At 69.4% G+C, this 114,352-nt stretch carries 98 protein-coding genes, 3 tRNA genes and 1 pseudogene (1 of these 102 only partly in view); 72 read left to right on the top strand and 30 right to left on the bottom strand.

The window, feature by feature from the left end:
- Positions 1-24: 24 nt before the first annotated feature.
- Positions 25-429 carry a DoxX family protein gene (locus tag FHW12_RS11410; protein WP_182531156.1) on the bottom strand — a complete coding sequence of 135 codons (405 nt, stop codon included), beginning with the start codon at positions 427-429 and terminating at the stop codon, positions 25-27.
- A gap of 148 nt (positions 430-577) precedes the next feature.
- Here FHW12_RS11410 and FHW12_RS11405 point away from each other — a divergent pair, with 148 nt between their 5' ends.
- On the top strand, positions 578-1,519 hold the full coding sequence (locus FHW12_RS11405) for a LysR family transcriptional regulator (protein WP_182531155.1): 942 nt from the start codon (positions 578-580) through the stop codon (positions 1,517-1,519).
- A gap of 10 nt (positions 1,520-1,529) precedes the next feature.
- Here FHW12_RS11405 and FHW12_RS11400 read toward each other — a convergent pair whose 3' ends face one another.
- On the bottom strand, positions 1,530-2,564 hold the full coding sequence (locus FHW12_RS11400; protein ID WP_182531154.1) for an aldo/keto reductase: 1,035 nt from the start codon (positions 2,562-2,564) through the stop codon (positions 1,530-1,532).
- Positions 2,565-2,589: 25 nt separating this feature from the next.
- On the bottom strand, positions 2,590-3,822 hold the full coding sequence (locus FHW12_RS11395) for an MFS transporter (RefSeq protein WP_182531153.1): 1,233 nt from the start codon (positions 3,820-3,822) through the stop codon (positions 2,590-2,592).
- Positions 3,823-3,921: 99 nt separating this feature from the next.
- Between FHW12_RS11395 and FHW12_RS11390 the strand changes: the two genes are divergently transcribed.
- The 6 genes from FHW12_RS11390 to FHW12_RS11365 all read left to right on the top strand — a co-directional run bounded on the left by FHW12_RS11390 (position 3,922) and on the right by FHW12_RS11365 (position 12,763).
- A complete protein-coding gene (locus FHW12_RS11390; protein WP_182531152.1) occupies positions 3,922-4,842 on the top strand; it encodes a LysR family transcriptional regulator in 921 nt (306 codons plus the stop codon).
- Positions 4,843-4,898: 56 nt separating this feature from the next.
- Positions 4,899-5,591: a hypothetical protein gene (locus FHW12_RS11385; protein ID WP_182531151.1), complete on the top strand. Its 693-nt coding sequence runs from the start codon at positions 4,899-4,901 to the stop codon at positions 5,589-5,591.
- A gap of 95 nt (positions 5,592-5,686) precedes the next feature.
- Positions 5,687-7,225 carry a right-handed parallel beta-helix repeat-containing protein gene (locus FHW12_RS11380; RefSeq protein ID WP_182531150.1) on the top strand — a complete coding sequence of 513 codons (1,539 nt, stop codon included), beginning with the start codon at positions 5,687-5,689 and terminating at the stop codon, positions 7,223-7,225.
- A 224-nt stretch (positions 7,226-7,449) separates the two neighbouring features.
- Positions 7,450-10,074, top strand: a complete 2,625-nt coding sequence (acnD, locus tag FHW12_RS11375) for a Fe/S-dependent 2-methylisocitrate dehydratase AcnD (protein ID WP_182531149.1) — start codon at positions 7,450-7,452, stop codon at positions 10,072-10,074.
- A gap of 61 nt (positions 10,075-10,135) precedes the next feature.
- Positions 10,136-11,350 carry a 2-methylaconitate cis-trans isomerase PrpF gene (gene prpF, locus FHW12_RS11370; protein WP_182531148.1) on the top strand — a complete coding sequence of 405 codons (1,215 nt, stop codon included), beginning with the start codon at positions 10,136-10,138 and terminating at the stop codon, positions 11,348-11,350.
- A gap of 258 nt (positions 11,351-11,608) precedes the next feature.
- Positions 11,609-12,763, top strand: a complete 1,155-nt coding sequence (locus FHW12_RS11365; RefSeq protein WP_182531147.1) for an OmpA family protein — start codon at positions 11,609-11,611, stop codon at positions 12,761-12,763.
- 322 nt (positions 12,764-13,085) lie between these two features.
- On the opposite strand, the gene FHW12_RS11360 is transcribed toward FHW12_RS11365, so the two are convergent.
- Positions 13,086-13,886: an inositol monophosphatase family protein gene (locus FHW12_RS11360; protein ID WP_182531146.1), complete on the bottom strand. Its 801-nt coding sequence runs from the start codon at positions 13,884-13,886 to the stop codon at positions 13,086-13,088.
- A gap of 153 nt (positions 13,887-14,039) precedes the next feature.
- Here FHW12_RS11360 and FHW12_RS11355 point away from each other — a divergent pair, with 153 nt between their 5' ends.
- A complete protein-coding gene (locus FHW12_RS11355; protein ID WP_182531145.1) occupies positions 14,040-14,804 on the top strand; it encodes an RNA methyltransferase in 765 nt (254 codons plus the stop codon).
- 25 nt (positions 14,805-14,829) lie between these two features.
- Here FHW12_RS11355 and FHW12_RS11350 read toward each other — a convergent pair whose 3' ends face one another.
- A complete protein-coding gene (locus FHW12_RS11350) occupies positions 14,830-16,143 on the bottom strand; it encodes a hemolysin family protein (RefSeq protein ID WP_182531144.1) in 1,314 nt (437 codons plus the stop codon).
- 236 nt (positions 16,144-16,379) lie between these two features.
- Between FHW12_RS11350 and FHW12_RS11345 the strand changes: the two genes are divergently transcribed.
- Complete coding sequence (locus FHW12_RS11345) at positions 16,380-17,009, top strand: DUF47 domain-containing protein (protein WP_182531143.1); 630 nt, start codon at positions 16,380-16,382, stop codon at positions 17,007-17,009.
- A 28-nt stretch (positions 17,010-17,037) separates the two neighbouring features.
- Entirely contained in the window at positions 17,038-18,171 is a 1,134-nt protein-coding gene (locus tag FHW12_RS11340) for an inorganic phosphate transporter (protein WP_182531142.1), read from the top strand.
- A gap of 95 nt (positions 18,172-18,266) precedes the next feature.
- On the opposite strand, the gene FHW12_RS11335 is transcribed toward FHW12_RS11340, so the two are convergent.
- Positions 18,267-18,671 carry a hypothetical protein gene (locus FHW12_RS11335; RefSeq protein ID WP_182531141.1) on the bottom strand — a complete coding sequence of 135 codons (405 nt, stop codon included), beginning with the start codon at positions 18,669-18,671 and terminating at the stop codon, positions 18,267-18,269.
- 46 nt (positions 18,672-18,717) lie between these two features.
- On the opposite strand from FHW12_RS11335, the gene FHW12_RS11330 reads away from it, so the two are divergent.
- The 13 genes from FHW12_RS11330 (at position 18,718) to FHW12_RS11270 (ending at position 33,229) form a co-directional block, all read left to right on the top strand.
- Complete coding sequence (locus FHW12_RS11330; protein ID WP_182531140.1) at positions 18,718-19,113, top strand: MGMT family protein; 396 nt, start codon at positions 18,718-18,720, stop codon at positions 19,111-19,113.
- Positions 19,114-19,208: 95 nt separating this feature from the next.
- Positions 19,209-21,098, top strand: a complete 1,890-nt coding sequence (locus FHW12_RS11325) for a DUF1800 domain-containing protein (protein ID WP_182531139.1) — start codon at positions 19,209-19,211, stop codon at positions 21,096-21,098.
- Between the two features lie 46 nt (positions 21,099-21,144).
- A complete protein-coding gene (locus FHW12_RS11320; protein WP_182531138.1) occupies positions 21,145-22,674 on the top strand; it encodes a DUF1501 domain-containing protein in 1,530 nt (509 codons plus the stop codon).
- Between the two features lie 7 nt (positions 22,675-22,681).
- Entirely contained in the window at positions 22,682-23,062 is a 381-nt protein-coding gene (locus FHW12_RS11315; RefSeq protein WP_182531137.1) for a cupredoxin domain-containing protein, read from the top strand.
- A 139-nt stretch (positions 23,063-23,201) separates the two neighbouring features.
- A complete protein-coding gene (locus FHW12_RS11310) occupies positions 23,202-24,269 on the top strand; it encodes a M35 family metallo-endopeptidase (protein WP_259393015.1) in 1,068 nt (355 codons plus the stop codon).
- A gap of 229 nt (positions 24,270-24,498) precedes the next feature.
- Positions 24,499-25,128 (top strand): rhomboid family intramembrane serine protease, encoded by a 630-nt coding sequence (locus tag FHW12_RS11305; protein WP_182531136.1) that lies wholly within the window; start codon positions 24,499-24,501, stop codon positions 25,126-25,128.
- A gap of 8 nt (positions 25,129-25,136) precedes the next feature.
- Complete coding sequence (folC, locus tag FHW12_RS11300; RefSeq protein ID WP_182531135.1) at positions 25,137-26,441, top strand: bifunctional tetrahydrofolate synthase/dihydrofolate synthase; 1,305 nt, start codon at positions 25,137-25,139, stop codon at positions 26,439-26,441.
- Positions 26,442-26,516: 75 nt separating this feature from the next.
- Positions 26,517-27,446 carry an SPOR domain-containing protein gene (locus FHW12_RS11295; RefSeq protein WP_259393014.1) on the top strand — a complete coding sequence of 310 codons (930 nt, stop codon included), beginning with the start codon at positions 26,517-26,519 and terminating at the stop codon, positions 27,444-27,446.
- A 103-nt stretch (positions 27,447-27,549) separates the two neighbouring features.
- Complete coding sequence (locus FHW12_RS11290) at positions 27,550-28,164, top strand: CvpA family protein (RefSeq protein ID WP_182531134.1); 615 nt, start codon at positions 27,550-27,552, stop codon at positions 28,162-28,164.
- A 15-nt stretch (positions 28,165-28,179) separates the two neighbouring features.
- A complete protein-coding gene (gene purF / locus FHW12_RS11285) occupies positions 28,180-29,658 on the top strand; it encodes an amidophosphoribosyltransferase (RefSeq protein WP_182531133.1) in 1,479 nt (492 codons plus the stop codon).
- Positions 29,659-29,799: 141 nt separating this feature from the next.
- The gene (locus FHW12_RS11280; protein WP_182531132.1) at positions 29,800-30,618 is read left to right on the top strand and encodes a ferritin-like domain-containing protein; all 819 of its coding nucleotides are present in this window, start codon (positions 29,800-29,802) and stop codon (positions 30,616-30,618) included.
- Positions 30,615-31,817 carry a hypothetical protein gene (locus tag FHW12_RS11275; protein WP_182531131.1) on the top strand — a complete coding sequence of 401 codons (1,203 nt, stop codon included), beginning with the start codon at positions 30,615-30,617 and terminating at the stop codon, positions 31,815-31,817. The genes FHW12_RS11280 and FHW12_RS11275 overlap by 4 nt, the downstream gene beginning before the upstream one ends.
- Complete coding sequence (locus tag FHW12_RS11270; RefSeq protein ID WP_182531130.1) at positions 31,814-33,229, top strand: hypothetical protein; 1,416 nt, start codon at positions 31,814-31,816, stop codon at positions 33,227-33,229. Before FHW12_RS11275 ends, FHW12_RS11270 begins: the two co-directional genes overlap by 4 nt.
- On the opposite strand, the gene FHW12_RS11265 is transcribed toward FHW12_RS11270, so the two are convergent.
- From FHW12_RS11265 to FHW12_RS11255, 3 genes are read right to left on the bottom strand one after another with little or no spacing between them, the layout of a single operon-like run.
- Positions 33,187-34,341 (bottom strand): glycosyltransferase, encoded by a 1,155-nt coding sequence (locus tag FHW12_RS11265; RefSeq protein ID WP_182531129.1) that lies wholly within the window; start codon positions 34,339-34,341, stop codon positions 33,187-33,189. The two genes, FHW12_RS11270 and FHW12_RS11265, sit on opposite strands and share 43 nt — an antisense overlap.
- Positions 34,342-34,355: 14 nt before the next feature.
- A complete protein-coding gene (locus FHW12_RS11260; protein WP_259393013.1) occupies positions 34,356-34,739 on the bottom strand; it encodes a DUF2304 domain-containing protein in 384 nt (127 codons plus the stop codon).
- Positions 34,733-35,533, bottom strand: coding sequence for a glycosyltransferase family 2 protein (locus tag FHW12_RS11255; protein ID WP_259393012.1), 801 nt, complete (start codon positions 35,531-35,533; stop codon positions 34,733-34,735). The genes FHW12_RS11260 and FHW12_RS11255 overlap by 7 nt, the downstream gene beginning before the upstream one ends.
- A 353-nt stretch (positions 35,534-35,886) precedes the next feature.
- Here FHW12_RS11255 and FHW12_RS11250 point away from each other — a divergent pair, with 353 nt between their 5' ends.
- The 5 genes from FHW12_RS11250 to FHW12_RS11230 all read left to right on the top strand — a co-directional run bounded on the left by FHW12_RS11250 (position 35,887) and on the right by FHW12_RS11230 (position 39,774).
- Entirely contained in the window at positions 35,887-36,645 is a 759-nt protein-coding gene (locus FHW12_RS11250; RefSeq protein WP_182531128.1) for a hypothetical protein, read from the top strand.
- A gap of 52 nt (positions 36,646-36,697) precedes the next feature.
- Positions 36,698-37,201 (top strand): hypothetical protein, encoded by a 504-nt coding sequence (locus FHW12_RS11245; RefSeq protein ID WP_182531127.1) that lies wholly within the window; start codon positions 36,698-36,700, stop codon positions 37,199-37,201.
- A 78-nt stretch (positions 37,202-37,279) separates the two neighbouring features.
- Positions 37,280-38,671: a hypothetical protein gene (locus FHW12_RS11240; RefSeq protein WP_182531126.1), complete on the top strand. Its 1,392-nt coding sequence runs from the start codon at positions 37,280-37,282 to the stop codon at positions 38,669-38,671.
- A 62-nt stretch (positions 38,672-38,733) separates the two neighbouring features.
- On the top strand, positions 38,734-39,237 hold the full coding sequence (locus FHW12_RS11235; RefSeq protein WP_182531125.1) for a hypothetical protein: 504 nt from the start codon (positions 38,734-38,736) through the stop codon (positions 39,235-39,237).
- 39 nt (positions 39,238-39,276) lie between these two features.
- Positions 39,277-39,774, top strand: a complete 498-nt coding sequence (locus tag FHW12_RS11230; RefSeq protein WP_182531124.1) for a hypothetical protein — start codon at positions 39,277-39,279, stop codon at positions 39,772-39,774.
- A gap of 19 nt (positions 39,775-39,793) precedes the next feature.
- On the opposite strand, the gene FHW12_RS11225 is transcribed toward FHW12_RS11230, so the two are convergent.
- The 8 genes from FHW12_RS11225 to FHW12_RS11190 all read right to left on the bottom strand — a co-directional run bounded on the left by FHW12_RS11225 (position 39,794) and on the right by FHW12_RS11190 (position 50,135).
- Positions 39,794-40,516 carry a UDP-2,3-diacylglucosamine diphosphatase gene (locus FHW12_RS11225; protein WP_182531123.1) on the bottom strand — a complete coding sequence of 241 codons (723 nt, stop codon included), beginning with the start codon at positions 40,514-40,516 and terminating at the stop codon, positions 39,794-39,796.
- A gap of 115 nt (positions 40,517-40,631) precedes the next feature.
- Entirely contained in the window at positions 40,632-41,318 is a 687-nt protein-coding gene (locus FHW12_RS11220) for a peptidylprolyl isomerase (protein ID WP_182531122.1), read from the bottom strand.
- An 88-nt stretch (positions 41,319-41,406) separates the two neighbouring features.
- Entirely contained in the window at positions 41,407-42,939 is a 1,533-nt protein-coding gene (ppx, locus tag FHW12_RS11215) for an exopolyphosphatase (protein ID WP_310735215.1), read from the bottom strand.
- A gap of 76 nt (positions 42,940-43,015) precedes the next feature.
- Positions 43,016-45,094 (bottom strand): polyphosphate kinase 1, encoded by a 2,079-nt coding sequence (gene ppk1, locus FHW12_RS11210; protein WP_182531120.1) that lies wholly within the window; start codon positions 45,092-45,094, stop codon positions 43,016-43,018.
- A 59-nt stretch (positions 45,095-45,153) separates the two neighbouring features.
- Positions 45,154-46,077, bottom strand: coding sequence for a PstS family phosphate ABC transporter substrate-binding protein (locus tag FHW12_RS11205; RefSeq protein WP_182531119.1), 924 nt, complete (start codon positions 46,075-46,077; stop codon positions 45,154-45,156).
- Positions 46,074-47,390 carry a phosphate regulon sensor histidine kinase PhoR gene (phoR, locus tag FHW12_RS11200; RefSeq protein ID WP_182531118.1) on the bottom strand — a complete coding sequence of 439 codons (1,317 nt, stop codon included), beginning with the start codon at positions 47,388-47,390 and terminating at the stop codon, positions 46,074-46,076. Before phoR ends, FHW12_RS11205 begins: the two co-directional genes overlap by 4 nt.
- 61 nt (positions 47,391-47,451) lie before the next feature.
- On the bottom strand, positions 47,452-48,141 hold the full coding sequence (gene phoB, locus FHW12_RS11195; RefSeq protein WP_182531117.1) for a phosphate regulon transcriptional regulator PhoB: 690 nt from the start codon (positions 48,139-48,141) through the stop codon (positions 47,452-47,454).
- A gap of 239 nt (positions 48,142-48,380) precedes the next feature.
- The gene (locus FHW12_RS11190) at positions 48,381-50,135 is read right to left on the bottom strand and encodes a beta-barrel assembly-enhancing protease (RefSeq protein WP_259393011.1); all 1,755 of its coding nucleotides are present in this window, start codon (positions 50,133-50,135) and stop codon (positions 48,381-48,383) included.
- A 190-nt stretch (positions 50,136-50,325) separates the two neighbouring features.
- Here FHW12_RS11190 and grxC point away from each other — a divergent pair, with 190 nt between their 5' ends.
- Both grxC and FHW12_RS11180 read left to right on the top strand, forming a co-directional pair.
- Complete coding sequence (grxC, locus tag FHW12_RS11185; protein ID WP_182531115.1) at positions 50,326-50,589, top strand: glutaredoxin 3; 264 nt, start codon at positions 50,326-50,328, stop codon at positions 50,587-50,589.
- On the top strand, positions 50,586-50,960 hold the full coding sequence (locus FHW12_RS11180) for a carboxymuconolactone decarboxylase family protein (protein ID WP_182531114.1): 375 nt from the start codon (positions 50,586-50,588) through the stop codon (positions 50,958-50,960). The genes grxC and FHW12_RS11180 overlap by 4 nt, the downstream gene beginning before the upstream one ends.
- Here the strand turns inward: FHW12_RS11180 and FHW12_RS11175 are convergent.
- Positions 50,949-52,016 carry a hypothetical protein gene (locus FHW12_RS11175; RefSeq protein ID WP_182531113.1) on the bottom strand — a complete coding sequence of 356 codons (1,068 nt, stop codon included), beginning with the start codon at positions 52,014-52,016 and terminating at the stop codon, positions 50,949-50,951. The genes FHW12_RS11180 and FHW12_RS11175 overlap by 12 nt on opposite strands.
- A gap of 244 nt (positions 52,017-52,260) precedes the next feature.
- Here FHW12_RS11175 and FHW12_RS11170 point away from each other — a divergent pair, with 244 nt between their 5' ends.
- Entirely contained in the window at positions 52,261-53,271 is a 1,011-nt protein-coding gene (locus FHW12_RS11170) for an isocitrate dehydrogenase (RefSeq protein ID WP_182531112.1), read from the top strand.
- A gap of 21 nt (positions 53,272-53,292) precedes the next feature.
- Here FHW12_RS11170 and thiD read toward each other — a convergent pair whose 3' ends face one another.
- Positions 53,293-54,093 carry a bifunctional hydroxymethylpyrimidine kinase/phosphomethylpyrimidine kinase gene (thiD, locus tag FHW12_RS11165; protein WP_182531111.1) on the bottom strand — a complete coding sequence of 267 codons (801 nt, stop codon included), beginning with the start codon at positions 54,091-54,093 and terminating at the stop codon, positions 53,293-53,295.
- A gap of 267 nt (positions 54,094-54,360) precedes the next feature.
- Between thiD and FHW12_RS11160 the strand changes: the two genes are divergently transcribed.
- Complete coding sequence (locus FHW12_RS11160) at positions 54,361-55,470, top strand: hypothetical protein (protein WP_182531110.1); 1,110 nt, start codon at positions 54,361-54,363, stop codon at positions 55,468-55,470.
- A gap of 306 nt (positions 55,471-55,776) precedes the next feature.
- Here FHW12_RS11160 and FHW12_RS11155 read toward each other — a convergent pair whose 3' ends face one another.
- The 3 genes from FHW12_RS11155 to FHW12_RS11145 form a co-directional block, all read right to left on the bottom strand.
- Entirely contained in the window at positions 55,777-57,177 is a 1,401-nt protein-coding gene (locus FHW12_RS11155) for a PhoH family protein (RefSeq protein WP_182531109.1), read from the bottom strand.
- 205 nt (positions 57,178-57,382) lie between these two features.
- Entirely contained in the window at positions 57,383-57,844 is a 462-nt protein-coding gene (locus FHW12_RS11150) for a peroxiredoxin (protein ID WP_182531108.1), read from the bottom strand.
- A gap of 2 nt (positions 57,845-57,846) precedes the next feature.
- Positions 57,847-58,437 (bottom strand): glycine cleavage system protein R, encoded by a 591-nt coding sequence (locus FHW12_RS11145; protein ID WP_182531107.1) that lies wholly within the window; start codon positions 58,435-58,437, stop codon positions 57,847-57,849.
- A gap of 192 nt (positions 58,438-58,629) precedes the next feature.
- Here FHW12_RS11145 and dapA point away from each other — a divergent pair, with 192 nt between their 5' ends.
- Together dapA and FHW12_RS11135 are read left to right on the top strand one after the other, a co-directional pair.
- The gene (dapA, locus tag FHW12_RS11140; protein ID WP_182531106.1) at positions 58,630-59,532 is read left to right on the top strand and encodes a 4-hydroxy-tetrahydrodipicolinate synthase; all 903 of its coding nucleotides are present in this window, start codon (positions 58,630-58,632) and stop codon (positions 59,530-59,532) included.
- Between the two features lie 54 nt (positions 59,533-59,586).
- Positions 59,587-60,210 (top strand): hypothetical protein, encoded by a 624-nt coding sequence (locus tag FHW12_RS11135; protein WP_182531105.1) that lies wholly within the window; start codon positions 59,587-59,589, stop codon positions 60,208-60,210.
- Positions 60,211-60,276: 66 nt separating this feature from the next.
- Here FHW12_RS11135 and fdxA read toward each other — a convergent pair whose 3' ends face one another.
- Positions 60,277-60,600: a ferredoxin FdxA gene (fdxA, locus tag FHW12_RS11130; RefSeq protein ID WP_182531104.1), complete on the bottom strand. Its 324-nt coding sequence runs from the start codon at positions 60,598-60,600 to the stop codon at positions 60,277-60,279.
- 440 nt (positions 60,601-61,040) lie between these two features.
- Positions 61,041-61,116: transfer RNA gene (locus tag FHW12_RS11125), tRNA-Glu, on the bottom strand.
- A 74-nt stretch (positions 61,117-61,190) separates the two neighbouring features.
- On the opposite strand from FHW12_RS11125, the gene pcnB reads away from it, so the two are divergent.
- The 5 genes from pcnB (at position 61,191) to panD (ending at position 65,499) form a co-directional block, all read left to right on the top strand.
- Positions 61,191-62,564, top strand: coding sequence for a polynucleotide adenylyltransferase PcnB (gene pcnB / locus FHW12_RS11120; protein WP_182531103.1), 1,374 nt, complete (start codon positions 61,191-61,193; stop codon positions 62,562-62,564).
- A complete protein-coding gene (gene folK / locus FHW12_RS11115; protein ID WP_182531102.1) occupies positions 62,557-63,057 on the top strand; it encodes a 2-amino-4-hydroxy-6-hydroxymethyldihydropteridine diphosphokinase in 501 nt (166 codons plus the stop codon). The genes pcnB and folK overlap by 8 nt, the downstream gene beginning before the upstream one ends.
- A 104-nt stretch (positions 63,058-63,161) precedes the next feature.
- Complete coding sequence (panB, locus tag FHW12_RS11110) at positions 63,162-63,977, top strand: 3-methyl-2-oxobutanoate hydroxymethyltransferase (RefSeq protein ID WP_182531101.1); 816 nt, start codon at positions 63,162-63,164, stop codon at positions 63,975-63,977.
- On the top strand, positions 63,977-64,831 hold the full coding sequence (gene panC, locus FHW12_RS11105) for a pantoate--beta-alanine ligase (RefSeq protein ID WP_182531100.1): 855 nt from the start codon (positions 63,977-63,979) through the stop codon (positions 64,829-64,831). Before panB ends, panC begins: the two co-directional genes overlap by 1 nt.
- 287 nt (positions 64,832-65,118) lie before the next feature.
- Positions 65,119-65,499 carry an aspartate 1-decarboxylase gene (gene panD, locus FHW12_RS11100; protein WP_131994692.1) on the top strand — a complete coding sequence of 127 codons (381 nt, stop codon included), beginning with the start codon at positions 65,119-65,121 and terminating at the stop codon, positions 65,497-65,499.
- A 124-nt stretch (positions 65,500-65,623) separates the two neighbouring features.
- Here panD and queG read toward each other — a convergent pair whose 3' ends face one another.
- Entirely contained in the window at positions 65,624-66,682 is a 1,059-nt protein-coding gene (gene queG / locus FHW12_RS11095; RefSeq protein WP_259393010.1) for a tRNA epoxyqueuosine(34) reductase QueG, read from the bottom strand.
- A 99-nt stretch (positions 66,683-66,781) separates the two neighbouring features.
- On the opposite strand from queG, the gene FHW12_RS11090 reads away from it, so the two are divergent.
- From FHW12_RS11090 to FHW12_RS11055, 9 genes are all read left to right on the top strand, one after another.
- Positions 66,782-68,266, top strand: a complete 1,485-nt coding sequence (locus FHW12_RS11090; RefSeq protein ID WP_182531098.1) for an NAD(P)H-hydrate dehydratase — start codon at positions 66,782-66,784, stop codon at positions 68,264-68,266.
- On the top strand, positions 68,263-68,733 hold the full coding sequence (tsaE, locus tag FHW12_RS11085; RefSeq protein WP_182531097.1) for a tRNA (adenosine(37)-N6)-threonylcarbamoyltransferase complex ATPase subunit type 1 TsaE: 471 nt from the start codon (positions 68,263-68,265) through the stop codon (positions 68,731-68,733). Before FHW12_RS11090 ends, tsaE begins: the two co-directional genes overlap by 4 nt.
- A gap of 183 nt (positions 68,734-68,916) precedes the next feature.
- Positions 68,917-70,254 (top strand): N-acetylmuramoyl-L-alanine amidase, encoded by a 1,338-nt coding sequence (locus FHW12_RS11080; RefSeq protein ID WP_182531096.1) that lies wholly within the window; start codon positions 68,917-68,919, stop codon positions 70,252-70,254.
- 56 nt (positions 70,255-70,310) lie between these two features.
- Positions 70,311-72,092 (top strand): DNA mismatch repair endonuclease MutL, encoded by a 1,782-nt coding sequence (gene mutL, locus FHW12_RS11075; RefSeq protein WP_182531095.1) that lies wholly within the window; start codon positions 70,311-70,313, stop codon positions 72,090-72,092.
- Between the two features lie 204 nt (positions 72,093-72,296).
- Complete coding sequence (locus FHW12_RS11070; protein WP_182531370.1) at positions 72,297-73,202, top strand: DUF1684 domain-containing protein; 906 nt, start codon at positions 72,297-72,299, stop codon at positions 73,200-73,202.
- A gap of 221 nt (positions 73,203-73,423) precedes the next feature.
- Positions 73,424-74,074: an FKBP-type peptidyl-prolyl cis-trans isomerase N-terminal domain-containing protein gene (locus FHW12_RS11065; protein WP_182531094.1), complete on the top strand. Its 651-nt coding sequence runs from the start codon at positions 73,424-73,426 to the stop codon at positions 74,072-74,074.
- Positions 74,075-74,154: 80 nt separating this feature from the next.
- Positions 74,155-74,340: a DUF1289 domain-containing protein gene (locus tag FHW12_RS21605; RefSeq protein ID WP_310735214.1), complete on the top strand. Its 186-nt coding sequence runs from the start codon at positions 74,155-74,157 to the stop codon at positions 74,338-74,340.
- Positions 74,337-74,948, top strand: coding sequence for a CoA pyrophosphatase (locus FHW12_RS11060; RefSeq protein WP_310735213.1), 612 nt, complete (start codon positions 74,337-74,339; stop codon positions 74,946-74,948). Before FHW12_RS21605 ends, FHW12_RS11060 begins: the two co-directional genes overlap by 4 nt.
- A complete protein-coding gene (locus FHW12_RS11055) occupies positions 74,945-75,796 on the top strand; it encodes a sulfurtransferase (protein WP_182531093.1) in 852 nt (283 codons plus the stop codon). Before FHW12_RS11060 ends, FHW12_RS11055 begins: the two co-directional genes overlap by 4 nt.
- Positions 75,797-75,949: 153 nt before the next feature.
- On the opposite strand, the gene FHW12_RS11050 is transcribed toward FHW12_RS11055, so the two are convergent.
- Together FHW12_RS11050 and FHW12_RS11045 are read right to left on the bottom strand one after the other, a co-directional pair.
- Positions 75,950-76,705 (bottom strand): enoyl-CoA hydratase/isomerase family protein, encoded by a 756-nt coding sequence (locus FHW12_RS11050; RefSeq protein WP_182531092.1) that lies wholly within the window; start codon positions 76,703-76,705, stop codon positions 75,950-75,952.
- 38 nt (positions 76,706-76,743) lie between these two features.
- A complete protein-coding gene (locus FHW12_RS11045) occupies positions 76,744-78,174 on the bottom strand; it encodes a DUF4139 domain-containing protein (RefSeq protein ID WP_182531091.1) in 1,431 nt (476 codons plus the stop codon).
- A 62-nt stretch (positions 78,175-78,236) separates the two neighbouring features.
- Between FHW12_RS11045 and FHW12_RS11040 the strand changes: the two genes are divergently transcribed.
- Positions 78,237-78,680: a copper chaperone PCu(A)C gene (locus FHW12_RS11040; protein WP_182531090.1), complete on the top strand. Its 444-nt coding sequence runs from the start codon at positions 78,237-78,239 to the stop codon at positions 78,678-78,680.
- On the opposite strand, the gene FHW12_RS11035 is transcribed toward FHW12_RS11040, so the two are convergent.
- A complete protein-coding gene (locus FHW12_RS11035; protein ID WP_182531089.1) occupies positions 78,641-79,105 on the bottom strand; it encodes an acyl-CoA thioesterase in 465 nt (154 codons plus the stop codon). The two genes, FHW12_RS11040 and FHW12_RS11035, sit on opposite strands and share 40 nt — an antisense overlap.
- Positions 79,086-81,972, bottom strand: a pseudogene (gene uvrA / locus FHW12_RS11030) (excinuclease ABC subunit UvrA); the annotation flags it as partial. The pseudogene uvrA and the gene FHW12_RS11035, both read right to left, overlap by 20 nt.
- Before the next feature lie 272 nt (positions 81,973-82,244).
- Here uvrA and FHW12_RS11025 point away from each other — a divergent pair.
- From FHW12_RS11025 to cgtA, 4 genes are all read left to right on the top strand, one after another.
- Positions 82,245-83,675 carry a trypsin-like peptidase domain-containing protein gene (locus FHW12_RS11025; protein WP_182531087.1) on the top strand — a complete coding sequence of 477 codons (1,431 nt, stop codon included), beginning with the start codon at positions 82,245-82,247 and terminating at the stop codon, positions 83,673-83,675.
- A gap of 131 nt (positions 83,676-83,806) precedes the next feature.
- Positions 83,807-84,130: a 50S ribosomal protein L21 gene (gene rplU, locus FHW12_RS11020; protein WP_182531086.1), complete on the top strand. Its 324-nt coding sequence runs from the start codon at positions 83,807-83,809 to the stop codon at positions 84,128-84,130.
- Between the two features lie 11 nt (positions 84,131-84,141).
- Positions 84,142-84,399, top strand: coding sequence for a 50S ribosomal protein L27 (gene rpmA / locus FHW12_RS11015; RefSeq protein ID WP_182531085.1), 258 nt, complete (start codon positions 84,142-84,144; stop codon positions 84,397-84,399).
- 197 nt (positions 84,400-84,596) lie between these two features.
- The gene (gene cgtA, locus FHW12_RS11010) at positions 84,597-85,640 is read left to right on the top strand and encodes an Obg family GTPase CgtA (protein WP_182531084.1); all 1,044 of its coding nucleotides are present in this window, start codon (positions 84,597-84,599) and stop codon (positions 85,638-85,640) included.
- 89 nt (positions 85,641-85,729) lie between these two features.
- Here cgtA and rpsT read toward each other — a convergent pair whose 3' ends face one another.
- Positions 85,730-85,993 carry a 30S ribosomal protein S20 gene (gene rpsT, locus FHW12_RS11005; RefSeq protein ID WP_182531083.1) on the bottom strand — a complete coding sequence of 88 codons (264 nt, stop codon included), beginning with the start codon at positions 85,991-85,993 and terminating at the stop codon, positions 85,730-85,732.
- Positions 85,994-86,160: 167 nt separating this feature from the next.
- Between rpsT and murJ the strand changes: the two genes are divergently transcribed.
- The 19 genes from murJ to gyrA all read left to right on the top strand — a co-directional run.
- Positions 86,161-87,768, top strand: a complete 1,608-nt coding sequence (murJ, locus tag FHW12_RS11000) for a murein biosynthesis integral membrane protein MurJ (RefSeq protein ID WP_182531082.1) — start codon at positions 86,161-86,163, stop codon at positions 87,766-87,768.
- A gap of 49 nt (positions 87,769-87,817) precedes the next feature.
- Positions 87,818-88,777 (top strand): bifunctional riboflavin kinase/FAD synthetase, encoded by a 960-nt coding sequence (locus FHW12_RS10995; protein ID WP_182531081.1) that lies wholly within the window; start codon positions 87,818-87,820, stop codon positions 88,775-88,777.
- A complete protein-coding gene (gene ileS, locus FHW12_RS10990) occupies positions 88,774-91,686 on the top strand; it encodes an isoleucine--tRNA ligase (RefSeq protein ID WP_182531080.1) in 2,913 nt (970 codons plus the stop codon). Before FHW12_RS10995 ends, ileS begins: the two co-directional genes overlap by 4 nt.
- A complete protein-coding gene (lspA, locus tag FHW12_RS10985; RefSeq protein ID WP_182531079.1) occupies positions 91,686-92,186 on the top strand; it encodes a signal peptidase II in 501 nt (166 codons plus the stop codon). Before ileS ends, lspA begins: the two co-directional genes overlap by 1 nt.
- Before the next feature lie 7 nt (positions 92,187-92,193).
- Positions 92,194-93,141 carry a 4-hydroxy-3-methylbut-2-enyl diphosphate reductase gene (gene ispH / locus FHW12_RS10980; RefSeq protein WP_182531078.1) on the top strand — a complete coding sequence of 316 codons (948 nt, stop codon included), beginning with the start codon at positions 92,194-92,196 and terminating at the stop codon, positions 93,139-93,141.
- Between the two features lie 127 nt (positions 93,142-93,268).
- Complete coding sequence (locus tag FHW12_RS10975) at positions 93,269-93,907, top strand: GspH/FimT family pseudopilin (RefSeq protein ID WP_310735223.1); 639 nt, start codon at positions 93,269-93,271, stop codon at positions 93,905-93,907.
- 14 nt (positions 93,908-93,921) lie between these two features.
- A complete protein-coding gene (gene pilV, locus FHW12_RS10970) occupies positions 93,922-94,446 on the top strand; it encodes a type IV pilus modification protein PilV (RefSeq protein WP_220484419.1) in 525 nt (174 codons plus the stop codon).
- A 23-nt stretch (positions 94,447-94,469) separates the two neighbouring features.
- Positions 94,470-95,804, top strand: a complete 1,335-nt coding sequence (locus FHW12_RS10965) for a PilW family protein (protein WP_182531075.1) — start codon at positions 94,470-94,472, stop codon at positions 95,802-95,804.
- A gap of 10 nt (positions 95,805-95,814) precedes the next feature.
- Positions 95,815-96,498: a pilus assembly PilX family protein gene (locus FHW12_RS10960; RefSeq protein WP_182531074.1), complete on the top strand. Its 684-nt coding sequence runs from the start codon at positions 95,815-95,817 to the stop codon at positions 96,496-96,498.
- Between the two features lie 23 nt (positions 96,499-96,521).
- Complete coding sequence (locus FHW12_RS10955; protein ID WP_182531073.1) at positions 96,522-100,667, top strand: pilus assembly protein; 4,146 nt, start codon at positions 96,522-96,524, stop codon at positions 100,665-100,667.
- A 58-nt stretch (positions 100,668-100,725) separates the two neighbouring features.
- Positions 100,726-101,136, top strand: coding sequence for a type IV pilin protein (locus FHW12_RS10950; RefSeq protein WP_182531072.1), 411 nt, complete (start codon positions 100,726-100,728; stop codon positions 101,134-101,136).
- Between the two features lie 88 nt (positions 101,137-101,224).
- Positions 101,225-101,300, top strand: a tRNA-Thr gene (locus FHW12_RS10945).
- A 77-nt stretch (positions 101,301-101,377) separates the two neighbouring features.
- Positions 101,378-101,452 (top strand) — tRNA-Val (locus tag FHW12_RS10940).
- A 137-nt stretch (positions 101,453-101,589) separates the two neighbouring features.
- A complete protein-coding gene (recC, locus tag FHW12_RS10935; protein ID WP_182531071.1) occupies positions 101,590-105,030 on the top strand; it encodes an exodeoxyribonuclease V subunit gamma in 3,441 nt (1,146 codons plus the stop codon).
- A complete protein-coding gene (locus FHW12_RS10930; protein ID WP_182531070.1) occupies positions 105,027-108,647 on the top strand; it encodes a UvrD-helicase domain-containing protein in 3,621 nt (1,206 codons plus the stop codon). The genes recC and FHW12_RS10930 overlap by 4 nt, the downstream gene beginning before the upstream one ends.
- Positions 108,644-110,386 carry an exodeoxyribonuclease V subunit alpha gene (recD, locus tag FHW12_RS10925; RefSeq protein WP_182531069.1) on the top strand — a complete coding sequence of 581 codons (1,743 nt, stop codon included), beginning with the start codon at positions 108,644-108,646 and terminating at the stop codon, positions 110,384-110,386. The genes FHW12_RS10930 and recD overlap by 4 nt, the downstream gene beginning before the upstream one ends.
- A 99-nt stretch (positions 110,387-110,485) precedes the next feature.
- Complete coding sequence (mtnA, locus tag FHW12_RS10920) at positions 110,486-111,514, top strand: S-methyl-5-thioribose-1-phosphate isomerase (protein ID WP_182531068.1); 1,029 nt, start codon at positions 110,486-110,488, stop codon at positions 111,512-111,514.
- 22 nt (positions 111,515-111,536) lie between these two features.
- Positions 111,537-111,977, top strand: coding sequence for a GtrA family protein (locus tag FHW12_RS10915; RefSeq protein WP_182531067.1), 441 nt, complete (start codon positions 111,537-111,539; stop codon positions 111,975-111,977).
- Between the two features lie 187 nt (positions 111,978-112,164).
- Positions 112,165-114,352, top strand: partial view of a DNA gyrase subunit A gene (gene gyrA / locus FHW12_RS10910; protein ID WP_182531066.1) — the 5' portion only. It continues 476 nt past the right edge of the window; 2,188 of the gene's 2,664 nt are visible here — the first part of the coding sequence; it begins with the start codon at positions 112,165-112,167; the stop codon falls past the right edge of the window.

Here is a 114,352-nt window from a genome sequence, read left to right as displayed (position 1 = left end):
CATTGGGGCGGACGAATCGGCGGATCAGGGCACCGCCCGCGCGTGCGGGAGGCGCTGCGCCGTGCAGGCACCGGCGCCGAGCAGCGCCTGCGCGAACGCGACGACCGCGATGAACAGCGGGTATTCCCAGCCGCCGCCCGCGTTCGTGAACTCCCAGCCGTTCGCCGCGTGCGGCAGGATCGCGCCGAGCGCGACGAGACCGAGCACGATCGCGACCGGGCGCACGGCGACGCCCGCGAGCAGCGCGAGCCCGCCGAACAGCTCGACCGCGACGACCGGGTAGACGAGCAGTCCGGGCAGGCCGTGTTGTTCGAACCAGGCGACCGTGCCGGGCAGGGTGAAGACGACGAGCTTGAGCAGCGCGTGGGCGAGGAACAGCACGCCGAGTGCGAGGCGCAGCAGCGCTGCGCCGAAGGCAGGTGAATGCATCGCGATCCCTTCATCGAATGCCGGCGCGGCCGGCGGTGCGCACAAGCTAGGGATTGCTCTATCGCACGTAAATCAGCGAAAAAGGCAATTCTTATTTGCAACTATGCAAACACCGGTGCGATGCTGGCGGCCGCATCGGAGTGCCGCCATGTTCGACTGGAACGACCTGCGCCACCTGCTCGCGATCGCCCGCGGTGGCAACCTCGCCGCGGCTGCGCGCAGCCTGTCGGTGAATCATTCGACCGTGTTCCGCCGCCTCGCGGCGTTCGAGGACGCGCTCGGCGTGCGCCTGTTCGAGCGCCTGCCCGAAGGCTACGTGCTCACCGCGCAGGGCGAGACGATCCGCGCGCATGCCGAGCAGGTCGAACGATCGATCCATGCCCTCGAGCGCGCGGTCGCCGGCAGCGACTTCCGCCTCTCCGGCGACGTGCGCATCACGACCGCGCCGAACCTCGCGAGCGCGTACGTCGCGCGCTACCTGCCCGCGTTCCGCGAGCTGCATCCGGACATCCGCGTCGAGATCGCCGCCGCCGACGGCGATTTCGATCTCGCGCGCCGCGAGGCCGACCTCGCGTTGCGCGCGACCGCGCAGCCGCCCGACTACCTCGTCGGACGCAAGGTGGTCGACCTGCCGTGGCTCGCCTGCGCGAGTCGCGCCTATCTCGCCGCGCAGGGGCGCCCGCGCGCGATGGACGACCTCGCCGCGCACGCGCTGATCGGCGCCGACGCACGCTTCGTGCGCCTGCCCGTGTTCGCGTGGCTGCATGCGCACCATCCGTACGAGCACTTCGTCGCGCGCGCAGGCGATCTCAACACGATGGCTGCGCTCGCCGCTGCGGGCGTCGGCATCGCGTTGCTGCCCGCCGACCAGGCCGACGAATCGCTCGTGCAGCTGTTCGCGGTGGAACCACCGTTCGCCTCGCCGCTGTGGCTGCTCACCCATCCGGACCTGCGCCACGTCGCACGCATCAAGGCGCTCGCCGATTTCCTGTACGAACGCCTGCGCGCCGACCCGCGCCTGCGCGCGCACGCGATCGTCACGGCAGGCAAGTCGGCGCCGCGCGTTCGCCGCGCGCGGCGAACGCGCTGAGCACAGCGCTTCACACCGGCGGCGGGTTGCGCTCGGCGAAACCGGCCTGGTGCCAGTACGGGTAGTACGGATACGCGGTCGTCTTGCGGCTCGCTTCGTCGAGCCGGGCGACCTGTTCGGGCGTGAGGTTCCAGCCGACCGCGCCGAGGTTCTGCTTCAACTGCTCCTCGTCGCGCGCGCCGATGATCACGCTCGACACGGTCGGTCGCTGCAGCAGCCAGTTGATCGCGATCTGCGGGATCGTCCTGCCGGTGTCCGCGGCGATCTCGTCGAGCGCATCGACGACGCGATAGAGCTGCTCGTCGTCGACCGGTGGCCCGAACTCGGCGCTGCCGTGCAGGCGGCTGTTTTCCGGCAGCGGCCGGCCGCGGCGGATCTTGCCGGTGAGGCGGCCCCAGCCGAGCGGGCTCCACACCATCGCGCCGACGCCCTGGTCGATGCCGAGCGGCATGAGCTCCCACTCGTAGTCGCGACCGATCAGCGAATAGTAGGTCTGGTTGGCGACGTAGCGCGACCAGCCGTGGCGGTCGGCGGTCGCGAGCGATTTCATGAGATGCCAGCCGGAGAAGTTGGAAACGCCGAGGTAGCGGATCTTGCCCGCCCGCACGAGATCGTCGAGCGTCGACACGGTTTCCTCGATCGGCGTCTTCGCGTCGAAGCCGTGCAGCTGGAACAGGTCGATGTAGTCGCTGCCGAGTCGCTGCAGCGCGGCGTCGATCGCGCGCACGAGGTGGAAGCGCGAGGAGCCGACGTCGTTCGGCCCGTCGCCGCTGCGGAACGTCGCCTTGGTCGAGATCAGCACCTTGTCGCGGCGCCCCTTGATCGCGGCGCCGAGGATCGATTCCGACGCGCCGCTCGAATAGACGTCGGCGCTGTCGAACATCGTGAGTCCGGCGTCGAGGCAGACGTCGACGAGGCGCTTCGCGCCGGCGACGTCGGTGTTGCCCCACGCGCCGAACAGCTTGCCTTCGCCGCCGAACGTGCCGGTGCCGAAACTGAGCACCGGGACCTTGAAGCCGGAGCGGCCGAGATGACGGTATTCCATGCGAACCTCCGAAGTGGACGAGGGATCAATGCGCGCTGCACGGCGCGGCTTGCGCGTGCGGCGTCGCGGATGCGGGCGCGCGTCGTTCGCGCAGGTGCGCCAGCGCGGCGACGCCGAGGCCGGCGAGCGTGACGACCGCGGCGCTCGGGCCGAGCGCCGCGAGTCCGGCGCCGTGGTCGATGACGAGGCCGCCGAGCCACGCGCCGAACGCGTTGCCGAGGTTGAACGCGCCGATGTTGAGGCTCGAGGCGAGCGATTCGCCGCCGCGCGCCGCGTGCAGCACCGAGGCCTGCAGGGGCGCGACGATCGCGAACGCGGCGGTGCCGAGCAGGCCGACCGCGATCGCCGCGGCGACTGGCGAGTGGATCGCCAGGCCGAATCCGACCAGGACGACGGCGAGCGCAGCCAACGTGCCGAACAGCGCCTTGCGCAGCGAGCGGTCGGCGAAACGTCCGCCGAGCACGTTGCCGACGATCATGCCGACACCGAACAGCAGCAGGATCGGCGAGACGGCTTGCGCGGAGAAGCCGGCGACGTCGATCAGCGCCGGCTGCACGTAGGTGTAGACGGTGAACACGCCGGCGAAACCGAGCGTGGTCGTGAGTAGCGCGAGCAGCACCGGCGCGCTGCGCACGGCCGCGAATTCGCGGCGCACGTCGAGCGCCTGCGCCGAGGCGTCGCGCGGCACGAGCACGAACACGACCACGCTCGCGACGACGCCGATCGCCGTCACCGCCCAGAATGTCGAGCGCCAGCCGAGCTCGAGGCCGAGCCATGCGCCCGCGGGGACGCCGAGCAGGGTCGCGACGGTCAGCCCCATGAACATCACCGAGATCGCCGACGCACGCCGCTCGGGCGCGACGAGGCCGGTCGCGACGACGGCGCCGACGCCGAAGAACGTACCGTGCGCGAGCGAGGTGACGATGCGCGCACCCATCAGCAGCGCGTAGCTCGGCGCGAGCGCGCAGGCGAGGTTGCCGAGCGTGAACACGAGCATGAGCGCGAGCAGCACGTGCTTGCGCGGCATGCGCGCGGTCGCGACGGTCAGCAGCGGCGCGCCGACGAACACGCCGAGCGCGTAGCCGGAGATCAGCAGGCCGGCGCTCGCGATCGTCACGTGCAGGTCGGTCGCGACCTGCTGCAGCAGGCCCATGATCACGAATTCGGTCGTGCCGATGCCGAACGCGCCCGCGGTGAGCGCGTACAGCGCGAGCGGAAGGCGGGGACGGGCGGCCGGCGTGGCGGGCAGGGCGGACATCGGGAGGCTCGGTTCGGATGCGACGTGGTGCAGCGTAGGCCCGCCTCGCTCGATGAAAAACCTTTGATATCGACAAGCACTTTCTTCAAAGTATTGAGAATGGATCGCCTCGACGACATCGCCCTGTTCCTGCGTGTGCTCGATCTCGGCTCGATCAGTGCCGCGGCACGCAGCCTCGACCTGTCGGTCGCGCTCGCGAGCCAGCGGCTCAAGCGGCTCGAGCAGCAGCTCGGCGTGCGCCTGCTGCACCGGACCACGCGGCGCCTGCATCCGACCGCGGAAGGCAGCGCGCTCGCCGAGCGCGGGCGCGCGCTCGTCGACGACCTCGAGGCGCTCACCGGCGAGCTGCGCCGCGGCGGTGCGGAGGCATCGGGCACCTTGCGCATGACCGCGTCGGCGTCGTTCGGGCGCCAGTACCTGTCGCCGCTGTTGCCGACGTTCCTCGCGCGCTATCCGAAGGTGCGCATCAACCTCGACCTCAGCGACCTCATGAAGGACCTCGTGAGTTCGGGCTACGACCTCGCCGTGCGCATCGGCGCGCTCGAGGATTCCAACCTCGTCGCGCGCAAGATCGCGACGAACCGCCGCGTGCTGTGCGCGTCGCCGGACTACCTCGCGCGCCACGGCACGCCGCAGGCGCCGGACGACCTCGAGCGGCACGAATGCCTCGTGCTCGTCGGCAGCCAGGGCCGCCAGGACGTGTGGCGCATGAACGACCACAACGGCCGTGAGGTCGCGGTGCGCGTCGGCGGCCGCTTCGAGTGCAACTTCGGCGAGGCACTGCGCGACGCCGCGGTCGGCGGGCTCGGCATCGCCCTGCATTCGACCTGGCACGTCTGCGACGACCTGCGCAGCGGCCGCCTGCGGCAAGTGCTGCCCGCGTACACCGTCGCCGAGTCGGGCATCCACGCGGTGATGCCGCAGCGGCGGCTCGTGCCGTTGCGCGTGCGTGCGTTCGTCGACTTCCTCTGCGAGCAGTTCGCCGAGCCGCCGTGGGAGCGCGACGGCGCGCATCGCTGAAGGCGCAACGGCCGGTGCCGCGCGCTATGCTCGCGCACCGTCCGCAGGATTGCGCCATGCGTCGCTTCGTCGTGCTGATCCTGCTGCTGCCCGCGCTGGCGTGCGCCGCGCCCGATCGTCCCGGCCTGATCCACGCCTGGGAAGCGGCGATGCGCCGCGACGGCACGCTCGAGGCGCAGGCGGACGGTGACTATCGCTATCGCAGCGAATCGCTCGGCTACGACGGTCGCGTGCGCTTGCTGGCCGCGATCGTGCGCACCGAAGCGGGCCGGCGCGGCGGCGACGACCGTGTCGCCGCGCGTGGCACGGTCGACTTCGACCTGCCCGACCTGCCGGCCGCGCAAGCGTCGCCGCAGGCGTCCGCCGGCGTCGCGGGCTGGAAGGCCGAGCGGCAGAACTTCGTCTACGTGGACGATCGCCAGGCATGGCTGTCGATCGCGGAATGGGCGGCCACCTACTATCGCGACGACGACCGCACGTCCGCCGAAGGGTGGTCGCGCTGGGGCCTCGTGCTCGCGCTGCTCGCGGTGCTCGTGGTCGCGGTCGCCTTCGTCTATGCGGTGCAGCGCCGCGCGTTTCGGCTGCTGCGCGATTCGGCCGAGGTCAACCGCCTCGGGCGCGAGAACATCGTGCGCGCAGCGGAACTCCGTGACGCGCAGCTGGCAGCGACGCAGGAATCGCTCGAGCTCGCGCGTCGCAACGCGGCCACGCTGGCCGCGATCCTCGACGAGCTCAGGCGCCGTCCTTGATCCTGCCGGTGCGATCGTGCCGATGTGATCGCGTGCGCCATCGTGGCGACCGCGTGCTGGCATAGTGCGCGGGTTCCCCGGTCGAGGCAGGACGCATGCGTGGAATGCTCGGGCTCGCCCTGTGGTGCGCGATGCCGATCGCGGCAGCGCAATGCCCGCGCGCGGGCGACACCGTGTTCGATTCCGGCTTCGAGCGACCGCCCGCGCACGCGTACCACGTCGCGCCGGGCGGCGACGACGGCCACGACGGCAGCGCCACGTCGCCGTGGGCGTCGATCCAGCACGCGGTCGACACGGTCGCCGCCGGCGATGCGATCTGCGTGCACGCGGGAACCTACAACGAACTCGTGACGATCGCCCACTCGGGCTCCGACGCGGACGGCCCGATCGTGCTGCAGGCGGCGCCCGGCGACGCAGCGATCATCGACGGCAGCGGATTGCCGATCCCGGGTGGCCAGTACGGCCTCGTCTCGCTCGTCGACGCGAGCCACGTGGTCGTGCGTGGGCTCGAGCTGCGCAACTATGCGACCGCGTCGACCGCGAACGTGCCGATCGGGCTGTACGTGACCGGCGCGGGCAGCGACATCCGCGTGCTCGACAACCACGTCCACGACATCCGCACGACGGCGGGCGGGTGCACCGCTAACGCATTCGGCCTCAAGGTCGACGGCACGCGCGCGCCTGCGTCGATCAACCGGCTGGTGATCGCCGGCAACGAGATCGATCATCTCGTGCTCGGCTGCAGCGAATCGTTTTCGCTCGACGGCAACGTCGAGCAATGGACGATCAGCGGCAACCACGTGCACGACACCAACAACATCGGCATCGGCGCGATCGGTTTCGAGGGCGTCGCGCCGGATCCAGCCTACGACCAGGCGCGCGACGGCGTCATCGTCGGCAACACGGTCCACCACGTCAGCTCGTACGGCAATCCCGCCTACGGCAACGAATACGCCGCGGACGGCATCTACGTCGACGGCGGCACGCGCATCACGATCGAACGCAACCTCGTGCATCACGTCGACCTCGGCATCGAGCTCGCGAGTGAACACGCGGGGCGCACGACGAGCTACGTCGTCGCGCGGTCGAACCTCGTTCATTCGGGCAATTCGAGCGGCATCTCGCTCGGCGGCTATGCGGCCGGCGTCGGCGGCACCGAACATTGCAGCGTGGTCGGCAACACGCTGCTGCGCAACGACGTGCAGGGTACGGGTTCGGGCGAGCTGCAGATCCAGTACCACGCTAGCGACAACCTCGTCGTCGACAACGTGCTGTACGCGGGCGCCGGCGGCGTGCTCGTCTACGCCTATACCGGCGACACCACGGCGCCGGCCATGCTCGATCACAACCTGTACTGGTCCGACGCCGGTGCCGCGGGATCGAGCTGGACCTGGCGCGGCACCGAGTACGACAGCCTAGCGGCCTGGCGCGCGGGCTCGTCGCAGGATGCGCACTCGCCGTTCGCCGATCCGCTGTTCCTCGATCTCCTCGCGCCGGACCTGCGCGTCGCGGCGGGGTCGCCCGCGATCGACGCGGGCAGCGATCCCGGCGGCGGACTGGCCGGATCGCTCGACTACGCCGGCGCCGCCCGCGTCGCCGGCAATGCGATCGACATCGGCGCCTACGAGCGTTGAGGCGAGGGTCCGTCGCCCGCATGTATCCCATTGCCGGCGTGCCGCGCACGTGCGCGGCATCGGCTCCGCGGCGCGGCCATCTGGCACAATAGCGTGCTCCGGAAGGCTCGAAGGCGAGGCCGGATCGCGCTGTCGGGTCACGCCGTCGGCGCACCGTCGGCCCGTAGCGAAAGTCCACGTGCGTCACGTGCCTCCCGCCGACCGCCACCCACAGATCCGTCGCCATGAACACCCAATTCCGCAAGCCGCTGCCGGGCACCACGCTCGACTATTTCGATGCGCGCGCCGCCGTCGAAGCGATCGAGCCCGGCGCGTGGGCCACGCTGCCGTACACCGCGCGCGTGCACGCCGAGAACCTCGTGCGCCGCGCCGATCCGGACAAGCTCGACGCCTATCTCGGGCAGCTCGTCGGCCGCAGGCGCGACCTCGACTTCCCGTGGTTCCCCGCGCGCGTCGTCTGCCACGACATCCTCGGCCAGACCGCGCTGGTCGACCTCGCCGGCCTGCGCGACGCGATCGCGGAGCAGGGCGGCGATCCGGCGAAGGTCAATCCGGTCGTGCCGGTGCAGCTCATCGTCGACCATTCGCTCAGCGTCGAATGCGGCGGCTACGACCCGGGCGCGTTCGCGAAGAACCGCGCGATCGAGGATCGCCGCAACGAAGACCGCTTCCATTTCATCGACTGGACCAAGCAGGCGTTCCGCAACGTCGACGTGATCCCGCCCGGCAACGGCATCATGCACCAGATCAACCTGGAGAAGATGTCGCCGGTGATCGGCATCCAACGTGCCGATGACGGCCGGGGCGTCGCCTATCCGGACACGTGCGTCGGCACCGACAGCCACACGCCGCACGTCGACGCGCTCGGCGTGATCGCGGTCGGCGTCGGCGGCCTCGAGGCGGAGAACGTCATGCTCGGCCGCGCGTCGTGGATGCGCCTGCCGGACATCGTCGGCGTCGAACTCTCGGGCAAGCCGCAGCCGGGCATCACCGCGACCGACGTCGTGCTCGCGCTGACCGAATTCCTGCGCCAGTCGAAGGTCGTCGGTGCCTACCTCGAGTTCCGCGGCGAAGGCGCCGCTGCGCTCACGATCGGCGACCGCGCGACGATCTCGAACATGGCGCCCGAATACGGCGCGACCGCGGCGATGTTCTTCATCGACGAGCAGACGCTCGATTACCTGCGCCTCACCGGCCGCAGCGACGAGCAGGTGCGCCTGGTCGAGACCTACGCGAAAACCGCGGGGCTGTGGGCCGATGCACTCTCGACCGCCCAGTACGAGCGCACGCTGCACTTCGACCTGTCGGGTGTCGTGCGCAACATGGCCGGCCCGTCCAACCCGCACAAGCGCCTGCCGACCTCGGCGCTCGCCGAGCGCGGCGTCGCCGCGAACCTCGATGGCGCGCGCGCGCAGGAAGCACAAGGCCTGCTGCCCGATGGCGCGGTCATCATCGCCGCGATCACCAGTTGCACGAACACCTCGAACCCGCGCAACGTGATCGCCGCCGCGCTGCTCGCGCGCAACGCGAACGCGAAGGGACTCGTGCGCAAGCCGTGGGTGAAGACGTCGCTCGCGCCGGGCTCGAAGGCGGTGCAGCTCTACCTCGAGGACGCCGGGCTGTTGCCCGACCTCGAGAAGCTCGGCTTCGGCATCGTCGCATTCGCCTGCACGACCTGCAACGGCATGAGCGGCGCGCTCGACCCGCGGATCCAGCAGGAGATCGTCGAGCGCGACCTGTACGCGACCGCGGTGCTGTCGGGCAACCGCAACTTCGACGGCCGCATCCATCCGTACGCGAAGCAGGCGTTCCTCGCCTCGCCGCCGCTGGTGATCGCGTATGCGATCGCCGGTACGATCCGTTTCGACATCGAGAAGGACGTGCTCGGCCACGACGCGGACGGCAACGCGGTGCGCCTCGCCGACATCTGGCCCGACGACGCCGAGGTCGACGCGATCGTGCGCGAGCACGTGAAGCCGGAACAGTTCCGCCGCGTGTACGAGCCGATGTTCAGGATCGCGGTCGAACACGGCGGCGTGGTGAGCCCACTGTACGACTGGCGCGCGCAAAGCACCTACATCCGTCGTCCACCGTACTGGGAAGGCGCGCTCGCGGGCGAACGCACGCTGCGTGGGCTGCGCCCGCTCGCATTGCTCGGCGACAACATCACGACCGACCACCTGTCGCCGTCGAACGCGATCCTCGCCGACAGCGCGGCGGGCGAGTACCTCGCGAAGATGGGCTTGCCCGAAGAGGACTTCAATTCGTACGCGACGCACCGCGGCGACCATCTCACCGCGCAGCGCGCGACCTTCGCGAACCCGAAACTCGTCAACGAGATGGCGGTCGTCGACGGTCGCGTTAAGCAGGGTTCGCTCGCACGCGTCGAGCCGGAAGGCAAGGTCATGCGGATGTGGGAGGCGATCGAGACCTACATGGACCGCGGCCAGCCGCTCATCATCATCGCCGGCGCCGACTACGGCCAGGGCAGTTCGCGCGACTGGGCGGCGAAGGGCGTGCGCCTCGCCGGCGTCGAGGCGATCGTCGCCGAAGGCTTCGAGCGCATCCATCGCACCAACCTCATCGGCATGGGCGTGCTGCCGCTCGAGTTCGAGCCGGGCACGAACCGCACGACGCTCGCGCTCGACGGCACCGAAACCTACGACGTCGTCGGTGCGCGCAAGCCGCGCGCGACGTTGACGCTGGTGATCCACCGCCGCGACGGCGACACCGTCGAGGTGCCGGTCACCTGCCGCCTCGACACAGCCGAGGAAGTCGCGATCTACGAGGCGGGCGGCGTGCTGCAGCGCTTCGCGCAGGACTTCCTCGAATCGACGCGCGCGGCCTGAACGCCGCGTTTTCCCTTCATGCCGGCGCCGCGCGCCGACCCGCGACACGGAATCCCGATCGATGTCCACGCTTCCACAGCTCCGCATCCCCGCCACCTACATGCGTGGCGGCACGTCGAAGGGGGTGTTCTTCCGCCTGCAGGACCTGCCCGGTTTCGCGCAGGTGCCCGGCAAGGCGCGCGATGCGCTGCTGGTACGGGTGATCGGCTCGCCCGACCCCTACGGCAAGCACACCGACGGCATGGGTGGCGCGACCTCGAGCACGAGCAAGGTCGTGATCATTTCCCCGCCGTCGGTGCCGGACCACGACGTGGATTACCTGTACGGCCAGGTGCCGATCGACGGCGATTTCATCGACTGGAGCGGCAACTGCGGCAACCTGTCCTCGGCGGTGGGCCCGTTCGCGATCGCCAACGGCTTCGTCGATCCCGCGCGGGTGCCGCGCGACGGCCACTGCACCGTGCGCATCTGGCAGGCCAACATCGGCAAGACGATCGTCGCGCACGTGCCCGTGCACGAGGGGCAGGTGCAGGAGACCGGCGACTTCGAACTCGACGGCGTGGCATTTCCCGCCGCCGAGATCCAGCTGGAGTTCCTCGATCCCGCCGACGAGGGCGAGGACGGCGGCGCGATGTTCCCGACCGGGCACCTCGTCGAGGCGCTCGAGGTCGCGGGTGTCGGCACGCTCGAGGCGACCCTGATCAACGCCGGCGTGCCGGTCGTGTTCGTCGACGCGGCCGCGCTCGGCTGCGACGGCACCGAGCTGCAGCCGGCGATCAACGAGGACAAGGCCTTGCTGGCCAAGCTGGAAGCGATCCGCGCCACCGCCGCGGTGCGCATGGGTCTCATCGACGACGTCTCGAAGGCCGCGGCGCGCCCGCTGACGCCAAAGGTCGCGTTCGTCGCGCCCCCGGCCGACTACGTCGCCTCGAGCGGCAAGCCGGTGCGCGCGTCCGACATCGACCTGCTTGCGCGGGCTATCTCGATGGGCAAACTGCACCACGCGATGATGGGCACGGCCGCCGTGGCGATCGCCACCGCGGCGGCGATCCCGGGCACGGTCGTCAACCGTGCCGCGGGCGGCGGCGAGCGCGAGGCGGTGCGTTTCGGTCACCCGTCGGGCACGCTGCGCGTCGGCGCGCAGGCGCGCGACGTCGACGGCGTGTGGACGGTGACGAAGGCGATCATGAGCCGCAGCGCACGCGTGCTCATGGAGGGCGCGATACGCGTGCCGGGCGAGGCGGTCGAAGCGTATCGGAGCGGATCGACGAGATGATCCTGAACGCGCATCGAGCCCGACAGGCCCGCGTTACATTTTGCGCCAACTGAGCGAAGCCTTAACGGCATCTTCACAATAGCGTTGGCGCAGGGCACTGATCTGGCTACACTGCGGCCGCAGCCCGGCGCCCATGCTAAAGTGTTAAGCGCTCGTTTCCCTGTCATTGTTTTGGCGTAGACTAGGGAGGAGTGTGAGCGTCCTGCGGACATTGGGCGGGCACGCGTTGATACCAAAACGAGAGAGGAGTCCTCCAGAATGAAACGTAATGCCCTTAGTGCGCTCATCGCCCTGGCGCTCGTCGGCGGCAGCGCTGCCGTGCACGCGCAGGATTTCGGCAACTGGTACATCGCCCCGCGCATCGGCGCGAATTTCTCCGATAGCGAACGCATGACGGATACGTCCGTGTGGGGCGGCTTCGGCGTCGGCGTGTGGGTCAACCCGCACCTCGCGGTCGATTTCGAGTACACGATGAACAACGCCAAGTTCGAAGACAGCTCCTGGCGTTCGGGTCACGAGTGGGAAAGCGTCGGCCTCGGCGTCAGCGGCCGCTGGTTCTTCGGTGACGAGGGCGCGCAGTGGCGTCCGTACGTGATGGTCGGCGTCGGCGCGCTGCGCCACGCGGCCTACTCGGGCTACCTGCTCGACGGCCAGGGCTACGATCCGCACGGCTGGGATCCGATGGTCACCGCCGGCGGCGGTATCCAGTACAACCTGTCCGAGAACGTCGCGATCCGCGGTGAACTCGCGGCGCGTTACGACCACGACAACAATACGCGTGGCAACCTGTCCGAAGCGCTCGGCTACGACATCTCGCGCAAGAGCGGCTACGTCGACGGCATCGCCAGCGTCGGCCTCGTCTACAGCTTCGGTCATGCCGCCGCTGTCGCCGCCGAGAAGCCGGTCGCTCCGCCGCCGGCTCCGGACTGCCATTCGCTCGACGACGACCATGACGGCGTCAACAACTGCGACGACCGTTGCGCCGACACGCCGGCCGGTACGATCGTCGGTCCCGACGGCTGCCCGCAGAAGGTCGTCATCGACCTGCGCGGCGTGAACTTCAAGTTCGACCGTCCGAAGAAGGGTGAGCACAACATCGACCCGACCCTCGCGGTCCCGACCTCCGACTCCATCGCGATCCTCGACCAGGCGGTCGACGCGCTGAAGCGTTACCCGGAGATCAAGGTCGAGCTGGACGGCCACACCGACTCCGTCGGCACCGACCAGTACAACCAGGGTCTGTCGGAGCGTCGCGCGCAGATCGTCTCGGACTACCTGACGTCGCATGGTATCGATGCCAGCCGCATCACTGCGGTCAAGGGCTTCGGCGAGAGCCAGCCGATCGACACCAACTCGACGAAGGAAGGCCGCGCGCGCAACCGTCGCACCGAGCTGAAGGTCGAGAACCCGTAAGATCGGTTCTGCCAAGCAACAAGGAAAAAGCCCGGCGCAAGCCGGGCTTTTTTTTGTGCGGGTTTACTTGCGCTCATCCATGATCGCCGCATCATGGGTTCCGCGTAGTGGCGCGCGCAGTCGGTTTCGTTCGAGTCCAGAAGCGGCCATCCTGGCCGCACTTTCGAAGAACAACACGCCCGGCTCGCAGCGTTGTACCGCCTGCGCTTGTCCGCGGCGCGAAGGGGCAATGTCGAGCCATCGAAGGAAAATTGCTTTTCCTTCGTGTTCTTCGTGTTTCAGTCTTCTGCTTTGGCTTCAGCGTCCGCCTGGCTTGCGGTGTTCAGCGCGCGAGCACCGGCGTCACTTCGGGCGCGATCGCCTTGACCATCGCGTTCGCGACGTGGACGTTGCCGGCGACGAGGTTGCCGGTCTCCGGGATGCCGTCGCGGCCGGTGAAGTCGCAGTAGCGTCCGCCCGCTTCGCGCACGAGCAGGCAGCCTGCGGCCATGTCCCAGGTGTAGAGGCCGATCTCGAAGTAGCCGTCGACGCGTCCGGCGGCGACGTAGGCGAGGTCGAGCGCGGCCGAGCCGGTGCGGCGGATGTCTTCCGCCTCGGCGAGCAGCACGCGCGTCATGCCGAGCTGCGCGTCGAGGTGGCGGCGCTGGCGGTACGGGAAACCGGTCACGAGCAGCGCGCCGCCGAGGCCTTCGCGCTTGCCGACGCGGATGCGACGGTCGTTGAGGTAGGCGCCGTCGCCCTTGCTCGTGGTGTAGAGCTCGTCGCGCAGCGGGTCGTAGACGACGCCGACGACGGGCTCGCCGCCCTCGAGCAGCGCGATCGACACGCAGAAATGCGGGAATCCGCGCAGGTAGTTGTGGGTGCCGTCGAGCGGGTCGATGACCCAGACGTTGCGCGACTTGCCGATCTGGCCCGACTCCTCGCCGAGGATCGCATCGCGCGGATAGGCGCGGCGCAGTTCACGTATGATCTCCGCCTCGGCGAGCTTGTCGACCTCCGACACGTAGTCGTGCCGCTGCTTCTCGATCACCTCGAGGCTGTCCAGGCGGTTCATGTAGCGCAGGATGATCTGGCCGGCGGCGCGCGCGGCGCGCACCGCCACGTTGACGGCGGGTCTTGGCATGGCTGTTTCGCTGGGGGCGGCGTTGGAAAGAACGGGCGCGGTCGGGCCGCGCAGGCGCGCGAGGGTAGCAGATCGGGTGGTAGTTATGCGATCGTCGTCGACCGCCGAGGGCGAAATGGCCCCGTCATTGCCGCACTTTCGGACCGGAACACCGTGACGTCACCGCTCGACCTCGTCCGCTTCGTGCTCGTCCGCACCTCGCATCCGGGCAACATCGGGTCGGCCGCGCGCGCGATCCGCACGATGGGCCTGCACCGCCTCGCCCTCGTCGCTCCCGAGGCATTCCCGCATGCCGAGGCGACCGCGCTCGCGGCGGGCGCCGGCGACGTCGTCGACGCGGCCGCCGTGCACGCGACCTTGCCCGACGCGATCGCCGACTGCCGCCTCGTGCTCGGCGCGACCGCGCGCCGCCGCGGTGTCGTGCTCGAGGAACTCGATCCGCGCGGCGCCGCGCACCGCGTGCTCGACGCGGCGCTCGCCGGGCACGAGGTCGCGCTGCTGTTCGGCAATGAGCGGTCCGGGCTCGACAACGACGAGATCAAGCATTGCCACGCGGGTATCACGATCCCGGCCGATCCGAGCTATTCCTCGTTGAACCTCGCCCAGGCGGTGCAGGTCGTCGCGTGGGAACTGCGCATGGCCTGGCTCGAGCGGCGCGCGGATGCGGCGCCCATGCACGGCGACGCGCGCGCGGACGCGGCCGAGATGGAGCAGTTCTTCGCCCACCTCGCGCGCACGCTCGAGGCGATCGATTTCCACAAGGGACGCTCGCCCGAGCGCATCCTGCAGCGCCTGCGCCGCGTGTTCCTGCGCGCTGCGCCGGACGCGCGCGAACTGCGCGCGCTGCACGGCATCCTCGCCGACGCGACGCGCATGGCCCGCCTCGCGCGCGACGCGGAACCGGGCGACGGGGTCTAGATCGCGGCGCTCGCCGGGCGGTCGGTTATTCCCCGCCTTCGGGCCCGGTGCGCGAAATGAGCAGCTTGTCGATGCGCGCGCCGTCGAGGTCGACGACCTCGAAGCGGAAGCCGTTCCAGCTGAAATGCTCGCCGGCCTGCGGGATGCGGCCGAAGCGCGCCATCACCATGCCGGCCGCGGTGCGGTATTCGTGCTCTTCTTCGTCGGGCAGTTCCGAGCGGCCGAGCAGCTCGCGCAGGTCGTCGATGCCGACACTGCCGTCAACGAGCCAGCTGCCGTCGTCGCGCTGCACGATCGGATGTTCGGCCGGCCCCGTGGAGGGCGCCGCGGCGGCCTTGCCGAGCACCGCCGAGAGCACGTCGTTGAGCGTGACGAGCCCGTCGATCTCGCCGTACTCGTCGACGACGAGCGCCATCGGGATCTCGGCGTCGCGGAATTCCTCGAGCAGGTCGAGCGCGCGTGCGGTCGCCGGCACGTACAGCGGCTCGCGCAGCTGCTTGAACAGTTCACCCGCGAGCGGGCTCGCGAGGCGGCCGATCACGCGCTTGGTCTCGAGCACGCCGAGCACGTCCTGCAGGCCGCCGCGGCAGACCGGATAGCGCGAGTACGGCGTTTCGCGCATCGTCGCGAGGTTCTCCTCGAGCGGCGCGTCGGCGTCGAGCCAGGCGATGCGCGTGCGCGGCGTCATGACGCTGTCGGCGCTGCGGTCGCCGAGGCGCAGCACGCGGTTGACCATGTTGCGCTCGTCGCTGTCGATCACGCCCTGGTCGGCGCCTTCGGCGACGAGCAGGCGGATCTCCTCCTCGCTGACATTGCCGCGGCTGACCCGGTCCATGCGCAGCAGGCGCAGCAGCCGGCGCGTCAGCCCGATCAGCACGAACGTGAACGGTGCGGCGAGCCATGCCATCGCGCGCATCGGCAGCGCGACGGCGATCGCGAACTTCTCCGGGTCGACGAGCGCCGCGCGCTTGGGCGCGAGCTCGCCGAGCAGCATGTTGAGGAAGGTGATGGCGGCGACGCTCAGCGAGACGCCGATCCCGACCGCGTAGCGGTCGAGCAGCGGCAGGTCGAGCGCGTCGAGCGCGACGCCGATGCGGTCGCCGATGTCGGCGCCGAGCGCCGCACCCGCGCTTATCTGCAGCAGCGTGATGAACACCTGCACGGTGGCGAGAAAGCCTTCCGGCTGCTGCACGAGGTCGAGCGCGGCCTTCGCGCGCCGGCTGTCGCGCGCGAGCTGCTTGAGGCGGCTGTGGCGCGCCGTCATGAGGGCCATTTCGCTGAGCGCGAAGAAGCCGTTGCACAACGCGAGCACGACGACGAGCAGGAATTCGATCAGCATCCGGGCCGCTTGCCCCCAGGGTGGCGGGGAGTCGTCCTCGACTCGCCCGGAAAAGGCGCCGCGCGGCCTGCCGCGGTACGCCGGCCGCGCCCGGTCGGCGCGCGTTTGCGGCGAGTGTAGCAACGACGCGACGCCCGGCGTGGCCGGGGCAGGCGCCGACACGATGCTGAAACGGTGCTGTAACATACGCGCCGCTCGCGCGGCACGGCCCCCGACAACGACAGGACCCGCACCCCATGTTTTCGCTGCAGACGATTTTCGGCAAGGGCGACAAGTTCTACGGCCTGCTCGAAGCCAGTGCCGATGCGGCGCGCGACTCCGCCGCCGCGCTCGTCAAGATGCTCGCGACACGCCAGCAGGCGGTCTCGCTCGACGAGTTCATGCTCGCGCGCAAGCGCGAGAAGGACCTCACCGCGCAGATCAGCAGGGAGCTCGTCAACACGTTCGTGACGGCGCTCGACCGCGAGGACATCGAGGCGCTGTCGGCCGCGCTCAACAAGATCACCAAGGCGATCTCGAAGTTCGCCGAGCGTTACGCGCTCGCCGCCGACCGCCTCGGCGACATCGATTTCGGCACGCGCGCCGCGTTGCTCGAGAAGGCCGCCGAGGTGATCCGCCAGATGGTCGCGCAGTTGCGCAAGGGCATGAACCTCGAGGCGATGAGCGCGCTCAACGATCGCCTGCAGGCGATCGAGAACGAGGCCGATCGCCTGCTGCTGGAGCTGTACCGCGACCTCTATGGCGGCCGCCACGAGCCGATCCGCATCCTGCTGCTGAAAGACCTGTTCGAGCTGCTGGAAAAGGCGATCGACCGTTGCCGCGACGCCGGCAATGTCGTCTACCAGATCGTCCTCAAGAACTCCTGACCGCGCCGCGGCCGAGCAAGGATTGTCGATGGAACTGACCCTCGTCCTGCTGGTCGTGCTGATCGCGCTGGCCTTCGAGTACATCAACGGCTTTCACGACACCGCCAATTCGATCGCGACCGTGGTCGCGACCAAGGTGCTCAGCCCGGGCCAGGCAGTGCTGCTCGCCGCGGCGACCAACCTCGTCGGCGCGCTGATCGGCACCGCGGTCGCGAAGACGATCGCGTCCGGGCTTATCGACACCAACCTCGTCGCCGTCACGCCGATCGTGCTGATCTGCGCGCTGCTCGGCGCCGTGGCCTGGAACCTCATCACCTGGTGGTGGGGCCTGCCTTCGAGTTCCTCGCACGCGCTCGTCGGCGGCCTCTGCGGCGCCGCGCTGGCCGCCGCGCACGACGACTGGCGCGCGATCATCTGGGTGCAGGGCGGCGCACACTGGTGGGGCGAGAAGGGCGTGTTGCCGAAGGTGATCGTGCCGATGGTGACCTCGCCGGTCGCCGGCTTCGTGCTCGGCCTGCTGTTCATGGGCCTGCTGTTCTCGCTGATCGAGTTCCTCGGTTCGCGCAAGGGGCCGTTGCAGCGGCTCGGTCGCACGCGGTTCGCGAACGCGTTCTTCGGCAAGGCGCAGCTCGTTTCGGCGAGCGCGATGGGCCTGTCGCACGGCATGAACGACGCGCAGAAGACGATGGGCATCATCGCGCTCGCGCTGGCCACGGCGACCGCGTCCGGCACGCTCGACCAGGTGCCGTCGTGGCTGCATTTCCTGCGCATCGAGGAAGACGCGGGCAAGCAGTTCGAGATCGCGATGTGGATCAAGATCCTCTGCGCCCTCGTGATGGCGGCCGGTACCGCGGTCGGTGGCTGGCGCATCATCAAGACGCTCGGTCACAAGATGGTCAAGCTGCACCCGATCAACGGCTTCGCCGCCGAAACCGCCTCGGCGAGCGTGATCCTCACCGCATCGCATTTCGGTATCCCGGTGTCGACGACGCACAACATCTCGGCGGCGATCCTCGGCGTCGGCGTCGCCAAGCGCGCCAACGCGATCCGCTGGACGATCGTCGAGCGCATGGTGTGGGCGTGGATCCTCACCCTGCCGGTCACCGGCGGCATCGCCTGGCTGCTCGTTCGCGGCGCGCGGATGTTCGGCCTGCTCGGCTGAGCGAATCGGCGCGGCGTTGCATCGGGGAGCGGCGAAGCCGCTGCTCGCCCCCCCCCCGACCCACGACGGCAGCGCGGCTCGCGCCGCCTGCGCCGTCAGAACGTGTCGCCGCCGTTCGAGATCGCCTGCTCCATGCGGTCGCCGAGCGCGCCGAGTTCGGCGATCACGCGATCGATCTCGCTCGGCGAGAGCAGGGTGTACGGGCGGTTCTCGCACAGCTGCAGGTACGGCGAGCCTTCCAGGTCGCTGATCGCGAGGTAGCCGGTGCGCTGTTCCCAGTTGAAGCGCAGGCAGCGCGCGCCGTCCATGCCGGTGTACGGACCGATCGGTGTCGAGATGCGCAGGTACTTCGCGCCTTCCTCGTCCTCCATCTCCGCGAGGTAGACGCCCTGGTGGCGACCGTCCGCGAGCGTGAGGTCGAAGCTGATGAGGTACGGATCGTTCGTGCGCAGCGCGTGGCGGCTGCCGACATGGGAACGGATCTGTTCGAAACTCTGCACGAGGAATCTCCGGCGGGCGCGGCCTCTATGCTAGCGTGCGTGCGCCATGAAGTCAGTCCGGCCCGAACCGCCGCCCGCCCACCACGCGATTCGTGCGGCGATCGCCGCGATACCGCAGGGGCGCGTCGCCAACTACGGCGAAATCGCCCGCCGCGCCGGCTTGCCGGGACGCGCTCGCCTGGTCGGTACGGTGCTGCGCGAAGCGCCGTCCGCGCTCGGGCTGCCGTGGTACCGCGTCCTGCGCGCCGACGGCCGCATCGCGTTCCCACCGGGCAGCAAGGCGTTCCGCGAACAGGTGCGTCACCTCGCCGGAGAAGGCGTGCTCGTCCGTGGCGGCCGCGTCGACCTCGCCGTGCACGGCTGGGAGCGCGACGTCGACCACCTGCTCTGGGGGCCGCCCGCGCAGACGGGCAAGCGCAAGTCGGCGCGCGCCGAAAGCTGAGCATCGCATCGCGCAATTGCGGTACGCGTCATGAACGCGATCGCACGGGAGGATTAGAGTCCGCGCATTCCGGAACGCCGGAAGGGGAGGTCGTGATGCGGTTCGCAAGATCCCTGCGGGATTTCCGGGTCGTCGCGCTCGCGTGCCTGTGCGCGCTGCCGGCCGCGCGCACGAGCGCGCAGAGCCACTGGCCCGACCAGACCTTCCACGACGGCTTCGAAGGCATCGCCGGCGGCCCGGCGACGGACGCCGACGCGTCGCGCTTCCTCGCCCAGGCGACGTTCGGCGCGACCACCGAGGACATCGCGCACCTGCGCGCGGTCGGCTACGGCGCGTGGCTCAACGAGCAGTTCGCCAAGGTGCCGTCGACGCAGGTGCCCTACCTCGACTGGGTGCAGGGCCTGTCCTGCCCGGCCGGCGACGACTATTGCAACGTGGTCGCCGAATGGGCCGGCACGCGCCTGCAGACATGGACGATCAATTCCGTCGGCACGCCGGATCCGAGCCGCTCGCAGCAGGTCCCGACCGACCAGTTGCGCCAGCGCGTCGCGTTCGCGCTGAGCGAGATCTTCGTCGTCTCCAACAGCAACGGCACGCTCGCCCAGCAGCCGTGGGCGCTCGCGAGCTTCTACGACATGCTCGCCGCGGATGCGTTCGGCAACTACCGCAACCTGCTCGAGGACGTCACCAAGCATCCCGCGATGGGCGTGTTCCTCAGCTCGATCCAGAACCAGAAGGCGAATCCGGAGGAGAACATCCATCCGGACGAGAACTACGCGCGCGAGATCAACCAGTTGTTCTCGATCGGCCTCGTCCAGCTCAATCTCGACGGCACGCCCAAGCTCGTCAACGGCCAGCCCGTGGCGACCTATGGCCAGGAAGCCGTGCGCGGTTTCGCCGCCGTGTTCACCGGCTGGGACTTCAACAGCGTCGGATGCAGCGTCGACTACCAGGACGGCGTGCCGCTCTGCTGCAACAACCCCGAGAATCCTTGGCAGTACTTCTACTGCGGCCCGGCCAACAGCGACGATCTCGCCTGGCAGCGTCCGATGGAACCGGTCGAGTACTGGCACGACGACACGACCGACAAGCAACTGCTCGATTACCCGGGCGTCGCGCTCGCGGGCGGCGTGCTCGCGCACGGTGGCGCGGCGCAGGCCGAACTCACCGCCGCGCTCGACAACGTGTTCCACCATCCGAACGTCGGCCCGTTCATCGCGATCCGCCTGATCCAGCGCCTCGTCACCAGCAATCCGACACCGGCGTACGTGCAGCGCGTCGCGCAGGTGTTCAACGACGACGGCAGCGCCTCGCACGTGCGCGGCAACCTCAAGGCCGTGGTGAAGGCGATCCTGCTCGATCCGGAAGCGCGCTATGGCCAGTGGCAGAAGCCGGACACGTTCGGCAAGTTGCGCGAGCCGCTGCTCAGGATCACCCAGCTGTGGCGCGCGATGGCGGCGCGCACGCCGACCGGCGACGCGCTCTACAGCGGGCGCTCGGGCAACCTCGACACGTGGCCGCCGATCGTCGAGCAGATCGGCCAGGCGCCGCTGTATTCGCCGACCGTGTTCAACTTCTTCAAGCCCGATTTCGCCCAGCCCGGCGAGGTGCGCACGCGCGGCCTGGTCAGCCCCGAGTTCCAGATCCTCGGCGACACGACGTCGACGGCGATGCCGAACTATCTGTTCCACCAGGTCTTCTGCAACTACACCGCGAGCGAAGCCTGCTGGGACGCGGACAACCCGCAGACGCTGCAGGTGAACGAGGCGCGCGATGCGCCGCTCGCGGCGAGCGATCCGGCCGCGCTGGTCGATCGCTACAGCCTGCTCATGATGGGCGGACAGATGTCGCCGTTCATGCGCAACGTGCTCGTCACGCGCCTCGCCGCGATGGACCCGGGCGACTACGACGACATCGGCCGCGCACGCGTGCAGGAAGCGCTCTACCTCATCTTCAATTCACCCGAATACTCGATCCAGAAATGAGCCGCGCCGCCGGCGGCTCGACCGCGTACGCAGAGAGGATCCACCCATGCACGTGAATCGACGTGAGTTCCTGCGACGGAGCATCTGCGCCGCGCTCGGCGGCGCCAGCCTCTACGGCGCGCTCGGCAACCTGCGGCTGATTTCGGCCGCGGCGGCGGGACGTCGCTACGCGTTCACCGACTACAAGGCGCTCGTCTGCGTCTACCTGTACGGCGGCAACGACAGCTTCAACACGATCGTGCCGTGCGACGCGTCGCACTACGCGACCTACCAGGCCACGCGCCAGGCGCTCGCGATCGCTCAGGGCGACCTGCAGGCGAACGTGCTCAATCCGCTCGCCGCCCAGGGCGGCCTGCCCGGCGGACTGCCGAGTGACGGCGCGACCTACGGCATGCATCCGTCGATGGGCCAGGTTGCAGGCGGCAATGCGGGCCTGCGCGGCCTGTTCAACAGCGGCAAGGCCGCGATCGTCGCCAACGTCGGCTCGCTGCTCTATCCGATCACGCAACAGCAGTACCAGAGCGGTGCCGTGCTGACGCCGCCGCAACTGTATTCGCACGACGACCAGACCAACCAGTGGCAGACCTCGCGCCCCGACGACGCCAACGCGAACGGCTGGGGCGGGCGCATCGCCGACATGCTGTACAGCTCGAACGCGGGCGAGCTGCCGATGAGCATCACGCTGTCCGGCGAGAACCGCTTCCAGCGCGCGGCGAGCGTCAATCAGTTCGCCGTCGATGCCTACGGTGCGGCGTTCGCCGCGGCCGGCGTCGACGACCAGGGCAACCCGGTCGATTTCTTCCAGGTGCAGGGCATGAGCTTCCGCGGCGACGGCCCCGAATCGTGGGTGGTCGGCAACGGCAACGATCCCGGGCGCGCCGCCGCGTACGACGCGCTGCGCGCGAGCGGCACGCAGGCGCACGTGCTCGAACGCGCCTTCGCCGATACCGCGAATCGCGCGATCGCCAACGCGGCGCTGCTCAACGCGGCGATGACCGGCACGCGCCTCACCACGCCGTTCCCCGACACGGACCTCGGCAACCAGCTCGCCGCCGTCGCGCTCATGATCAAGGTGCGCGCGGCGCTCGGCATGAACCGCCAGGTGTTCTTCGTCTCCGTCGGCAACTACGACACGCACGGCACGCAGCTGACCGACCAGGCGGACAACCTGCAGCAACTGTCGCAGGCGCTCGCGGCGTTCCACGCGGCGACCGTCGAGATGGGTGTCGCCGACGGCGTCACGGCCTTCACCGCGTCCGATTTCGGCCGTTCGCTCGCGGTCAACAGCGACGGCACCGACCACGGCTGGGGCGGCCACCACTTCGTCGTCGGCGGCGCTGTACGCGGTCAGCGGTTCTACGGCACCATGCCGTCGCTGGCGCAGTACGACGAAGGCCTCCCGAACAACGGCAATCCCGACGACACCGGCTATGGCCAGATCATCCCGACCCTCGCCGTCGACCAGTACTCGGCGACGCTCGCGCGCTGGTACGGCGTCGACGCCAGCGGCATCGCGGACATGTTCCCGAACCTCGGCCGCTTCGCCGCCGGCGGCAACCTCGGCTTCATGGCCTGACAGCGCGATGCGCGCGTTGCTCCTCGCCTGCGCGCTCGCCGCGTCGAACGCGCAGGCGCGCTCGTTCACCGTGACCGCGAACGCGGACATGACGTTCTCGCCCGCGCAGATCGAGATTTACCAGGGCGATTCGATCCACTTCGTCAACAACGGCGGCCTGCACAACGTGCGCGCCGACGACGGCAGCTTCACCTGCGCGCTCGACTGCAACCTGCACAACGCGCCGAGCAGCCAGCCGTGGCAGGTATCGGTGCGCTTCAACCGCCTCGGCACGATCGGCTACTACTGCGACCAGCACGGCGACCTCACGAGCGGCATGCGCGGGTCCGTGACCGTGATCGACCGCATCCTCGTCGCCGGGTTCGAGAAGGTCTTCCTGCCTGAATGAGTGACGCAGGTCGCATTGCGCGGCGCGCTTGTTGCGCTGCCGCGTTACGCGCCGGCGCGACACCCCATACGCTCCGCGCGCGGCTTTGGGGGCCGCGCGGGCATCGACGATGCCCGCTCCTACCACATGAGGGAGAGCCATGGGTAAGGTCTTGTTGGGATCGTTGTTGTTCGCCTGCGCGTTCGCAGGTACCGCCGCCGCGGCACCGGGCGGCGTCTCCGTGCACCTGGATGCTTCGGCGAAGGCCGCCGACATCGGCAGCGGCAAGCTCGTCTTCACGATGGCGAACGACGGCGCGGCGGCGATGCACGTGCTGCGCTGGCAGACGCCGTTCGACGGCGTCACGTCCGACCTGTTCAGCGTCGAGCGCGACGGCGCGGCCGTCGCCTACGTCGGCCCGATGTACAAGCGCGCCGCACCGGGCGCGGGCGACTACATCGAGCTGAAGCCGGGCGAATCGCGTTCGGTCGAGGTCGACCTCAGCGCGTACTACGACATGAAGGCGGGTGGCCAGTACGCGATCCGTTACGTGCGCGACGCCCAGAGTGCATTGCTCGAGGCACAGCAGGCGTCCAAGGCCGGCGTGGCCGCGACGGCGGCGATCGACAGCGACGCGGTGACGCTGTGGGTCGACGGCGCGCCGGACGCGTTCGACGAAGCCATGTCGACGCAGGGTGCACCCGGCGTGCTGGCGGCGACCAACAGTTTCGTCAGCTGCAGCAACACGCGCCAGACGCAGCTCGCGACCGCGCGCAACTCCGCGGTCACCTACGCGACCAATGCGAAGAGCTACCTCGACGCAGGCACGCACGGCACGCGCTACACCTGGTGGTTCGGCACCTACACGAGCAGCCGCTATTCGACCGTGCGCACGCACTTCACCAATCTGAAGAGCGCGCTGTCGTCGCAGCCGTACACGTTCGACTGCAGCTGCACCGACAGCGGCACCTACGCCTACGTCTACCCGACGCAGCCGTACCGCGTGTACCTTTGCGGTGCGTTCTGGTCGGCGCCGAACACCGGCACCGATTCGCGCGCGGGCACGCTCGTGCACGAGTCGAGCCACTTCAACGTCGTCGCCGGCACCGACGACTGGGCCTACGGCCAGACCGCCGCGCACAACCTCGCCAACAGCAATCCGAACCACGCGATCGACAACGCGGACAGCCACGAGTACTTCGCCGAGAACAACCCGGCGCGCAATTGAGTTTCAGGGGGCCGCTGCGGCGGCCCCCATTTTTTTGTTCGTCAATGGACGCTGCTTCGACGGACCGCTTCCTTGTGCCGGTCACGTCGGCTTCGGTTCGTCCAGATCGGCGATCCATGGCCGCTCCTTCCTCGACACCGCGTTCGCTTGCAGCCCGATGGCCCTGGGTGCACTCGCGTGACGCGGCACGAGCGGTCACAATGCGACGTCGCCCCCGGTCGTTCCGTGCATGCCCCTCGATACGCCCCCGATCACCCGCGCATTGCTGATCGCGAACGTCGTCGTCTACCTGTTGCAACAGGTCATGGGCGATGCGCTGCTCGTGCACTTCGCGCTGTGGCCGCTCGGCCCTTCGCCGTACGGCAACGTGCCCGGCTTCGAGGCGTGGCAGCTCGTCAGCTATGCGTTCCTGCACGGCAGCTTCGCGCACATCGCGTTCAACATGCTCGCGCTGTGGATGTTCGGCGGGCCGATCGAGCAGTTGTTCGGATCGCGGCCGTTCCTGCTCTACTACTTCGTCTGCGCCGTGGGCGCCGCGCTGACCCAGCTCGCGGTCATGCACTTCTTCGGCAACGGCTACTACCCGACGCTCGGCGCATCGGGCGGCGTGTTCGGCCTGCTGCTCGCCTACGGCATGATGTTTCCGCACGCGCGCATCCTCGTCTATTTCGCGATCCCGATGCCCGCATGGCTGTTCGTGACCCTGTACGGCGGCCTCGAGCTCTATCTGGGGGTGACCGGCACGCAAGCCGGCGTCGCGCATTTCGCGCACCTGGGCGGCCTCGCGTTCGGTTTCCTGCTGATCCAGTACTGGCGCGGGCGCCTGCCGTGGAAGCCGCGGCGCGTCCTCGAACGCTGAGCGTGCCAATGGCGACGCAACCGACCGGTCTGGCCGACTGGCTCGACTACCAGCAGCGCGTGCATCCGCGCGCGATCGAACTCGGCCTCGAGCGCGTGCGCGAGGTGTGGCATCGGCTCGGCGCACCGGCGCCGGCACCTCTGGTGATCACGGTCGGCGGCACCAACGGCAAGGGCTCGACGGTCGCGTTCCTCGAAGCGATGCTCGCCGCCGACGGGCGGCGCGTCGGTGCCTACACTTCGCCGCACCTGTTGCACTACAACGAGCGCGTGCGCGTCGCCGGCACCGACGTCGACGACGCCGCGCTGACCGACGCATTCGAGCGCATCGAGGCCGCGCGCCTCGGCGCGACCGGCGATGCCGCCGCGACGATCGCGCTCACCTATTTCGAGTACGGCACGCTCGCCGCGCTGTGGATCTTCGCGCACGCAGGCCTCGACGTCGCCGTGCTCGAAGTCGGCCTCGGCGGACGCCTCGACGCGGTCAACCTCGTCGACGCCGACGCATCCATCGTCACCACGGTCGACCTCGACCACCAGGACTGGCTCGGCGACGACCGCGACAGCATCGGTCGCGAGAAGGCCGGCATCTTTCGCGCGGGGCGGCCGGCGATCATCGCGGAAGCGGATCCACCGGCGGCATTGCTCGCCGAAGCAGGGCGCATCGGCGCGGACCTGCGCCGCGCCGGACGCGACTACGCGTACGAAGTCGACGCGGACGGCGCGTGGCGCTGGCGCAGCGGCGCGGCCGCACTGGCGTTGCCGCCACCCGGCTTGTCCGCGCCGTGCCAGCACGCCAACGCGGCCGGCGCGATCGCCGTGCTGCACGCGTTGCGTGGACGGCTCGGCTGGAATCCCGCGGCGATCTCGCGCGGCGTCGCCGACGCACGCGTCGGTGCGCGCCTGCAGCGTTTCAGCGGCGAGCCCGAACTCGTCGTCGACGTGGCGCACAACCCGCAGGCGGCCGGCGTGCTCGCGCAATGGTTGCGGCGCACGCCGTCGCGCGGCCGCACGCTCGCGGTGTTCGGCGCGCTCGCCGACAAGGACGTGCGCGGCATCGTCAGGGCGGTCGCGCGCCAGGTCGATCGATGGTATCCGGCCGGGCTCGATCGCGACTCGCCGCGCGGCCTCGATGCGCACGCGCTCGCCGGATTGCTCGCGGACGTCGACGACGGACATCTCGCCAGCGCGAGCGCGGACGTCGAAGCCGCGCTCGCGGCCGCGTGCGTGGATGCGCGACCGGGCGACCGCGTGCTCGCCTTCGGTTCGTTCTTCGTCGCGGCCGCCGCGCTGCAGTTCGCCGCACGACGCTGAACGTGCGCGCAATCGCGTGGCGGGAACGGTGTGCCGGGCGGGTATAATCGCGCCGTCGCCAGAAGCGGATCGATCATGGATCTGTCGTTGAAACAGCGCCTGCTCGGCGCCGCGGTGCTGATCGCGCTGGCCGTGATCTTCGTGCCGATGCTCATTTCCGGTTCCGCGCCGCAGAAGTCGGCCGAGATGGAGACGTCGACCCTCGCGATCCCGCCCGCGCCGGATCGCGAATTCCAGACGCGCGTGCTGCCGGTCGATCCGTCCGCGGCCAATCCGACCACGCCCGCGAGCGCACCGCCACCGTCGCCGGCGCCCGAGACGATCGCGACCGTCGATACGGCGACCGCACCCAAGCCCGCGCCGCCGCCGGCGACCCCGGCGCCGGCGCAGGTCGCCACCGCGACACCGCCGAAGCCGGCGCCCGCCAAGCCCGAGCCGGCCAAACCCGAGCCGGAGGCCGCGAAGCCGGTGCCGGGGCAGGCGGCCAACGGACGCTACTACGTCAACCTCGGCGTGTACGCGAGCAGCAAGAACGCGCAGGACCTCGTCGCGAGCCTCAAGAAGGGCGGTTTCCCGGCGGCGACCGAAGCGAGTGAGGTCCAGGGCAAGCCGGCCGAACGCGTGCGGGTGGGTCCATTCGCCGATCGTGCGGCCGCCGAAGCCGCGCGCCTGCGCATCAAGCAGGCGCGACCGAGCGTGCCCGGCAGCGTGGTCGCGACGGCCGAGGATGCGAAAGCCGATGCGCCCGCGAGTGCGCTCCCGGCCGGGCGCGCCGGCGGCTGGGCGGTGCAGCTCGGCGCGCTGAAGACGGCGGAAGACGCGAACAAGCTGCGCGACCGGGTCAAGAACGCGGGTTTCGTCGCGTTCGTCGACAAGGTCGACGCCAACGGCACGACGCTGTGGCGCGTGCGCGCAGGTCCTGAAGTCGATCGCGGCGCGGCGGAAAAGTTGCGCGCGGGCATCAAGGACAAGCTCAAGCTCGACGGCATCGTCGTGACGCAGTGATGAAGGCGGGCACGGGGCAGCAGGAATCGGGAGTGAAGCCGGCCAGGTGCACCGCCGTCCACGCTCCGTGGCCGATGGTCCGGTTTCGATTCCCGGCCGCCGCATGAACTGGGTCGACTACACGATCATCGCGGTGCTCGGACTTTCCGTGCTGATGGGGCTGTGGCGCGGTTTCGTCGGTGAAATCCTCGCGCTGACGGTATGGGTCTGCGCGTTCTGGGTCGCCTGGATGCTCGGCCCGGCCCTTGCGGAACGCTTTTCCGCCAGCATATCCACCCCGTCGGTGCGCGTGATCCTCGCCTACGCGCTCTGTTTCATGGCCGTGCTGATCGCCGGTGCGATCGTCACGTTCCTCATGCGAAAGCTCGTCGAAGGCAGCGGGTTGTCCGGCAGCGATCGCCTGCTCGGCATGGTGTTCGGCCTCGTGCGCGGACTCGCCCTGGTCGTGCTGGTCGTGTTGCTGCTCGGATTCACGCCATTCGCGCGCGATCCGTGGTGGCATCAGTCACAATTGCTGCCCGGTTTCGAGCGCGGCGCGCAATGGCTCGCCGCGCGCCTGCCGCAGGAGGTCGCGCGCCACCTCGAGCCGGTCCAGGGCTTGCTCGGGCCACTCGCGCAGCCAGCAGCCCCGGCGGTCGAGCCGGCAAAACCGGCCGCGGTACCGCGCGGCAAGCCGGCGGACGGTAGTCAGGCCGCCGCCCAGACTCCATCCACGTAGAAGTAGCCCAACACCATGTGCGGAATCATCGGCATCGTCGGCAAGTCGGAAGTCGCTTCGGCGCTCTACGACGCGCTCACCGTCCTGCAGCATCGCGGCCAGGACGCGGCGGGCATCGCCACCCTCGACGGCAATCGCCTGCGCCTGCACAAGGGCTCCGGCCTCGTGCGCGACGTGTTCGACCAGACGAGCATGCTCGCCCTGCGCGGCAGCGTGGGCATCGGCCATTGCCGCTATCCGACCGCGGGTTCGGAAGGTTCGGCCGAGGCGCAACCGCTGTACGTCAATTCGCCCTACGGCATCGCGCTCGCGCACAACGGCAACCTCATCAACACCGAAGCGCTGCGCCGCGAGGTGTTCGAGGACGATCGCCGCCACATCAACACCGATTCCGATTCCGAGGTGCTGCTCAACGTGCTCGCGCACGAACTGCAGATCCAGGACCGGCGCCAGCTCACGCCCGACCACATCTTCAAGGCGGTCGCCGGCACGCACGCGCGCTGCGTCGGCGGCTATGCGATCGTCTCGATGCTGCTCGACTACGGCGTGCTCGCGTTCCGCGATCCGCACGGCATCCGCCCGCTCGTGCTCGGCGAGCGCGACACCGCGACGGGCAAGGAATACGCGGTCGCGTCGGAGTCGGTCGCGCTCGACATCCTCGGCTTCCGCCTGCTGCGCGACGTCGCGCCGGGCGAGGCGGTGCTGATGACGCTCGACGGCCGCCTGCACACGCGCCAGTGCGCGGAGCCGGCCAAGCACGCGCCGTGCATCTTCGAGTACGTCTACCTCGCGCGGCCCGATTCAATGATCGAGGACGTGTCGGTGTACAAGGCGCGCCTGCGCATGGGCGAGAAGCTCGGCGAGAAGATCCTGCGCGAGATGCCCGACCACGACATCGATTCGGTGATCCCGATCCCGGACACGTCGCGCACCGTCGCCGGCCCGCTCGCGCAGATCCTCGGCGTGCCGGTGCGCGAAGGCTTCGTGAAGAACCGCTACATCGGCCGCACGTTCATCATGCCGGGGCAGAGCGAGCGCGTGAAATCGGTGCGCCGCAAGCTCAATCCGGTCGGCCTCGAGTTCCGCAACAAGAACGTGCTGCTGGTCGACGACTCGATCGTGCGCGGCACGACCTCGAAGCAGATCATCCTGATGGCACGCGAGGCCGGCGCGAAGAAGGTCTACCTCGCCTCGGCCGCGCCGCCGGTGCGCTATCCGAACATCTACGGCATCGACATGCCGGTGACGGCCGAACTCGTCGCGCACGGGCGCACGGTCGAAGAGGTCGAGCGCATGCTCGGCGCGGACCGGCTCATCTACCAGGATCTCGACGATCTCGTCTGGGCCGTGCGTGACGGCAACGAGAAACTCGCCGACTTCGACACCTCGTGCTTCTCCGGCGAGTACGTGACGGGCGTGGAGCCGACGTACCTGGCCGACCTCGAATTCGCGCGCTCCGACGATGCGAAGTCGCAGCGGCGGCAGGCCGGCTGAACGACCGCGCGAGGGCGATGCGCGAAACTGCGTGTCCGGTCCGCGTCCCTGACGACGTTGGTCATGGATAATGAAGGACGGCGCGTTCGCGCGCCGTGTGTCGGGGAAGATCCCGGCGCCCCCAAGGCACGGAGTCGCGGCATGCCCGGCAGCGTCAAGGAAAATCTGTTCGATGCCGCCGCGCGTTGCCTCGCTTGCGCCGACGTCACGGAAAAGCTCGCGTTGACCCGCGCGGTCGCGCGCGCAATCTCCGCCGGCGAGATGCGCGCGGACGCGGGCGCGGCGCCGCCTCGTCCGATCGGTGATCCGGGCCGGCCTTCGCGACCGCACCTCGTGTCGCCGCGCAAACTCGCGCAACGCGGGCTCGGCTCGGCCGCCGGCAGGGCAGCGCTCGTGCACGCGGTCGCGCACATCGAGTTCAATGCGATCAACCTCGCATGGGACGCCGTGTATCGCTTCCGCGACATGCCCGACGAGTACTACCGCGACTGGGCGCGCGTCGCCGACGACGAGGCGCGCCATCACGCGCTGCTCGCCGCGCGCCTGGCCGAGCTCGGCCACCGCTACGGTGATTTCGACGCGCACGACGGATTGTGGGACATGGCCGTGCGCACCGCCGATTCGTGCGTCGCGCGCATGGCGCTCGTGCCCCGCGTGCTCGAGGCGCGTGGCCTCGACGTGACGCCGGGCATGATCGAACGCCTGCGCGCGGTCGGCGACGACGCGACCGCCGACATCCTCGAGACGATCCTTCGCGAGGAAGTCGCGCACGTCGCCGCCGGTTCGCACTGGTATGCCTGGGGTTGCGCGCGCGAGGGGCGCGATCCGCAGGCGACGTTCCGCGCGCTGCTCGACGAGCACATGCGCGGCAGCCTGCGCGGCCCGTTCAACATCGAGGCGCGGCTGCGCGCGGGTTTCACCCCGGCCGAACTGGCCGGGCTGGACGAAATCGCCGCATGACGGTCGCGCGCTGGCGGCTTATCGCGTTCGTCCTCGTGCTCGGCGCGACGTGGCTGTTGCTGCTGCTGTGGGCCGCCGGAATCGACCCCCGCTTGCCGTTCACTCCCGCGCACACGCAGTCGCTGCCGGGCAGCCGCTATCACGCAGTGTTCGGCAAGGCGATGCCCGACGGCCAGCAATTGCGGGTTTCGGCCGCGGCCGAAGACTATTCCGCGTTGCAGGTGACCGACGTGCCGGAGCTCGAGGCGGCAGACCTGCCGATCCTGCGCTACGCGTTCGCCGATTTCCCGGGCACGCTTGAACTGTCGCTCGTGTTCCGCACGCGCGAAGCGCCCGACGACGTGGAGACGGTTTCGCTGCCGGCACCGGGCGCCGGAACCCGGACGTTCGACCTGTCGCGCGTACCGGCCTGGCGCGGAACGATCGTCGAGGTCGGGTTCTCGCAATTCCCGGTCGCGCAGCTGGCGCCGCCGGCAGGAGCGTTCAAGCCGTTCGCATTCACCGGGGCGCGACTCGAATCGGATTCGTGGCGTGGCCGCATCGCCGCGATGTGGTCGTCCTGGTTCGCCCATGCGCCGTGGCAGCTCATTTCGGTCAGCGCGATCGGGCCGGTTGAAACCGGCGACGCATTGCCGCATGCACCGCGCCCGCCGCTCGTCGTCGCGCTCGCGCTCGTCGCGCTCGCGCTCGTCGCGCGCTTCGTGCTGCGCTGGCGCGGCGATCGCCTCGCGCGGCCGCTGTTCGCCGCCGCCGCGATCGCGTGGGTCGGCATCGACGCGGCGTGGATGCGCGAACTCGACTACCGCCGCGCGGTCGACCGCGACATCTGGGGTGCGATCCCATTCGCGCAACGACAGGACCATGTCGCCGATGAGCGCACGCTCGCGGCGGCGGAGCGGCTGAAAGTGTTGCTGGCGAACGAGCCGCCGACGACGCGCGTGCTCGTCAACGCGGAGACGCCGCACGAAATCCTCCGGTTGATCTACCTCGCGGCGCCGACCAACGCGTCGAGCCTCGGCGGCTACCTCGCCGCCCCGCACACGCGCATTCCGAGCGGCACCGTGCTCGTCAACTACCGCGTCGATCGTCCGCGGCCGCTGAATGACGTGATGCGCATCGGCCTGCGCAAGGTGCGCGTGAAGGTGATCGATCGCAACGAGGACCTGGTCGCCTACCGCGTCGAGGCGGTGATCCGGTGAGCGGGCTGCCTGCGCTCGTCGTCTGGCTCGCGCCGCTGCTGCTCGGCAGCGGACTGTGGGCGGCGGCCGTCGGCTGGCCGCGCCGGGGGTGCGCGCTGGCGACGGTCTTCGGTGGTGGCTGGATCGTCGGGGCGCTGTGCTGCGGCCTGCTCATGCGCGCGCTGAGCGCGACGGATCTGTCGGCGGGCCTCGCGCGCGTCGGCGTGGCCGCGCTCGCGATCGGCAGCGCGGGTTGGGCCGTCGCGTGGTGGTCGCGGGAGCGCTCGCCGCTGCACGGGCCGGTCGCGGCGCCGCTGCGCGGCGGTCATGTCGTCGCGATCCTGATCCTGCTGGCGCTCGCCTGGCGCGCCTGGCTGTTCGCGACCGACATCACGTCGCATCCGACCTTGCCGTGGGACGCGTGGGCGGTGTGGCAGGCCAAGGCCAAGATGTGGGTGCTCGCGGATCACGCATCCCCGTACGTTTCCTTCGGGCGCTGGCTGCTGCAGCCGCAGGTCGACGTACGCACGACGTCGGCGTGGAACTATCCCGAGCTGCTGCCGTGGACGGTGACCTGGTTCGCCGTCGACAGCGGCTGGATCGAGCCCTGGATCAACCTCGCATGGCTCGGCCTGTGGGCGGCATTGCTGGCCGCCCATTACGGGCAGTGGAGGGCGCTAGGCGTGTCGCCGATCCATGCGCTGGCGGGTGTCTACCTGCTCGCCTCGCTGCCGTTGCTCGACGCGCACGTCGCCCTCGGCGGCTACGCCGACCTCTGGGTGGCCGCGCTGATGTCGTTCGCGGGCCACGCGTGGCTGCGCTGGCGCGAGACGGGCGAGCACCGCCAGCTGCTGGTCCTCGCGGGGATCGTTGCGCTGTTGCCGATGATCAAGCTCGAGGGCGCGGTATGGAGCATCGTGCTCGGGGTCGCCGTCGTGTTCGGCATATTGCCGCGCCGCATGCGCAGCAAGCGCTTCCTCATCGGCGCCGCCGTCGCGGCGTTCGCGATCGTGCTGTGCGTCACGCTGAGCGTGCCCTGGGTCGCGGTTGCGCGTCGTTACGTGCAGGACAGCATCGTTTTCGACGGCGGCCGCGTCGGGCCGTCGCTGCACGCCCTCGCGAATGCGCTGTGGGGGCAGTGGAACTGGAACCTGCTCTGGTTCGCGCTGCCGGCCGCACTGTTCTGGAGGCGCGCGCAGTGGTCGCGTTCGACCGCGGTGCGGCGGATGTTCGTCCTCGTCGCGGTGCCGTTGCTGCTGATCGTCGGCCTGTTCGCGCTCACGGCCGCGGCGCGCTACGCGCAAAGCTATTCCGCGGTGAATCGCCTGTTGTTGCAGCTCACGCCGATGCTGGTCAGCCTGCTGGTGCTGGTGCTGTGGCTGCCGGCTGATCAGCCGGCGGAGCCCGGATTGCCGGCTGATGCGGCTGCGTAGATCGCCCGCACGGATCGCACGCTGCGGTCGAGCGTGAACAGCGCGTTCCAGCGCTCGCGCCCGGCGTCGCCGAGGCGTGCGCGCAGCGCAGGGTCGCGCAGGCGAACGAGCGCGGCGGCGAGCGCGACGCGGTCGCCGGGTTCGACCAACAGGCCCGATTCGCCGTCGGCGACGACGAAGCCGACGCCCGAGCCCGGTATCGCGCTCGCGACGACGGGAAGCCCGGCGCGCATCGCCTCGAGCAGCACGAGGCCGAAGGCTTCGCCGCGGTCGAGCGAGGGGAGAATGAACGCGTCCGCCGCCGCATACGCGGCCTCCAGCGTCGCGTCATCGATGTCGCCCGCGAAAGCGATGCGCCCATCCACGCCGCGCGCGCGGGCGAGCGCGCGCAGTTCGCGCGCGCACTCGCCGTCGCCGACGAGCAGCAGGCTGGCGTCCGCCGTCGACGCCAATGCGTCGACGAGCACGTCGAAGCCCTTGTAGCGGCCGAGCCGGCCGACGGCGAGCAGGCGTACGCCGTCCGTCGCCGGCCACAGGTCCGCGCGCGGCGCGGTGGCGCGCGCCGCGTCGATGCCGAGCGGGACGATGCGCACCTTGGAGCGCCACGCCTGCAACGCGCGGCTCGCCTCGAAGTACGGTTGCGACGTCGCGATCACGCTCGCGGCGCGCGCGAGCACGGCCTGCTCGAACGGGCGATAGACGCGGTAGCCGAGGCGCAGGCGCCAGTCGGGCGCGTCGGGCGGCACGTCGGCGTGCCAGTGCACGATCCACGGCAGGCGCCGCGCGGCGGGACTCGCGAGCGCGGCGAAACAGGACGGGTTCGGCAGGTGCATGTGCAGCAGGTCGGGCGCGAATTCGCGCAGCGCGCGGGAGAGTTCGAACGGATATGCCGGGCTCAGCGGCGTGTAGACGGGCGCAGCGATGCATCCCGCGCGGCGGACTTCGACGCCGGCGATGAGCTCGCGCGTGCCGCGCCAGTGTCCCGGCGCGCGATGGACGAGCACGGCGACCGGATCACCGGCGCGCACGCATGCTTCGGCGAGGGCCTGCGTGTGGCGTTCGATGCCGCCGCGCTGCGGAACGTAGTACTTGCCCAGATGCAGGATGCGCATGCGCCGGCGCGTATTCAGCTGTCTTCGTCGTCGCCCGGGGCTTCCGCAGGCGGGTTGCCGCCGAGCCGGGTCAGTTCCTGTTCGAGGATCGCGAGCTTCTGGGTCAGGCGGCGGATGCGTCGCTCCTGCTTGGAGCGATCGACGTCGAGCTTGAGCAGGCGGATGAGCACGAGCGAAAGGCCGATGATGATCGGCAGTACCGGTGCATAGAAGATCCCGGTCTGGTGACCGAGCCAGATGACGATGCGCGGGAACACGCCGAGCAGGAACGTCGCCGCGGCGATCACGAACCACCAGACGGCGTACGGCCCGTGCAGATGGTCGCGACGCACGAGGAACAGGATCGCGCCGGCGAGGGCGATGCCGAGGATGGCCGAAGTGATTTGCCCGGTCAGCATGCGGAACAGCCTTCCTGCAAGACCTTCTCCTTGCGTCGTCCGGCGTCGATCTGCGCCAGGCACAGCACGGTGGTGTGCATCATGTAGCGCGCGACCACCGGCCACGACGCGAACACGCGCGAATGTCCCTCGCGGCGCGGCAGCATGGGCACCGGCGTTTCGTCGATGCGCAGGCCGTTCTTCGCCAGCAACATGAGCACGCCGACGTCCTGGTAGTCCAGCAGGCTCGCTTCCGGGCCGGCCAGGATGGCGACGGCCCGAGCATCGTACAGGCGCAGGCCCGAGGTGAAATCGGTGAGCCGCAGCCCGGTCAGCCCGCGCAGGTAGAGCCACGCGACGCGCTTGGCGCGACTGAGGCGCCCGACGCAGGTGCCGATCACGACGTTCGCGGCGGTTCTTTGCTGGGCCTCGAACAGCGCCGGCAGCGAGGCGGGCTCGTGCTGGCCGTCGGCGTCGAGCGTGACGACGCCGGCATAGCCGTTGCGCTGCGCGTAGCGGATGCCCGTCTGCGTCGCGCCCCAGGCACCCAGCCCGAACGACAGGCGCAGCGACTGTGCGCCCGCAGCGCGAGCGGCCGCGCCGGTTTCATCGTGGCTCGCGTCGTCCACCACGAGCACCGCGCAGCCGAGCGCCTCGCGCACGCCCGCGACGACCGCACCGACGGTGGCGGCTTCATCGCGTGCGGGAATCACCGCCAGGCAATCGGCGGCACGGAGGGCGGGCGGGCGAGCGGTCACGGGAGCGGGTGTTGCGAAGGGGACGGCGATTCTGCGCATCGTGCCGGACGAGGTCAACGCGGCCGTGCGAACCAGGCCCCGCGCCGGGCCGGAAGGAGGGGACCGTGATCCCTTTCAGGGGCTCGTTCCGTATATGAATGCGGCAGGCCGATGTAGCCGTGTCCGGTTTCCCTCCGCTCGTGCGTCATTTAGCTGCGTGGGCTGGAGGCGATGCGCCGCCGGCCGGGTCCGGACCCCCCCGAAATGGGGTGTCCGTCTCGAAACTGGATGGTCGGCCAGGCCCACGCTCGGTTCGTGTTGACACGGTGTTAAGACTTCACTATCGTCCGCGCGGATCGGGCTTGGTTGACCACTAAACCAATGGGGACGGGAGCAGGCGCTCCGCCCGAGACACTCTGGGAGATATCTCAATGAACACCAAGATCAAGGTTCTGTCGCTGGCTCTCGTTGGCCTCTGCGGTTTCGCGGGCAGTGCGATGGCGGCGTGCCCGGCCGGTCCGACCACGGCCGACGGTGGCGCGTGGACGAGCAAGGCCGTGCTGCCTCCGTCGACGTCGGCCCTCGCGATCGCTACGCCGGGTCTGGACGCGACCGAGTGCAAGCTGAACTCGTCGCTCGGCCCGAGCGTTTCCGCCGCGGCGACCGTGCGTTATGACCACGCGGCTTCCGAGCCGTCCTACCGCTTCCAGTTCCTCGTCGACAACACCGCCCTGACCGCGTTCAGCGCGACGGACAACGTCGTCCTGTTCCAGGCTCCGGCGACGACGACGGCGAACGGCTTCAACCGCCTGCTGCGCGTCTCGCTCGTCGCGGGTCCGGCGGGTGCCAAGCGCGTCAAGTTCTTCGCGCAGTGCAGCGCGGCTGGCTTCATCTGCCAGTCGACGTTCGCGACGGACCTGCTGCCGGGCGTGAACCGCATCGAAGGCAAGCTGACGGTCGGCGCCGGCGCTGCCGGTTCGCTGACGTACTGGGTCAATGCCGCTGCCGGTACGACCGAACCAGCCGCTTCGGGTTCGATCGCGAACCTCGACAACGCGGCATGGGGTGGCGTTTCGGCCGCTTCGCTGGGCCTGGCGGCACCGAGTGCGGCCTTCAAGAACAACCATGCCACCCAGGTGGTCGGTTTCGATCGCTTCGATTCGCGTCGCCAGACCTACATCGGCAGCTAATCAGCGGTTTTGTTGGTCGAGTTTTATAAATATCGAATAGGAGTGACGATACATGAAGCGCAATCTGCTCTCTGCAACGATCGGCGCGGCGGCCCTCGCCACGCTGTTCAGCGTCTCCGCCGGCGCCCAGACGTGCGCGGCCCCGGCCAGCTGGACGCCGGACGCGGCCGGCAACCCGCCGATCAATGACACGACCTGCGGCCACGAGGCCGGCATCACGGGTACCTGCCAGACGTTCACGGCGCCGGGCGCCGCTTACGTCGCGCAGATCAACGTGACCGCTGCCGGCACGTTCACCGACGTTACGTTCACGGGTGGCGCGGGCTACACGATCGCCGCGTACCTGGTTCCGTCGGCGAGCGGCTGCAATGCCAACGCTGCGTGCACGACGACCGGTGACGGTACGACGCACATGCTGCATGGCGACGTCCCGCCGGGTAACTACTACCTGATCATCACGGGCGCCGATTTCGACGCGCCGGGTGCTTGCGGTACGTTCACCGCTTCCTCGAACGGCACGCTGCCGGTCACGCTGCAGAGCTTCACGGTCGGCTAAGCCTATCGGCTTTTCGTGATCTGACTCGACCCACCTGCGGCGACGCAGGTGGGTTTTTTATTTCCACGGATGTCCAGAATGCTCCCAGCCACCGCATTGATACTGTCGCTGCTCGCCGCAGCAGCCCCCGCGCCTGCTCCCAAGACCCATCTGGATGTTTCACCGTGCCGGATCGGCGAACACCAGCAGTTCGAGATCGTTTCATGTGATATCCAGCTCAAGAACGATGGCGACAAACCGATCACGATCAGCAAGGGTGAAGCAGCCTTGCCGTGGGACACGATCGAGCAGGGCACGACGGTGCCTGCCCACGGCACTGCGTACCTGAAGGCCACAGTCGAGCTGCGCGACAGCGTCGGGTTCGTGAAGCGCTCGTTCCGCTTCCATACGAGCGAGCCGGGTCCACTGGCCGTCCGTGGCGCGAGCGTGCATGCGTTCGTTTCGACCGTCCTCGACGAGATCGCACCGAAGATCGATTTCGAGGCGGTGAAAATCGACGGCGCGATGCCGACCAAGTCGATTTCTCTGAGCAGCCGCGAGGTCGCCGATTTCCGCATCCTGGCCGTGACCGACAAGCCCGCCTACATCGACGCGCGCGTCGGCGAGGACGGCCGCACGGTCGTCGCGACCTTGCGCAAGGACGCTCCGTGGGGACTGCAGCACGAGAAGATCAAGCTCAAGATCAATGCGCCGCAGCAGTCCCAGGCGTGGATCTCGGTCGATGTCAACGTCCTCGGTGAAGTGGCGCCGAGTGGCAACCCGTTCTCCTTTGGCCTCATGCGCACGAATGCGAAGAACGAGTTCCTGCTGCGCCTGACGAGCGAATCGGGCAAGGACTTCAACGTCGGCGCGACGCGCCTCGAAGGCGTCAAGGGAAAGGTGGCGGCGGTACCTTGCGTACCCGCGGCTACGGGATGCCGGATGCTGCGCATCACCGTCGCGAACGACCAGCAGGTCGGCCGCTTGCAGGGAAACATCCAGGTCGAGCTGCCCGACTCCGAGCGGACGCTGCCGATCGAAGTCGTCGGCATGCTGCTCCCGCCCGACTACGTCGTGCATGATTTCGAGAAGGAACTCGAGAAGTCAGGGCAGGCGTCGAGCACGGCTTCGGCAACCCCGAGCGGAACGCCCGGCGGGCTGGACCTCAAGCAGGCGATCAAGCAGGAAGTCCACAAGGACGAGAGCGCGCCGCCGCCGGGGAATGGCCCGCTGCTGAAGTGGTCGGTCACGAACGAAGGCACGGTGTACGCCTACGTCATTTACCGCGCCGATTCCGAGACGGGGCCGTTCGTGCGCGTGAACAAGGAACTCATCCGCGCGGCGGACGACGAAGGCAATGCATTCGGCACGTACCAGTACCGCGACAACAGCGCGGTGTCGGGTCGGACCTACTGGTACCAGATCGGCACGGTCAAGGGCACCGGCGAGAAGGCGCCGTTGAGCGGAGCGCAGAAGGTCGTCGCGAAGTGATATAAGTGCAGTTTGCAACCCCGTCGGCAGGCCGCCGACGGGCTTCACCTCCGGGAGGCTGCATGTCCGTCATCGCTCGTTCCCTCGCGCTCGGCGCGATCGTCGCCGGCTTCGGCCTTTCGTCCCTCGCGGTCGCCCAGACCTGCGCTTCGCCCGCGGTATGGGCCATGGACGTCTCCGGCAATCCTGCCCTCACCGGCACGACCTGCGGCCATGAAACCGGCATCGTCGGTACGTGCCAGACGTTCACGGCACCGGGTGCGGCGTACGTCGTGCGCATCAACGTCATCGCGCCCGCGACGTTCACGGATATCGCGTTCACAGGTGGTCCGGGCTACACGCTCGCGGCCTACCTCGTGCCCGAAGCGAGCGGCTGCAATGCGAATGCCGCGTGCACGACGACGGGCGACGGCACGACGCATATGCTGCACGCCGACATCCCGCCGGGCGCGTATTACCTGATCATCACCGGTGCCGATTTCGATGCCCCCGGTTCATGCGGCACGTTCACGGCGGCGAGCGACGGCTTCCTGCCGGTGACATTGCAGTCGTTCGACGTCGATTGAACCATCGTTCGCGTACCCTCACCGCAAGGAGCCATCGACATGCGCGTGTCCGCTGCCGTCAGCATGGGAGCCATCATTGCCGCCGCGTCGGCTTCGGTCGCATCGGCGCAGACTTGCGCTGCGCCCGCCATATGGGCAATGGACTCTTCCGGCAATCCTGCGCTCACCGGCACCACCTGCGGCCATGAAACCGGGATCGTGGGAATCTGCCAGAACTTCACTGCGCCGGGCCAGGCCTACGTCGTACACGTCAACATCATCAATGCCGGTACCTTCACCCAGATCGTGTTCGTCGGTGGCGCGGGCTATACACTCGCGGCGTATCTCGTGCCCGAGGCGAGCGGCTGCAACGCCAATGCGCCTTGCACCACGACTGGGGACGGCACGACCCCGATGCTCCACGCCGACATGCCTCCGGGTGCGTACTACCTGATCATTACCGGGGCCGACTTCGATATCCCGGGGGCGTGCGGCACGTTCACGTTGCAAAGCAACGGTTTCCTGCCCGTCACGCTGCAGTCGTTCGACATCGACTGAAGCCTGCGGAACCGAGCGCTCAAGAAAGCGATTCGAGAACCGGATCGCGGCCGTACGAACAGCGCAATACGCTGCCCTGCTCGTACCAGTCGCCGAGCACGATGCGTTCGACCGGCGTGCCGTCGAGTTCGAGCCGGTGCCGTGCCGGCCGGTGCGTGTGGCCGTGGACGAGGCGGCGCACGCCGTGCGCGCGCAACGTCGACGCGACCGCCTCCGCATTGACGTCGGTGATCGCGTCGCCGACCGAACGCGTGTAGCGCTGGCTCTCCGCGCGCGCCTGCGCCGCGAACACGCGGCGTTCCTCGATCGGTCGCGCGAGGAACGCGCGCTGCCACGCGGGCGCGTGCGCCTGCGCGCGGAAGGCCTGGTACGGCGCGTCGTCGGTGCACAGCGTGTCGCCGTGCATGAGCAGCGTGCGTTCGCCTTCGATCTCGACGACGCTCGCGTCGGGCAGCAAGGTCATGCGCGCACGCCGTGCGTACGCGTCGCCGAGCAGGAAATCGCGGTTGCCGTGGATGAAGAAGCTCGGCACGCCCCGCGCGTGCAGCGCCGCGAGCGCGGCGGCGACCTCGTCGCCGGTCGCGTCGTCGGCGTCATCGCCGATCCACGCCTCGAACAGGTCGCCGAGGATGTACAGCGCATTCGCGCGCGAGGCTTCGTCGCGCACGAATTCGCCGAACAGCCGGGTGATCCGCGGCCGGCTCGCGTCGAGGTGGAGGTCGGAGACGAACAGCGTCGTCATCGCGTGATCGACGCGGCCATGGCGCCCTGCCGCAGGCCCGAGGGGGGCGTGCGACGCGCGCGGACGGGGCCGGGCACGCCACTGCGAGTCGCGCGTGCGGACACCGCGTACGTCCTCAGGGCAGGACCGTGACCTTCTCGATCACCACCGCCGTGGTCGGCACGTCGCTGCGGAACGGACCCTGCGCGCCGGTCGGCACCGCGCGGATCTTGTCGACGACGTCGAGGCCGGCGGTGACCTTGCCGAACACGCAGTAGCCGGGGTTCGCGTCGCCCGCGTAGTCGAGGCGCTGGTTGTCGACGGTGTTGATGAAGAACTGCGCGGTCGCCGAGTTCGGATCGGCCGTGCGCGCCATCGCGAGCGTGCCGCGCAGGTTGCTGAGGCCGTTCTTCGATTCGTTGACGACCGGTGCGCGCGTCTTCTTCTGGCGCAGGTCCGCCGTGAAGCCGCCGCCCTGGACCATGAAGTCGGCGATCACGCGGTGGAAGATCGTGCCGTCGTAGAAGCCGCTCCTGGCGTAGGCGAGGAAGTTCTCGACCGACTTCGGCGCCTTGTCCGCGTAGAGCTCGACGGTGATGTCGCCGAGGCTCGTCTTGATCAGCACCTTCGACGGCCCCTGCGCATCGGTCGCGGTCGCCGTCTCGGCCTTTGCGGCCGGCTTCACCGGGGCCTTCGGCGCCGGTTTCGCGGCGGCGGGCTTGGCGGCGGCCTTGGGGGGCGCGGCGGGCTTGTCGGTGGTCGCCTGGGCCAGCGCGAGCGCAGGCAGCATGAGCACGAGTGCGAGCAGCAGTCGCTTGATCATCGGGGGTCTCCAGTGCGGTGCGGAAGCGGGAAACCGCAATGATAGGGGCTCGCGCGCGGCGCGTCAGCCGCCTGCCCAGTCGCGCCGGTCAGGCTTCGGCCTTCTCCAGCGGGCGCACCTGCAGCTTCAGGTCGAGCAGCTTGATGTGGTCGCGCTCCTGGTCGAGGTCGGCGCGCGTGAGCGGGTGCTGATCGAGCCAGCGGTCCGGCAGCTCGAGGCGCAGCAGGCGGTCTTCCGCGGCGAGGCGCAGCGGCGGCAGCGGCTCGGTCGTGCGCGCGCGCTCGAGCAGCGCGGCGAGGCGCAGCAGTGCGGTCACGCGCCGCGCCGGCTGGCGCAGGCGCTCCGGCAGCGCGTCGATCGTCTCGCGATCCGGCTTTCGTCGATGCGAGCGGATGATCGCGGCGAGCGCCTGCTGGCCCTGCCGGCTGAACCCGGCGAGATCCGAGTTGGCGATGATGTACGCGCCGTGGATGTGGTGCAGGCTGTGCGCGATCGCGAGGCCGACCTCGTGGATGTCCGCGGCCCAGCCGAGCAGGTCGCGCTCGAGGCCGCCCAGCTGCCAGTCGTCGGCGACCTGCTCGAACAGTTCGAGCGCGGCATGGTGCACGCGCGCGGCCTGCGCGCGATCGACCGCGTAGCGCGAGGCGAGCGCGGCGACGCTGCCCGCGCGCGGATCACCGTGCATCGCGCGGCCGACCATGTCGTACAGCAGGCCTTCGCGCATCGCGGTTTCGCACACACCCATCTGCTCGAGCGCGAAGGTCGTGAAGATCGCCTCGAGCACGGCGACGCCACCGGCGATGATCGGCGTACGGTCCTCGGCGAGGCCGGCGAGGCGCAGGTTGTCTACGCTGCCCGCATCGAGGATCGCCTCGCGCAGCAGCGCGAGCGAGGGCGCGGTGATGCCCTGGTCGCTCCAGCCGTTCGCCTGCACGATGCTGCCGATCGCCTTGGCCGTGCCGGACGAGCCGATCGCCTCGCCCCAGCCGCGTGCGCGGTAGTCCTCGGCGAACTGCTGCAGCTCGACCGAGATCTCGGTCTGCGCCTGGCGCCAGCGCTTGGCGGTGAACTTGCCGTCGCCGAAGAATCGCAACGTGCTCGCGACGCAACCGACCTGGATGCTCTCGGTCTCGAGCGCGTCGAAGCCCTGGCCGATGATGAACTCGGTGCTGCCGCCGCCGATGTCGACGACGAGCCTGCGCTGGCTCGAACGGGCGAGGTCGTGCGCGACGCCGAGGTAGATCAGGCGCGCTTCTTCGCGGCCGCTGACGATCTCGATCGGATGGCCGAGCGCGGTTTCCGCTGGCAGAAGGAACGCCTGCGGGTTGGCGAGGCGGCGTACGGTGTTCGTCGCTACCGCGCGCACGCGGTCGTACGGCAGCGCGCGCAGGCGCTGGCCGAAACGCGCGAGGCAGGCGAGCGCGCGTTCGCGGTATTCGGGCTCGAGGCTGCCGTTCGCGCGCAAACCCATCGCCATGCGCACGCTATCGCGCAGGCGGTCGATGATGCGCAGGCTCCCATGCTCGTAACGAGCGACGACGAGGTGAAAACTGTTGGAACCGAGGTCGACCGCCGCGAGCAGTTCGCCGTCACGCAATTGGGTGGCAGGCGCGTCCTTCACGGGGTCCGCTCGCAAGGGCTGTGCCGGGGATTGTCGCATGGCCCCGGCGATCGCTGCAGCGCTGCCGCGGGCGGCCTCACTGCGCAAGTTGGCTCAGCAAGATCTGCTGCGCCGAATGCGTCGGCGCGTCGCCCGCGACGATGCGCCGGTAGCTGCCGTCGGGTTCGAGCTGCCAGGCCTGGGTGTTGTCGGCGAGGTAGTTGGCGAGCGACTCGTCGTAGACGCGCCGGGCGAGCTGCGGGTCGCGGATCGGGAAACAGGTCTCGATCCGGCGCAGCAGGTTGCGTTCCATCCAGTCCGCGCTCGAGCAGTAGATCTCCGGCGTCTCGTCGTTCTGGAACCAGTACACGCGGCTGTGTTCGAGGAAGCGGCCGACGATCGAGCGCACGCGGATGTTGTCCGACACGCCCGGGATGCCCGGGCGCAACGCGCACGAGCCGCGCACGATGAGGTCGATCTGCACGCCGGCCTGCGAGGCGCGGTACAGCACCTCGACCACGTGTTCCTCGTTGAGCGCGTTCATCTTGGCGATGATGCGCGCGGGCTTGCCCGCCTGCGCGTGGCCGATCTCGCGCTCGATCTTCTCCATCAGGCCCTTGTGCAGCGTGAAGGGCGAGTGCAGCAGGCATTTGAGCTTGATGATCGGGCCGAGGCCCGACAGCTGCAGGAACAGAAGGTGCGCGTCCTCGCCGATGTCGGGGTTCGCCGTCATCAGGCCGAAGTCGGTGTAGATGCGCGAGGTGATCTGGTGGTAGTTGCCGGTCGACAGGTGCGCGTAGCGACGCAGCACGCCCTGTTCGCGTCGCACGATCAGCAGCATCTTCGCGTGCGTCTTGTAGCCGACCACGCCGTAGACGACCTGCACGCCGGCTTCCTGCAGGCGGTTGGCGAGGCGCAGGTTCGCTTCCTCGTCGAAGCGCGCGCGCAACTCGACCACGACGGTGACATCCTTGCCCTGTCGCGCCGCCTCGATCAGGTGGTCGACCAGCGGCGAGTTGTTGCCGACGCGGTACAGCGTCTGCTTGATCGCGAGCACGTCCGGATCCACGCTCGCCTGGCGCACGAGTTCGATCACCGCGCCGAACGATTCGAACGGGTGGTGCAGCAGGATGTCGCGCTCGCGGATCGCGTCGAACAGGCTGCCCTCGTCGACGACGACGGGCAGGGCGCGCGGCAGGAACGCGGGGAACTTGAGGTCGGCGCGGTCGATCTGCTCGTACACCGCGTTGACGCGGCTGACGTTGACCGGGCCCTCGCAGCGGTACACCTCCGAGTCGGTGATCTCGAAGTTCTGCATGAGCATGTCGGCGATCGCCTTCGGGCAGTTGTCGGCGACCTCGAGGCGCACCGGTCGCGCGAAGCCGCGGCCCTTGAGTTCGTCGCGCAGCGCGAGCGCGATGTTCTGCACTTCGTCCTCGTCTACGACGAGCTCGCTATTGCGCGTCACGCGGAACTGGTAGGAACCCTTCACCTGCATGCCGGGGAACAACTCGTCCATGAATTCGTGCAGCACGCTCGACAGGAACACGAAGTCGTACGGTGCCTCTGCGACCTCGGCCGGCATGCGGATCAGGCGCGGCAGCGAGCGCGGTGCGCGCACGAGCGCCATGTGACCCTCGCGACCGAACGCATCGCGGCCCTTCAGCACGACCGCGAGGTTGAGGCTCTTGTTGAGGATGCGCGGGAACGGGTGAGCGGGATCGAGGCCGAGCGGCGACAGCACCGGCAGGATTTCGTTGCGGAAATAACCCTGCAACCAGCGCCGCTGCTTGACGGTCCAGCTGTCGCGCTTGGAGAAGCGGATGCCTTCGGCTTCGAGCGCGGGCTGCAGCGTGCCGTTCCAGAAGTCGTACTGCGCCTTGACCAGGGTCAGCGCGCGCTCGCGGATGCGCGCAAGTACTTCCGAGGGCGGCATCGCGTCCGGGCCCGGGCGCGATTCGATCATGTTCACCTGTTCGCGCAGCACGGCGACGCGCACCTCGAAGAACTCGTCGAGGTTGGTGCACGAGATGCACAGGTAACGCATGCGCTCGAGCAGCGGCACGCGTGGATCCTCCGCCTGCGCGAGCACCCGGAAGTTGAACTCTAGCTGGGCCAGCTCGCGGTTGAGGTAGAGGCTCGGGTCCTTCAGGTTCATCACGACTTCGCGGTTCATGGCGTGACTCGCAGGGGGTAGGCCTCGGGGGAGCACCGGCTTCGGGGCCTGGCGATCTCTCAGCGGATCAGGGCGCGCTGCTCGCGCGCCTCGTCCACGTCCAAGGGTATGAAACCTTCATGACGCACGAGCTGCTGTGCGTCGTCGGAAAGGATGTATTCGAGGAACGCGCGCGGCAAGTCGGCGAGCGCCTGCTGCGGGCGGCGGTTCAGGTAGACGTAGATCGCACGGGAGAGCGGGTAGCGCCCGGAGGCGATGCTGCGTTCGTCGGGCGCGATCGCCGGATCGCTCGGGCTGCGCGCGATCGCGAGCGGGCGCACGAGTCCGTTGACGAAGCCGAAACCCGCATAGCCGATCGCCTCGCGGTTTCCGGCGACGGTAGCGACGACCGCGCCGTTACCGGGCCAGGCGACCACTTCGGCGCGGTAGCGCCCGCCGCAGAGTGCCAGTTCGCGGAACAGTTCGTGCGTGCCCGAGCCGCTGTCGCGACCGATCGCGAGCAGCGGCTGCGGCGCGCCGCTGCCGGCGCGAAGGTCGTTCCAGCCGCGGATCGGCGCCGTCGCGCCGCACGCGCGCGTCGACGAGTAGATCGCGTCGAGGTCGGCGAGCGTCGCCGTGGCGAGCGGGTTGTCCGGATGCACGAACACCGCGATCGCATCGTGCGCGACGACGACGCGCGTCGGTGCGTAGCCGTAGCGGGCGCGGAACGCCGCTTCCTCGGAGGCGTTCATCGGACGGCTCATCGGGCCGAGGTCGGCCGCGCCCTCGATCAACGCGATCGGCGCGCTCGCCGAACCGCTCGCCTGCGCCTGGATGCGCGCGCCGGGATGGTCCGCCTGGAACGCCGCGGCCCAGCGCGTGATGAGCACGCTCGCTGTGTCGGAGCCGACGCTCGTGAGCGTGCCCGCGATGCCTTCCAGCGCGCGCGCCGGCGACGTGCACGCGACGAGCGCGACGAGCAGCGCGAACCGGAGAAGCTTCACGGCGCTTCCGCCAGCGCCAGCGGCTCCAGCAGGCGCTCGCCGCCGAACACGCAGGCGAACGTGCTGCCGACGCCCGGCTCGCTGCGGATTTCCAGTCGCGCCTGGTGCAGTTGCAGCACGTGCTTGACGATCGACAGGCCTAGGCCGGTGCCACCGGTTTCGCGCGAGCGGCTGGTCGAGACGCGGTAGAACCGCTCGGTCAGGCGCGGCAGGTGCTGCGCCGGGATGCCCTGGCCGGTATCGGTCACCGAGAGGCGCGCCCCGCCGTCGGCGTCATGCTGCCAGCGCAGCATGATGCGGCCGCCCGCAGGCGTGTAGCGCACCGCGTTGGTGACGAGGTTGGAGAACGCGCTGTGCAGTTCCTTGGTCGAACCGAGCAGGTCGTGGCGGTCGTCCAGCTCGACGACGAGCGTGTGCTGGCCCTGGCTCAGCGCTTCCGCCTCGCGGCGCAGCGCTTCGAGCAGCGGACGCATGCTGATGCGCTCCTGGGGCAGGTCGTTGCGCGCCTCCAGGCGCGACAACGTGAGCAGGTCCTCGACGATCTGCGTCATGCGCCGCGACTGATTCCTCAGCTCGTGCAGGATCGGTTCGTACTCGGGCACCTGCTCGGGCTCGATCATGTCGAGGTAGCCGTGCACGACCGTGAGCGGTGTGCGCAGCTCGTGCGAGACGTTCGCGACGAAGTCGCGCCGCACCTGCTCGAGGCGCATGAGCTGGCTGACGTCGCGCACGACGAGCAGCGAACGGTCGTCGGCGTAGCGGATCAGGAGCAGGTTGAGGCGGCGTTCCTCGTCGAGCGGCGAGGGCAGGTCGAGCAGCGGTTCTTCGCCCTCGCGGCGCAGCCATTCGGTAAAGCGCGGCGCGCGCACGAGATTGGGCAGGTGCGCGCCGAGGTCCTGCGGGTACTTCAGCCCGAGCAGGTTCGCGGTGGCGGCGTTGAACCATTCGATGCGCAACTCGCGATCGAGCGCGACGACCGCGTCCGGCAGCGCGGCGGCGGCGTCGCGGAACGCGCGCAGCAATCGCACCATGCGGCGCTTGCCCGCGACCGCGGTACGCTGGCGCTGGCGCGTCGCGTTCTGCACCTCGTCCCAGATGCCGTTGCCGTCCGCGGCCGGCATGCGCCTGCGCCCCGCGAGCAGGCGCGCGAAACGCGCCAGCCGCAGCACGCCGTGACCGAGTGCGAACGCGGTCGCGGCGAGCAGGCAGGCGGGCACCGCGCGCAGCCACAGGCCGACCGCGAGCGCGGCCGCGAGCAGCGCCGCGAGGCGCCATGCGCTGGAGCGCCAGGCGCGGCCGAGGCGGCGCATCATGGGCGGACCGGCGGCGTGCGGCGCGACGTAGGCGGTATCGGCGTCCGCATGAGCGCGGCGATCAGACGCTGGTCGAGAAGCGATAGCCGGCGCCGCGCACGGTCTGCACGAGTTCGTCCTTGCCGAACGGCTCGAGCGTCTTGCGCAGGCGGCGGATGTGCACGTCGACGGTGCGTTCCTCGACGTAGACGCCGCCGCCCCAGACGTGGTCGAGCAGCTGGCTGCGCGTGTAGACGCGCTCGGCATGCGTCATGAAGAAGTGCAGCAGGCGGTATTCGGTCGGGCCGATGTGCACGGGCTGTTCGCCGCAGAATACGCGGTGCGCGGCGCTGTCGATGCGCAGGCCGCCGAGTTCGACCACGCCTTCGGCGTCCTCGCCGTGCGTGCGGCGCATCACGGCGCGGATGCGCGCGAGCAGTTCGCGCGTGGAGAACGGCTTGACGACGTAGTCGTCGACGCCGGCGTCGAGGCCGCCGACGCGGTCGGTTTCCTCGCCGCGCGCGGTGAGCATGATGATCGGCACCTCGCGCGTGAGCTCGTCCTTGCGCAGGCGACGCGCGAGGTCGATGCCGCTCATGCCGGGCAGCATCCAGTCGAGCAGGATGAGATCCGGCACGCGCTCGCCGATCGCGGTCTGCGCCGCGCGCGCATCCGGCGCGTGCATCGCTTCCATGCCCGCCTTGCGCAGGGCGAACGCGACCATGTCGCGGATCGCGGTTTCGTCTTCGACGATCAGGATGTGTTTTTGCACGACTTCACCGCGCGCAGCGCCGTCGGGGCGCTTTATGACGTCATCATTGCAACTTCATTTTGTTACGCGGGAATGACATCGCGCGAAGGGCCTTCCCTCGGGCGGTGCCGGTCCCGCCGTGTCGTGCGGCAACCGGCATCGGGCCCGGTCGCCGCATTTTGATGAAAAGCATTCTACATCAATTAGATACGGCGTTGACGATGTCGAGGGGCGTGGCTTGCGGAGAAGCTCGTCGAATATCACGGATTTGTGACAGTGCCGCCGTGCGCGCGGCAGCAGGACAGGCCGGTCGCGGTCAGCGAGCCGGGTTCGCTCGGCGAGGAGCGCTTGCGCAGGGCGAGCACGGCCGGCGTGAGTTCGGCGATGCGCGCGTCGATGCGGCTGCGCTGGTAGTAGCTGAGATCGGCCTGCTTCGACAGCGCCTTGAGCTGATTCAGTGCGTCTTCGGCGTGGCCGCTGAGCCAGGCGGCTTCCGCGTACGCCTCGCTCGCGCGCACCTTGTCGCCGGCGAGTTCGTTGGCGCGCGCGAACGCGCGCTGCAGCTCGGGATCGTCCGCGCTGCGCTCGACCAGCGGGCGCAGCAGATCGAGGGCGATGCGTGCATTCTTCGCGTCGGCGCGCGCGACGAGCGCGTCGCTGTAGGCGAGTGTGATCGCGCGATTGCCGGGGAAGTCGCGATGCAGCTGCGCGAACGTCGCGAGCGCCTCGTCCCTTCGCCCGGCCTGGTCCTGCGCGTTGGCGAGGGCGAGGCGCAGCACCGGCGAGTCGGACTGGCGCGCGAGGAGCGGGCGCAACTGCTCGATCGCCGTGGCCGCCTCGCGGTTTGCGATCAGCGCGAGCGCGTAGCCGTAGCGGTTGGCCACGCTGTCGAAGGCAGGATCGTCGCGCAGGTTGTTGGCGTAGTACGAGCGCACCGCGGTCGGCGACTTGGCGATCTGCACGCGCATGCGCTCGCGCATGAGCTCGAAATACGCCTGCACCGCCTTGCCGCGCGGTGCGCAGGCGGCGACCGTCACGCGCGGCAGCGCCTTGCCTTCGCCATGCTCGGCGACGGTCACCGTCGCCGCGTCGCTCGCCGCGATCGCGCTCGCTTCGTCGACCGGCCCGCTGCTGGCGTCGGCGTCGAGGCGACGTGACGAAAGGGTGAGGTCGAGGCCGCCGCCGCCGGCATCACTCGCGGGCGCGCCGCGCACATGCGTCGTCTTGGGGCAGCCGAGCTGCTCCGCGCGCGATTTCGCGTCGGCGATGCGCTTGGTATCGAGCGGATGGTCGAGCAGGAACTCGGGGATGTCGATGCCATTCACGCGCATGACCTTCTGCAAGGTCTGGAACGCGCCGGCCATCGCCATCGGGTCGAAACCCGCGCGCGCGAGCGTCTGGATGCCGACGCGGTCGGCTTCCGCCTCGTCACCGCGCGTGAAGTTGATCTGCCGCTGCTGGATCAGCGAGGTGCCCGTCATCATCGCCGCCGCCGCCGCGTCGTCGGTGCGGTGCGCGCTGGCGATCATGACGCCGAGCATGCCGAGCATGATCGGGATCGACATCTTCTTCTGGTCCTCGAACGCGCGCAGGATGTGCTGTTGCTCGACGTGCGAGATCTCGTGCGCGAGCACGCCGGCGAGTTCGTCCTCGGTGTCCATCGCGGTGATCAGGCCCGCGTTGGTCGCGACGTAGCCGCCCGGCGCAGCGAACGCGTTGATCTGGTCGTCGCGCACGATGAAGAACGTGAAGCCCGGATCCGGGTGATCGCTCGACGCGACCAGGCGATAGCCGAGCGCGTTGATGTAGTCGACCAGCAGCGGGTCGTCGACGACGAGGTCGTACGCGCGCATTTCCTGCAGCATGCCGGCGCCGTACTCGCGCAGCTCCTGTGGCGTGGCGAGGCTCGCCGCGGAGCTGCCGATGTCGGGCAGTTTCACGTCGGGTTCGCGCGCCCCTGCGAGCACGCTGAGGCAGGCGACGGCGAGGGCGGAGAGGGTGGGGACCAGACGCATGGGGGAACCGCGAGGGGATCGTTGCTGCGACCACATTAGCGCGCGCATGTTCCCGTCGCCACCGCCGCCGCGCCGGCCGCCGCCGCGACGACGCCGACACTCAGGCGGCATTCATGCCACGGCCCCCGCCACCCTTGCAAGCGGACGCCATGCGCCCCAATCTTGCGCCGGGTTTACGGACGCGTGCGGCATGAACCGAGTCGAGATCTACACCACCGCCATCTGCCCCTACTGCGTGGCGGCCAAGCAGTTCCTGAAGCAGCGCGGGCTGCCCTACGAGGAGGTCCGCGTGGACATGGAGCCGTCGCGGCGCGAGGAGATGCTCACGCGCAGCGCGGGGCGGCGCACCGTGCCGCAGATCTTCGTCAACGGCGAACACGTCGGCGGCTTCGACGACCTCGTTGCCGCGGAACGTTCCGGGCGGCTGCGCGAACTGACGGAGGCCGACGCATGAGTGATCGCATCCGCGATTTCACCCAGTTCCGCCAGCGCATGAACGAGCGCATCCTGGGCCAGGACAATCAGGTGATCCGCCGCTTCTTCGCGCTCGATACGCAGACCTACAAGGCCGGCGCGCTCGACGTGAAGACCAAGGAGATGCTCGGCCTCGTTGCGTCGCTGGTGCTGCGCTGCGACGACTGCATCAGCTATCACGTCGCGCAATGCCTCGAGGCTGGCGTCGACGAGGACGAGTTCTTCGAGGTGTTCAGCGTCGGCCTCGTCGTCGGCGGTTCGATCGTGATCCCGCACCTGCGTCGCGCGGTCGATTTCCTCGACCAGATGACCGCGAAGGGATCCGCCGGCGGCGACGCCTCAGGGGCGTGAGACGCGCATCAGGCGTACGCGGGCGCCGTTCGCGTCGCGGCCGTCGAGGCGGTCGAGTCCGATCTGGTTGAACTCGGCGATCGGCGACGCGCCGTTCGACAGGGTGCACAGGTCGGGTGTCGATGCGGCCGCGTTCGCGCGGCATTCGAGCGTGGCACCGCCCGCATCGTAGAAGCGCAACGTGTCGGCGTCCTGCCGGGTCGGCGCGGCGAACTCGAACTCGCGCAGGCCCGTCGCGTCGTCGCCGACGAGCACCCAGCGCCCGTTCCAGTCGACACGTGCGTCGATCTTCGAGAAGGTCGAACGCGCGAGCGTGAACGCGCGTACCGCGATGTCGCGGCGATCGTCGCTGCGCACGAGCCAGGCGCGCGCGCGCGCCGGCGAAATGAATTCGAGTTCCAGGCGCAGGCCGTCGATCGCGCTCGGGCGGCTCCCGGTCGGCGAGAACAGCGGATCACCGTTGCGCAATTCGAGCAGCGGCACGACCGCGATGCGGCCTTGCTGGCGCGCACTGCCGAAGTACCAGAGCGGGCTGCCGGTATCACCGAAGCCGAACACGCTCACGGCGAGCTGGTCGCCCTGTGCTTCCAGGCTCATGCCGGTGCTGCGCGAAGCAGGCCCCGTCTCCACCGCGCCTTCCGACCACCAGAAGCCGTTCTCCGGTTGCACGGCGTTCGTCGCGATCGCGTTCGGGTCGGCGTTCGCATCGAGCACGCGGAACGCGACGAGGCCGGGCGTGTCGCCGGCATCGGAGAACACGCTGACGCGATAGACGTTGCCGAACGCCATCGCGGCACCCGCGGCGGCGGGATCGACGTGCAACACGTAGGCGGAGGCATGATTCGCCCAGCAACCGGTCTTAGGGCTGTGCAGCGTGACGGCGATGTCCTGCCGATCGATCGTCACATGGTCGACCGACGGCTTGCAGTTGGCCGGCGCCTGGCCGAGGATGCCGATCTGGAGGTGCGGCCTGCCGTCCTTCACCGACGATTCCACGCGCACGCCGAGCGCGCCGGCCGTTCCCGCCGCGCCGAGGCCGAGCGAAAGCAGAGCCACGCGCGCAGCGAGCCACGACGCGGGGAAGCGCTTTCTTGTGCGGTGCAGGGGCATTCGCGGATAATGCGCGACTGCGCCGGTCGAGGCAAGCCTCGGACGCGGCGATCGTCTTGTCGCATAAGGTTTTTTCGCGCGGCGTCCTGTCGCCATTCCCACCTTGCCGGACCAGCGGCGGCCGCGTGGCCGCGTCGCGGCGGCGTGTCACGACCGGCGTGCCCCGGCGCGCCGCACGGAGTTTGACTCGATGAACAACACCATTGCTGTGATCCGCGGCGACGGCATCGGCCCGGAGATCATGGACGCGACCCTGCGCGTGCTCGATGCGATGAAGCTCGGCCTGCAGTACGACTTCGTCGAAGCCGGCCTCGCCGCGTACGAGAAGGATGGCGAACTGCTGCCGCAGGCGACGCTCGACGCGATCGCCAAGCACCGCATCGCGCTGAAGAGCCCGCTTACGACGCCGGTCGGCGAAGGCTTCAGCTCGATCAACGTGCTGTTGCGCCGCAAGTTCGACCTCTACGCGAACGTACGCCCGGCGATTTCGTTCCCCAACACGCGGTCGCGTTTCCCCGAGAACGTCGACCTCATCACCGTGCGCGAGAACACCGAAGGCGCATACGCGGGCGAGGGCCAGCAGGTGTCCGAAGACGGCGCGACCGCGACGCTCGTGCAGAAGGTCACGCGCAAGGGTTCCGAGCGCATCGTGCGCTACGCGTTCGACCTCGCGCGGCGCAACGGCCGCAAGAAGGTCACCGTCGTGCACAAGGCGAACATCCTCAAGTCGACGTCCGGCCTGTTCCTCAAGGTCGCGCGCGAAGTCGCCGCGCAGTATCCGGACATCGCCTGCAACGAACTCATCGTCGACAACTGCTGCATGCAGCTGGTCATGAAGCCGGAGCAGTTCGACGTCATCGTCACGACGAACCTGTTCGGCGACATCATCTCCGACCTCTGCGCCGGCCTCGTCGGCGGCCTCGGCCTCGCGCCGGGCGCGAACATCGGCGCCGACGCCGCGATCTTCGAGGCCGTGCACGGCTCCGCCCCGGACATCGCCGGCAAGGGCATCGCCAATCCGTGCGCGCTGCTGCTCGGTGCCGCCCAGATGCTCGACCACCTCGCGCGCACCGACGAAGCCGACCGCCTGCGCCACGCGATCCGCGCGACGCTCGAAGCGCGCGACCGCGTCACGCCGGACCTCGGCGGCAGCGGCACCACGGCGACGTTCGCCGACGCGATCATCGAACGCCTCGGCTGATCCCTGCGCCGCCCGCGCCGGTCACGGCGCGGCCGCGAGATGATCGAGCACGAGCAGCGCGCCCTTGCCCGGGCGGTAGCCCGCGATGATCGCCTGCTGCACGAAATGGATGGCCGCTTCGACCGCGTCCTCGAGCGGTCGCCCGAGTGCGAGACCGGCCGCGACCGCGGCCGAGAGCGAACAGCCGGTGCCGTGGAATTCACCACGCCGCCGGCGCTGGTGGAACCAGTGCTCGCCGTCCGCGGTGAGCAGCAGGTCCGAAACCTCGCTGCCGCGCAGGTGCCCGCCCTTGAGCAGCACCGCGCGCGCGCCCGCGTCGCGCAGCGCGCGGGCCGCGCCCGGCATGGCGTCGCGCGATGCGATGCGGTGGCCGAGCAGTGCTTCCGCTTCGGGAATGTTCGGCGTCACGAGCGTCGCGAGCGGCAGCAACCGGCGACGCAGGCCTGCGACGAGCGCCTGCGTGCCGAGCCGTGCGCCGGTCGTCGCGACGAGCACCGGGTCGAGCACGACCGGCAGTCGTGGCCGCGTCGCCAGCACGCCGGCGACCGCCTGGGCGATCGCCGGCGTCGCGAGCATGCCGAGCTTGGCCGCGCCGACGCGGAAGTCGCCCAGCACCGCCTCGATCTGTGCACGCAGGAACGCGGTCGGCGCGGTATGGATCGCGTCCACGCCCCGGGTGTTCTGCGCGGTCAGGGCGGTGATCGCACTGGTGCCGTGCACGCCGAACGCGGCGAACGTACGCAGGTCGGCCTGGATGCCTGCACCGCCACCGGAGTCGGAGCCGGCGATGGTGAGGGCGGTCGGTACGTGGGGACTGGGCATGGACGCATTCGCTGTTGTGTTTTCGAGACGCCGGCGGAAGCCTCGACTGCGTCACAATGATGCGCCGAAAGCGCCGGTTTCATAATGGTTTACGGTGTAAACGCCGCCGTTCCGCGCTTGACAACTGTTGCGTTTTCGCAAACGATATCGCGGGGATTACACCACAACCTTTTCCACGATCGCAGCAGGGCGATGCAGCGCGCAACAGCTATCGCAGGGAGATGGATGGGAGCGCTGGGCACAGGGCTGGCGCTTCCATTTTTTTCGATGATCGCGCAGGCCGCTCCCCTCGAAGGGCGGTCGACGGACGAACTCGCCTCGCCTTCGGCGAGCAGTTCGGCGCTGACGCGCTGGCACGACTACGCGCTCGCGAGCATCACGCCGCAGTTCTCGTGGGCGTTGCAGCCGCAGGCGCTGGTCGCACCGGACGTGCTCGACAACTACTCCGGCGAAGTCGCACGCGCTCCGCTGTTCGAGGCGCGCGCGAAAGCACCTGCGCGCCTTTCGATTTCCGTCGCGACCGGCAACGTATCCGATACGCCGGCGGTGCTGCCCGCGATGCAGCCGCAGAACCTCACCGTGCCGTCGTCCGGTCTGCAGCGCACGGTGGTCGCGCCTTCGCTCGCGACGAACTGGGGCGAAACCGGCAGCCTGCGCCTGACCGGCGTGCTCGCCTACCAGCGCTTCGCGAGCTTCGGCCTCGGTACCACGACCGACGGCTGGCGCGCCCTGCCGAGCTGGCAGCGCGACAGTTCCTACGGTGCCGGTGCGCGCATCGACGTCGGCAACGTGATCGGCGAGCGCCTGCGCTGGACGTTCGGTTACCAGTCGCGCGTCGGCATGGATGCGTTCTCGAACTATCGCGGCGTGTTCGCCGATGCGGCGGATTTCGATATTCCCGCGAGCGCGCTGGCGACCCTCAGTTATTCGTTGACGCCGGATCTTTCGATCGATGCGGGCGTGCAGCGCGTGCAGTACAGCGCGATCAAGCCGTTCACGAGCTCGAACCTGCCGACGCGCTTCCTCGCGCTGCTCGGCGACAGTTCGAGCCCGGTGTTCGCCTGGCGCGACCTCGACGTCTACAGCCTCGGCTGGACCCTGCACGACGCGGATCTCGGCAACCTGCAGATGCGTTACACGACGCGCCAGCAGCCGGTGCCGACCTCGCGCCTGCTCGAGAACGCGCTTTCGTCCGCGACCGCGAAGGGCATGTACTCGCTCGCCTGGGCGCGTCCGTTCGGCGATGCCGCCAGCGTGAGCTTCTCCGCGAGCTATGCGACCTCGCCGTATTTCCTGCTCATGCCGACCTACGTTTCGCGCCAGGACGCGACGGCGGGCCGCTTCGAATTCGAGGCACTCTGGTCGACGCGCTTCTGAGCGCACGCAGTCCCGTCGTTCCGCCCGACGCCCGCATTCGCGCGCGTCGGGCTTTGGCGGGTGCGTCGCGCGGTTCGAAGGCAATGTCGAAGCGGCGACCCGCTGCGGCCCGCCTTGTCAAAGGGAGGGGCACTCGATGGTGGGTGCGCTCGACGGTGCCAACGCGACGAACGTCGGCTTACCTTCGCGACCGACATCGACGACGCGATCTTGCGCGACGGGTTCGAGCGTAGTGCAGTCCGCGCCGCGGAACGCCTCGCGTCGATCGACGCGAGGCGCGTGATCCGGAAACCGTTCCGCGACTCCTCAGAGCACCTCTGACGCGTAGTCCGCGAGGCGCGAGCGCTCGCCGCGGCGCAGCGTGATGTGCGCGCTGTGCTCCCAGTCCTTGAAGCGGTCGACCGCGTAGGTGAGGCCCGACGTCGTCTCGGTGAGGTACGGCGTGTCGATCTGCTCGACGTTGCCGAGGCAGATGATCTTGCTGCCCGGACCCGCGCGGGTGATGAGCGTCTTCATCTGCTTCGGCGTGAGGTTCTGCGCCTCGTCGATGATCACGTAGCGGCTGAGGAAGGTACGGCCGCGCATGAAGTTCATCGAGCGGATCTTGATGCGCGAGGCGAGCAGGTCGTTGGTCGCCGCGCGGCCCCATGCGCCGCCTTCCTGCGGATTGGTCAGCACTTCGAGGTTGTCCGTGAGCGCGCCCATCCACGGCGTCATCTTCTCTTCCTCGGTACCGGGCAGGAAGCCGATGTCCTCGCCGACCGAGACGGTCGCGCGCGTCATGATGATCTCGCGGTAGCGCTGCTGGTCCATGACCTGGGCGAGGCCGGCGGCGAGCGCGAGCAGGGTCTTGCCGGTGCCCGCGGTGCCGAGCAGGGTGACGAAGTCGATTTCCGGATCCATCAGCGCATTGAGCGCGAAGTTCTGCTCGCGGTTGCGCGCCTGGATGCCCCACACCGAATGCGACGCGCCGATGCGGTAGTCGTCGACGATCTGCAGCACTGCCTTCTGGCCTTCCAGGCGCAGCACGCGCAGTTCGACCTCGTCCTCGCCGGGCAGGAACAGGTTCTGGTTCGGATGCCAGTCCTCGTCCTTGCGTCGCTTCACTTCGTAGAACGTGCGGCCGCGTTCCGACCACGAGCGCAGTTCGCCGTGGCGGTCCCAGAAGTTCTCCGGCAATTCGGCGAGGCCGTTGTAGAGCAGGCTGAAGTCGTCGAGCGCGCGGTCGTTCTCGTAGTCCTCCGCGGTGATGCCGTAGATCTTCGCCTTGATGCGCAGGTTGATGTCCTTCGACACCAGCACGACCGGTTCGCGCGGGCGCGCCTCGCGCAGGCCGACGACCGCGGCGAGGATGAGGTTGTCGGGCATCGTGCGCGTCGAGCGCTTGTCGACCGCGACGTGCGCGTTGGTCTGGAAGTACAGGCGACCGGCCTTCGGCTTGCGATCGAGCTGCAAGCCCTGCGGCAGGCGCAGCTCGACGCCGTCCTCGATCGGGTGGCCGTTGCCGGCGACCATCAGCTCGTTGAGGAAGCGGCTGACCTGGCGCGCGTTGCGCGATGTCTCCGAGGTGCCTTTCTTCGCGGCATCCAGTTCCTCGAGCACCGTCATCGGGATGAACACGTCGTGTTCCTCGAAGCGGAACAGCGACGTCGGGTCATGCATGAGCACGTTGGTGTCGAGTACGTAGATGCGCTTGCCTCGAGTCATGCGGGAGCCTCGTGCGGGAAGTAAGGGCCGCGCACGCGCAGGCACGCGCGCGGTTCGTGCGGGAACGTCGGAGACGGCGCGCGGCGCGATCCGGACGGATCGCGGCGGGGGCGTCGGTGCGGAGGTCGGCTCGCCGATTCGAACATCCGCCGGCGGGGCGGACTCTCGAAGTTCCCGGTCGGGATATAGCAGGGCGAGATGACGGTCACAGCTGGGTGGCGCGCTCCAGTACGGCGGCGGCGTGGCCGGGCACGCGCACGTTGCGCCACTCCGCGACCAGCGTGCCTTCGGCGTCGACGAGGAAGGTGCTGCGGATGACGCCGACGAACTTGCGCCCGTACAGCGTCTTCTCGCCGAGCACGCCGAACGCGTTGCACCAGGCCTCGTCGGTGTCGGCGACGAGCGGGAACGGCAACGCGTGCTTCTGGCGGAACTTCGCGTGCGAGGCGGTGGAATCGCGCGACACGCCGACGATCTCGCAGCCGGCCTTGCGGAACTGCTTGTAGAGGTCGCGGAAGCCGTGCGCCTCGTTGGTGCAGCCGGGTGTGTTGTCCTTCGGGTAGAAGTACACGGCCACGGCCTGGCCACGCAGGTCGGCGAGGGCGAGCGTGCTGCCGTCGTGCAGGACGCCCTTGAGTTTCGGAACTTTCTTGCCGATGTCGGGCATGGTCAGAACTTCATCGGGTCCATGATCGCGTCGAGGTTGAGGCCGTCGCAGAACTCGAGGAAATCGTCGCGCAGCGCGGCGATGTGCATCGTGTTCGGGATGCCGATGGTGATCTGCGCCGAGAACATGTCCGCGCCGGTCTGCATCGCGCGGTAGCGCGTCGAATGCAGTTGCTCGATCGTGATGTTCTGGCGTTCGAAGAATTCGGCGAGCTGGAACAGCACGCCGGTCTTGTCGGCGGCGACCACCTCGACCACGTACGGCAGCAGGTTCGCCTGCGGCTGGCGCGCGCTCGTGCGGAAATGGGCCAGGCGCAGCTCGCCGTCGCGGTCGAGCCGGGCGAGCGCGTTCTCGAGCTTGGCGATCGCGTCCCATGCGCCCTGCGCGAGCGCGAGCACGCTGAGTTCGTTGCCGAGCGTGGAGACGCGCGCTTCGGCGAGGTTGCAGCCGCATTCGGAGATGCGCTTGCTGAGAGCGACGAGCGGCGAATGCGCGGGAGTACCGAAGGCGCTGATGAGGAGGTAGTTCTCGTTCGAAGCGGGTCGCGTGGCGTCGCCCGGGGCCTGCCTTCCTGCCTGCTTCACGGTTCCCATGTCCTGCCCGCCGCACCGGCCGGAGATGCGCTCCGCCGCAGAATACTTGCGCACCCCGGGGGTCGCAAGCGGACGCGGCGCGCCAGCCGCGCGTGCCCCGTGAATGCCCGGAATTGCCCGCGCCCGCGCATGGACTTGCGCGAAGCTTCCCTCGTACCATCGAGCGATTCCGATCCGCAGGCAGGTTCCGGCGTGGCTCTTTCAGGCAGCATCTGCGCACTCGCGACGCCGTTCCGGGCGGGCGACGGCGCGCTCGATCTCGACGCGTACGGTCGACTCGTCGACCAGCAGCTCGCCGGCGGCACGCGTGCGCTCGTCGTCGCCGGTTCGACCGGCGAGGCCGCGGCGCTCGACGACGAGGAGTATTCGCGCCTGATCGCATTCGCGGTCGCGCGCGTCGCCGGACGCGTGCCCGTGCTGGCGGGCAGCGGCCTGTCCTCGACCCACAAGACGATTGCGCAGACGCAGCGCGCCGCCGACGCGGGCGTCGACTATGCGCTCGTCGTCGCGCCCGCCTATGTGCGGCCGACGCAGGACGGCATGTTCCGCCACTTCAGCGAAGTGGCCGATCGCGCGCGCGTGCCGGTCGTGCTCTACAACGTGCCGAGCCGCACCGCGTGCGACCTGCGGCCCGAGACCGTCGCGCGCCTCGCCGGGCACGGCAACATCGCCGGCATCAAGGAAGCCGTCGGCGACGCGGCGCGTATGCGCGAACTGCTCGCGTTGCGCACACCGTCGTTCAGCATCCTGTCGGGCGACGACCCGACCTGCGCCCGCGCGCAGCTGGCCGGTGCCGATGGCGTGATCTCGGTCGCCGCGAACGTCGCACCGGCGCTGTTCGCGGCGATGTGCGCGGCCTGTGCGCGCGGCGACGAGGCGGTCGCGGGCGAGCTGGATCGCCGCCTGCAGCCGCTCTACGACGCGCTAGGACTCGAGCCGAATCCGATCCCTCTCAAGTGGTGCCTGTCGCGGCTCGGCCTCGGTTCGGCGACGCCGCGGCTCCCGCTGACCGAGCTTTCGGCGGCCTTGCGGGCGGACGCCGATCGCGTCCTGGCTGAACTGGGACTGGTCGAGGCCGCCCCCGCAGTCGGGTAGACTAGGCGGATCACTGACGACGGGACGCTATCTGTGAGACGGAACATCTGTACGTTGCTGGCGGTGCTGGTTTCGGCGTCGCTGCTCGGCGGCTGCGGCTTCCTGCACCGTCATTTCGAGCGCAAGAACGACGAATACAAGACCGCGGTCGAGTCGCGACCGCTGGAAGTGCCGCCCGACCTCGACACGCCGAACAGCGCCGGCGCGCTGACCGTGCCCGCGGCGGGCGCGCGGGCGGCCACGCCGGCGCCAGGCGCTGCGCCGGCAAGCGCCGGTATCGATGCGGGCGCGACGGCGCCGCCGCCGGTCGTCGCGGGCGTTCCGGGCGCGCTGCTGAGCGGCAATGGCCTGACGGTTTCCGACGCGGTCGCGAACACGTGGTCGCGCGTCGGCCTCGCGCTCGAGCGCTCCGGCGCCGCGACGATCGTCAATCGCGACGAATCGGGCTACACCTACACGGTCGAGACGACCGGCACGACGACGACCAAGCCGGGCTGGTTCAAGCGCGCAATCACGCTCGGTCGTGCCGGCAACAAGACGACGGCGCGCGTGCAGCTGACCGTGCGGGTCGCGGCGGAAGGCTCGGGCAGCCGCGTCAGCGTCGAAGGCGCGGACGACGAAGCGTCGCGCGATGCCGCGCGCGCACTGCTGCAGACCCTGCGCGAGCGCCTCTCCTGAGCCTTGCGTGATCGCCGCCTGCCGGGCGCATGCCCGGCGGGAGCCGGGCTCGCAACGGAAGCCCGATCAGCGCTCGAGCAGCGGCAGCTTGCCCGGCTTGCCGTCCCATTCCTTCGCGTCGGCCGGCGCGTCCTTGCGTTCGGTGAGCACCGGCCACGCCTTCGCGAGTTCGGCATTGAGCGCGATGAAGCTTTCCTGGCCCGCCGGCACGTCGTCCTCGGGATATATTGCTTTCGCCGGGCACTCCGGTTCGCACAAGGTGCAGTCGATGCACTCCTCGGGGTCGATCACGAGGAAGTTCGGCCCTTCGTGGAAACAGTCGACCGGGCAGACCTCGACGCAGTCGGTGTACTTGCACTTGATGCAGTTCTCGATGACGACGAAAGGCATGGGAAGGTCGAATCCGTGGGCGAGACACGCATTGTAAGTGAGCGCGCCGCGGCGGTCATGCCTCGCACGGAACAGCCGTCGTCGTAGTCGTGGTTTCAGGAGCTGGGCGCACGGGTCCGTTGCGCGCGATCGCGTATCGCGCGGCCGAAAGCATCGCGGCCGAAGCTGCTCCTACAGGATGCGCAAGCGCAGGCGAAATACGAGCCCCCGAGTCGACTCACTCAAAGCGGCGGTCCTGAGGAGTGCGGCCATGGATGGCCGCTCTGGACCCGATGCCCGAAGACGCTGCCGACGGAGGGCGTTCGCTTCCGAGCCGCGACCAGGGATGATCGCAAAAAGGAACCATCATGGACGGCCGCTCTGGACTGGATCGTCGAAAACGCGGCAATGAGTCTGAGGCGTCTGGTCAGGCAGCGATCAAGGACGATCGCACAAGCAAATGGCGCTCCCTACGAGGTTCGAACTCGTGTTCCCGCCTTGAGAGGGCGGTGTCCTAGACCACTAGACGAAGGGAGCGTGTTGGGAATTGCCGAGCTGCGTAGTATAACGAATCGGTAACGTGCGGCAAACCACCGGAGCAGAAGCAGCGGATGACGTCGGAACGAATCGTACAGGAAGCGCCCATCCCCGGCTCGTTCCGCATCATCCCGCGCGCTGAGCACGCGATTTCGCGCAAGAGCATCTCGGCCGGCGCGCTGCGCGTGCTGTATCGCCTGCACGAGGCGGGACATCGCGCCTGCCTCGTCGGCGGCGCCGTGCGCGACCTGCTGCTCGGCGGCCACCCGAAGGATTTCGACATCGCCACCGACGCGACGCCGGAACAGGTGCGCGCGCTGTTCCGCAACTGCCGCCTGATAGGCCGGCGCTTCCGCCTCGCCCACGTCGTGTTCGGCCGCGAGATCGTCGAAGTGGCGACGTTCCGCGGCAGCAGCGACGACGGCAGCGGCGACCGCCACCTCGTCGACGGACGGCTCGTGCGCGACAACGTCTACGGCACGATCGAGGAGGACGCGGTGCGCCGCGACTTCACGGTCAACGCGCTCTATTACGACATCTCCGATTTCAGCGTGCTCGATTCGGTCGGTGGCATGGAGGACCTGCAGCATCGCGTGCTGCGCCTGATCGGCGATCCGGAGCAGCGCTACCGCGAGGATCCGGTGCGCATGCTGCGTGCCGCCCGCCTCGCCGCGAAGCTCGGGTTCACGATCGAACCGGCCACCGCCGCGCCGTTCGCCGCGCTCGGCTCGCTGCTCGCGGAAGCGCCGCCGGCGCGCCTGTTCGACGAATCGCTCAAGCTGTTCCTCAGCGGCCACGGCCTCGCGAGCTTCCGTTCGCTCGAACAGCACGGCCTGCTCGAGCACGTGTTCCCCGCGACCGCGCGCGTGCTCGCGCAGGGCGACGCGGCGGCGTTCCGCCGCCTGGTCGAGCAGACGCTCGCCAACACCGACGCCCGCGTGCGCGAAGACAAGCCGGTCACTCCCGCGTTCCTGTTCGCCGCGTTGCTGTGGGAGCCGGTGCGACGCGCGGCGCACGCGGCGATCGAAGGCGGTGCCGACGCCGGCGCGGCCTGGTCCCACGCGACCGAACGCGTGCTGCGCGAGCAGGCGCAGCGCGTCGCCGTGCCGCGGCGTTTCACGATCGCGGTCGAGGAAATCTGGGCGATGCAGCCGCGCTTCGCGCAGCGCACGAAGAAGCGCGCGTTCCGCCTGCTCGAGCACCCGCGTTTCCGCGCCGCCTACGATTTCCTCGTGCTGCGCGCCGACGAATCACCCGAACTCGCCGAGCTCGCCAGATGGTGGACCGAGGCGCAGCAGCTCGACCATAACCAGCTCGCCGAGCGCCTCGCCGCGGCGCCGCCGCCGGCGAGCAGCAGCGAAGCGCCCGCCGCGACGAAGCGCAAGCGTCCGCGCCGGCGCCGGCGCAAGAAGGCGGGTGTGGCCTCCGTCGTCGACGCCGGTGACTGAGGCGCGCGTCGCGCGTCGCGCCTTCGTCGGGCTCGGCAGCAATCTCGGCGATCCACGCCGCCAGGTCGAACGCGCATTCGATGAACTCGCCGCTCTCGCGTCAACCCACCTGGTGGCGCGCTCCCCGTCGTATCGCAGCGCGCCGTGGGGCGTGACCGAGCAGCCCGCGTTCGTCAATGCGGTCGCCGAACTCGATACGTACCTGCCGCCGCGCGAGCTTCTGCAGGCGCTGCTGGCGATCGAGCGGCGCTACGGGCGCGTCCGCGACGGCACGCGCTGGGGTCCGCGCACGCTCGACCTCGACCTGCTCGCCTGCGGCGACCTGCGTATCGACGAACCCGGCCTCGTGCTGCCGCACCCGCAGATCGCGCGACGCGCGTTCGTGCTCGTTCCGCTCGCGCAGGTCGCGCCCGACTTCGTCGTCGCCGGCGCGGGCCGGGTGCGTGACCTGCTCGCCGCCGTCGACGCCAGCGAGGTCGTGCGACTCGATTGAGCGCGGCGTGGCAGCCGGCTCTTGTGCGCAGGCTGCGCGGACGCATCTTCCGGTTCCGAAGCCGCCCGGATGATAATGCCCGGCCACACCCGCAGGCCCCGACGATGTACGCCAATACAGCGCCCGCCGTTCCGATCACCGTGCCGGATCTGCAAGCCCGCAAGCGACGCGGCGAGAAGATCGTGTCGATCACCGCCTACGACGCAGGCATCGCCACGCGCGCGGACGAGGCCGGCGTCGACCTCGTGCTCGTCGGCGATTCGCTCGGCATGGTCGTGCAGGGTCATGCGAGCACGTTGCCCGTGACGATGGACGCGATGGTCTATCACACCGCCTGCGTCGCGCGCGGCCTGCGCCGCCCGCTGCTCGTCGCCGACCTGCCGTTCATGAGCTACCGCAACGAAGAACTCGCGCTCGCCAACGCCGCGCGCCTGCTCGGCGAGGGTGGTGCCGCGATGGTCAAGCTCGAAGGGGCGGATTGGGTCTGCGCGATCATCCATGCGCTCAAGCGGCACGAAGTGCCGGTGTGCGCGCACCTCGGCCTCACGCCGCAGGCGGTGCATCGCTTAGGCGGCTACAAGGTGCAAGGGCGCGACGACGAGACGGCGGCGCGCCTGCGCGCCGATGCGCGCGCGGTGCAGGAGGCCGGCGCGGACCTGCTCGTGCTCGAGTGCGTGCCGGCCGCGCTCGCCGCCGAGATCACGCGCGATCTCGCGATCCCGACGATCGGCATCGGCGCCGGTGCCGACTGCGACGGCCAGGTGCTCGTCGTGCACGACCTGCTCGGCATCACGCCGGGCAAGCGCCCGCGTTTCAGCAAGGATTTCCTCCCCGGCACGAACTCCGTGCTCGGCGCGATCAGCGCCTATGCGGCCGCGGTGCGCAGCGGCGAGTTCCCTGCGGCGGAGCACAGCTACTGATGCGTACCTGCATTTGTGCGGCCGACCTGCGGGCCTTGCTCGCGCCGATGCGGCGCGAAGGGCGGCGCATCGGCTTCGTGCCTACGATGGGCAATCTGCACGCGGGACACTATTCGCTGCTCGCGATCGCGCGCGAGCATGCCGACGTCGTCGTCGCGAGCGTGTTCGTGAATCCGACCCAGTTCGGACCGAACGAGGATTTCGCGCGCTACCCTCGTACGCCCGACGCGGATGCGGCCGGGCTTGCCGCCCACGGCTGCGACGTGCTGTTCCTGCCGGGCGTGGAAGACCTGTATCCGTTCGGCGCTGCGCGCAGCGTGAAGGTCGGTGTACCCGAACTCCCTGACGTGCTCGAAGGCGCGATCCGGCCCGGGCATTTCGACGGCGTGGCGACGGTCGTCGCAAAACTTTTCAATCTGGTGCAGCCGCAGGCCGCGGTGTTCGGGCGCAAGGACTACCAGCAGCTGCTCGTGATCCGACGCATGGTGCGCGACCTCGGCTATCCGATCGACGTCGTCGGCGCACCGATCGTGCGCGAGGCGAACGGGCTCGCGATGAGTTCGCGCAACCAGTACCTCGATGCCGGCCAGCGCGAGCGCGCCGGCGCGATCCACGCGGTCCTGCAGCGCATGTGCGCAGCGGTGCGGGCAGGGCGTGTGGTCGCCGAGGTCGAGCGCGACGCCTCGGCCGACCTGGAGCGCTCCGGCTTGGCCCCCGACTACACGGTGGTGCGGCGAGCCGACGATCTCGCCGAGCCCTTGCCCGCGGACCGGCCGGACGACCTCGTCGCGCTCGTCGCCGCCCGGCTCGGGACGACCCGCCTCATCGACAACCAGGCCGTCGGCGCGGCGTAGCTTTTTCGTTGCGGGCTGTGGTATTCTCCCCACCGTCGTTAGGGGTTTCCGCAACACATCGCGGGCTCCGAGGACACGCAGGGCGCATTGTAGGTAATCGTCACTCCGATTAAGACCCTCGCAGCGGTTATCGCGCGAGGGTTTTTTTTGCCCATTGATTCGGAAAATCAATGGCTTGCGTCGAGAGGCGGACGCCGGGACGACCGCATGCTGCCCTGCACAAGGCTTTGGTATAATGATCGTTCCAGCGCATGTTGCGCGCACGCAACGATCCAGGGCGACGACCCATGCATCTGAACATGCTCAAGGCGAAGATCCATCGCGCCAGCGTGACCCATGCGGAGCTCCACTACGAAGGCTCCTGCGCGATCGACGGCGACCTGCTCGACACCTCCGGCATCCGCGAGTACGAGCAGATCCACATCTACAACGTCAACAACGGCGAGCGCTTCTCGACCTACGCGATCCGCGCAGACGAAGGCTCGGGCGTGATTTCCATCAACGGCGCCGCCGCGCACCGCGCACAGCCGGGCGACATCATCATCATCTGCGCGTACGGCGGCTACAGCGAAGCCGAGGCCGAGCAGCACAAGCCGCAGCTCGTCTACGTCGACCGCCAGAACAAGATCACGCACACGAACCGCTCGATCCCCAAACAGGCAGCTTAGCTTTTGCGGTCGTCCGTGGCCGCCGAGGACGGGATTTTCTTGGGGTTTGTGCGGTGAGGCCTGCCGGCTTCCAGAGCGGCCATCCATGGCCGTACTTTTCGAGTGAAGCAAGAGCGAAGAGCTCTCAGCCTTGCGCGGACGCGTGGCGGGCGAGGGCCCAGGCGACGTGTTCGCGCACGAGGGCCGACGGGTCGTTCGCGCGCGACTGCAGCGCGTGCACGACGTCGTCGCGGGTCGGGGCGTTGCCGAGCGCGACCGCGATGTTGCGCGACCATCCTTCGTAGCCGGTGCGGCGGATCGCCATGCCTTCGGTGCGCGCGAGGAATTCCGCTTCGCTCCACGCGAACAATTCGACCAGGCGCGGTGATTCTAGGTTGCTGCGCGGTGCGAAGTCGGCTTCCGCCGTCGCCTGCACGAACTTGTTCCACGGGCAGACGAGCTGGCAGTCGTCGCAGCCGAAGATGCGATTGCCGATCAGCGGGCGCAGGTCTTCCGGGATCGCGCCGCGCAGCTCGATCGTGAGATAGGAAATGCAGCGGCGCGCATCGAGGCGGTACGGCGCGACGATCGCCTGCGTCGGGCAGACGTCGATGCAGCGCGTGCAGGTACCGCAATGCGCGCTCGCCGCCGCGTCCGTCGGCAGCGGCAGGTCGGTGTAGATTTCGCCGAGGAAGAACCACGAGCCCGCGTCGCGATCGAGCAGCAACGTGTGCTTGCCGATCCAGCCGAGTCCCGCGTTGCGCGCAAGCGCCTTCTCGAGCACCGGGGCGGAGTCGGTGAACACGCGATGGCCGAACGGGCCGATCACGCCGGCGATGCGCTCGGCGAGCTTCTGCAGCCGGCCGCGCAGCACCTTGTGGTAGTCGCGACCGAGCGCGTAGCGCGACACGTAGCCGCGCTCGGCGTCGCCGATGACATCCCATGCGTCGCGGATGCCGGGGGGCGCGTAGTCGAGGCGTGCCGAGATCACGCGCACCGTGCCCGGTTGCAGGTCGGCCGGTCGGCTGCGGCGTGCGCCGTGCCGCGCCATGTAGTCCATCTCGCCGTGGTGACCCGCATCGAGCCAGTTGAGCAGGTGCGCTTCGTCCTCGGCGAGGTCGATGCCGGTGATGCCGATCTTCTGGAAGCCGAGCTCGCCGCCCCAGCGGCGGATGTCGGAAGCGAGGGCGGCGTAGTCGGTCATGGTGCGGAGTGCGGGCGGGCGCATGCGTTCGCCGCGGTGGGTGCGGGCGGAACCATGCATCAGGATAGCGCGTTGCGCGTGCGTCGCTAGAATGGGCGAATGCCGACGCGCGATCCCTCGCTGTCCCTGTACACCACCGAACAGGTGCGCGCGATCGATCGCACGGCGATCGACCGCTGTGGCGTCGCCGGCTTCGAACTCATGCAGCGCGCGGCAGACGCGGCGTTCGCGAGCCTGCGCCGGCGCTGGCCCGACGCACGCCGCATCGGCGTGCTCGCCGGCGCCGGCAACAACGGCGGTGATGCGTTCCTGCTCGCGCGCCTCGCATGGCAGGCGGGCCTCGACGTCGACCTGCTCGCGTTGACCGCTGCATCGCGCGGCGACGCCGAACGCGCGCGCGCGACGTTCATCGAAGCCGGCGGCCGCATTCGCCGTGCCGAGGCGGGCGCCGCGTTGCCGGCGAGCGACGTGCTCGTCGACGGCCTGTTCGGCACGGGCCTCGGGCGACCGCTCGACGGTGTCGCCGCCGATCTCGTCGAGCGCATCGCCGGCGTGCCGGTGCTCGCGCTCGACGTGCCGTCGGGGCTCGATGCCGATACCGGCGCGCGTGACGGCGCCTGCGTGCGAGCGGACGCGACGGTGAGTTTCGTCGCCTGGAAGCGCGGCCTGTTCACGGCCGACGCGCTCGACCAGTGCGGCGCGCGCGAACTGGCGACCCTCGACCTGCCGGCGGCCGCGTACGACGGCATCGCGGTCGACGCCGAACTCGTCGACGCGCAGATCGGACGCGTGCTGCCGCCGCGCCGCGCCAACGTCAACAAGTCACGCTTCGGCCACGTGCTCGCGCTCGGCGGCGACGACGGCTACGGCGGCGCGATCCGCCTCACCGGCGAAGCGGCGCTGCGCTGTGGCGCCGGACTCGTCAGCGTCGCCACGCGCGCGGCGCACGTCGGCGCGCTCAACGCGGCGAGGCCGGAGCTGATGGCGCGCGGTGTCGATGACGGTGCCGCGCTCGCACCGCTGCTGCAGCGTGCGACCGTGCTCGCGCTCGGCCCCGGGCTCGGCCTGCGTGACTGGGGACGCAGCCTGTTCGAAGCCGCGCTGACGAGCGGCAAGCCGCTCGTCGTCGATGCCGACGCGCTCAACCTGCTCGCCGATGTGCCGCGCCGCGTGCCGCCCGGCGCCGTGCTCACGCCGCACCCCGGCGAAGCCGCGCGCCTGCTCGGCTGCGACGTCGCATCGGTGCAGCGCGATCGTTTCGCCGCGGCACGCGAGCTCGCGCGCACGCGTTCGGCGATCGTCGTGCTCAAGGGGGCGGGCAGCCTCGTCGCCGCACCCGACGGTCGCGTCGTAGTCTGCCCGTGGGGCAATCCGGGCATGGCCAGCGCCGGCATGGGCGACGTCCTGACCGGCGTCATCGCCGCGCTGCTCGCGCAAGGCTGCGACGCGTGGGACGCGGCGCGGCTCGGTGTCGCGCTGCACGCGCGCGCCGGTGACGCCGCTGCCGGCGACGCCCCGCGCGGACTCGTCGCCGGCGACCTGTTCGGACCGCTGCGCCGACTCGTCAACGGAGCTTGCGCATGATCATCAGCCTGAACGGCCTCGACGAGCCGCATCTCGTACGTCTCGCCGCGCGCCTCGCCCCCGCCTTGCGCGACGGCGGCACGCTCTACCTGCGCGGTGATCTCGGTGCCGGCAAGACCACGTTCGCGCGCGCACTGCTGCAGGCGCTCGGCGTCGATGCGCGCATCAAGAGCCCGACCTACAGCCTGATCGAGTCGTACCGGGTCGGTGGACTCGACATCCATCACCTCGATCTCTATCGCATCGCCGATCCGGGCGAGCTCGAATGGCTCGGCCTGGCCGAACTCTCGGACGGTCTTTCACTCGTGCTGGTCGAGTGGCCAGAACGCGGTGCCGGCTCGCTGCCGTCGGCCGACCTGCAGCTGCGGCTGGACCACGCCGATGCCGGTCGCGACCTCGCTGCGCGCGCGCTGAGCCTGCGTGGCGAGGCGATGCTGGCGGCCTGGGATCCCGCGCGCCCCGGATGAGATGGGCCTGAAAACGGGCTTGCGTGTGCTCCATCGGCTCGACGTTTCAGCGTTCTCGTTCCGTCGGAGAGACGAGCAGGGCACACACGCATCATTCCCCGAGCCTGAGGAAGTTCCCGCACCCATCGGATTTTCAAGGAAAAAGCTTGCAATTTTCCGTGGCTTTCATGTTGAATACGCCGCATGTCGGGGAACCGCTACCATCGTTGGCTGGCCGCTTGCCTGATCGCGTGGTCGGGCATGGCCGCGTACGCGAACGCGACCGAGATCAAGAACTTGCGTGTCTGGGCTGGTCCCGAGTACACGCGTGCGGTGTTCGACGTCTCCGGTCCGGTCGACTACAAGCTGTTCGAACTCGCCAAGCCCGATCGCATCGTTCTCGACCTGCGCGAGAGCACGCTCGGCGCGGAGTTCAGCGCGCCGGCCGCGAAGGGCCTGCTCAAGGGCCTGCGCGCGGGCAAGCAGGGCAAGGCCGACGCGCGCATCGTGTTCGACCTCGCCGAAGGCGTGCATCCGAAGAGCTTCCTGCTGCCGCCGGCCGACAAGTTCGGTTACCGCCTCGTGCTCGATCTCTACCCGTCGACCGCCAAGCCGGTGGCGGTCAAGAGCGTCGCCGAAGTGTCGGTCGGCAAGGGGCGTGACGTGATCGTCGCGATCGACGCCGGCCACGGCGGCGACGACCCCGGAGCGACCGGCGCGAGCGGCGCGCACGAGAAGACGATCACGCTCGCGGTCGCGCGCGAACTCAAGAAGGCGATCGACAGGACGCCGGGCATGACCGCGGTGCTCACGCGCGACTCGGACTACTTCATTCCGCTCGAACAGCGCTATCTCAAGGCACGCGAGATGAAGGCGGACCTGTTCGTCTCGATCCATGCCGACGCGTTCACGAGCAGCGACGCGCGCGGCTCGTCGGTATGGGTGCTGTCGCCGCGCGGCGCCACCAACGAGGCCGCGCGCTGGCTCGCCGATCGCGAAAACCGCGCCGACCTCGTCGGCGGCATTTCGCTCGACGACAAGGACGACACGCTCGCCAAGGTGCTGCTCGACCTTTCCCAGGGCGCGACGATGGGCGCGAGCAACGCGGTCGCCGAGCAGGTGCTCGGTTCGCTGAAGAAGCTCGGCCCGACGCACCGCAACTACGTCGAGCGCGCGAACTTCGTCGTGCTGCGTTCGCCCGATGTGCCGTCCATCCTGGTCGAGACCGCGTTCATCACGAACCCGACCGAGGAAGCGCGCCTGACCAATCCAGACCACCGCGAGAAGCTCGCCGACGCGATCCTCGACGGCGTGCGCGACTACTTCCGTGCGTCGCCGCCGCCGGGCAGCCTGTTCGCGGCGACCAGCCGGCGCGAGCGCGGCGACCGCGCGAAGGCGTCGCGCTACGTGGTCGGCCGCGGCGACACGCTGAGCGCGATCGCGGCGAACCACGGCCTCACCACGGCGCAGCTGCGCGCGGCGAACAACCTCGCCGACGAACGCGTGCGCGTCGGCGCCGTGCTCGAGATCCCGTCGGGCTGAGTCGTCCGCATTGGCCGGGTCCCTTCCGCCGACCTCGGATATGATGCGGGTTCGCCATGCCCCGCATCCGTTCGCTTCCACCCGAGCTCGTCAACCAGATCGCCGCCGGCGAGGTCATCGAGCGGCCGGCATCGGTGGTCAAGGAACTCGTCGAGAACAGCCTCGACGCCGGTGCGCGGCGCATCGAGATCGACGTCGAGCAAGGCGGCGCGCGACTGATCCGCGTGCGTGACGACGGCGGCGGCATCGACGCCGACGACCTGCCGCTGGCGATCGCCTCGCACGCGACGAGCAAGATCGCGAGCTTCGACGATCTCGAGCGCGTCGGCACGCTCGGCTTCCGCGGCGAAGCGTTGCCGTCGATCGCGTCGGTGTCGCGTTTCGCGCTGACCTCGCGTGCGCGCGGTGCCGACACGGCGTGGCGCATCGAGGTCGACGGCGGCCGCGCGCGCGCACCGGTGCCGGCGCAGCATCCGGTCGGCACGAACATCGAAGTGCGCGACCTGTTCTACAACCTGCCGGCGCGACGCAAGTTCCTGCGCGCCGAACGCACCGAGTTCGGCCACATCGAGGACCTCGTCCGGTCGATCGCGCTCGCGCGCACGACGACGGAGTTCCGCCTCGGACACAACGGCAAGGCCGTGCGCATCCTCAAAGCGGTCGAGAGCGACGTCGATCGCGCGCGCCGCGTCGCCGACGTGCTCGGCGAGGAATTCCTCGGCCAGAGCCTCGAGATCGAGCATTCCGGCGCGGGATTGCGCTTGCACGGATGGGTCGGCCTGCCGACCGCGTCGCGCGCGCAGGCGGACCAGCAATACTTCCACGTCAACGGGCGCCTCGTGCGCGATCGCCTCGTCGCGCACGCGGTGCGCCAGGCTTATGCGGACGTGCTGTTCCACGGACGCCACTCCGCGTTCGTGCTGTTCCTCGAACTCGATCCGGCGCTCGTCGACGTCAATGTCCACCCGGCCAAGCACGAAGTGCGCTTCCGCGAAGGCCGGCTCGTGCACGATTTCCTCTACCGCTCGCTCGACGACGCGTTGTCGGGCGCGCGTGCGGGTGCGTCGCTGAAGGACGCGTTCGCGCCGGCGTCGCACATCGCCGGCGTTCCCGCGACGACGTGGCCGGAGCAGCGCCAGGTCGGCCTCGGCCTCGGCGTGCGCGAACCGCTCGCCGACTACGCCGCGCTGTTCGGCAGCACGTCACCGACGTCGATGGCGCCGCCGGTGCGGATCGACGACGAGAGGGCGGACGTGCCACCGCTCGGCTTCGCGCTCGCGCAGCTGCACGGCATCTACGTGCTCGCAGAGAACGTGAACGGGCTCGTGCTCGTCGACATGCATGCGGCGCACGAACGCATCACCTACGAGAAGCTCAAGCAGGCGCAGGACGGCGACGGCATCCGTTCGCAGCTGCTGCTCGTGCCGATGTCGCTCGCGTTGAGCGAACGCGAGGCCGCGGTGGTCGAAGAGCAGGCGCAGCGATTCGTCGAACTCGGTTTCGACATCGTGCGCAGCGGCCTGCAGAGCATCTCGGTGCGCCGCATTCCGGTCGTGCTCGACGGCGCCGACGTCGGCCAGCTCGTGCGCGACGTCGTCGCCGATCTCGCCGTGCACGGGCAGACGCGCCGCGTCGAGGAGAGCACGAACGAATTGCTCGCGACGATGGCCTGCCACGGCTCGGTGCGCGCGAACCGCCGCCTGAGCGTGCCCGAGATGAACGCGCTGCTGCGCGAGATGGAGGCGACCGAGCGGTCGGGCCAGTGCAACCACGGCCGGCCGACGTGGGTGCAGCTCGCGATACCCGAACTCGACCGGTTGTTCCTGCGCGGACGCTGACGGGTTCGCGTTTTCGTCGGCCTCGGCGTCCGCGCGGCAGTCCCCTATGCCGCGGCAGCCGGTCTTGCCGACGCCTGCTGTGGGGCGGCATGCGGAACTTTGCGGGCGCCCCGCGGTTTCTTGACATTTGCGTCGCCAGCTTCGACGCTTCGCCGTTCGCCCAACCCCCCTTCCTGGATCGTCTGAGGTAACCCTCGCATGTTGATGCTGAAGAGCGCCGCGCTGGCCGCGGCCGGCTTCGCCGGAGTGCAACTGATGTCCGCCCATGTCGAAACGAGCAAGCCCGTCGACTACACCCAGCAGATCGAGAGCTGGCGTGCGCAGCGCGTCGAGCGCCTGAAGGCGCCGGGCGGCTGGCTCAGCCTGATCGGCCTGCACTGGCTCAAGGACGGCGCCAACAGCGTCGGCAGCGCGAAGGGCAACGACATCATGCTCGCCAAGGGGCCGGCGAAACTCGGCACGATCACGCTGAAGGACGGCAAGGCGACGATTGCGCTCGATGCGAAGGCGGGCGCGACCATCGACGGCAAGCCGGCACAGGCTGCGGAACTGCTCGACGATTCGCACGAGACGCCGACCACCGTCGCGTTCGGCAGCGCGAGCTTCTACATGATCGACCGCAACGGCAAGAAGGCGTTGCGCGTGAAGGACACCGAAGCGGCGACGCGCACCGGCTTCAAGGGTATCGACAGCTTCCCGATCGACCCCTCGTGGCGCGTCGAAGCGAAGTTCGAGGAATTCAAGCCGGCGCACTCGCTCGAGATCCCGACCGTGCTCGGCACGGTCGACAAGATGACGGTGCCGGGCAAGGTCACGTTCACGCGCGACGGCAAGAGTTACACGCTGTTGCCCGTGCTCGAGACCACCGACGCGAAGGACCTCTGGTTCATCTTCGCCGATCGCACGAGCGGCAAGGAAACCTACGGCGCGGCGCGCTTCCTCTACGCCGACCTGCCGAAGGACGGCAAGGTCACGATCGACTTCAACAAGGCGTACAACCCGCCGTGCGCGTTCACACCGTACGCGACGTGCCCGCTCGCGCCGCCGGAAAACCGCCTCGACCTGCGCGTGACCGCGGGCGAGAAGAAGTACGCGGGCGGCGCGCACTGACGCCTCCGACGGTTCGGCCGGCCGACGCACACCGACCGGCCGGCCGGCCGCCGTTCAGGCGGTGGCCGGATCATGGCGCGGCGGTGAACTTTCCGGCGCCTGCCGCGTTCGGAAGCCGCTCGCTTTGGACCTCGGCGGGCCTCGGGTACACTAGCGCGCTTTTCCCGGCGCGGTCCCGCTGCGGCATCGCCCAGATTCGCCATCCATCCCGGAGATACAGCATGAAGTTCGGTTGGTCACTCGCCCTCGCGGCGCTGTTCGTTGCAGGGTCCGCGTCCGCGCAGGACACCACGTCCGACAAGGGCAAGCTTTCCTACGCGATGGGCTTCCAGCTGGGTAGCCGGCTGTCCGGCCAGAAGGCCGACATCGACATCGCGACGTTCACGCGCGCGCTGCAGGACGCGTTCGCCGGCAAGGAGCCGGGCGTTCCGCAGGCCGCGATGGCCGACGCGGTGCAGAAGTACGAGCAGAAGATGAAGTCGGCGATGGACAAGGAACTCGCCGACAACAAGCGCGAAGCCGACACGTTCATGGCCGGCAACCGCAGCAAGAAGGGCGTCGTCGTGCTGCCGAACGAAGTGCAGTACAAGTCGATCGAGGACGGCACCGGCAAGGCGATCACGCCGGCCAGCGAAATCACCTTCCACGTGCGCGTCTCGCTCACCAACGGCCGCGAGATCCGCAGCTCGTTCGTCGGCGAGCCGGTCAAGGCCAAGGTGTCGGACCTGCCGGGCATCTTCGGCACCAAGCTGCTGCCGGAAGTGATCCAGAAGATGAAGGTGGGCGACCACTGGATGATCTACCTGCCGCCGGAACAGGCGTCGGGCAACCAGGTCTTCATCTGGGAAGTCAAGATCATCGACGTCAAGTAAGCAAGCGCCCGCCGTCGCGCGGGCTCGAACGAATCGCAACGCCGCGCTCCGTCGCGGCGTTTGCGTTTGCAAGGCCACGCATGAATCCTCCGTTCGTCCCCATCCTCAGCCCGTGCATCGGCATCTGTCGCCTCGACCGCGACGGCTATTGCGAGGGCTGCCTGCGCAGCGGTGACGAGATCGCGCGCTGGGTCGCGATGGGCGAGGGCGAGCGTCGCCGGCTGATGGACGAAGTGCTGCCGCAACGCGAGGCGGCGCGTCGATGAACGGCATCGACGCACAGCGCCTGCGCCGCGCCGTGCGCGACCTCGCCGACCCGCCCGCCGGCGATGGCTGGAACACGGCCGATCTCGCCGACGCGCTCGGCGACGGCCCGCTGCGACAGGCCGCGGTGCTGGTGCCGTTCGTTCGTCGCGGCGACGATCTGTCCGTGCTGTTCACGCGCCGCGCGGGCCACCTGCGCACGCACGCGGGGCAGGTCAGTTTCCCGGGCGGCGCGATCGACGCCGACGACGCCGATGCGGTCGCCGCGGCATTGCGTGAAACCGAGGAGGAGACCGGCATCCTGCCTGCGGACGTCGAGCCGTTCGGCTTCCTCGATGGTTTCGACACGGTGTCGGGCTACCACGTGTTCCCGGTTACTGGTTTCGTGCGCGGCGGCTACCTGCTGCGCATGCAAGAAGCCGAGGTCGACGAAGTGTTCGAGGTGCCGCTCGATTTCCTGCTCGCGCCGGTGAACCTGCGTCGCGAACGGATCGACTGGCGCGGCAAGGCGCGTACGATCTACGCCTACGAGTGGGAGGGCCGGCGCATCTGGGGCGCGACGGCGGCGATGCTGAAGAACCTGATCGACCGACTGGAGCGCTCCGCATGAATCCGACGACGCTGGTGACGACAGCGGAACTCGAGCCGTTGCTCGCGCGCGGTGACGTGCTCGTCGCCGATTGCCGCTTCGACCTCGCCGATGCGGGCAAGGGTGAACGCGAGCACGCGCAGGCGCATATTCCCGGTGCCGCCTACTTCCACCTCGACCGCGACCTGTCCGACCTGAGCAAGCGCGGCCTCGGCCGCCATCCGTTGCCGCACGACCTCGTGTTCTCCGCCGCGCTCGCGCGCGCGGGCTGGCGGTCCGGCGTCGACGTCGTCATTTATGACGACGCGCAGGGTGCGCTCGCGGCCGCGCGCATGTGGTGGCTGCTGCGCCTCGCCGGCGTGCGCAACGCCGCCGTGCTCGACGGTGGCTGGGGCGCCTGGCGCGATGCTGGACTGCCGCTCGAATCCGGCGCCGTGACGCGTGCCGAAACCCCGGTGCAGCTCAATCTCGACCGTGCGCAGGTCGTCTGGTTCGACGAACTCGAGCGCCGTCGCGCAAGCGGCGACGTGCTGCTCATCGACGCGCGCGCGGCGCCGCGCTATCGAGGCGAAGTCGAGCCGATCGACGCGGTCGCCGGCCACGTGCCCGACGCGCGCAACCGGCCGTTTGCAGACAACCTGGATTCCGGCGGCCGCTTCAAACCGCGCGAGCAGCTGCGGCGCGAATTCGAACAGGTGCTCGGCTCGCGCCATGCGCGCGAAGTCGTGCACATGTGCGGCTCGGGCGTGACCGCGTGCCACAACCTGCTCGCGATGGAACACGCCGGCCTCGCCGGTTCGCGCGTGTTCGCGCCGTCGTGGAGCGGCTGGATCAGCGATCCGTCGCGTCCCGTGGCGACAGGTTCCTGAAAGCGGAAGCTTGAAACACGAAGGACACGAAGAAGAGCAGGATATAGACGGAAACACCGAGCGCACGAGTAGGACGTCCTGCAGGCGTTCGTGTTCGGATCTCCTTCTTCTTGCTTCTCTTCGTGTCCTTCGTGTCGAAGGCTTTGGCGTGCGCTAGCCTTTCGATTTCAGGCGTGCGACGAGCGCGTGCAGCACCGCCTGCGCTTCGGGCGCGAACCAGCGGTCGAGGAAATCGTCGACGGGCAGCGCGTGCGGGTCGGCGAACACCGCGGCGAGATCGGCGCGCGCGAGCCGGCGCGTTTCCGACATCGCGCGCTGCGGGAATTTGAGCAGTTCCTCGAGCCAGGCGATCGCGCGCGGCACGACCGCATTGCTGTCGACGAGTTCGTCGACGAGGCCGATCGCGTCGGCCTGCTCGGCGTCGAGCATCGCGCCGACAACCATGAGGCGCTCGGCGCGGTAGGGGCCGACGAGGCGGCGCAGCGCGGCCTGGATGCACTCCGGCACCGACAGGCCGACCTGCACTTCGTTGAGGCCGATGCGATAGGCGCCGCGCGCCATGATGCGGTAGTCGCACATGATCGAGAGCACCGCGCCGCCCGCGGGCGCGTGGCCCGTGATCGCCGCGGCGACCGGGATCGGCGAGCGCGCGAGCGCGGCGCAGAGGCCGAAGAAATCGTTCCAGAACACGCGGAACTCCTCGCGCTCGAGCTGCAGCAGCGCGGGCACGTCGAGGCCGGCGGAGAACAGTCCGGGCGCGCCGGACAGGACGAGCGCGCGCACGCCTTCGCTCGGCGCCGCTTCGATCGCGACGCGCAGCGCGTGCACGAGGCCCGGATCGAGCGCGTTGACGGGGGCGCGGGCGAGGCGCAGTTCCTGGATCGTGTCGTGCTGGATGATGTCGAGCATGGGCGTTCCGTAGCGATTCGTCGTGGGAGGTGGGCGGGTCAATCTTCGTTCGGCGACCAGCGGTATTTCACGACGTAGTCGAGTGTGCCCTTGCTGCCGGGCGGCACCGCGACGCGGAATTCGAGCAGGTCGGGACTTTGCTTGGCTGGCTTCACGCTCGACGACACGAGCGTCCACGCGCGCCAGCGATTGGGATGCTCGCGCACGGTGACGTCGCGCGCATGCTCGCCGCTGTTCGTCAGCGTGATGCGGAAGCCTTCGTCCAGTTCGCGCGCGGCCTTGTCGACCTTGAAGACCGTGCGCTCGCGCGTCGCGGCGAGATCGAACGCGACGCCGAGGTTGACCTGCACGTCGCGTCCCTTGGCGACGTCGGCGATGCGATTCTCGCCGAGCAGTTCGGTGCGCCCGTCCTTGTCGCGCGTGAGTACGCGCAGGTTGCCGCCGGGCAGGTTCTCCGCCGCGGTGAACGAGAGCTGGCTTTGCACCGGGCCGCCGCCGCTCTGCCACGCATCCGGTTCGAGCATCGGCTTGGGCGGGACCCACGCGCCGCCGGACTCGTACAGCCAGCGGCGCTCGCAGGCGAGTTCGCTGCTCGCGTAGAGCGGCACCTGCGTCACGCTCGCATCGGGCAGGTCGAGCGAACCGTCGATCGCGTAGGCCCGATAGTCGCCGAGCGAGGATTGCTCCGGCATGCCCTCCGGCGCGGGCGCCGGCGCCGCGGCCGCCTTCATCATCATCACGCGCGGGCCGCGATCGTACTTGGCGAAGTTCGGCGAGCCCGCGATGAGCTTGAGCTTCGCGCCCGCATAGTCGCGGCCGCTGCGATTGGCGATGCTCGCGAGCGCGTCGAGGCGCAGGCGGCAACCCTCGTCACCGAGCAACAGCGCCGAGTACGCGGCGCGCCAGCCGAGTCCCGACGTCGGGTAGGTCAATGTCGCCGGCGCGGCGCCGGCCTTGCCGTCGACCGCGACCTGCAAGGTGCTGCCGGGCAGGCCCGAGCCCTCGGCGAATTCGACGCGCGCATAGTCGCGCACGTAGCTGACGCGGCCGTTCGCACCGCGGATGCCGAGGCCGTTGCCGTCGATCGCGACGAGCATGCCGTCGGCGAGCGGCTTGCCGTCCGCGCCGGACACCTGCACGGATTCGCCGCGATGCGCGGCGAGCAGGCCGCCGTCGCCCGCGGACATCACGCGCTGCCCGAGCACGCGCGCGGCGCCGGCGAAATCGATCGCGACCGCCTCGGTGTCGAGCATCGTCGGCAGGCCGTCGACGACGACGGTCTGGCGGCCGCCCGCGAGCGAGAGCGTGCGTTGTTCGTGCACGATCGCGTGGCCGTCCGCGACCGGCTGGTTGCCCGCGTCGAACAGCGTGTCGCTGTCGCTGCGGTAGATCGTGACGGCGGGATCGGCGGCGGAAGCGATCGTGGATGCGGCGGCAGTCATGGCGAACACCAGCAGGTCGAGGCGCATGGTCGCACTCCGGTTGCGCGGGAGGGTTGCGGGCTATGATAGCCGCCACACCGGAGGCTGCCATGCATCGTTCGCGCGTCGTTCCGCTCCTGCTCATGCTGTTCGCGTCGACGTGTGCGCACGCGGGCGGCAAGCTCGGGGTGTTCGACGCGTGGATCCGCGCCGCCCCGCCGGGTGCGACGATGATGGCCGGCTACGCGACGCTGAAGAACACCGGCGACGAGCCGCTGACCCTGCTCACGGTGCAGAGCGACGCGTTCCGCCTGACCTCGCTGCACGAGACGATCGTCGACGGCGACGTCTCGAAGATGCGCGAGATCCACCGGCTCGTGGTCGAGCCCGGCAGCGAGACGCGCCTCGCGCCGGGGGGCAAGCACCTCATGCTGATGCAGCCGCGCCACCCGGTCGAGGTCGGCGACAAGGTGCAGGTGATGTTCCTGCTCGCCGACGGCACGCGCATCGAAACCTACTTCGAAGTCGTCGCGCCCGATTCCAGCGACGATTGACACGCCGCGCGGATCGCCGGCGGCAGCGGCACCGAGCGCCCGCTCGCCGGGTCGATCCACACCATCACGACTTCGCCGTCCGCGTAGACGACGGTCGCGTCGTGCTCGTCGACGATGCGATGTGCGATCGTCACCGAAGAGTTGCCCATGCGCTTCGTCGCGAGTTCGACCGCGATGCGCGCGGGCCAGGCGAGCTGGCGCCGGTAGTTGACCTGCGCCGCGGCGACGACCGGCATCATCGTCTCGTCGAACCACGCGCCTTCGACGCCGGCGAGCCAGGCCAGGCGGGCTTCCTGCGCATAGACGAGGAAGGCCGCGTTGTTGACGTGGTTGAACGCGTCGAGATCGCCCCAGCGCACCGCCATCGGTACGCGCGCGAGCAGCGGCAGCGCGACCGCGCCGATGCCTTCGTCGATCGCGCTCATGCGGCTTCCTTGCGTCCGCGCTTGCGCGGAGCGGTGGTGGCGGCGCCGGTGAGCGTGCGCGCGAGGAAGCGGCCGGTGTACGAGGCAGGCACGCGCGCGATCTGCTCGGGCGTGCCGGTCGCGACGATCGTGCCGCCGCGTCCGCCACCTTCCGGGCCGAGGTCGACCACCCAGTCCGCGGTCTTGATCACGTCGAGGTTGTGCTCGATCACGACGACCGTGTTGCCGTCGTCGGCGAGCCGTTGCAGCACGCCGAGCAGCTGCTCGATGTCGTGGAAGTGCAGGCCGGTGGTCGGTTCGTCGAGGATGTAGAGCGTGCGGCCGGTGTCGCGCTTGCTCAGCTCGCGCGACAGCTTCACGCGTTGCGCCTCACCACCCGACAAGGTCGTCGCGCTCTGGCCGAGCTTGATGTAGGTGAGGCCGACGTGCATGAGCGTCTCGAGCTTGCGCGCGAGCACCGGTACCGGTTCGAACAGCCGGTAGGCGTCCTCGACCGTCATCTCGAGCACGTCGGCGATGGTGTGGCCCTTGTAGGTGATCTCGAGCGTCTCGCGGTTGTAGCGCTTGCCGTGGCAGACGTCGCACGGCACGTAGACGTCGGGCAGGAAATGCATCTCGACCTTGATGAGGCCGTCGCCCTCGCACGCTTCGCAGCGACCGCCCTTGACGTTGAAGCTGAAGCGGCCCGGGCCGTAGCCGCGCGAACGCGCTTCGGGCACCTGCGCGAACAGCTCGCGCAGCGGCGTGAACAGGCCCGTGTAGGTCGCCGGATTCGAACGTGGCGTGCGGCCGATCGGCGACTGGTCGATGTCGACGACCTTGTCGAACAGGTCGAGGCCGTGGATCTCGCGGAACGGCGCCGGCTTCTCGTTGGCGCCGTTGAGTTCGGCCGCGGTGTACTTGTGCAGGGTGTCGTTGATCAGGGTCGACTTGCCCGAACCGGACACCCCGGTGATGCAGGTGAACAGGCCCGCGGGGATCTCGAGGTCGACGTTCTTGAGGTTGTTGCCGCTCGCACCGAGCAGGCGCAGCACCTTGTCCGGATCGGCCTCGCGGCGCCGCTTCGGCACTTCGATGCCGCGCTGCCCCGACAGGTACTGGCCGGTCAGCGAACGCTTCGACTTGAGGATCGCGTCGATGCTTCCCTGCGCGACGATCTCGCCGCCGTGCACGCCCGCGCCGGGGCCGATGTCGACGATGTAGTCGGCGAGGCGGATCGCGTCCTCGTCGTGCTCGACGACGATGACCGTGTTGCCGAGGTCGCGCAGGCGGTTGAGCGTGCCGAGTAGGCGTTCGTTGTCGCGCTGGTGCAGGCCGATCGACGGCTCGTCGAGCACGTACATGACGCCGACGAGGCCCGCGCCGATCTGCGAGGCGAGGCGGATGCGCTGCGCTTCGCCGCCCGACAGCGAGTCGGCCTGTCGGTCGAGCGTGAGGTAGTCGAGGCCGACGTCGACGAGGAAGCGCAGTCGCTCGCGGATCTCCTTGACGATCTTCGCGGCGATCTCGCCGCGCCAGCCGGCGAGCGCGAGCGCCTTGAAGAACGCGAGCGACTGCTCGATCGGCAATGCGGTCAGCGCGGGCAGGTTCGAGTCGCCGACGAACACGTTGCGCGCGCTGCGATTGAGGCGCTGGCCGTGGCAGTCGGGGCACGCGCGCTCGCTGATGAACTTGGCGAGTTCCTCGCGCACGGCCGGCGATTCGGTTTCCTTGTAGCGGCGCTCGAGGTTCGGCACGATGCCTTCGAACGCGTGCTTGCGCGTGACCGCGCCGCTCGCGCCGGTCACGTAGCGGAAGCTGATCGCCTCGCCGCGGGAACCGAACAGCACGTGCTGGCGCGTCGCTTCGGGCAGGTCGTGCCACGGCGTGTCGACGTCGAACTTGTAATGCTTGGCGAGCGACAGGATCAGCTGGAAGTAGTACTGGTTGCGCCGGTCCCAGCCGCGCACCGCGCCCGCGGCGAGGCTCAGCTGCGGGTTGACGACGACGCGCGCGGGATCGAAGAACTGGGTGACGCCGAGGCCGTCGCAGGCCGGGCAGGCGCCGACCGGCGAGTTGAACGAGAACAGGCGCGGCTCGAGTTCGGGCAGCGAGTAATCGCAGACCGGGCAGGAGAAGCGTGACGAATACGTGACCTCGGCCGCCTTCGCGTCGTCGAGGTCGACGAGGATCGCGATGCCTTCGCCGAGCCGCAGCGCGGTCTCGAACGACTCGGCGAGGCGCTGCTTGATGTCCGCCTTCGGCCTGAAGCGGTCGATGACGACTTCGATCGTGTGCTTCTGGCGCAGCGCGAGCGCGGGCACTGCATCGAGTTCGTGTACGGTGCCGTCGACGCGCGCGCGCACGAAGCCCTGTGCGCGCAGCTGGTCGAACACCTGCACGTGCTCGCCCTTGCGCTCGCGCACGACCGGCGCGACGAGCATGTAGCGCTTGTCCGCAGGAAGCGCGAGCGTCGCGTCGACCATCTGGCTCACGGTCTGCGCCTCGAGCGGGATGCCGTGGTCGGGGCAGCGCGGTGTGCCGACGCGCGCGAACAGCAGGCGCAGGTAGTCGTACACCTCGGTGATCGTGCCCACGGTCGAGCGCGGGTTGTGCGAGGTCGACTTCTGCTCGATCGAGATCGCCGGCGACAGCCCCTCGATGTGGTCGACGTCGGGCTTCTCCATGATCGAGAGGAACTGGCGTGCGTACGCGGACAGCGACTCGACGTAGCGGCGCTGGCCTTCGGCGTAGATCGTGTCGAACGCGAGCGACGACTTGCCCGAGCCTGACAGCCCGGTGATCACGATCAGCTTGTCGCGCGGCAGATCGAGATCGATGTTCTTGAGGTTGTGCGTGCGCGCACCGCGGATGCGAATGAAGTCCATGGCGGGAGAGGTGAGGGGCGTCGTCAACTATAGCAAGGGCGTCAGGATCAGGCGGGTGCGTCGCGCGGGCCGAGACGTCGCGCGGCGCGATGGCACCTTGCAATCGCCGTTCAGGTAGAGTGGCTGCCATGTCGCTTCTGCCCGCCCACCTCGTCTTGCTGCTCGCTTGGCCCGCGTGGTCCGCCGCAGCCGGCGATGGGACTGAATGTCCCGTGCGGATCGACGCGCCCGTTGCCGCAACGGGTGCGGCGTTCCCGCCGGGAGCGCTCCGCGTGCCCACGCGCGAACTCGATACGCGAGCGCCCGACGCTGCGGTGCTGGCAGCCGACCGCCGGCGCCGCTTCGACGCGCTTCTCGATGGCCGCCCGTCGATCGCCGACGCCGAATTCATCGACCTGCCGTTGCCGCCGGCACACCGCGACGCATTGCTGAACGAATCCCCCCGGCTCGGCGTGCCATTGCATACGGGAACGTCGGTGCCGGCGAACCTGCCGGTCGCGTTCGATCCGGGCGAGCGCGCGGAAGGGGCAGGCGGGCAGCGCGGCCGCTTCGGCCTCGGCACCGACGGCGCGCGTGTGTGGGAGATCGGCTTGCGCTCGCGCGGCGCGGAGGGCATCAGGATCCGTTTCGACGCGCTGCGGCTTGCGGCGGGCGCGACGCTGACCGTATACAACGAGGCGGGGCAGGCGGTCGGCCCCTATCGGGGCAGCGAGGCATTCGCCGGACGACTCTGGTCGGGCAGCGTGTTCGGTGATGCGGTGCGCGTCCAGTTGCGCGCGCCGGATGCGGTCGCGCTCGCGGCGAGCCGCTTCACGATCGCCGCGCTGCTGCACATCGGACCGCGCGACGGCGCCTTGGCCGCTTTACGTCGCGAGTACCAGGTCGGGCCGGAGCCGGACGACCGTGACTTCTGCGGCACCCCGGTGCCCGACTGCACGCAGGATGCGACCTGCGTGCTCACGGCCGAGCCGGCGCTGGCGGCCGCCGCGAAGGCAGTCGCGAACTACTCCTTCGTCCACGACGACGGCGGCGGATCGGCGTGCACGGGGACATTGCTCAACGACACCGAAGCGACCGGAACCCCGTGGTTCCTCACGGCGAACCATTGCGTGGCGACGGCCGCGGAGGCCGCGACGGTGGAGGCGCATTTCGATCGTCGTACCACGACCTGCGGCGGCTGCCAGATGCTGCCGGCGGTCACCGTCGAGGGAGCGACGTTGGTCGCGACGGGCGCGGGCCTGGACCTGCCGGACTTCAGCCTGCTGCGCCTGTCCAGGCTGCCGCCCGGGCGGTCCCTGCTCGGCTGGAGCGCGGCGCGCCCCGCGAACGGCGTGCGCCTCTATCATCTCAGTCATCCGCTCGGCTCGCCGCTCGCGTACAGCTACCGCACGCTGCACGCGAGCGACGAGTCGATCCTGTGCGGTAATGCGCTCGCACCGTATCCCTATCTGCTCAGCGGCGGCCTGCCGGACTGGGCCGGCGCAGTCTATGCCGGCAGCAGCGGATCGGCTGCGTTCGTCCTCGATGGCAGCCAGGCGGTCGTCGCGGGACAGCTCCACGGCGGCTGCCTGTATGACCCGGTGAACCTGCACCCTTGCGAGCCGAACCTGGAGTCGACCGTCGACGGCTCGATGGCCGAGCAATTCCGTTACCTCGCCCCGTACCTGACCGGCGTGCTGTTCGCCGATGGTTTCGAGCAGTGACCCCGGGCGTCCGTTGTGACGGAACAACGACTTGCACGCGAAATCGCACTCCGTTAGACTGCGCGGCTCGCTCCGGGGCGATTTGCCCGGGGCAAGGCTGATTCCAGAATAACTACAGAGGCATAGCCATCATGTACGCAGTCATCGTTACGGGCGGTCGTCAGTACCGCGTGGCGCAGGGCGAAGTCCTTCGCGTCGAAAAGATCGCCGCGGACGTCGGCGCCGAGGTCAAGCTTGACCAGGTCCTGCTGGTCGGCGAAGGCGAAGGCGTCACCGTCGGCGCCCCGCTGGTCGCCGGCGCGCTCGTCACCGCGAAGGTGAAGTCGCACGGCCGCGCGGAGAAGATCCGCATCGTCAAGTTCCGTCGCCGCAAGCACTACCGCAAGGAGACGGGGCACCGCCAGCATTACACCGAAATCGAAATCGTCGGCATCACCGGCGCGGGCAAGAAGTAAGGAGCACGGCAATGGCACATAAAAAGGCAGGCGGCTCAACCCGCAACGGTCGCGACTCGAATCCGAAGTACCTCGGCGTGAAGATCTACGGCGGCCAGGCCGTCGAGGCCGGCAACATCATCGTGCGCCAGCGCGGCACGCGCTTCCATCCGGGCACGGGCGTCGGCCTCGGCCGCGACCACACCCTGTTCGCGCTCGTCGACGGCACGGTCGAGTTCAAGGTCAAGGGCGCCGAGGCGCGCAAGACGGTCAACGTGATCCCGGGCTGATCGCGGCTCGCGATCGCTCCGCGAAGGGCCCCGCCGCGAGCGGGGCTTTTCGTTTGTGAAGCGATCGCGGGATTCGGAAACGCCGATTTCCGCCCCGGGTCCGTCGCTTTCGTGGACGAGGCTTGCGCTGGATGTTGCGTTGGCCCCGCTTCGCTTCCAATCTCAACCCGCACCCCGATTCCGAATCCGGCGCTCCCATGAAATTCGTCGACGAAGCAGTCATCCAGGTCCACGCCGGCAACGGCGGCAACGGCTGCGTCAGCTTCCGGCGCGAGAAGTTCATTCCGTTCGGCGGTCCGGACGGCGGCGACGGCGGCGGCGGCGGCAGCGTCTGGCTCGTCGCCGACGAGGGCATCAACACGCTGGTCGACTTCCGCCACCAGCGCGTATTCCGCGCGCAGCGCGGCGAGAACGGCATGGGCCGGCAGATGGCCGGCAAGGGTGGCGAGGACGCGGTCATCCGCGTGCCGGTCGGAACGGTCGTCATCAACACGGCGACCGACGAGGAGATCGGCGACCTGACCTCGCACGGCCAGCGCCTGCTCGTCGCGCAGGGTGGCCACGGCGGTCTGGGCAACATCCATTTCAAGAGCTCGGTCAACCGTGCGCCGCGCAAGTCGACCCACGGCAGCGCCGGCGACGAGCGCGAGCTCAAGCTCGAGCTCAAGGTGCTCGCCGACGTCGGCCTGCTCGGTTTCCCGAATGCGGGCAAGTCGACGCTGATCCGCGCCGTCTCGGCGGCGACCCCGAAGGTCGCCGACTACCCGTTCACGACCCTGCAACCGCACCTCGGCGTCGTGCGCATCGAAGCCGATCGCAGCTTCGTGATCGCCGACATCCCGGGCCTGATCGAGGGCGCGGCCGAAGGCGCCGGCCTCGGCATCCAGTTCCTCAAGCACGTCGCGCGCACGCGCCTGCTGCTGCACGTGGTCGACATCGCGCCGCTCGACGGCGTCACCGATCCGGTCGCCGAAGTCCGCGCGATCGAGAACGAGCTGGAGGAATTCGATCCGGAGTTGCTCGATCGCCCGCGCTGGCTCGTCTTCAACAAGGTCGACCTGGTCGCCCCGGAAGAGCGCGAGAAGGCGGCCAAGGCGATCGTCAGGAAGCTCAAGTGGAAGCAGCCGTGGTACCTCGTCTCGGCGATCGCGCGCGAGGGCACCTGGCCGCTGTGCCTGGACATCCAGCGTTTCTTCGACGAGCAGAAGTACGCCGCCGAGGCGGCCGGGCAGGGCGCGTGACTGCGCCCGGCGCCGCCGCGCTCACGGGGACCCTGAAAACGAAGAAGCCGGCTCGCGCCGGCTTCCTCGAGACAACGACCGCGGATCGCTCAGGCGAGCGACTTGATGTGCGCGGTCAGGCGGCTCTTGTGGCGAGCGGCCTTGTTCTTGTGGATGAGGCCACGCGCGGCGTAGCGGTCCATCACCGGCTCGGCGATCTTCATCGCGGCCTCGGCTTTCGCCTTGTCCTTCGCTTCGATCGCCTTCACGACATTCTTGATCGCCGTGCGAACCATCGAACGCGCGCTGGCGTTGCGCTGGCGGTGCTGCTCGGACTGGCGCGCACGCTTCTTCGCGGACTTGATGTTGGCCAAGGGGAAACTCCAGTAGACGGGTTCGGAAAAAGACTGCGAATTATGCCGGTTGGGCCGATCATCGTCAATCGGGCCAAGTGCGCGCGCCAGCGGTTCCCCGCCGGCGTCGCGGCACGTTGCCGGCGGCGCGTCGCGCTGCGCGCGGCACGTCCGGCGGAGGCCGTCGCATGAGCCGGCCGAGCCTGCTGCGCTCGATGCTGAGTTTCAGCGGCGGCACCTTCATCTCGCGCATCCTCGGCCTCGTGCGCGAGCAGGCGATCGCCTACGCGTTCGGCGCCAACGCGGCGACCGACGCGTTCTGGGTCGCGTTCCGCATCCCGAACTTCCTGCGCCGGCTGTTCGCCGAGGGGTCGTTCTCGGTCGCGTTCGTGCCGGTGTTCACCGAGGTCAAGGAGACGCGCAGCCACGAGGACCTGCGCCAGCTCGTCGCCCGCACCGCCGGGACGCTCGGCGGCGTGCTGTTCGTCGTGACTGCGCTCGGCATGCTCGGCGCGCACTGGGTCGCCGCAGGTTTCGCCCCGGGCGCGATCGATGAACCGGCGAAGTGCGCGCTGACGACGGACCTGCTGCGCGTGATGTTCCCGTTCCTGCTGTGCGTGTCGCTGACCGCGCTGTGCGGCGCGGTGCTGAACAGCTTCCACAAGTTCATGCTGCCGGCGCTGACGCCGGTCATCATGAATCTGTGCATGATCGCCGCCGCGTTGTGGTGGTCGAGGGCGTTCGACGTGCCGATCATGGCGCTCGGCTGGGCGATCCTCGCCGCGGGCATCCTGCAGCTGCTCGTGCAACTGCCCGCGCTCGCGAAACTCGGCCTGCTCGCGTGGCCGCGCTGGGGCTGGCGCCATGCCGACGTGCGCCGCATCCTCACGTTGATGGTGCCGACCCTGTTCGGTTCCTCGGTCGCGCAGGTGAACCTGCTGCTCGACACGCTGATCGCGTCGTTCCTGATCACGGGTTCGCAGACCTGGCTCACCCAGACCGACCGCCTGCTCGAGTTCCCGCTCGGCATCTTCGGCGTCGCGCTCGGCACGGTGATCCTGCCGTCGCTGTCGCGCCATCACGTCGCGACCGACCGCGAAGGTTTCGCGAAGGCGCTCGACTGGGGCCTGCGCACCGCGCTGCTGATCTCGGTGCCGGCGATGCTCGCGCTCGTGCTGCTCGCCAAGCCGCTGCTGGCGACGTTGCTGCAGCACGGCCGCTTCGGCGCGCACGACGTCGAGATGGCCGCGCTGTCGCTGTCGGCGCTTTCGTTCGGCCTGCCCGCGTTCGCGCTGGTCAAGGTCGTCGCGCCAGCGTTCTACGCGCGCCAGGACACCAAGACGCCGGTGCGCGCGGGCATCGTCGCGATGATCGTGAACATGGTGCTCAACCTCGTCTTCGTCGCCTTACTGTTCCAGCTCTGGCATCGACCGGACGACCTCGCCGACGGTTGGCTCGCGGCGATCGCGAAGGTGCCCGGGCTGCACATGGGCCTCGCGCTCGCGAGCGCACTCGCGAGCTACCTCAACCTCGCGCAGCTCTGGCTTGCGCTGCGTCGCGATGGCGTCTACGTGCGCCAACCAGGCTGGGGGCCGCACCTGGTGCGCCTCGCCGCCGCATGCGTGGCGATGGTCGCTGTGCTCGGCGTCGGCCTCTGGCAGTGGCCGGAGTGGGGCGGCTGGGACACCGGAACGCGCGTCGTCCGCCTCGGCGTGCTCGTCGGCGGTGGCGGCGCGACCTTCCTCGGCGTGCTGTTCGCCTGCGGATTCCGCCTGCGCGACCTGCGCGGCGTGTGAACGGTTCGACGGGCATCGCATGCTGCGGCGCAGCGGCTATACTCGCTCGATGAGCCTGCTTTTCCGGGATGCCGCGGGGCCGAGCCTGGCCCCGGGCGGCAGCGTCGTCTGCGTCGGCGCGTTCGATGGCGTGCACCTCGGCCATCGCGCGCTGGTCGCGCGCGTGCGCGAGCGCGCGCTCGAACAGGACCTCGTGCCGCTCGCGATCAGCTTCGAGCCGATCCCGCGCGAGTTCTTCGCGCGCGGCACGCCGGTGCCGCGCCTCGCGAGCGCGCGCGAGAAGATCGCGCTGCTCGGTGCCGCCGGCGCGTCGCGGCTGTTGTCGTTGCGTTTCGACGCGAACCTCGCGGCGATGCCCGCGGAAACCTTCATCGAGGACGTGCTGGTCGGTCGTGCCGACGCGCGCGAAATCTGGGTCGGGGCGGACTTCCGCTTCGGCCACGCGCGGCGCGGCGACGTCGCGCTGTTGCGCGAGTGCGGCCACCGCCTCGGCTACAACGTCGAGGTGATGCCCGACGTCGCCAGCGACGGCGTGCGCGTGAGCAGCAGCGCGATCCGTACGTTCCTCGGCGCCGGCGATTTCGACGCCGCGGCGCGCCTGCTCGGCCGGCGTTTCGCGATCGGCGGCCACGTCGTGCGCGGCCAGCAACTCGGTCGCAAGCTCGGCTGGCCGACCGCGAACATCCGCCTCGGCCGGCGCACGTCGCCGGTGGCCGGCATCTTCGCGGTACGCGTGCACGGCGTCGAGGCGCAGGCACGCGCCGGCGTCGCCAGCCTCGGCGTGCGCCCGACCATCGACGGCGGCGGCGAGCCGCTGCTCGAAGCCCATCTGTTCGATTTCGACGGCGACCTGTACGGCCGCCGCATCGAGGTCGAGTTCGTGCAAAAGTTGCGCGACGAGGCGAAGTTCGACGACCTCGACGCGATGGTGCGACAGATCGATCGCGACGCCGCGCAGGCGCGCGCGATCCTGCACGTCGCCCGGCCATCCAGCGGAGTGCATGCGTGAGCAAGGACTACAAGGACACGATCAACCTGCCGAAGACCGACTTCGCGATGAAGGCGGACCTGGCCAAGCGCGAGCCCGCGATGCTCGCCGAGTGGGAGCACGCGGATCGCTACGGCGAGATCCAGCGTCGCGGCGCCGCGCGCGAGCACGCGTACATCCTGCACGACGGTCCGCCGTACGCGAACGGCGTGATCCACATCGGCCACGCGGTCAACAAGATCCTCAAGGACGTCGTCGTCAAGTCGAAGCTGCTCGCCGGCCTGCGTTCGCCGTACGTGCCGGGGTGGGACTGCCACGGGCTGCCGATCGAGGTCGCGGTCGAGAAGGAGGTCGGCAAGGTCGGCCAGAAGGTCGACGCGGCGACGTTCCGGCGCAAGTGCCGCGAATACGCCGAGAAGCAGATCGACCTGCAGCGCGCCGACTTCAAGCGCCTCGGCGTGCTCGGCGACTGGAACAACCCGTACCGCACGATGGATTATCGCTACGAGGCGGACACCATCCGCGCGCTCGCGAAGATCCACGCGAACGGTCACGTCGTGCGCGGCTTCAAGCCGGTGCATTGGTGCTTCGACTGCGGCTCGGCGCTGGCCGAGGCGGAGATCGAGTACGCCGACAAGGTGTCGCCGGCGATCGACGTCGCCTACGACGCGCGTGATCCGAAGGCACTCGCCGCGACGTTCGGCGTGACGATCGCCGACGGCGACATCGTCGCGGTGCCGATCTGGACGACGACGCCGTGGACGCTGCCCGCGAGCGTCGCGGTCACGCTTGGTCCCGAACTCGAGTACGCGCTCGTCGAAGGTCCGGTGCGCGCCGGCCGCCGCGTGCTGCTCGTCGTCGCCGACGCACTCGCGCCGGCGGCGCTCGCGCGCTACGGCGTCGACGGCGTGCGCGTGCTCGGGCGCGCGAAGGGCGCGGCACTCGAGAACCTGCTGCTCGAGCATCCGTTCTACGAGCGCGATATCCCGTTGCTGCTCGGCGACCACGTGTCGGCCGAGGACGGTACCGGCGCGGTGCACACGGCGCCCGGTCACGGCGTCGAGGACTTCGCGGTCGGCCAGAAGTACGGTCTGGTCGAGAAGTATCCGGCGTCGGTACTCAACCCGATCGGCGGCAACGGCGTCTACCTGCCGGGCACGCCGATCGTCGAGGGGCAGTTCATCTGGAAGGCGAACGACGTCATCGTCGAGCTGCTGCGCGAGCGCGGCGTGCTGCTCGCGGCGGCGAAGATCACGCACAGCTATCCGCATTGCTGGCGCCACAAGACGCCGGTCGCGTTCCGCACCACGCCGCAGTGGTTCATCAGCATGGAGAAGGAAGGCTTGCGCGCGACGGCGCTGAAGGCGATCCGCGACGACGTCGACTGGTTCCCGGCCTGGGGCGAGGAGCGCATCGCCGGCATGATCGCGGGGCGCCCCGACTGGTGCATTTCGCGCCAGCGCACGTGGGGCGTGCCGATCGCGCTGTTCGTCGACAAGGCGACGCAGCAGCCGCATCCGCGCAGCGTCGAGCTGATGGAGCAGGTCGCGCGACGCGTGGAGAAGGACGGCGTCGACGCGTGGTACGCGCTCGATCCGGCCGAACTGCTCGGCGCCGAGGCAGCGGACTACGACAAGGTCACCGACATCCTCGACGTCTGGTTCGACTCCGGCACCTCGCACTGGTGCGTGCTGGACCAGCGCCCGGAACTCGCGCGCAGACCCGGTGACGAGGTCATGTACCTCGAAGGATCGGACCAACATCGCGGCTGGTTCCATTCCTCGCTGCTGACCTCGGCGGCGATGTTCGGCCGCGCACCGTACGACGCCGTGCTCACGCACGGCTTCACGGTCGACGCGCAGGGCCGCAAGATGTCGAAGTCGCTCGGCAACGTGATCGCGCCGCAGAAGGTCGTCGACACGCTCGGCGCCGACGTGCTGCGCCTGTGGGTCGCGTCGACCGACTACCGCAACGAGATCGCCGTCTCCGACGAGATCCTCAAGCGCGTCGCCGATTCGTACCGGCGCATCCGCAACACCGCGCGCTTCCTGCTCGGCAACCTCGACGCGAGCGAGCGCCCGGCGAGCGAAGATTCGAAGGCGTTCGATCCGACGCGCGACCTGCTGCCAGTGGAGGATTGCCTGCTGCTCGACCAGTGGGCCGTGCAGCAGGCGTACGACGTGCAGCAGGCCGTCGTCGCCGCGTACGCGCTCCACGACTTCCCCGAGGTCGTCGCGCGCGTGCAGAACTTCTGCACCAACGAGATGGGCGCTCTCTACCTCGACATCACGAAGGACCGCCTCTACACGATGCCGGCCGACAGCCGCGGCCGGCGCAGCGCGCAGTCGGCGATGTACCGCATCGTCGAAGCGCTCGTGCGCTGGATCGCGCCGATCCTGTCGTTCACCGCGGAGGAGATCTGGCCGCTGGTCCCGGGCAAGCGCGATGCGTCGGTGATGTTCGAGACGTGGTACGAAGGGCTCGCCGCGCTGCAGGGTTCGCCCGAGCAGCGTCGCTGGTGGGCGGACCTGCTCGCGATCCGCGGCGGTGCGGCGCGCCTGCTCGAGGGCATGCGCGGCGCGGGCGCGATCGGTGCGTCGCTGCAGGCGGAAGTCGTCGTGCACGCCGACGCGGCGACGCGTGCGCGCTACGCCGAGGTCGCCGACGAGCTGCGCTTCTTCTTCATCACCTCGAGCCTCGAACTCGCCGACCTCGCGGCATTGCCGGATCCGGACGGCCGCACCGACGTGCAGGGCGTCGACCTCGACGGTGCGCAGGTGTGGGTCGGCGCGAAGCCGAGCGACGCGCGCAAGTGCATCCGCTGCTGGCACTACCGCCACGACGTCGGCACGCACCCGGAACACCCGGAGATCTGCGGGCGCTGCATCGAGAACGTCGACGGCACGGGCGAAACGCGGCGGTGGTTCTGATGGCCGCGCGACCGAATGCGCTCGCCTGGCTCGCATTGTCGCTGCTCGTCTTGGCGCTCGACCAGTTGACCAAGCACATCGCGCTGGTCGAGCTGCGCCCGTACGAGCCGCATGCGGTGATCCCCGGACTGCTGAACTGGACGCTCGCGTTCAATCCGGGCGCGGCGTTCAGTTTTCTCGCCGGCGAGAGCGGCTGGCAGCGCTGGCTGTTCGCCGTGCTCGCGATCGGCGTGAGCACGCTGCTCGCGGTGTGGCTGTCGCGCACGCCGCGCGCCGACTGGCGCAACGCGCTGCCGCTGTCGCTGATCATCGGCGGCGCGGTCGGCAACCTCGTCGACCGCCTGCGTTTCGGCCACGTGACCGACTTCGTGCAGGTGTACTGGGGCGACTGGTCGTTCCCGGCGTTCAACGTCGCCGACTCGGCGATCTCGGTCGGCGCCGTGCTGCTCGCCGTCCTCGGCCTGTTCTTCGGTGGGAAAGCCGCCGCCAAAGGCGGATAATCGCCGCATGGAAGTCCTGCTCGCCAATCCCCGCGGATTCTGCGCCGGTGTCGACCGCGCGATCGAGATCGTCGAACGCGCGCTCGAGACGTTCGGCGCGCCGATCTACGTGCGCCATGAAGTCGTGCACAACCGCTTCGTGGTCGATCGCCTGCGTGCGAAGGGTGCGCTGTTCGTCGACGAGCTGCACGAAGTGCCGGACCGCGCCACCGTGATCTTCAGCGCGCACGGCGTGTCGCAGGCGGTGCGCGGCGAAGCGGCCGAGCGCGGCCTGCGCGTGTTCGACGCGACCTGTCCGCTCGTGACCAAGGTGCACATGGAAGTCGCGCGCCACGGCAAGGCCGGCCGCGACGTCGTGCTGATCGGCCACGCGGGCCATCCCGAGGTCGAAGGCACGATGGGGCAGTGGGACCCGGCCAACGCCGGCGCGATCCACCTGGTCGAGACGCCCGAATGCGTCGACTCCCTGCAGCCGCGCAACCCGGAGCACATCGCGTTCGCGACGCAGACGACGCTGTCGATCGACGACACGCGCGCGGTGATCGAGGCATTGCAACGGCGCTTCCCGGCGATCCAGGGCCCGCGCCACGACGACATCTGCTACGCGACGCAGAACCGTCAGGATGCGGTGCGCAAGCTCGGCCAGCAGTGCGACCTCGTGCTCGTCGTCGGCTCGCCGAACAGCTCGAACTCGAACCGGCTGCGCGAACTCGCCGAGAAACAGGGCGTGCCCGCCTACCTCATCGACGGCGCGGCCGACATCCGGCCGGAATGGCTGCGCGGTCGCACGCGCGTCGGCGTGACCGCGGGCGCGTCCGCGCCGGAGAGCCTCGTGCGCGAGGTCGTCACGACGCTGCGCGAGGCGGGTGCGGCCGGCGTGCGCGAACTCGACGGCGAGCCCGAGAACGTGACCTTCGCCTTGCCGAAGGAACTGCGCCTGCGCGTAGTGGCCTGATCGCACGGCAAAAACCGCCGATCCGGCGCCGCTCGTCCGGCAATTCCTACCTTGCGACCGCGCTCGCTTGTCCGTCGCGGGGGACCTGCGTAGGGTAGCCTCAACCAGGGGCCTGCCGGGGAAAACGATGCTCGATTCACGACGCCAAGGCCTGTCCGCAGACCACCGGTCCGCGCACGGCTTCACCTTGCTCGAGTTGATGGTCACGGTGGCGATCGTCGCCATCCTCGCCGCCATGGCGTTCCCGAGCTACCGCGAATTCACGACGCGGATGACCACGAGCAACAACACCAACGAACTCATCGGCGCGCTCAACCTCGCCCGTTCGGAGGCGGTCAAGCGCGGTCGCCAGGTGGCGGTGATCGCGATCAATGGCAATTGGGCGAACGGTTGGCAAGTCGTCGCCGGCAAGGCGGACGCGACCGGAGCGATCGCCGCGCCCGCCGCGCCGGGCACGACGGAGGCCACCTGCCGGGGTTACCTGGACTTCGACGGCGCCACGCCGCTGTGCCCGCGTTTCAATGGCGCGCTGCCGAACACGTACTACATCCTCGGCAAGGCAACCGGTGCCGGAGCGCTCGATGACCGGGTCGTCTTCGGCAGCTCGGGGGCGCTCGTCGGCTCGGCCAGCAACTTCGATTTCAGCGTCTGTCGCCCAAGCGCGCATGCCGACTCGAATCAGTCGCGCCACATCAACGTGCGCGCCTCCGGAATCGTAACGACCAATCGCGGGACGAGCGGTTCGCCCGCCGGCCCATGCAGCTGACGCGGAGACTTGGCATGCAGCCTGTCGCACGACGTGGTTTCACACTGCTGGAAGTGCTCATTGCGCTTCTGGTCTTCAGCCTCGGCTTGCTCGGCCTGGCTGGCCTCATGGTGGTGTCGGTAAAGACGAACCAGAGCGCCTACCTGCGCACGCAGGCGTCATTCCTGGCCCAGTCGATGGCGGATCGCATGCGCGCCAACACAGGTCAGATCAACGCCTACGCCGGCGACTACGACGCGTCGACGGCCTCTGCGCCGGGCGCCCCGGATCCGTGCGGGACGGCCGCCTGCGATCCGAGCCAGCTCGTGGCGCGCGATCGGTCAGTGTGGAGCGGCCAGCTCGTCCAGTCGATGCCGACGGGGGTCGCCGCACACATCGAATGCAACGGCACCGTGCTCGGCACGCCGGCGACGAGCGGCGCAGCCACGTACGACGGCACCTGCTCGTTCCTCATCCAATGGGCCGAAGCGAACCTCGATCGCACCAGCAATTCCACCGCCCCACCCACGCAGACGTTCGCATGGGTATTCCAGCCGTGAGCCTTCCGACCATGACCCGCCTCATGCCCACGACGTCCTTCGCCAGACAGCGGAATTCCGGCTTCACGCTGATCGAGATCATGGTCGCGCTCGCGCTCGGCCTGTTGCTCAGCATCGGCATCATCAGCTTGTTCGGCAACACGAGCAGGACGAATCGCCTGCAGAACGGCCTGGCCCGTTTGCAGGAGAACGGTCGTTTCGCGGTGACCAGCATGGAAACCGACCTGCGCATGACGAGCGCCCAGTACTGCAGCAACTTCGCCGGTTCGGCCGCTCCGGGAACGGTCGTGCCGGTGCTGCCGTTGCGTGCTCCGGTCGTGCTCGCGCCGAGCCTCGGCTTGTCCGACCCCGGACCCGGTGCCGGCGATGCGAGCCTGGCCACGCTGAACAGTATCGATAGCAGCGGCTACCCGTCGGTTGCGGCGGCGACGGCCGGCTACATCCTGAGTCCGCGCTACTTCGTGCAGGGCTATTCGTGCACGACCGGTTCCTGCACGCCGAACGGAATTCCATCGGGCCTGCCGCCTGCGGGGACGAACGTGGACCAGCGCCAGCGGGGCAGCGACGTGCTCACGATCCGCTACCAGCGCGGGACGGGGTGGTCGTTCCTTTCCTCGAACGCAGCGGCCGATGCATCCTGCGCGACGGGAGCGACGCTGCGGCTCAACCCTCAGACAGGCGACGATCTGCTCAATTTCAGCGCCGGCCAGCTCGCGCTCGTCACCGACTGCATCAATTCCAGCATCGTTCCCGTCGGTTCCGTCGCCGGCAACGTCCTCACGCTCGGCAACCTGACGTCGGGATCGGGCATGTGCCTGAACTCGGGCAGTCACGACATGCGCGTATTCAACTTCTCGAGCGACTTCAGCACCGTCACGTACTACGTCCGGCTCAAGGCCGATCCAAGTCCCGACGCGCGGCCCAACAGCTCGACCAGTGCAGCGCGCTTGATCCCCGTGCTCATGCGCCGCGAGAACGGCGTCGAGCAGGAACTCGTGCAAGGCGTCGACCAGCTTTCGTTCCGCTACGGCGTGCAGGACGCGACGGGGCGCACGCGCTTCTTCAGCGCCGCCGAGATCGAGGCGGGTGCGGGCGGCCTGCAATGCGCGCCGCCGCCCGACGGCGTGACGAACGAACCGGGATGCATGTGGCGTTCCGTTCGCCTCATCGAGGCGCACCTGCTCGTGAACACGGTCGACGAAATCATGAACCTCGACCCGACCAGCAGGGGCTATCACTTCCTCGGCATCGACTATGCGACGACCGACGCCACGCTGCTGCCCTCCGGCCTCAAGGCAGGCAGCATGCTGCGTCGTGAATTCATCGCGTACGTGTCAAACCGCAACTACAACTTCTGAGCCTGCTGCCATGACCCACCGCATTCCGACGATGACGACCGGCCGGCACCAGCGTGGCGCCGTCCTGTTCGTGGCGCTCGTGTTCCTGATCCTCATCACGTTGCTCGCGTTGACGGCGACGGGCACGTCCATCCTGCAGGAGAAGATGACGGGCGGCATGCGCAACCGTCAGCTCGGACTCATGGGATCGGAGAGCGCGCTGCGCGGCGGCGAAGCCTTGTTCACGACGGCCGGCTACATGGGCAGCAACCCGTTGCCGAAGTGCGCGCCGACACCGTCCAGCGGCAGCGTTTGCGCCTATCCGGTCGCCCAGGCCTCCCTTTCGACCGCGACGACCACCGGCGCGCAACTGTCGCCCACCGTGCAGTCGTTCCGCACCAAGCCCTCGTGGGTGGCGGCCCCCGGTGGAACACCGACCTACGCGCATACGTTGACCGGTTTCAGCGGCGACGAGGAGACGGCATCGCTGCACGCGCAGCCGATCCTCATGATCGAAGACCTTGGCACGGACACGGCGCCGGGACTCGGCCAGCAAACCGAGTCGAGGGATTCGGAATACCAGCGCGGCCGATTGCTCTATCGCATCACCGGACGCAGCCAGGGCGGCAGTGGAGCCGTCGTGCGCGTCACCGAAAGCACATATTCGGCGATCGCGATCGGCAACGCGGGCGCCAACCCGGGCGCCACCCCGTGAGCCAGAGACAGAGGACCGAGATCATGCACACGGCTCGACATATCCGATTCCTGGCACTGGCCGCGCTCAGCGGTGGCATGTGCCTTCTCGCCGCACCGGTACAGACGGCGCGCGCCCAGGCGGTGATCGCCCCGGGCACGACCGACCTGCTGATCACGCCGCCGGAACTGACCGCCTCGGTCGACCCGAACATCGTCGTGACATTCGACGATTCGGGCTCGATGGCGAGCCACTACATGGGTGACGGCCGGCCGTTCGACAATTCCGGCTGGGCGGCGCCGTGGGGCTGCGCGGGCGTGATCGACCCGCGCGTGGCGACTGCCGGCGACATCCGCACGCACGCGATGAACGGTGTCTATTACAACCCGAACGTACTTTACGTGCCGCCGGTGAAGGCGGACGGCACGTCGTTCCCGAACACCGATGCGACGCTCGCTGCGGTGCTTGCCGACGGCATCGCGGTCAATCGCCCGCTGAGTCCGGTGACGCCGGCCGCGGCCGCCTACAACAACAATCCCGACGATGCCGGCACCGGTGACGACAACCGCCGGACGATCATCAATGGCGTCAAGGGCAGCAGCGACCGGCGCTGGATCTGCGGCTTCGGCAGCTATCCGACCGCGTTCGCCGGCGGCGAGAACGTGAACAACGGGGGTCCGTACTACTACCGCCTGAAGACAGGCGTGTCGGTCCCGGTCGATGCATTCGGCAACCCCACCGCGACCGGCCGCACCAACCTGTACACCGCGTCGAACTGGGAAGCCGTGCTGATTCCCAATACGACCGCGACGATCGAAGGCGTGACGATCAACCAGTGGCAGAACTTCGCCAACTGGTATTCCTACTACCGCACGCGCAACCTGATGACGCGTACCGCGCTGTCGCGCACATTCGCCAAGTTCGGCGGCAACGTGCGCGTCGCCTGGCAGAACATCAACGACGGCACGTTCGCGTTGCCGTCGACCGCGATCATCACCAAGCTGCTCGACAAGGCCGGCGTCTCCTGCAGCACGACCAGTCCGTCCACGACATTCGCGACCGGGGCGCAGCCCGACTGCTATCGCAGCGCGTTCTTCAACTGGGTATTCCAGACCGGTGCGAGCGGCAACACGCCCGATCGCCTGGCGACCATCCGTGGCGGCGAGTTCTTCCGTCGCACCAATACCGCGAACCTGCTCGATCCGTACTACCAGTTGCCCGACACCACGCTCGGCATCACCACCGGTCGCGAACTGTCGTGCCGCCAGAACTTCCACATGCTCGTCACCGACGGTTACTGGAACGAAGGCAATCCGAGCGCGCCGTCGGGCTTCTTCGACGTGCAGGGTACGCGCACGTTGCCGGACGGCGTCGCCTTCGCGCACGACGGGCCGTCGCGCGTGTTCTGGGACGTACCGGTGTCGACGAGCGGCAGCTGCGGCAGCAACGGCAGCACCGACTGCTATCCCTCGCTCGCGGACATCGGTTTCTACTACTGGGCCAAGGATCTGCGCACCGACCTGGCCAACAAGGTCAAGCCGTACCTGCCGGACAAGACCACCGGCATCACGGGTTCGACGCCGGTCGGCGCGGATCCGCTCGCGAACATGGAGGTCTACTTCAATCCCGCCAACGACCCCGCGTCGTGGCAGCACGTCGTGCAGTTCATGGTCACGCTCGGTATCGCCGGCAAGCTCAACTACGCGGACGATCCCGATTGCGGCAACGCGAACAGCGACCTCTGCAAGTTGCGCAAGGGACAGGCGAACTCGACCGGCTCGACCGGTTGGCCGATCCCGGCGCGCAACGATCCGCGCGCGATCGACGATACCTGGCACGCCGCCGTGAACTCGCGTGGTTCGTACTTCAGCGCGAGCAACCCGGGCGACCTCGTCTCGCATCTCGAGGCGATCATCAACAGCGTGCTCGCGCGCGGCGCGTCCTCGACGCCGCTGTCCGTGTCGCTGCCGCTGCTCGCGGTCGGTACGACGGGCTACAACGCGGGTTACGACAGCAGTGACTGGTCCGGCTCGCTGGTCCGCGAACTCATCGATCCCGCCACGGCGCAGCCGGGCGCGAACGCCGTCTGGGACGCCGGCTGCAAGCTCACCGGCGGCACGTTCGATACCGGCTTGCGTCGTTGCACGCAGCCGCCCGGCGGACCATGGACTTCGCCGCCTGGCTACCCCGGCACGGCACGTGCGCCCGATACGCGTCGCATCTTCACTTCGACGCGCGACGGTTCCGGCAACGGCCTCGGCATTCCGTTCCGCTGGAACACGTCCACGCTCGGCACCGCATTGGTGGACGGCCTCAACCAGAAGCCGACCGACGCCACCCTCTGCAGCGCCAGCAACACGGTCGCGTGCGACGCGTTCGGTAGCCAGCGCGTGGACTACGTCCGCGGCCTGCGCATGAACGAGGCGACGACGTCGCCGCACTTCCGCACGCGCAGCTCCGTCTTCGGTGCGGTCATCAACTCCAAGCCGCTGTACGTGTCCTCGCCGCGTGCCGGCTTCTACGACATCTATCCGGTCGGCTCGCCCGAGCAGTCGGCGTTCGCCGCCAACGCGAACAACGGCTACGCAGCGTATCAGTTCAACCAGCGCGCACGTGCGCCGATGGTGTACGTCGGCTCGAACGACGGAATGCTCCACGCGTTCAACGCGACCACGGGCGACGAGAGCTGGGCGTACGTGCCGAACACCCTGATCCAGAATCGTCGTCTCGCGCGTTCGACGGCCGATACCGCCGGCCTCACGCCTGGCGTGGATGCTCCGCCGCTCGAACAGGACGTTTTCGTCAACGGCGCGTGGCGCACGTACGTGATCGGTACCATGCGCCTCGGTGGCCGCGGCGTGTTCGCGCTCGATGTGACCAACGTTCCGGTCAGCGGTACCAGCGAAGCGGCGCTCGCGCCGAGCATCGTGAAGTGGGAGTTCAACAGTGGTCCGACGCGGGCGCCCGCGAGCGTGCCGTCGCCCGACCCGGTGTGCGCCGAAGGCGCGACGACGTGCCCTTCGCTCGGCTACACCTACGACTCCACCAACGTCGCGCGCATCCACAAGGACAACAAGTGGGTCGTGCTCGTGTCGAGTGGCTATTTCCCCTCGCGGACCGGCGACGCGGCCATCCCCGACGATGCGAGCGAGCCCGCGGCGAAGCACACGTCGTTGCTCGTCATCGATCTGGTGACCGGCAAGCTGATCCGCGAGATCCGCACCGACATCGCGCCGCAGACGCGTCCGGCCGGATTCAAGACGTTCGGCTTGTCCACGCCGGTCGTGTACGACGTCGGCGCCGATCAGGTCGACGACTACGTCTACGCGGGCGACTTGGCCGGCAACCTCTGGCGATTCGACATCAGCAGCACCGATGCGAGCTCCTGGAAGGTGGACCTGATGTTCACGACCTACGGAGACGGCGGCGCCACGAACGCCGGTGACCAGCCGATCGTCTTCAACCCGACGGCGATGCGCGATCCGGTCACGCGTCGACCGATCATCCTGGTCGGCAGCGGCAAGTACCTCGGCCGCGACGACCGCACGAGTTCGATCCCGCAGCAGGCCTTCTACGGCATCCGCGATTTTGCCGGTTCGTCCTCCTACCCGATCCGCGTGAATCAGCTCGTGACGCAGACGATCACGCAGGCCGCCGTCGACAGCAACGGCATCGGGCTGCGCTCGGTCACGGGCTACACTGCACCGACCGGCAGCGTGCCGAGTGCGACGCCGAACATGATCCTCAAGGCACTCGACGGCGCGACGGGCAAACCGATCCGCGTTTCCGTCAAGGCCAACGGGTGGCGCATTCCGTTGAACATCGCGGCGGAAGCGGGAGAACGTGCGGACCGCCGCGCGATCCCGGACTTCAGCCCGAATGTCGCGGCGCTCTACTCGATGATCCCGATCGGCGACGACCCGTGCGATCCGGGCCGGCGGTTCGGCGTGATGTTCCTCGATGCAGCGACGGGCGGAGCGCTCTCGGCGACGGGAACCGGCAAGGTCGGCGTCGCGCTGCGCAATCCGACGCCGATTCCGGATCCGCTGATTCGCGAAGGCGGTGGCGAAATCATGATTCCGGGATTGCCGCCCGCGATCAGCGGATTGATCAATGATGCGATCAAGCAGGCGTACACGCCGGCCCCGTGGCACCGCGGGGCGTGGAAGGAATTGCTCGATCTGCAGTGACTATGGCAGGCCGCCCGCGAATCCGCGGGCGGCCCTCTCAGGAATGGGGATGCAGCACATGAATCGGAAAAGCAGGGGATTCACCTTGATCGAGCTCGTCGTGGTGGTCGCGATCATCGCGATCCTCGCGGCGATCGCATATCCGAGCTACCGCAACTACGTCCTGCGCGCGCACCGCGCGGACGCCAAGGAACTGGCGATGCGTATCGCATCCGCCGAGGAGCGTTATTTCACCAACCTGAACCGGTATACGTCCGACATCACGGGTGCGACGGGCCTGAACATGTCGAGCACGTCCGAGAAGAGCTACTACACCGCAGCAGTGCAGACCGGAAACGGCAACCAGACCTTCGTATTGACGTTGACGCCGCAGGGGATGCAGGCGCCCGACAAGTGCGGGAAACTCACGATCAACAACACCGGCTTCAAGGACAAGACCGGCAACGAAACCAACGGCAAGTGCTGGTGATTGCCGAGGCGGTCGGCAGGGATCCCTGCCCGGGCGGTGCGGCGACGGTTGTAGCCGTGCCGCCGAATGTCTATACTCCGCGCCCCTCGCCGGAGTAGCTCAGTTGGTAGAGCGGCGCATTCGTAATGCGTAGGTCGGGGGTTCGATTCCCTTCTCCGGCACCAATCGTCGTATTCGAACGCAGGGCCCGCTGCCGGCGTTCGCGATTCGCTGGCGCAGACGCGTCCGCGAACGGCGACCCGGGCGGTTAGCTCAGCGGTAGAGCATTGCCTTCACACGGCAAGGGTCGCAGGTTCGATCCCTGCACCGCCCACCAATCACGAATGCGGCCCTCCGGGCCGACGCGACGCGAAACCGCCTTCGGGCGGTTTTTCGTTTGCGGACCGCGGACCGTCTTGCGCGGCGAGACGTGTGGCCGCTACAAGGTCGTCCTGACCCGTGGAGGAAACGCGCTTGAGCGAGCAGGGACTGATCGTCCATCGCGGCAGTCGCGTCGAGCGGCTGGCGCAGACGCTTGCGGCGCGTCTCGAGGCGGACATCCCCGACGATCCGCTGCAGCCGCAGCGCATCGTCGTCGCCCATCCGGGCATGCAGCGCTGGTTGCTCGGCTTCCTCGCGCGCCGGCGACCGGCGGCCGGAGGTCATCCGATCGCGGCGAACATCGAAACCGTCCTGCCGTGGCAGTGGTTGCTCGGTTGCGCGCGCGAGTTCGAGCAGGCGGCGCCCGCGCGGGACGAGGTCTGGCGCCAGGACGCGCTGCGCTGGCTCATCCTCGACGCGCTGGAGCAGATGCCGTCGGATGCGGTTCCGTCCGGCGACACCGACGCTCGCCGCCGGTTCCAGCTCGCCGACCACATGGCGGGCGTCTTCACGCAGTACCTGATCTACCGCCCCGACTGGATCCGCGAGTGGGAACGCGCTTCGCGGATCGCGCCCGACTGGCAGGCCGCGCTGTGGCGCGAGGTGCGCGCGCGGACCCAGGCACCGCATCGCGTCGATCGCATGGATCGGCTGCTGCATGCGCTCGCACGTGCAGGCGACGAGCGGCCGCCGTTGCATGTATTCGGCGTGAGCCATCTCGCGCCCGACCTGCTCTCCGCATTGCACCTGCTGGCCGCGCGCAGCGAAGTGCACGTGTATTTCCCGGATCCGTGCCGCGAGCACTGGAGCTACCTGCGCAGCCGGCGCGAATTGCTGCGCCTCGATGGTGATCCGCAGGCACTGTACTTCGAGGTAGGCCATCCACTGCTCGTCGCGCTCGGTCGAGTCGCGCAGGACTTCTGCCTCGTGCTCGACGAAGCCGACGCCGCCGACGAGCGCGACCCGCTCGACGACGGCGAGGTCGTGCGCCCCGACGGAGCGCTGCTCGAGCGGGTGCAGGCGAGCATCCGTTGCATGCAGCCGGATGACGTCGGCGCCGCATTCCGGCAAGCGCTGCCCGGCGGCTTCGCCGGACTCGATGCGCCGACGCGCGACGACGTGCTCTGCGCGCGCCTGCTGCCATTGCGCGCGGACGCGAGCCTGCGCGTGCACGCGTGCCATACGCGCCTGCGCGAACTCGAGGTGCTCAAGGACGCATTGCTGCGCGCGCTCGCCGACGATCCGCGGCTGCGGCACCGGGACGTCGTCGTGATGGCGCCGGACATGGCCGCGTACGCGCCGTACCTGGCCGCCGTGTTCGGCGAACCGGCGCGTCACGCCAGCGATCCGCTGCACGTGCCGTGGCACGTCGCCGACATCGGCCTCGCCGGTTCGCATCCGCTGATCGGTGCGTTCACGCGCCTGCTCGATCTCGCCGAGAGCCGGTTCGCGGTCAGCGACGTACTCGGCCTGCTCGACGTGCCGGCGCTCGCGCGTCGCTACGGCTTCGACGAGGCGCGACGCGAGACGCTCGAGCACTGGCTGCGTCGCGCCCACGTCGCCTGGGGCCTCGATGCCGCGATGAAGCAGCAGGCGGGCGGCGCGGCGATCGACGCGAACTCCTGGCAGTTCGGTTTCGACCGCCTGTACGCCGGCCTCGTCGTGGGGAACGAGGCGGACGATGCGCTCGTCGACGGCGTGCTGCCTCTCGACGGCGTCTCCGGCGGCGCGACCGGCGCGATCGGTCAGCTCGACCGCCTGCTGGCGGAACTGCGCCGGCTGCGCGCGGGCTTCGCGCACGCGCGTACGCTCGCCGACTGGAGCACGTGGCTCGCCGAGCGCGTCGACGCGCTGTTCCTCGTCGATCCACGCGACGACGCGGAGCGTGCCGCGGGTGACGCCCTGCGACGGCGCATCGCCGAGCTGTCGCGGCAGGCGCGCGACGCCGCCTTCGTCACGCCGCAGCCGTGGCCGGTCGTGCGCGAAGCCCTGCTCGGCATGCTCGCCGAATTGCCGGACCGGCAACCGTTCCTGCTCGGTGGCGTGACGTTCTGCGGACTCGTGCCGCAGCGTTCCATTCCGTTCAAGCTGGTCTGCCTGCTCGGCATGAACGAAGGCGAGTTCCCGCGCAGCACCGCCGATGCGGGACTCAATCGCATGTCCACACATCCGCGCCGTGGCGACCGCGACACGCGCAGCGAGGACCGCTACCTGTTCCTCGAGGCGCTCATGGCGGCGCGCGAGCGCCTGCACGTCAGCTACGTCGGCACCGGCGTGCACGATGGCAAGCCGCGCAACCCGGCCTCGCCGCTCGCGGAACTGCTGCAGTTCCTCGATGAGCAGCACGCGATCGCGACGCCTTCCGCGAGCGCGCGCCCCTGGCTCGTCGCGCATCCGTTGCAACCGTTCGACGCCCGTTATTACGAGCGCGATGCATCGGGCGCGCCCGCGCACGACGAACGCCTGTACTCGTACGACGCGACTTGGCTCGTGCCCGCGCGCAGGGAGGCAGGCGCGCAAGCCCCCTTCATCGAGCCCGCATCGCCGGCAGGCATCGTTGCGCGGAACGGCGAAGTGTCACTGCAGGCGTTGCGGCGCTTCTGGCGCGATCCGGCGCGCGGCGCGCTCGATGCGGCGGGAATCAGCCTCGACACCCTCGACGACGAAGCGTGGCCCGATCGCGAACCGCTCGAGTCGCGCGTCGCACCCCTCGAACGGTTCGACCGACGCCTGCTGTCCGACGCGCTGGCGGCCGGCGCGGCCGACCTGCCCGAAACCCCGCCGCGCTGGCTCGCCGGATCGGGCCAGTTGCCGGTCGGTGCGATCGGCGCCGCGACGTACGCGGGCGTGCGCGCGGCCGTCACGCCGATGCTCACCGCCGCGCGTGAGTGGCTGGATGGCGCCGCACGCGCGGGCGTGCAGGCGATCGACATCGATCTTGGCGACGGCGTGCGCCTGGCCGGGCGCATCGACCGTCTGTTCCGCCGTGACGATGGCCGACTGTTGCTGTTCGACGCGAAGCCCTCCGGCGAGTCGGGCCTGCGCGAGTGGCTCGCGTTCCACATCGACTGGGCCGCGCTCCGCCTCGCCCGTGGCGATCGCACGGCAGCGGCGTTCTTCGATTACGACAAGGCGCGCGGTCGCGCCCGGACGCCGCCGTGGCTCGACGCGATGCTCGCCCAGGATCCGGAGCACCTTCAGGCGGGCCTGCGTCGGCTCATCGAGCTGTGGCTCGGCAGCGAGCGCCAGCCACTGCTGTTCTTCCCGCGCACCGCGTGGGCGTACGCCACCACGGTGCCCGAGAAACGCGTCGACGCGGCGCGCAAGGCGTGGCTCGGTGACGAGAACGAGCGCAAAGGTGAACGCGACTACGCGCCCGGCCATGCACGCCTGCTCGCGCGCGACCTCGACCTGTTCGACGACGCTTCGGCCGCGCATGCCGCGTTCGACGCCGCCGTCGCCGCCGTCGCGGACGTGCTCGATCCCGCACACGCGGTGCTGTTCGCGTCGCCACGACAAGGACGCGTCACATGACGACGCCCGCGCACGTTCCGCTGCAACCGCTCGACTGGCGCACGATGGCGCTCGGCGGTCGCACGCTCATCGAGGCGAGCGCCGGCACCGGCAAGACCTGGAGCATCGGACTCGTCTACTTGCGCCTGCTGCTCGAACGCGACGTCGGCGTCGAGCACATCCTCGTCACCACATTCACGGTCGCCGCCGCGCAGGAACTGCGCGAGCGCCTGCGCCAGCGCATCGTCGAGGCCGAGCAATGGCTGCAACGCCACGTCGACGACGCTACCGATGCGTCGGCGCCGACCGAGTCGCCGCTCGACGCGTATCTCGCCGAGCGCTGCCGCGAGCCGGGTTGGGCCGGGCGCGCCTTGCGCCGCATGCGCGTCGCGCGCGCCGACATCGATCGCGCGCCGATCTCGACGATCCATGCGCTGTGCCAGCGCATCCAGCGCGACTTCCCGCTCGAGAGCGGGGCGGCGTTCGGCGAAGAGCGCCTCGTCGTCGACGAGGACCTGCGTCGCGAATGCGTCGAGGATTTCTGGCGCCGCCGCTACCTCGATGATGCCGTCGACGCCGACGAGGGCGGGGCGTTGTTCCGCGACGGGCCCGAGGGCCTGTTGCGCGATCTCGGCACGATCGCCGCGTCGGGCGACGACTGGATCGAACCCGACGGCCTCGCGGCACTGCCGGATCGAGTGGCGCGCCTGGCGACCGCGGAGCACGTGCAGGAGCTGCGTCGACTCGCCGGCGACGGACGCCTGTACGACGGTCGCAAGCGCGCGCTCGCCGAGCGGCTCGCCAGGGCCGCGACGGCCCTCGCCAACGCGCCGGTTTCGCTCGAAGCGCTCGCGGACGCGCTCGACGACTACTTCACCGACGCGAAGATCGAGCATCAGCAGTCGCCGACGGCCCCGTTGCGACTGCGTGAGCATCCGCTCGTGCGCGAGCTGCAGGCATTGCGCGAGACGCTCGCCGCGCGAACGGTCCTCGCGCGCGGCCGCGTGATCGCCGCGGCCGCGCAGGCGTGCCGCAGCGGAATTCCCGAACGCGCGCAGCGCCGCGGCGTCGCGACGTTCGCGATGCTCGTCGATCGCATCCACGCGCGCCTCGCCGACGCCGTGCACGGGCGCGTACTCGCGGACCGCCTGTTCGCTGCGTTCCCGGCCGCGCTCATCGACGAGTTCCAGGACACCGACACGCGCCAGTACGCGATCTTCGATCGCATCTATCGCGACGCCGGCGGCGGCGAGCGCGGCAGCCTCGTCATGATCGGCGACCCGAAGCAGGCGATCTACGCGTTCCGCGGCGGCGACATCGGCGCCTATCTCGCGGCGAGCCGGCAGGCCGGCGCGCGCCACTCGCTCGCGACCAACCAGCGCTCCGCGCGCCGCCTCGTCGACGCGCTCAACGCGCTGTACGGCGAAGGCGGCGGCTTCGGCACGTCCGGCATCGACTACCAGCCGGTGAGTGCGGCTGGCCGCGCCGACCGCCAGCCCTATTGCATCGACGGCGTGCCGCTCGCGCGCCCGCTCGTCGTGCACCTGTTCGGCGGCGCCTGCACGGACGGCAAGCCGCCGGCGCTGGCGCGAATGCACGAACTCGCGCTCGACGACTGTGCGAACGACATCGCCGAGCGCCTGCGCGATCGCTCGCGCACGATCGACGGCCGTCCACTCGTACCCGGCGACGTCGCGGTGCTCGTGCCGACCAACCAGGACGTGCTCGCGATGCGCCGCCGTCTGCGCGAGCGTGGCGTACCGTGCGCAGGTGGCGGACGCGGCAGCGTGTTCGACGGCGAGGCCGCCGCCGATCTCGAATTGCTGCTGCACGCCGTGCTCGACGCCGAGGACGAGCGCGCGGTGCGGGCGGCGCTCGCGACGCGCCTGCTCGGTGCCGATCTCGCCGCGCTGGAGCAGTGGGCCGCGCGGCCGGCTGCGTTCGAGCGCGAGATCGAGCGATTCGCCGAATGGCGCGAACTCGCGCGCCGGCGCGGCGTGCTCGCGCTGCTGCGCGCGGTGCTGGAACGACGCGCGAGCGCCGTGCTCGCAGGCGCCGACGGCGAGCGCATGCTGACGGACCTGCGCCATCTCGGCGAGCTGCTCGCGGCGGAAGAGGCGCGCCAACACGGCCTCGAGGGACTGATCGCCTGGTTCGCGACGATCCGCCGCGACAAGGGCGACGACGACACCGCGGCGACCGACGCGCGCCAGCTGCGCATCGAGAGCGACGCCGCGCGCGTGCAGATCACCACGATCCACGCCAGCAAGGGCCTCGAGTATCCGATCGTCTACCTGCCGCTCGCGTGGCGCGTGCAGGATCTTTCCGGCGCGCGCATGCCGCGCGTGCTGCGGTTCCGCGACGAGGCGGGGCGCCTGCGCATCGACGTCGGCTCGGCCGACTTCGTCGCGAATCGCGCGCGCCATCATCGCGACGCCCTCGACGAGCGCCTGCGTCTCCTCTACGTCGCTCTGACGCGCGCGGTGCACGCGCTGCACGTGTACTGGGTCGATCGCGGCTGCGTGCCGGACGACGGCCAGGTCGACGCCGCGCAGGCGTGGAGGGTGCCGGCGATCGACGTGCTCATCGATGCCGCGCGGCGGCGCGCCGGAACCGCGCGCGGCGAGCAGGGCGTGCGCGAGTTCGCGCTGGGTACGGCGGTCATCGACGTCGTCGGTCCGTGCGCCTCGACGCCCGGGTGGCGCGCGCCGTACGAGGAACCGGATGCGCCGCGCACGGTGCAGGTGCCGGCGCCTGCGTTGCGCCGCTTCGAATGGCAACACAGCTTCAGTTCGATGATCCGCGGCATCGCCGCGCGCATGCAGGATGAAGCCGGCGCGTCGGACGAAGCGACGGCGATCGATACGGATGTCGACGAATCGACGATCGAGGATCCGCGCCTGTCCGCGCTGCAGGAATGGCGCGGGCCGCGCTTCGGCGACGCCGTGCATGCGATGTTCGAACGGGCCGAGCCGCAACCGCTGTGGCCGACGCAGCGAACGCTGATCGAGCACGAACTGCTCGCGCAGGGTTTGCGCGTCGCCGCGGGCGACGCCGACGCGGTCGAGCGCATCGGCCGCATGATCGATCGTTGCCGCACGACCGACCTCGGCGGAGGCCTGCAACTCGCCGCGTTGCGGGACGGGCAGCGCGTGGTGGAATTCGAGTTCCAGTTTCCCGCGAACGAGGTGTCGGTCGCGCGCCTGCGCACGCTGTGCGAGCAGCACGGCGCGCCGCATGTCGTGCCCGCCGTGCTCGATCGACCCGTATTGAACGGCATGCTCGGCGGCTTCATCGACCTCGTGTTCGCCTGGGACGGCCGCTATCACGTGCTCGACTACAAGACCAACTGGCTCGGCATCTCGCTCGCCGACTATTCGGGCGCGGCGCTCGACGACGCGATGCGCGCGCATCACTACCCGCTGCAGGCGCTGCTCTACACGGTCGCGCTGCACCGCTACCTGCGAGCGCGGCTGCGCGGGTACGAGCCCGCGCGTGACCTCGGCGGCAGCTGGTACCTGTTCGTGCGAGCGCTCGGATTCGAACCCGGCAGCGGCCTCTGGCGCCGGCAGTGGCCGACCGCGCTGATCGAGGCGCTCGACGACGAATTCGCCGGTGCCGGCGAGGTTGCCGCATGAACGTGCCCGCGGAACGCGCGCTCGATCTCGGTCTTGCCCAGTGGGTGCGCGAGCGCACGGGTTCCGACGCGCTCGCGCGCGCGGCGCAAGCCGCGAGCGCCGCCGAAGGGGAAGGCCACGCGTGCGCGCGCCTGGTCGGGTTAGACGACGCCGGCATCGATACCTTGCGCCGCCACGCGTGGGTCGGCGCCGGCGACGCGTTCCGCCCGTTCGTGCTCGATCAGGAACGCCGCTTCTGGTTGTGGAGGAACTGGCGACACGAGCAGCGCCTCGCCGATGCGCTGCTCGCGCGCTGCGCCGCGCGCGCGCATCCGCTCGCCGACGCCGTGCTCGCCGTCGACATCGCGACCTTGTTCGACGGCAGCGACGCCGAGCACACGGCCGACCAGCGCGCGGCGGTCGGCGCGGTCGCCGGCTCGCGCCTGTTCGTGCTGACCGGCGGCCCCGGCACCGGCAAGACGACGACGGTCGTTCGCATGCTGCTCATGTTGCTGCGGCATGCGCGTGCGTGCGGTTTGCCCGAACGACCCCTCGTCGCCCTCGCGGCGCCGACCGGCAAGGCGGCGCAGCGCCTCGCGCAGGCGATCTCGCGCGGCAAGGACGATCTCGCGCCTCGCCTCGCCGGAAGCGCGTTCGATCGCCAACTCGATGCGATCCCGCACGAGCAGGCGCAGACCCTGCACCGCCTGCTCGGCTACCAGCCCGCGCGCAACCGCTTCGCCTACGGCGTCGAGCATCGCGTGCCGGCCGATATCGTCGTCGTCGACGAAGCGTCGATGGTCGATCTCGCGACGATGCGCCAGCTGGTCGAGGCATTGCCGACGTCGTCGCTGCTGATCCTGCTCGGCGACCCCGACCAGCTCGCGTCGGTCGACGCGGGTTCAGTGCTCGCCGACGTCGTCGCTGGCGCCGCGTCGCCGGCGTCGCCCCTGCACGGGCACGTCGCCACGTTGCGGCGCGTGTGGCGCGCAGGCGGCGACCTGCAGCGCGCGATCCAGGCCGTGCGCGACGGTGACGCGGGCGGGATCGAACGTGCGCGCGACGCAGCCGAAGGCGCGTCGTTGCGTGCGTGCACGGATGCGGCGGCGCTGCACGCGTGCGTCGACGCATGGCTCGATCGGCATGCGGCGGCGCACGCCCGGCTGTTCTCCGACGCGATCGACCCTGCTTCGGCCTTCGCCGTGTTGCGCGGCAGCCAGGTGTTGTGCGCCTTGCGCGAAGGCCGCTTCGGCGCCGCCGGCGTCAATGCGCGCATCGGCGAGCGGCTCGGCGTGCGGCACGGCTTCGACGCGGCGCAGACCTGGTATCACGGTCGTCCGGTCATCGTCACGCGCAACGACTACGCCCACGGCCTGTTCAACGGCGACGTCGGCATCGCGCTCGCGGGCGAGGCCGGCGTGCGCGTCTGGTTCGAGACCGCGGCGCGCGAAGGCGAAGCGCTGCGCAGTTTCTCGCCGCGGGTGCTACCCGCCTGCGAGACCGCCTGGGCGATCACGATCCATCGCAGCCAGGGCTCCGAGTACGACGACGTTGCGGTCGTGCTGCCGCCCGACCCGCAGCACCGGCTGCTCAATCGCGAACTCGTCTACACCGCGATTTCGCGCGCACGGCGGCGCGCCGAACTCTGGGCTACCGCGGCGGCGCTGCAGGCGGCCGTCGCGCGCCGCGTCGAACGCCACGGCGGTTTGCGCGCGCGCCTCGCCGGGTCGCCGCAGCCGCAGCAGGGCAGCCTGTTCTGAGGCCTGCCGCGGCATCTGGAGACTCGGGCGCCGCACTGCTAACCTCGCATCCCTCCCGCCGATACGAAACGGTGGCGCGAAGCGCGCCGCCGCAGCCGCATGAATCCATCCGCTCCGCGTTCACACGACACGATCCGCGCCGTGCTCTGGCAAGGCGATCACCTGCACCTGCTCGACCAGCGGCTGTTGCCGCGCGAGGAGGCGTACGTCGACTGCCGCACGTCCGACGAGGTCGCACAGGCGATCCGCGACCTCGTCGTGCGCGGTGCGCCGGCGATCGGCATCGCCGCGGCCTGGGGCGTCGTGCTCGCGGCACGGCAGGATCGCGGCGGCCTCGACGCCGCGCTCGCGCGCCTGCGCGCGGCGCGGCCGACCGCGGTGAACCTCATGTGGGCACTCGACCGCATGCAGCGCGCGATCGCGCGCGACGCCGGCGCCGATGCGCTCGCCGGCGAAGCGCAGGCGATCCAGGACGAGGATCTCGCGGCGAACCGGCGCATGGGCGAACTCGGTGCGTCGCTGATCGCCCCGGGCAGCGGGGTGCTCACGCATTGCAACACGGGTTCGCTCGCGACCGCGGGCTACGGCACCGCGCTCGGCGTGATCCGCGCCGGCGTTTCGGCCGAGCGCATCGGGCAGGTGTTCGCCGGCGAGACCCGGCCGTGGCTGCAGGGTGCGCGCCTGACCGTGTGGGAACTGCTGCGCGACGCGATCCCGGCGACGCTCGTCGCCGATTCGGCCGCGGCGCACCTCATGAGCACGGGCCAGGTGCAGTGGGTCGTCGTCGGCGCCGACCGCATCGCCGCCAACGGCGACACCGCGAACAAGATCGGCACCTACCAGCTCGCGATCGCCGCGCGCCACCATGGCGTGAAGTTCATGGTCGTCGCGCCGTCGTCGACGGTGGACATGGCGACCGCGAGCGGCGACGACATCGAGATCGAGCTGCGATCGCCGGACGAACTGTTCGGCTACGCCGGCCAGCGCACCGTGGTCGAAGGCGCGCGCGCGTGGAACCCGGTGTTCGACGTGACGCCGGCCGCGCTCATCGACGCGATCGTGACCGAGCGTGGCGTCGTCGAGCACCCCGACGCCGCGCGCATGGCCGCCGTGTTCGGCGCCGCCTGATCGGTCGACGAAGGGGCGCGGGATGGCATTGCGTCGGCAGATCCTCCTGTTCGCGATCAGCGGCGTACTCGGCTTCGTCGTCGATGCGGGCATCGTGCAGTTCCTCGTGCGCGAACTCGGCATCAATCCGTACGGCGCGCGCGTCGTTTCGTTCCTCGCCGCGGCGACGACGACCTGGAGCTTCAACCGCACCTACACATTCGCCGGTCACGGCGGCGGCAGCCGTCGGCGCCAGCTCGTTCGCTATCTCGTCGCGATGGCGTTCGGTTTCGCGCTCAACTACGGCGCCTACGTCGCTTGCGTGCTGCTCTGGCCGCTGGTCCGGCAATGGCCTGCGATCGGCGTCGCGGCGGGTTCCGTGGCGGGTGCGATGGTCAACTTCCTGAGTTCGAAATACTGGATATTCCGGCCGCAACGGCCGGGCCCCGCCGGGAATCCCGCGGGTGACGCTAAGTCCCGTTGAAATCAGGGAAAAAACGCTGTTTCGGCAGCCTTCGTGTGGTATCATTTCACGTTGTTTTCGCGCTCGCGGAACGGCTTCGCCCGAACCCCTTCCGCCGCCGCGCCGGACGCCGTTCCCGGACCCCCGGACAGCAGCGGCCCGGGCGCGATGCGCACCCTCCCGAAATCGGACTTTTTGAGGTTCCCGGATGGCTGAGCTGGCCAAAGAAATCATTCGCGTCAACATCGAGGACGAAGTCAGGAAGAGCTACCTCGACTACGCGATGAGCGTGATCGTCGGCCGCGCGCTGCCCGACGTACGCGATGGCCTGAAGCCCGTGCACCGCCGCACGCTGTACGCGATGCACGAATCGAACACCTCGTGGAACCGCCCGTACGTGAAGTGCGCGCGCGTGGTCGGCGACGTCATGGGCAAGTACCACCCGCACGGCGACTCGTCGATCTACGACGCGCTCGTGCGCATGGCGCAGGATTTCTCGATGCGCTACACGCTCATCGACGGCCAGGGCAACTTCGGTTCGGTCGACGGCGACGAAGCGGCGGCGATGCGTTACACCGAGTGCCGCCTGGAGCGGCTCAGCTCGGAACTGCTCGCCGACATCGACAAGGAGACGATCGACTACCAGCCGAACTACGACGAGAAGGAACTCGAGCCGACGGTATTGCCGACGCGCATACCGAACCTGCTCATCAACGGCTCCGCCGGCATCGCGGTGGGCATGGCGACGAACGTGCCACCACATAACCTCTCCGAGGTGCTGTCGGCCTGCATCGCGCTCATCGACGATCCGGACCTCGGTTTCGACGACCTGCTGCGCCTCGTGCCGGGGCCGGACTTCCCGACCGCCGGCATCATCAACGGCTCCGCCGGCATCGTCGAGGCGTACAAGACCGGGCGTGGCCGCATCCTCGTGCGCGCGAAGGCCGAGATCGAGAGCGACGACAACGGCCGTGAGACGATCGTCGTCACCGAGATCCCGTTCCAGGTCAACAAGGCGCGCCTGATCGAGAAGATCGCCGAGCTCGTCAAGGAAAAGCGCATCGAGGGCATCTCCGAGCTGCGCGACGAGTCGGACAAGGACGGCCTGCGCGTCGTCATCGAAGTGCGCCGCGATACCTCCGCCGACGTGTTGCTGAACAACCTGTTCCAGCAGACCCAGTTGCAGGTCACGTTCGGCATCAACATGGTCGCGCTCGTCGACGGCCAGCCGCGCACGCTCGGCTTGCGCGAGATCCTCGACGCATTCATCCGCCATCGCCGCGAAGTCGTCACGCGGCGCACGATCTTCGACCTGCGCAAGGCGCGCGCGCGCGCGCACATCGTCGAAGGCCTGACCGTCGCACTCGCCAACATCGACGAGATGGTCGAGCTCATCAAGACCTCGCCGTCGCCGGACGAGGCGAAGCAGCGCATGCTCGTGCGCCATTGGGAGCCGGGCATGGTGCGCGCGCTGCTCGCCGCCGCGGGCGCCGACGCCTCGCGTCCGGAGGACCTCGATCCGGCGGCCGGCCTCAAGGCCGACGGCTACCAGTTGTCGGAGATCCAGGCGAAGGAAATCCTCGAGATGCGCCTGTCGCGCCTGACCGGGCTCGAGCAGGAGAAGCTCAGCGACGAGTACCAGGAACTGCTGCGGACGATCGGCAAGCTGATCGAGATCCTCGAGAACCCCGACGTCCTGCTGCGCATCATCCGCGGCGAGTTCGTCGAGCTGAAGGAGCAGTACGGCGACGCGCGCCGCACGCTGATCCAGGCGAGCCAGGAAGACCTCGACATCCTCGACCTGATCGAGCCGGAAGACGTCGTCGTCACGCTCTCGCACGCAGGCTACGCGAAGCGCCAGCCGGTGAGCCTCTATCGCGCGCAGCGTCGCGGCGGCAAGGGCCGCTCGGCGACGAACATGAAGGAAGAGGATTTCATCGAGCGCCTGTGGATCGCCAACACGCACGACACGCTGCTCGTGTTCACCAGCGCGGGCCGCGTGTTCTGGCTCAAGGTGTACAAGTTGCCGGACGCGGGTCCGAACGCGCGCGGCAAGCCGATCGTCAACCTGCTGCCGCTCGAAGCCGACGAGAAGGTGCAGGCGGTACAGGCGGTGCACGATTACGCCGAAGGACGCTACGCTTTCTTCGCGACGCGCAACGGCACGGTGAAGAAGACGCCGCTGCCAGAGTTCGAATTCCAGCTGCAGCGCGGCAAGATCGCGATCAACCTCGATGAAGGCGACGCGCTCGTCGACGTGCAGCTGACCGACGGCGCGCAGGACATCATGTTGTTCGCGTCGAACGGACGCACCGTGCGTTTCGCCGAGGACGAAGTGCGGCCGATGGGACGCACCGCCGGCGGCGTGCGCGGCATCCGCCTCGCCGACGGCGCGC

The sequence above is a fragment of the Dokdonella fugitiva genome, assembly GCF_014138265.1.
In the GTDB taxonomy this organism is placed as follows: domain Bacteria; phylum Pseudomonadota; class Gammaproteobacteria; order Xanthomonadales; family Rhodanobacteraceae; genus Dokdonella_A; species Dokdonella_A fugitiva_A.
Note: the sequence above shows the minus strand (reverse complement) of the source record. Positions and strands in the feature narration are given on the sequence as shown.

Bases quoted from the DNA above. Each gene is read 5' to 3' on its own strand.
- FHW12_RS11410 (WP_182531156.1), bottom strand. From the start codon at position 429: ATGCATTCACCTGCCTTCGGCGCAGCGCTGCTGCGCCTCGCACTCGGC.
- FHW12_RS11405 (WP_182531155.1), top strand. From the start codon at position 578: ATGTTCGACTGGAACGACCTGCGCCACCTGCTCGCGATCGCCCGCGGT.
- FHW12_RS11400 (WP_182531154.1), bottom strand. From the start codon at position 2,564: ATGGAATACCGTCATCTCGGCCGCTCCGGCTTCAAGGTCCCGGTGCTC.
- FHW12_RS11395 (WP_182531153.1), bottom strand. From the start codon at position 3,822: ATGTCCGCCCTGCCCGCCACGCCGGCCGCCCGTCCCCGCCTTCCGCTC.
- FHW12_RS11390 (WP_182531152.1), top strand. From the start codon at position 3,922: ATGGATCGCCTCGACGACATCGCCCTGTTCCTGCGTGTGCTCGATCTC.
- FHW12_RS11385 (WP_182531151.1), top strand. From the start codon at position 4,899: ATGCGTCGCTTCGTCGTGCTGATCCTGCTGCTGCCCGCGCTGGCGTGC.
- FHW12_RS11380 (WP_182531150.1), top strand. From the start codon at position 5,687: ATGCGTGGAATGCTCGGGCTCGCCCTGTGGTGCGCGATGCCGATCGCG.
- acnD (WP_182531149.1), top strand. From the start codon at position 7,450: ATGAACACCCAATTCCGCAAGCCGCTGCCGGGCACCACGCTCGACTAT.
- prpF (WP_182531148.1), top strand. From the start codon at position 10,136: ATGTCCACGCTTCCACAGCTCCGCATCCCCGCCACCTACATGCGTGGC.
- FHW12_RS11365 (WP_182531147.1), top strand. From the start codon at position 11,609: ATGAAACGTAATGCCCTTAGTGCGCTCATCGCCCTGGCGCTCGTCGGC.
- FHW12_RS11360 (WP_182531146.1), bottom strand. From the start codon at position 13,886: ATGCCAAGACCCGCCGTCAACGTGGCGGTGCGCGCCGCGCGCGCCGCC.
- FHW12_RS11350 (WP_182531144.1), bottom strand. From the start codon at position 16,143: ATGCTGATCGAATTCCTGCTCGTCGTCGTGCTCGCGTTGTGCAACGGC.
- FHW12_RS11345 (WP_182531143.1), top strand. From the start codon at position 16,380: ATGTTTTCGCTGCAGACGATTTTCGGCAAGGGCGACAAGTTCTACGGC.
- FHW12_RS11340 (WP_182531142.1), top strand. From the start codon at position 17,038: ATGGAACTGACCCTCGTCCTGCTGGTCGTGCTGATCGCGCTGGCCTTC.
- FHW12_RS11330 (WP_182531140.1), top strand. From the start codon at position 18,718: ATGAAGTCAGTCCGGCCCGAACCGCCGCCCGCCCACCACGCGATTCGT.
- FHW12_RS11325 (WP_182531139.1), top strand. From the start codon at position 19,209: ATGCGGTTCGCAAGATCCCTGCGGGATTTCCGGGTCGTCGCGCTCGCG.
- FHW12_RS11320 (WP_182531138.1), top strand. From the start codon at position 21,145: ATGCACGTGAATCGACGTGAGTTCCTGCGACGGAGCATCTGCGCCGCG.
- FHW12_RS11315 (WP_182531137.1), top strand. From the start codon at position 22,682: ATGCGCGCGTTGCTCCTCGCCTGCGCGCTCGCCGCGTCGAACGCGCAG.
- FHW12_RS11310 (WP_259393015.1), top strand. From the start codon at position 23,202: ATGGGTAAGGTCTTGTTGGGATCGTTGTTGTTCGCCTGCGCGTTCGCA.
- FHW12_RS11305 (WP_182531136.1), top strand. From the start codon at position 24,499: ATGCCCCTCGATACGCCCCCGATCACCCGCGCATTGCTGATCGCGAAC.
- folC (WP_182531135.1), top strand. From the start codon at position 25,137: ATGGCGACGCAACCGACCGGTCTGGCCGACTGGCTCGACTACCAGCAG.
- FHW12_RS11295 (WP_259393014.1), top strand. From the start codon at position 26,517: ATGGATCTGTCGTTGAAACAGCGCCTGCTCGGCGCCGCGGTGCTGATC.
- FHW12_RS11290 (WP_182531134.1), top strand. From the start codon at position 27,550: ATGAACTGGGTCGACTACACGATCATCGCGGTGCTCGGACTTTCCGTG.
- purF (WP_182531133.1), top strand. From the start codon at position 28,180: ATGTGCGGAATCATCGGCATCGTCGGCAAGTCGGAAGTCGCTTCGGCG.
- FHW12_RS11280 (WP_182531132.1), top strand. From the start codon at position 29,800: ATGCCCGGCAGCGTCAAGGAAAATCTGTTCGATGCCGCCGCGCGTTGC.
- FHW12_RS11275 (WP_182531131.1), top strand. From the start codon at position 30,615: ATGACGGTCGCGCGCTGGCGGCTTATCGCGTTCGTCCTCGTGCTCGGC.
- FHW12_RS11265 (WP_182531129.1), bottom strand. From the start codon at position 34,341: ATGCGCATCCTGCATCTGGGCAAGTACTACGTTCCGCAGCGCGGCGGC.
- FHW12_RS11260 (WP_259393013.1), bottom strand. From the start codon at position 34,739: ATGCTGACCGGGCAAATCACTTCGGCCATCCTCGGCATCGCCCTCGCC.
- FHW12_RS11250 (WP_182531128.1), top strand. From the start codon at position 35,887: ATGAACACCAAGATCAAGGTTCTGTCGCTGGCTCTCGTTGGCCTCTGC.
- FHW12_RS11245 (WP_182531127.1), top strand. From the start codon at position 36,698: ATGAAGCGCAATCTGCTCTCTGCAACGATCGGCGCGGCGGCCCTCGCC.
- FHW12_RS11240 (WP_182531126.1), top strand. From the start codon at position 37,280: ATGCTCCCAGCCACCGCATTGATACTGTCGCTGCTCGCCGCAGCAGCC.
- FHW12_RS11235 (WP_182531125.1), top strand. From the start codon at position 38,734: ATGTCCGTCATCGCTCGTTCCCTCGCGCTCGGCGCGATCGTCGCCGGC.
- FHW12_RS11230 (WP_182531124.1), top strand. From the start codon at position 39,277: ATGCGCGTGTCCGCTGCCGTCAGCATGGGAGCCATCATTGCCGCCGCG.
- FHW12_RS11225 (WP_182531123.1), bottom strand. From the start codon at position 40,516: ATGACGACGCTGTTCGTCTCCGACCTCCACCTCGACGCGAGCCGGCCG.
- FHW12_RS11220 (WP_182531122.1), bottom strand. From the start codon at position 41,318: ATGATCAAGCGACTGCTGCTCGCACTCGTGCTCATGCTGCCTGCGCTC.
- ppk1 (WP_182531120.1), bottom strand. From the start codon at position 45,094: ATGAACCGCGAAGTCGTGATGAACCTGAAGGACCCGAGCCTCTACCTC.
- phoR (WP_182531118.1), bottom strand. From the start codon at position 47,390: ATGATGCGCCGCCTCGGCCGCGCCTGGCGCTCCAGCGCATGGCGCCTC.
- FHW12_RS11190 (WP_259393011.1), bottom strand. From the start codon at position 50,135: ATGCGTCTGGTCCCCACCCTCTCCGCCCTCGCCGTCGCCTGCCTCAGC.
- grxC (WP_182531115.1), top strand. From the start codon at position 50,326: ATGAACCGAGTCGAGATCTACACCACCGCCATCTGCCCCTACTGCGTG.
- FHW12_RS11180 (WP_182531114.1), top strand. From the start codon at position 50,586: ATGAGTGATCGCATCCGCGATTTCACCCAGTTCCGCCAGCGCATGAAC.
- FHW12_RS11170 (WP_182531112.1), top strand. From the start codon at position 52,261: ATGAACAACACCATTGCTGTGATCCGCGGCGACGGCATCGGCCCGGAG.
- thiD (WP_182531111.1), bottom strand. From the start codon at position 54,093: ATGCCCAGTCCCCACGTACCGACCGCCCTCACCATCGCCGGCTCCGAC.
- FHW12_RS11160 (WP_182531110.1), top strand. From the start codon at position 54,361: ATGATCGCGCAGGCCGCTCCCCTCGAAGGGCGGTCGACGGACGAACTC.
- FHW12_RS11155 (WP_182531109.1), bottom strand. From the start codon at position 57,177: ATGACTCGAGGCAAGCGCATCTACGTACTCGACACCAACGTGCTCATG.
- FHW12_RS11150 (WP_182531108.1), bottom strand. From the start codon at position 57,844: ATGCCCGACATCGGCAAGAAAGTTCCGAAACTCAAGGGCGTCCTGCAC.
- FHW12_RS11145 (WP_182531107.1), bottom strand. From the start codon at position 58,437: ATGGGAACCGTGAAGCAGGCAGGAAGGCAGGCCCCGGGCGACGCCACG.
- fdxA (WP_182531104.1), bottom strand. From the start codon at position 60,600: ATGCCTTTCGTCGTCATCGAGAACTGCATCAAGTGCAAGTACACCGAC.
- pcnB (WP_182531103.1), top strand. From the start codon at position 61,191: ATGACGTCGGAACGAATCGTACAGGAAGCGCCCATCCCCGGCTCGTTC.
- panB (WP_182531101.1), top strand. From the start codon at position 63,162: ATGTACGCCAATACAGCGCCCGCCGTTCCGATCACCGTGCCGGATCTG.
- panC (WP_182531100.1), top strand. From the start codon at position 63,977: ATGCGTACCTGCATTTGTGCGGCCGACCTGCGGGCCTTGCTCGCGCCG.
- panD (WP_131994692.1), top strand. From the start codon at position 65,119: ATGCATCTGAACATGCTCAAGGCGAAGATCCATCGCGCCAGCGTGACC.
- queG (WP_259393010.1), bottom strand. From the start codon at position 66,682: ATGACCGACTACGCCGCCCTCGCTTCCGACATCCGCCGCTGGGGCGGC.
- FHW12_RS11090 (WP_182531098.1), top strand. From the start codon at position 66,782: ATGCCGACGCGCGATCCCTCGCTGTCCCTGTACACCACCGAACAGGTG.
- tsaE (WP_182531097.1), top strand. From the start codon at position 68,263: ATGATCATCAGCCTGAACGGCCTCGACGAGCCGCATCTCGTACGTCTC.
- FHW12_RS11080 (WP_182531096.1), top strand. From the start codon at position 68,917: ATGTCGGGGAACCGCTACCATCGTTGGCTGGCCGCTTGCCTGATCGCG.
- mutL (WP_182531095.1), top strand. From the start codon at position 70,311: ATGCCCCGCATCCGTTCGCTTCCACCCGAGCTCGTCAACCAGATCGCC.
- FHW12_RS11070 (WP_182531370.1), top strand. From the start codon at position 72,297: ATGCTGAAGAGCGCCGCGCTGGCCGCGGCCGGCTTCGCCGGAGTGCAA.
- FHW12_RS11065 (WP_182531094.1), top strand. From the start codon at position 73,424: ATGAAGTTCGGTTGGTCACTCGCCCTCGCGGCGCTGTTCGTTGCAGGG.
- FHW12_RS21605 (WP_310735214.1), top strand. From the start codon at position 74,155: ATGAATCCTCCGTTCGTCCCCATCCTCAGCCCGTGCATCGGCATCTGT.
- FHW12_RS11060 (WP_310735213.1), top strand. From the start codon at position 74,337: ATGAACGGCATCGACGCACAGCGCCTGCGCCGCGCCGTGCGCGACCTC.
- FHW12_RS11055 (WP_182531093.1), top strand. From the start codon at position 74,945: ATGAATCCGACGACGCTGGTGACGACAGCGGAACTCGAGCCGTTGCTC.
- FHW12_RS11050 (WP_182531092.1), bottom strand. From the start codon at position 76,705: ATGCTCGACATCATCCAGCACGACACGATCCAGGAACTGCGCCTCGCC.
- FHW12_RS11045 (WP_182531091.1), bottom strand. From the start codon at position 78,174: ATGCGCCTCGACCTGCTGGTGTTCGCCATGACTGCCGCCGCATCCACG.
- FHW12_RS11040 (WP_182531090.1), top strand. From the start codon at position 78,237: ATGCATCGTTCGCGCGTCGTTCCGCTCCTGCTCATGCTGTTCGCGTCG.
- FHW12_RS11035 (WP_182531089.1), bottom strand. From the start codon at position 79,105: ATGAGCGCGATCGACGAAGGCATCGGCGCGGTCGCGCTGCCGCTGCTC.
- rplU (WP_182531086.1), top strand. From the start codon at position 83,807: ATGTACGCAGTCATCGTTACGGGCGGTCGTCAGTACCGCGTGGCGCAG.
- rpmA (WP_182531085.1), top strand. From the start codon at position 84,142: ATGGCACATAAAAAGGCAGGCGGCTCAACCCGCAACGGTCGCGACTCG.
- cgtA (WP_182531084.1), top strand. From the start codon at position 84,597: ATGAAATTCGTCGACGAAGCAGTCATCCAGGTCCACGCCGGCAACGGC.
- murJ (WP_182531082.1), top strand. From the start codon at position 86,161: ATGAGCCGGCCGAGCCTGCTGCGCTCGATGCTGAGTTTCAGCGGCGGC.
- FHW12_RS10995 (WP_182531081.1), top strand. From the start codon at position 87,818: ATGAGCCTGCTTTTCCGGGATGCCGCGGGGCCGAGCCTGGCCCCGGGC.
- lspA (WP_182531079.1), top strand. From the start codon at position 91,686: ATGGCCGCGCGACCGAATGCGCTCGCCTGGCTCGCATTGTCGCTGCTC.
- ispH (WP_182531078.1), top strand. From the start codon at position 92,194: ATGGAAGTCCTGCTCGCCAATCCCCGCGGATTCTGCGCCGGTGTCGAC.
- FHW12_RS10975 (WP_310735223.1), top strand. From the start codon at position 93,269: ATGCTCGATTCACGACGCCAAGGCCTGTCCGCAGACCACCGGTCCGCG.
- pilV (WP_220484419.1), top strand. From the start codon at position 93,922: ATGCAGCCTGTCGCACGACGTGGTTTCACACTGCTGGAAGTGCTCATT.
- FHW12_RS10965 (WP_182531075.1), top strand. From the start codon at position 94,470: ATGCCCACGACGTCCTTCGCCAGACAGCGGAATTCCGGCTTCACGCTG.
- FHW12_RS10960 (WP_182531074.1), top strand. From the start codon at position 95,815: ATGACCCACCGCATTCCGACGATGACGACCGGCCGGCACCAGCGTGGC.
- FHW12_RS10955 (WP_182531073.1), top strand. From the start codon at position 96,522: ATGCACACGGCTCGACATATCCGATTCCTGGCACTGGCCGCGCTCAGC.
- FHW12_RS10950 (WP_182531072.1), top strand. From the start codon at position 100,726: ATGAATCGGAAAAGCAGGGGATTCACCTTGATCGAGCTCGTCGTGGTG.
- FHW12_RS10930 (WP_182531070.1), top strand. From the start codon at position 105,027: ATGACGACGCCCGCGCACGTTCCGCTGCAACCGCTCGACTGGCGCACG.
- recD (WP_182531069.1), top strand. From the start codon at position 108,644: ATGAACGTGCCCGCGGAACGCGCGCTCGATCTCGGTCTTGCCCAGTGG.
- mtnA (WP_182531068.1), top strand. From the start codon at position 110,486: ATGAATCCATCCGCTCCGCGTTCACACGACACGATCCGCGCCGTGCTC.
- FHW12_RS10915 (WP_182531067.1), top strand. From the start codon at position 111,537: ATGGCATTGCGTCGGCAGATCCTCCTGTTCGCGATCAGCGGCGTACTC.